At 49.8% G+C, this 115,343-nt stretch carries 101 protein-coding genes, 4 tRNA genes and 1 pseudogene (1 of these 106 cut by a window edge); 31 read left to right on the forward strand and 75 right to left on the reverse strand.

Annotation, left to right across the window (positions count from 1 at the left end; all coding sequences use genetic code 11):
* The 3 genes from BQ7117_RS06455 to BQ7117_RS06465 form a co-directional block, all read left to right on the forward strand.
* Positions 1–1,201 (forward strand): AMP-binding protein (locus BQ7117_RS06455; RefSeq protein ID WP_084789980.1); only part of this gene is annotated, 1,201 nt, incomplete at its 5' end.
* A 28-nt stretch (positions 1,202–1,229) separates the two neighbouring features.
* Positions 1,230–2,222 carry a 1,4-dihydroxy-2-naphthoate polyprenyltransferase gene (locus BQ7117_RS06460; protein ID WP_073996718.1) on the forward strand — a complete coding sequence of 331 codons (993 nt, stop codon included), beginning with the start codon at positions 1,230–1,232 and terminating at the stop codon, positions 2,220–2,222.
* A 97-nt stretch (positions 2,223–2,319) separates the two neighbouring features.
* Positions 2,320–2,823 (forward strand): PLD nuclease N-terminal domain-containing protein, encoded by a 504-nt coding sequence (locus tag BQ7117_RS06465; protein ID WP_073996719.1) that lies wholly within the window; start codon positions 2,320–2,322, stop codon positions 2,821–2,823.
* Between the two features lie 95 nt (positions 2,824–2,918).
* On the opposite strand, the gene BQ7117_RS06470 is transcribed toward BQ7117_RS06465, so the two are convergent.
* The 4 genes from BQ7117_RS06470 to BQ7117_RS06485 all read right to left on the reverse strand — a co-directional run bounded on the left by BQ7117_RS06470 (position 2,919) and on the right by BQ7117_RS06485 (position 4,523).
* Complete coding sequence (locus BQ7117_RS06470; protein WP_073996720.1) at positions 2,919–3,590, reverse strand: histidine phosphatase family protein; 672 nt, start codon at positions 3,588–3,590, stop codon at positions 2,919–2,921.
* Between the two features lie 3 nt (positions 3,591–3,593).
* Complete coding sequence (locus BQ7117_RS06475; RefSeq protein ID WP_073996721.1) at positions 3,594–4,061, reverse strand: MarR family winged helix-turn-helix transcriptional regulator; 468 nt, start codon at positions 4,059–4,061, stop codon at positions 3,594–3,596.
* Between the two features lie 68 nt (positions 4,062–4,129).
* Entirely contained in the window at positions 4,130–4,195 is a 66-nt protein-coding gene (locus BQ7117_RS06480) for a 30S ribosomal protein bS22 (RefSeq protein WP_434533527.1), read from the reverse strand.
* 112 nt (positions 4,196–4,307) lie between these two features.
* Positions 4,308–4,523 (reverse strand): helix-turn-helix domain-containing protein, encoded by a 216-nt coding sequence (locus BQ7117_RS06485; protein WP_073996722.1) that lies wholly within the window; start codon positions 4,521–4,523, stop codon positions 4,308–4,310.
* 246 nt (positions 4,524–4,769) lie between these two features.
* Between BQ7117_RS06485 and BQ7117_RS06490 the strand changes: the two genes are divergently transcribed.
* From BQ7117_RS06490 to radA, 3 genes are all read left to right on the forward strand, one after another.
* Positions 4,770–6,167: a TrkH family potassium uptake protein gene (locus BQ7117_RS06490; RefSeq protein WP_202613028.1), complete on the forward strand. Its 1,398-nt coding sequence runs from the start codon at positions 4,770–4,772 to the stop codon at positions 6,165–6,167.
* An 86-nt stretch (positions 6,168–6,253) separates the two neighbouring features.
* Entirely contained in the window at positions 6,254–6,922 is a 669-nt protein-coding gene (locus BQ7117_RS06495) for a potassium channel family protein (RefSeq protein WP_073996723.1), read from the forward strand.
* Between the two features lie 94 nt (positions 6,923–7,016).
* Positions 7,017–8,429 (forward strand): DNA repair protein RadA, encoded by a 1,413-nt coding sequence (gene radA / locus BQ7117_RS06500; RefSeq protein ID WP_073996724.1) that lies wholly within the window; start codon positions 7,017–7,019, stop codon positions 8,427–8,429.
* A 139-nt stretch (positions 8,430–8,568) separates the two neighbouring features.
* Here radA and BQ7117_RS06505 read toward each other — a convergent pair whose 3' ends face one another.
* The 15 genes from BQ7117_RS06505 to dacB form a co-directional block, all read right to left on the reverse strand.
* The gene (locus BQ7117_RS06505; RefSeq protein WP_073996725.1) at positions 8,569–9,570 is read right to left on the reverse strand and encodes a hypothetical protein; all 1,002 of its coding nucleotides are present in this window, start codon (positions 9,568–9,570) and stop codon (positions 8,569–8,571) included.
* Between the two features lie 496 nt (positions 9,571–10,066).
* A complete protein-coding gene (locus BQ7117_RS06515) occupies positions 10,067–11,017 on the reverse strand; it encodes a sugar-binding transcriptional regulator (protein ID WP_073996727.1) in 951 nt (316 codons plus the stop codon).
* 262 nt (positions 11,018–11,279) lie between these two features.
* On the reverse strand, positions 11,280–12,806 hold the full coding sequence (gene lysS / locus BQ7117_RS06520; RefSeq protein WP_084789983.1) for a lysine--tRNA ligase: 1,527 nt from the start codon (positions 12,804–12,806) through the stop codon (positions 11,280–11,282).
* Positions 12,807–12,920: 114 nt separating this feature from the next.
* Positions 12,921–13,802 (reverse strand): pantoate--beta-alanine ligase, encoded by an 882-nt coding sequence (panC, locus tag BQ7117_RS06525; RefSeq protein WP_073996729.1) that lies wholly within the window; start codon positions 13,800–13,802, stop codon positions 12,921–12,923.
* 105 nt (positions 13,803–13,907) lie between these two features.
* A complete protein-coding gene (locus tag BQ7117_RS06530) occupies positions 13,908–14,810 on the reverse strand; it encodes a Rossmann-like and DUF2520 domain-containing protein (RefSeq protein WP_073996730.1) in 903 nt (300 codons plus the stop codon).
* Positions 14,811–14,837: 27 nt separating this feature from the next.
* Complete coding sequence (locus tag BQ7117_RS06535) at positions 14,838–16,406, reverse strand: PH domain-containing protein (RefSeq protein WP_073996731.1); 1,569 nt, start codon at positions 16,404–16,406, stop codon at positions 14,838–14,840.
* Positions 16,403–16,903: a PH domain-containing protein gene (locus BQ7117_RS06540; RefSeq protein ID WP_073996732.1), complete on the reverse strand. Its 501-nt coding sequence runs from the start codon at positions 16,901–16,903 to the stop codon at positions 16,403–16,405. Before BQ7117_RS06540 ends, BQ7117_RS06535 begins: the two co-directional genes overlap by 4 nt.
* Before the next feature lie 83 nt (positions 16,904–16,986).
* Entirely contained in the window at positions 16,987–17,517 is a 531-nt protein-coding gene (locus tag BQ7117_RS06545) for a DUF3180 domain-containing protein (RefSeq protein ID WP_073996733.1), read from the reverse strand.
* Between the two features lies 1 nt (position 17,518).
* Complete coding sequence (gene folK, locus BQ7117_RS06550) at positions 17,519–18,388, reverse strand: 2-amino-4-hydroxy-6-hydroxymethyldihydropteridine diphosphokinase (protein WP_073996734.1); 870 nt, start codon at positions 18,386–18,388, stop codon at positions 17,519–17,521.
* Entirely contained in the window at positions 18,388–19,182 is a 795-nt protein-coding gene (folP, locus tag BQ7117_RS06555; protein ID WP_084789991.1) for a dihydropteroate synthase, read from the reverse strand. The genes folK and folP overlap by 1 nt, the downstream gene beginning before the upstream one ends.
* Before the next feature lie 8 nt (positions 19,183–19,190).
* Positions 19,191–19,769 (reverse strand): GTP cyclohydrolase I FolE, encoded by a 579-nt coding sequence (gene folE, locus BQ7117_RS06560; protein WP_073996735.1) that lies wholly within the window; start codon positions 19,767–19,769, stop codon positions 19,191–19,193.
* Positions 19,769–21,820 (reverse strand): ATP-dependent zinc metalloprotease FtsH, encoded by a 2,052-nt coding sequence (gene ftsH, locus BQ7117_RS06565; RefSeq protein ID WP_337189425.1) that lies wholly within the window; start codon positions 21,818–21,820, stop codon positions 19,769–19,771. The genes folE and ftsH overlap by 1 nt, the downstream gene beginning before the upstream one ends.
* A gap of 237 nt (positions 21,821–22,057) precedes the next feature.
* The gene (gene hpt / locus BQ7117_RS06570; RefSeq protein ID WP_073996737.1) at positions 22,058–22,612 is read right to left on the reverse strand and encodes a hypoxanthine phosphoribosyltransferase; all 555 of its coding nucleotides are present in this window, start codon (positions 22,610–22,612) and stop codon (positions 22,058–22,060) included.
* Positions 22,613–22,625: 13 nt separating this feature from the next.
* Positions 22,626–23,792 carry a tRNA lysidine(34) synthetase TilS gene (tilS, locus tag BQ7117_RS06575; protein WP_073997035.1) on the reverse strand — a complete coding sequence of 389 codons (1,167 nt, stop codon included), beginning with the start codon at positions 23,790–23,792 and terminating at the stop codon, positions 22,626–22,628.
* A gap of 112 nt (positions 23,793–23,904) precedes the next feature.
* On the reverse strand, positions 23,905–25,269 hold the full coding sequence (gene dacB / locus BQ7117_RS06580; RefSeq protein ID WP_143273988.1) for a D-alanyl-D-alanine carboxypeptidase/D-alanyl-D-alanine endopeptidase: 1,365 nt from the start codon (positions 25,267–25,269) through the stop codon (positions 23,905–23,907).
* A 190-nt stretch (positions 25,270–25,459) separates the two neighbouring features.
* Here dacB and BQ7117_RS06585 point away from each other — a divergent pair, with 190 nt between their 5' ends.
* Positions 25,460–25,966, forward strand: a complete 507-nt coding sequence (locus BQ7117_RS06585; protein WP_073996739.1) for an inorganic diphosphatase — start codon at positions 25,460–25,462, stop codon at positions 25,964–25,966.
* A 79-nt stretch (positions 25,967–26,045) separates the two neighbouring features.
* Here BQ7117_RS06585 and BQ7117_RS06590 read toward each other — a convergent pair whose 3' ends face one another.
* The gene (locus tag BQ7117_RS06590; RefSeq protein WP_073996740.1) at positions 26,046–27,242 is read right to left on the reverse strand and encodes a C40 family peptidase; all 1,197 of its coding nucleotides are present in this window, start codon (positions 27,240–27,242) and stop codon (positions 26,046–26,048) included.
* Between the two features lie 331 nt (positions 27,243–27,573).
* Here BQ7117_RS06590 and BQ7117_RS06595 point away from each other — a divergent pair, with 331 nt between their 5' ends.
* Positions 27,574–28,614: an alpha/beta hydrolase gene (locus tag BQ7117_RS06595; RefSeq protein ID WP_073996741.1), complete on the forward strand. Its 1,041-nt coding sequence runs from the start codon at positions 27,574–27,576 to the stop codon at positions 28,612–28,614.
* A gap of 59 nt (positions 28,615–28,673) precedes the next feature.
* Here BQ7117_RS06595 and BQ7117_RS06600 read toward each other — a convergent pair whose 3' ends face one another.
* The 5 genes and pseudogenes from BQ7117_RS06600 to ppdK all read right to left on the reverse strand — a co-directional run bounded on the left by BQ7117_RS06600 (position 28,674) and on the right by ppdK (position 35,837).
* Entirely contained in the window at positions 28,674–31,574 is a 2,901-nt protein-coding gene (locus BQ7117_RS06600) for an FAD-binding and (Fe-S)-binding domain-containing protein (RefSeq protein WP_073996742.1), read from the reverse strand.
* 59 nt (positions 31,575–31,633) lie between these two features.
* Positions 31,634–31,915 carry a FeoA family protein gene (locus BQ7117_RS06605; RefSeq protein ID WP_202613029.1) on the reverse strand — a complete coding sequence of 94 codons (282 nt, stop codon included), beginning with the start codon at positions 31,913–31,915 and terminating at the stop codon, positions 31,634–31,636.
* Positions 31,916–31,948: 33 nt separating this feature from the next.
* Positions 31,949–32,482, reverse strand: a complete 534-nt coding sequence (locus BQ7117_RS07755) for a nucleoside recognition domain-containing protein (protein ID WP_073996743.1) — start codon at positions 32,480–32,482, stop codon at positions 31,949–31,951.
* Between the two features lie 3 nt (positions 32,483–32,485).
* Positions 32,486–32,965 (reverse strand): annotated as a pseudogene (locus BQ7117_RS07760) (FeoB small GTPase domain-containing protein).
* Between the two features lie 139 nt (positions 32,966–33,104).
* Complete coding sequence (gene ppdK / locus BQ7117_RS06625) at positions 33,105–35,837, reverse strand: pyruvate, phosphate dikinase (RefSeq protein WP_073996746.1); 2,733 nt, start codon at positions 35,835–35,837, stop codon at positions 33,105–33,107.
* 221 nt (positions 35,838–36,058) lie between these two features.
* Between ppdK and BQ7117_RS06630 the strand changes: the two genes are divergently transcribed.
* On the forward strand, positions 36,059–36,955 hold the full coding sequence (locus tag BQ7117_RS06630) for an HAD-IIB family hydrolase (protein WP_084789995.1): 897 nt from the start codon (positions 36,059–36,061) through the stop codon (positions 36,953–36,955).
* 86 nt (positions 36,956–37,041) lie between these two features.
* Here the strand turns inward: BQ7117_RS06630 and BQ7117_RS06635 are convergent, their stop codons facing one another.
* The 14 genes from BQ7117_RS06635 to BQ7117_RS06700 form a co-directional block, all read right to left on the reverse strand.
* Positions 37,042–37,599, reverse strand: coding sequence for a GNAT family N-acetyltransferase (locus BQ7117_RS06635; RefSeq protein WP_073996748.1), 558 nt, complete (start codon positions 37,597–37,599; stop codon positions 37,042–37,044).
* A gap of 30 nt (positions 37,600–37,629) precedes the next feature.
* A complete protein-coding gene (gene add / locus BQ7117_RS06640) occupies positions 37,630–38,634 on the reverse strand; it encodes an adenosine deaminase (protein ID WP_073996749.1) in 1,005 nt (334 codons plus the stop codon).
* Positions 38,635–38,645: 11 nt separating this feature from the next.
* On the reverse strand, positions 38,646–40,424 hold the full coding sequence (locus tag BQ7117_RS06645) for an adenine deaminase (RefSeq protein WP_073996750.1): 1,779 nt from the start codon (positions 40,422–40,424) through the stop codon (positions 38,646–38,648).
* Positions 40,418–41,854 (reverse strand): purine-cytosine permease family protein, encoded by a 1,437-nt coding sequence (locus BQ7117_RS06650; protein ID WP_073996751.1) that lies wholly within the window; start codon positions 41,852–41,854, stop codon positions 40,418–40,420. The genes BQ7117_RS06645 and BQ7117_RS06650 overlap by 7 nt, the downstream gene beginning before the upstream one ends.
* A gap of 197 nt (positions 41,855–42,051) precedes the next feature.
* The gene (locus BQ7117_RS06655; RefSeq protein ID WP_073996752.1) at positions 42,052–42,312 is read right to left on the reverse strand and encodes a hypothetical protein; all 261 of its coding nucleotides are present in this window, start codon (positions 42,310–42,312) and stop codon (positions 42,052–42,054) included.
* On the reverse strand, positions 42,305–43,975 hold the full coding sequence (locus BQ7117_RS06660; protein ID WP_073996753.1) for a glycerol-3-phosphate dehydrogenase/oxidase: 1,671 nt from the start codon (positions 43,973–43,975) through the stop codon (positions 42,305–42,307). Before BQ7117_RS06660 ends, BQ7117_RS06655 begins: the two co-directional genes overlap by 8 nt.
* Positions 43,972–44,550, reverse strand: a complete 579-nt coding sequence (locus tag BQ7117_RS06665; protein WP_073996754.1) for a TetR/AcrR family transcriptional regulator — start codon at positions 44,548–44,550, stop codon at positions 43,972–43,974. The genes BQ7117_RS06660 and BQ7117_RS06665 overlap by 4 nt, the downstream gene beginning before the upstream one ends.
* Positions 44,544–45,437, reverse strand: coding sequence for a diacylglycerol kinase family protein (locus BQ7117_RS06670; RefSeq protein ID WP_073996755.1), 894 nt, complete (start codon positions 45,435–45,437; stop codon positions 44,544–44,546). The genes BQ7117_RS06665 and BQ7117_RS06670 overlap by 7 nt, the downstream gene beginning before the upstream one ends.
* Positions 45,438–45,445: 8 nt before the next feature.
* Entirely contained in the window at positions 45,446–47,050 is a 1,605-nt protein-coding gene (locus BQ7117_RS06675) for an FAD-binding oxidoreductase (protein WP_237563072.1), read from the reverse strand.
* 199 nt (positions 47,051–47,249) lie between these two features.
* Positions 47,250–49,763 carry an ATP-dependent Clp protease ATP-binding subunit gene (locus BQ7117_RS06680; protein ID WP_073996757.1) on the reverse strand — a complete coding sequence of 838 codons (2,514 nt, stop codon included), beginning with the start codon at positions 49,761–49,763 and terminating at the stop codon, positions 47,250–47,252.
* 138 nt (positions 49,764–49,901) lie between these two features.
* On the reverse strand, positions 49,902–50,387 hold the full coding sequence (dtd, locus tag BQ7117_RS06685) for a D-aminoacyl-tRNA deacylase (protein WP_073996758.1): 486 nt from the start codon (positions 50,385–50,387) through the stop codon (positions 49,902–49,904).
* A gap of 49 nt (positions 50,388–50,436) precedes the next feature.
* On the reverse strand, positions 50,437–51,549 hold the full coding sequence (ygfZ, locus tag BQ7117_RS06690; protein ID WP_073996759.1) for a CAF17-like 4Fe-4S cluster assembly/insertion protein YgfZ: 1,113 nt from the start codon (positions 51,547–51,549) through the stop codon (positions 50,437–50,439).
* Positions 51,546–52,139 (reverse strand): heme-binding beta-barrel domain-containing protein, encoded by a 594-nt coding sequence (locus BQ7117_RS06695; RefSeq protein WP_073997037.1) that lies wholly within the window; start codon positions 52,137–52,139, stop codon positions 51,546–51,548. The genes ygfZ and BQ7117_RS06695 overlap by 4 nt, the downstream gene beginning before the upstream one ends.
* A gap of 10 nt (positions 52,140–52,149) precedes the next feature.
* The gene (locus tag BQ7117_RS06700) at positions 52,150–52,962 is read right to left on the reverse strand and encodes a hypothetical protein (RefSeq protein WP_073996760.1); all 813 of its coding nucleotides are present in this window, start codon (positions 52,960–52,962) and stop codon (positions 52,150–52,152) included.
* Between the two features lie 445 nt (positions 52,963–53,407).
* Between BQ7117_RS06700 and BQ7117_RS06705 the strand changes: the two genes are divergently transcribed.
* Together BQ7117_RS06705 and BQ7117_RS06710 are read left to right on the forward strand one after the other, a co-directional pair.
* On the forward strand, positions 53,408–54,031 hold the full coding sequence (locus BQ7117_RS06705; RefSeq protein WP_073996761.1) for a DUF47 domain-containing protein: 624 nt from the start codon (positions 53,408–53,410) through the stop codon (positions 54,029–54,031).
* A 2-nt stretch (positions 54,032–54,033) separates the two neighbouring features.
* Complete coding sequence (locus tag BQ7117_RS06710) at positions 54,034–55,038, forward strand: inorganic phosphate transporter (RefSeq protein ID WP_073996762.1); 1,005 nt, start codon at positions 54,034–54,036, stop codon at positions 55,036–55,038.
* Between the two features lie 89 nt (positions 55,039–55,127).
* Here the strand turns inward: BQ7117_RS06710 and BQ7117_RS06715 are convergent, their stop codons facing one another.
* The 4 genes from BQ7117_RS06715 to BQ7117_RS06730 form a co-directional block, all read right to left on the reverse strand.
* On the reverse strand, positions 55,128–56,105 hold the full coding sequence (locus BQ7117_RS06715; protein WP_073996763.1) for an NUDIX hydrolase: 978 nt from the start codon (positions 56,103–56,105) through the stop codon (positions 55,128–55,130).
* Between the two features lie 33 nt (positions 56,106–56,138).
* A complete protein-coding gene (locus tag BQ7117_RS06720; RefSeq protein ID WP_419865614.1) occupies positions 56,139–58,409 on the reverse strand; it encodes an RNA degradosome polyphosphate kinase in 2,271 nt (756 codons plus the stop codon).
* Between the two features lie 322 nt (positions 58,410–58,731).
* On the reverse strand, positions 58,732–59,751 hold the full coding sequence (locus BQ7117_RS06725) for a GNAT family N-acetyltransferase (protein ID WP_073996764.1): 1,020 nt from the start codon (positions 59,749–59,751) through the stop codon (positions 58,732–58,734).
* The gene (locus tag BQ7117_RS06730) at positions 59,752–60,372 is read right to left on the reverse strand and encodes a hypothetical protein (protein ID WP_073997038.1); all 621 of its coding nucleotides are present in this window, start codon (positions 60,370–60,372) and stop codon (positions 59,752–59,754) included.
* Between the two features lie 198 nt (positions 60,373–60,570).
* Here BQ7117_RS06730 and BQ7117_RS06735 point away from each other — a divergent pair.
* Positions 60,571–60,643: transfer RNA gene (locus tag BQ7117_RS06735), tRNA-Lys, on the forward strand.
* 182 nt (positions 60,644–60,825) lie between these two features.
* On the forward strand, positions 60,826–61,665 hold the full coding sequence (locus BQ7117_RS06740; RefSeq protein WP_073996765.1) for an HAD-IIB family hydrolase: 840 nt from the start codon (positions 60,826–60,828) through the stop codon (positions 61,663–61,665).
* 45 nt (positions 61,666–61,710) lie between these two features.
* On the opposite strand, the gene BQ7117_RS06745 is transcribed toward BQ7117_RS06740, so the two are convergent.
* From BQ7117_RS06745 to BQ7117_RS06765, 5 genes are all read right to left on the reverse strand, one after another.
* Positions 61,711–62,568, reverse strand: a complete 858-nt coding sequence (locus tag BQ7117_RS06745; protein ID WP_073996766.1) for an EamA family transporter — start codon at positions 62,566–62,568, stop codon at positions 61,711–61,713.
* Positions 62,568–63,503 carry an AEC family transporter gene (locus tag BQ7117_RS06750; RefSeq protein ID WP_073996767.1) on the reverse strand — a complete coding sequence of 312 codons (936 nt, stop codon included), beginning with the start codon at positions 63,501–63,503 and terminating at the stop codon, positions 62,568–62,570. The genes BQ7117_RS06745 and BQ7117_RS06750 overlap by 1 nt, the downstream gene beginning before the upstream one ends.
* Before the next feature lie 71 nt (positions 63,504–63,574).
* Positions 63,575–64,552 (reverse strand): endonuclease/exonuclease/phosphatase family protein, encoded by a 978-nt coding sequence (locus BQ7117_RS06755; protein ID WP_161939427.1) that lies wholly within the window; start codon positions 64,550–64,552, stop codon positions 63,575–63,577.
* Positions 64,553–64,631: 79 nt separating this feature from the next.
* The gene (gene msrB / locus BQ7117_RS06760) at positions 64,632–65,105 is read right to left on the reverse strand and encodes a peptide-methionine (R)-S-oxide reductase MsrB (RefSeq protein WP_073996769.1); all 474 of its coding nucleotides are present in this window, start codon (positions 65,103–65,105) and stop codon (positions 64,632–64,634) included.
* 22 nt (positions 65,106–65,127) lie between these two features.
* Positions 65,128–66,981 carry a mechanosensitive ion channel family protein gene (locus tag BQ7117_RS06765; RefSeq protein ID WP_073996770.1) on the reverse strand — a complete coding sequence of 618 codons (1,854 nt, stop codon included), beginning with the start codon at positions 66,979–66,981 and terminating at the stop codon, positions 65,128–65,130.
* A gap of 159 nt (positions 66,982–67,140) precedes the next feature.
* Here BQ7117_RS06765 and BQ7117_RS06770 point away from each other — a divergent pair.
* The 3 genes from BQ7117_RS06770 (at position 67,141) to BQ7117_RS06780 (ending at position 67,475) form a co-directional block, all read left to right on the forward strand.
* Positions 67,141–67,213, forward strand: a tRNA-Glu gene (locus BQ7117_RS06770).
* A 64-nt stretch (positions 67,214–67,277) separates the two neighbouring features.
* A tRNA-Asp gene (locus tag BQ7117_RS06775) sits at positions 67,278–67,351 on the forward strand.
* Positions 67,352–67,399: 48 nt separating this feature from the next.
* Positions 67,400–67,475: transfer RNA gene (locus tag BQ7117_RS06780), tRNA-Phe, on the forward strand.
* A gap of 78 nt (positions 67,476–67,553) precedes the next feature.
* Here BQ7117_RS06780 and tpx read toward each other — a convergent pair.
* On the reverse strand, positions 67,554–68,048 hold the full coding sequence (gene tpx / locus BQ7117_RS06785; protein WP_073996771.1) for a thiol peroxidase: 495 nt from the start codon (positions 68,046–68,048) through the stop codon (positions 67,554–67,556).
* Positions 68,049–68,313: 265 nt separating this feature from the next.
* Here tpx and BQ7117_RS06790 point away from each other — a divergent pair, with 265 nt between their 5' ends.
* The 3 genes from BQ7117_RS06790 to BQ7117_RS06800 all read left to right on the forward strand — a co-directional run bounded on the left by BQ7117_RS06790 (position 68,314) and on the right by BQ7117_RS06800 (position 69,512).
* On the forward strand, positions 68,314–68,748 hold the full coding sequence (locus BQ7117_RS06790) for a phage holin family protein (RefSeq protein ID WP_073996772.1): 435 nt from the start codon (positions 68,314–68,316) through the stop codon (positions 68,746–68,748).
* On the forward strand, positions 68,745–69,107 hold the full coding sequence (locus BQ7117_RS06795; protein WP_073996773.1) for a DUF3618 domain-containing protein: 363 nt from the start codon (positions 68,745–68,747) through the stop codon (positions 69,105–69,107). Before BQ7117_RS06790 ends, BQ7117_RS06795 begins: the two co-directional genes overlap by 4 nt.
* Before the next feature lie 147 nt (positions 69,108–69,254).
* A complete protein-coding gene (locus tag BQ7117_RS06800) occupies positions 69,255–69,512 on the forward strand; it encodes a DUF3073 domain-containing protein (protein ID WP_073996774.1) in 258 nt (85 codons plus the stop codon).
* A gap of 244 nt (positions 69,513–69,756) precedes the next feature.
* On the opposite strand, the gene BQ7117_RS06805 is transcribed toward BQ7117_RS06800, so the two are convergent.
* The 5 genes from BQ7117_RS06805 to BQ7117_RS06825 all read right to left on the reverse strand — a co-directional run bounded on the left by BQ7117_RS06805 (position 69,757) and on the right by BQ7117_RS06825 (position 75,665).
* Positions 69,757–70,128 carry a sterol carrier family protein gene (locus BQ7117_RS06805; protein WP_073996775.1) on the reverse strand — a complete coding sequence of 124 codons (372 nt, stop codon included), beginning with the start codon at positions 70,126–70,128 and terminating at the stop codon, positions 69,757–69,759.
* A gap of 23 nt (positions 70,129–70,151) precedes the next feature.
* Positions 70,152–71,489: an NADP-specific glutamate dehydrogenase gene (gene gdhA, locus BQ7117_RS06810; protein WP_073996776.1), complete on the reverse strand. Its 1,338-nt coding sequence runs from the start codon at positions 71,487–71,489 to the stop codon at positions 70,152–70,154.
* A 147-nt stretch (positions 71,490–71,636) separates the two neighbouring features.
* Complete coding sequence (locus BQ7117_RS06815) at positions 71,637–72,395, reverse strand: TetR/AcrR family transcriptional regulator (RefSeq protein WP_073996777.1); 759 nt, start codon at positions 72,393–72,395, stop codon at positions 71,637–71,639.
* 198 nt (positions 72,396–72,593) lie between these two features.
* Positions 72,594–73,508, reverse strand: coding sequence for a phosphoribosylaminoimidazolesuccinocarboxamide synthase (locus tag BQ7117_RS06820; protein ID WP_073996778.1), 915 nt, complete (start codon positions 73,506–73,508; stop codon positions 72,594–72,596).
* Between the two features lie 282 nt (positions 73,509–73,790).
* Entirely contained in the window at positions 73,791–75,665 is a 1,875-nt protein-coding gene (locus BQ7117_RS06825; RefSeq protein WP_073996779.1) for a phosphoenolpyruvate carboxykinase (GTP), read from the reverse strand.
* A 348-nt stretch (positions 75,666–76,013) separates the two neighbouring features.
* On the opposite strand from BQ7117_RS06825, the gene BQ7117_RS07770 reads away from it, so the two are divergent.
* Positions 76,014–76,955 carry a hypothetical protein gene (locus BQ7117_RS07770; protein ID WP_073996780.1) on the forward strand — a complete coding sequence of 314 codons (942 nt, stop codon included), beginning with the start codon at positions 76,014–76,016 and terminating at the stop codon, positions 76,953–76,955.
* A gap of 156 nt (positions 76,956–77,111) precedes the next feature.
* On the opposite strand, the gene BQ7117_RS06835 is transcribed toward BQ7117_RS07770, so the two are convergent.
* Positions 77,112–78,392 carry an adenylosuccinate synthase gene (locus tag BQ7117_RS06835; protein WP_073996781.1) on the reverse strand — a complete coding sequence of 427 codons (1,281 nt, stop codon included), beginning with the start codon at positions 78,390–78,392 and terminating at the stop codon, positions 77,112–77,114.
* A gap of 278 nt (positions 78,393–78,670) precedes the next feature.
* Positions 78,671–79,696, reverse strand: a complete 1,026-nt coding sequence (gene fbaA, locus BQ7117_RS06840) for a class II fructose-bisphosphate aldolase (RefSeq protein WP_073996782.1) — start codon at positions 79,694–79,696, stop codon at positions 78,671–78,673.
* Between the two features lie 414 nt (positions 79,697–80,110).
* Here fbaA and BQ7117_RS06845 point away from each other — a divergent pair, with 414 nt between their 5' ends.
* From BQ7117_RS06845 to BQ7117_RS06870, 6 genes are all read left to right on the forward strand, one after another.
* Positions 80,111–81,439 (forward strand): ABC transporter substrate-binding protein, encoded by a 1,329-nt coding sequence (locus BQ7117_RS06845; protein WP_073996783.1) that lies wholly within the window; start codon positions 80,111–80,113, stop codon positions 81,437–81,439.
* A gap of 131 nt (positions 81,440–81,570) precedes the next feature.
* Positions 81,571–82,416, forward strand: coding sequence for a carbohydrate ABC transporter permease (locus BQ7117_RS06850; protein ID WP_073996784.1), 846 nt, complete (start codon positions 81,571–81,573; stop codon positions 82,414–82,416).
* Positions 82,413–83,321, forward strand: a complete 909-nt coding sequence (locus BQ7117_RS06855; protein WP_084790004.1) for a carbohydrate ABC transporter permease — start codon at positions 82,413–82,415, stop codon at positions 83,319–83,321. Before BQ7117_RS06850 ends, BQ7117_RS06855 begins: the two co-directional genes overlap by 4 nt.
* A gap of 109 nt (positions 83,322–83,430) precedes the next feature.
* Positions 83,431–84,054, forward strand: a complete 624-nt coding sequence (locus BQ7117_RS06860; protein ID WP_073996785.1) for a MusI family membrane protein — start codon at positions 83,431–83,433, stop codon at positions 84,052–84,054.
* A 31-nt stretch (positions 84,055–84,085) separates the two neighbouring features.
* Positions 84,086–85,426 carry an FAD-dependent oxidoreductase gene (locus BQ7117_RS06865; protein WP_073996786.1) on the forward strand — a complete coding sequence of 447 codons (1,341 nt, stop codon included), beginning with the start codon at positions 84,086–84,088 and terminating at the stop codon, positions 85,424–85,426.
* 15 nt (positions 85,427–85,441) lie between these two features.
* Positions 85,442–85,711, forward strand: coding sequence for a ferredoxin family protein (locus BQ7117_RS06870; protein WP_073996787.1), 270 nt, complete (start codon positions 85,442–85,444; stop codon positions 85,709–85,711).
* A gap of 126 nt (positions 85,712–85,837) precedes the next feature.
* On the opposite strand, the gene BQ7117_RS06875 is transcribed toward BQ7117_RS06870, so the two are convergent.
* Both BQ7117_RS06875 and BQ7117_RS06880 read right to left on the reverse strand, forming a co-directional pair.
* On the reverse strand, positions 85,838–86,575 hold the full coding sequence (locus BQ7117_RS06875; protein ID WP_073996788.1) for a TrmH family RNA methyltransferase: 738 nt from the start codon (positions 86,573–86,575) through the stop codon (positions 85,838–85,840).
* A complete protein-coding gene (locus BQ7117_RS06880) occupies positions 86,544–87,311 on the reverse strand; it encodes an SDR family NAD(P)-dependent oxidoreductase (RefSeq protein WP_073996789.1) in 768 nt (255 codons plus the stop codon). The genes BQ7117_RS06875 and BQ7117_RS06880 overlap by 32 nt, the downstream gene beginning before the upstream one ends.
* Positions 87,312–87,421: 110 nt before the next feature.
* On the opposite strand from BQ7117_RS06880, the gene BQ7117_RS06885 reads away from it, so the two are divergent.
* On the forward strand, positions 87,422–88,234 hold the full coding sequence (locus BQ7117_RS06885; RefSeq protein WP_073996790.1) for an exodeoxyribonuclease III: 813 nt from the start codon (positions 87,422–87,424) through the stop codon (positions 88,232–88,234).
* Between the two features lie 226 nt (positions 88,235–88,460).
* Complete coding sequence (locus BQ7117_RS06890) at positions 88,461–89,540, forward strand: inositol-3-phosphate synthase (protein WP_073996791.1); 1,080 nt, start codon at positions 88,461–88,463, stop codon at positions 89,538–89,540.
* Positions 89,541–89,734: 194 nt separating this feature from the next.
* Here the strand turns inward: BQ7117_RS06890 and clpB are convergent, their stop codons facing one another.
* Together clpB and gluQRS are read right to left on the reverse strand one after the other, a co-directional pair.
* Entirely contained in the window at positions 89,735–92,371 is a 2,637-nt protein-coding gene (gene clpB, locus BQ7117_RS06895; RefSeq protein ID WP_073996792.1) for an ATP-dependent chaperone ClpB, read from the reverse strand.
* A gap of 195 nt (positions 92,372–92,566) precedes the next feature.
* Complete coding sequence (gluQRS, locus tag BQ7117_RS06900) at positions 92,567–93,526, reverse strand: tRNA glutamyl-Q(34) synthetase GluQRS (RefSeq protein WP_073996793.1); 960 nt, start codon at positions 93,524–93,526, stop codon at positions 92,567–92,569.
* A gap of 163 nt (positions 93,527–93,689) precedes the next feature.
* On the opposite strand from gluQRS, the gene BQ7117_RS06905 reads away from it, so the two are divergent.
* On the forward strand, positions 93,690–94,403 hold the full coding sequence (locus BQ7117_RS06905; RefSeq protein ID WP_073996794.1) for a hypothetical protein: 714 nt from the start codon (positions 93,690–93,692) through the stop codon (positions 94,401–94,403).
* A 113-nt stretch (positions 94,404–94,516) separates the two neighbouring features.
* Here the strand turns inward: BQ7117_RS06905 and BQ7117_RS06910 are convergent, their stop codons facing one another.
* From BQ7117_RS06910 to dnaK, 4 genes are all read right to left on the reverse strand, one after another.
* Positions 94,517–95,020, reverse strand: coding sequence for a heat shock protein transcriptional repressor HspR (locus BQ7117_RS06910; RefSeq protein WP_073996795.1), 504 nt, complete (start codon positions 95,018–95,020; stop codon positions 94,517–94,519).
* 32 nt (positions 95,021–95,052) lie between these two features.
* Positions 95,053–96,063: a DnaJ C-terminal domain-containing protein gene (locus BQ7117_RS06915; RefSeq protein WP_073996796.1), complete on the reverse strand. Its 1,011-nt coding sequence runs from the start codon at positions 96,061–96,063 to the stop codon at positions 95,053–95,055.
* A gap of 56 nt (positions 96,064–96,119) precedes the next feature.
* The gene (locus tag BQ7117_RS06920) at positions 96,120–96,698 is read right to left on the reverse strand and encodes a nucleotide exchange factor GrpE (RefSeq protein ID WP_073996797.1); all 579 of its coding nucleotides are present in this window, start codon (positions 96,696–96,698) and stop codon (positions 96,120–96,122) included.
* Positions 96,699–96,786: 88 nt separating this feature from the next.
* Positions 96,787–98,661, reverse strand: coding sequence for a molecular chaperone DnaK (gene dnaK / locus BQ7117_RS06925; RefSeq protein WP_073997040.1), 1,875 nt, complete (start codon positions 98,659–98,661; stop codon positions 96,787–96,789).
* Between the two features lie 357 nt (positions 98,662–99,018).
* On the opposite strand from dnaK, the gene BQ7117_RS06930 reads away from it, so the two are divergent.
* Entirely contained in the window at positions 99,019–99,966 is a 948-nt protein-coding gene (locus tag BQ7117_RS06930; RefSeq protein ID WP_073996798.1) for an ROK family protein, read from the forward strand.
* Positions 99,967–100,200: 234 nt separating this feature from the next.
* On the opposite strand, the gene BQ7117_RS06935 is transcribed toward BQ7117_RS06930, so the two are convergent.
* From BQ7117_RS06935 to BQ7117_RS06960, 8 genes are all read right to left on the reverse strand, one after another.
* Positions 100,201–100,470 carry a hypothetical protein gene (locus tag BQ7117_RS06935; protein WP_143273989.1) on the reverse strand — a complete coding sequence of 90 codons (270 nt, stop codon included), beginning with the start codon at positions 100,468–100,470 and terminating at the stop codon, positions 100,201–100,203.
* Between the two features lie 159 nt (positions 100,471–100,629).
* Positions 100,630–107,283, reverse strand: coding sequence for a YPDG domain-containing protein (locus BQ7117_RS06940; RefSeq protein WP_073996800.1), 6,654 nt, complete (start codon positions 107,281–107,283; stop codon positions 100,630–100,632).
* A 340-nt stretch (positions 107,284–107,623) separates the two neighbouring features.
* Complete coding sequence (locus tag BQ7117_RS07995) at positions 107,624–107,839, reverse strand: IS3 family transposase (RefSeq protein ID WP_202613032.1); 216 nt, start codon at positions 107,837–107,839, stop codon at positions 107,624–107,626.
* Complete coding sequence (locus BQ7117_RS08000; RefSeq protein ID WP_419865606.1) at positions 107,803–108,270, reverse strand: IS3 family transposase; 468 nt, start codon at positions 108,268–108,270, stop codon at positions 107,803–107,805. Before BQ7117_RS08000 ends, BQ7117_RS07995 begins: the two co-directional genes overlap by 37 nt.
* A 53-nt stretch (positions 108,271–108,323) precedes the next feature.
* Entirely contained in the window at positions 108,324–108,557 is a 234-nt protein-coding gene (locus BQ7117_RS08005; RefSeq protein ID WP_202613034.1) for a helix-turn-helix domain-containing protein, read from the reverse strand.
* A 6-nt stretch (positions 108,558–108,563) separates the two neighbouring features.
* Positions 108,564–108,803 (reverse strand): hypothetical protein, encoded by a 240-nt coding sequence (locus BQ7117_RS07790; RefSeq protein WP_202613035.1) that lies wholly within the window; start codon positions 108,801–108,803, stop codon positions 108,564–108,566.
* Between the two features lie 117 nt (positions 108,804–108,920).
* Positions 108,921–109,349: a cupin domain-containing protein gene (locus BQ7117_RS06955; protein WP_073996801.1), complete on the reverse strand. Its 429-nt coding sequence runs from the start codon at positions 109,347–109,349 to the stop codon at positions 108,921–108,923.
* Positions 109,350–109,397: 48 nt separating this feature from the next.
* The gene (locus tag BQ7117_RS06960; protein ID WP_073996802.1) at positions 109,398–110,663 is read right to left on the reverse strand and encodes an MFS transporter; all 1,266 of its coding nucleotides are present in this window, start codon (positions 110,661–110,663) and stop codon (positions 109,398–109,400) included.
* Between the two features lie 143 nt (positions 110,664–110,806).
* Here BQ7117_RS06960 and BQ7117_RS06965 point away from each other — a divergent pair, with 143 nt between their 5' ends.
* Positions 110,807–112,129, forward strand: coding sequence for a DUF4921 family protein (locus BQ7117_RS06965; protein ID WP_073996803.1), 1,323 nt, complete (start codon positions 110,807–110,809; stop codon positions 112,127–112,129).
* 119 nt (positions 112,130–112,248) lie between these two features.
* Here the strand turns inward: BQ7117_RS06965 and BQ7117_RS06970 are convergent, their stop codons facing one another.
* The 3 genes in view from BQ7117_RS06970 to BQ7117_RS06980 are tightly spaced (at most 31 nt apart) and all read right to left on the reverse strand, a layout consistent with a single transcriptional unit that may run on beyond the window.
* Entirely contained in the window at positions 112,249–112,908 is a 660-nt protein-coding gene (locus BQ7117_RS06970; protein ID WP_073996804.1) for an ABC transporter ATP-binding protein, read from the reverse strand.
* A 2-nt stretch (positions 112,909–112,910) separates the two neighbouring features.
* Positions 112,911–114,560, reverse strand: a complete 1,650-nt coding sequence (locus BQ7117_RS06975; protein ID WP_073996805.1) for an ABC transporter permease — start codon at positions 114,558–114,560, stop codon at positions 112,911–112,913.
* A gap of 31 nt (positions 114,561–114,591) precedes the next feature.
* A protein-coding gene (locus tag BQ7117_RS06980) for a thiamine ABC transporter substrate-binding protein (protein WP_073997041.1) crosses the window boundary here: on the reverse strand, positions 114,592–115,343 show its 3' portion. It continues 277 nt past the right edge of the window; 752 of the gene's 1,029 nt are visible here — the last part of the coding sequence; the start codon falls outside the window, past its right edge; the stop codon is at positions 114,592–114,594.

Below are 115,343 nucleotides of genomic sequence, written 5' to 3' on the forward strand. Positions count from 1 at the left end.
CTCTCCCGCCGCTCTGGCTCATTTAACTGCGGTGGTAGAAGACTTCTTGACGCAGCGGGAAAACGGAAAAATACTTCCCCCGATTTTTCTAATTCCACCCCGTACCTCAATAGCAGCGGCGAGGGCAGAAATTTCCCAATTCCACATCCCAGCTGAAACCGGGGTATTGATGCGCACATCCGGCTCTACTACCGGAGAAGGAAAAATAGTAGCTCTCAGCTGGGATAGTCTTATATATTCCGCCCAAGTATCCCAGTTGGCAATGGGCGGAGCCGGAGCGTGGATCACGCGGCTTCCACTCCACCATATTGCCGGATTTCAAGCAGTACTGCGCTCGGTATTGTCTGGATACCGGCCTTTCTATGAGTACCGAGAGCCAGATCTGCTAGAGAAAGAAAAAATTGCCCGAATCCCGCGTATCTATCGCGCACAGGTGCCTACCCAGCTGCAAGAAATGCTGGAAAATCCACAGCTACTAGCAAAGAATCCCGCGACGGCACTGTTGATAGGAGGGGCCGCTCTCCGCACCGATTTACAAGCCGCGGCTCAGAGAGCCGGTCTTAGTATCGTCACTAGTTATGGCATGACGGAGACGGGTGGAGGCTGTGTATACAACGGCGTAGCAATCGGCGATACCCAAATCAAAATAGCGGAAAATGGGCAGATTTCTCTCGGCGGTAGCGTCGTAGCCCAAGGGTATTTAAGGAAAAAGATCGCTCCTCCGGCAGAAGAAAAAGAATTTTCGCTGCACGCCGGCACGCGATTCCACCATACTCGCGATTTAGGAAAATTTACTGCCAGCGGAAAGCTAGAAATTCTCGGCCGGATCGATGACGCCATTACCACCGGTGGCCTCACAATTATTCCGAAAATAGTGGAAGAAGCTATTGCCGCCCAGTTTTCAACTGCGGCAGTAGTAGTAGGAATCCCCGACCAAAAATGGGGAGAAGCGGTTATTGCCATTACCGAAAAGCCGCGGGAAGAAACAGTGGTGCGCAGCTACTTAAAAGAAAAATTTACGGGTGGTTGGGTGCCAAAACGGGTAATAAGTTGGCCCGATTTAGCGGCGGCAACGCTTACGGAATTGCCTGCAAACTGGGATAAAAATTCTTTCCTCTTTCCGCGTATGGAATCTGGGAAAATTAATCGCCGGCAACTACGACTCTGGGCAAAAGGCTATATAGAAAAGAATGTAGAATAGAGCGGCACGAAAAGTAGAAGGAGAAATTGTGGCCACGCTGAACGATTGGTTAGAAGGAGCACGTATTCGCACTCTCCCCGCTTCGGTAGCACCGGTATTCGCGGGACTAGGGGTAGCCCTAAGCGAAGGAGCTTTTTCTTGGTTACGAGCATTTTTAGCTCTCGGAGTGGCACTATTTCTGCAAATAGCCGTCAATTTTTTTAATGATTATTCCGATGGCATCCGCGGCACGGATGATTTCCGCAGTGGCCCGCCCCGCCTGACCGGAGGGGGAAAAGCTACTCCCCGCACCGTATTAGGAGCCGCGCTATTATCCCTAGCAGCAGCGGGGGTGTGCGGCATAATCCTGATTTGGCTCTGCGGAAAATGGTGGCTCTTAGGGGCAGGTTTGGCAGCTATGCTCGCCGCCTGGTTTTATACCGGCGGAAAACGCCCCTATGGTTATGCTGGGTGGGGGGAAGTATTCGTCCTCATTTTCTTTGGCTATATGGCGACGGTGGGCACCGTCTACACCCAAACCCTCACAGCGCCTCTGCATAGCTGGATTAGCGGAACCGCTATGGGGCTGATTGCCTGCGCCCTACTTATGGTAAATAATATCCGCGATATTCCGACCGATGTGCAGAGCGGCAAACGCACTTTGGCCGTGCGGCTGGGAGATAAAAAAGCTAGAAAAGCCTTTGCTATTTTCACCGCTTTACCACCGCTCCTGCTAGTAATTTTTCTCGCCCCCAGATATCCACTCTTTTTGGGATTATTGGCCTTTATCCCGTGGATATATAGAATTAATCGGCCGGTACAGAGCGGAGCAAAAGGAAAAGACCTTATTTTGGTGTTGAAAAAGACGGGACTCTACGAGTTATTCTTTTCCCTTGCTCTGCTACTGGCTTTCCTCTTAGCTACTAAAATCCCCGCCACCGCCCCCTTAGGGATTACCGGATGGCTAGTGGGAAGTTGCGGACTTATTTTCTTCCTCGTCGATATTGCCCACACCACTCTGCATAAGAATTCCCGCGCCTAAACCGGAAATTCCCGCGCTGCTTGCAAGAGCTATCTTTCCCTGCGCTCAGAGCGTAGCGTATGGCATTTAACTCCCTACTTCTACTAGAATGACTGATATGGCAAGAGTAGCAATTGTATTATTGGCGGCCACCGTCACTATCTATGCGTTTATTGATTGTGCCCGTACCCCAGCCGAAGCGATGCCGGGGAAAATAAGTAAACCACTCTGGCTACTTTTGACTGCTATTGCCCCACTATTGGGTGCCTCGATTTGGCTGTTCTTTAAGTATCAAAAAGTACTCACCTCCGATACCCCTATCGGAGGAAAAGATTTATTTCAAAAGTTGTATCGCAGCGGTGATAAAAAGGCGAAGGGTCCCCTGGCGCCGGATGATGATCCCGATTTTTTGGCACGCCTCGAAGCTCGAAATCGGCGTAAGGCTTTTGAGGAAAAGCAGCGGCAGCAAAATAAGAAAACGACTGCCGATTCAGAAAAAGATGAAAAATCCCCATCACCTAGTGATAAGACACCAACAGAGCCAAATCCCCATACCGAGAGCAACGAAAAAACTGCCGAACAAAAAGATGAAGACGACGGCAAAGGACTCTACGGTTTCTAGCGCAACTTCGGTTTCTAGCGCAACTTTTCGCAGTGATTTACTCTATTGAGCGCTCTACTTTGCAGAACTAAGAGAAATTTTCTAGTTACTACTTTTTACTTTTCAGTAGTCTTTTTAGCCGCCGCAGAGGTGCCGGGAGTCATATCCTGTGCATGCTGCAGTAACTCAGCAGCAGGCTCCCAATATTTCCACGAAACTAACTGATTATCTACAAAACTCAAAGAAGTCACCGAAGCGAGAGCACATTCGCGCTTCCGCGGATCGTGAAGATACGGCTTCCCTTCAATAAAGAGCCGGAAAACCCAAATAGGTAGCTGGTGAGATACTAAAACTACTTCTCCCCCACGCCCTTGCTCTAAACCATTTTTCACTGCCCGCGCCATGCGCTGCGCTATCTCGGTATAAGGCTCTCCCCAGGAAGGACGGGCGGGGTTTATATAGCGTTTCCAAAAACGTGGATGAGCGAGCACGCCCCGCTTATTAATAGATTCCCCTTCAAATTGGTTACCCGCCTCGAGCAGATTTATATCCTGCTGCAGCGGTAATTGCAAAGCGGCCGCCGTCGGCGTACCGGTTTCTATCGCTCTTTCCAGTGGGGAAGTAATAACGGCGCGAATATCATGGCCTTGGGAAAATGCTTCCGCTAACCGCTCTGCCATCGCATTTCCCAGCGCAGAAAGATGATAACCAGGAAGACGCCCGTAGAGCACTCCCTCCGGATTGTGCACTTCCCCATGCCGGACTAAATGCACAGTAGTTAAATCCATCTTTTATTCCTTTTCATCGGGCATAATCTGCGCACAAATTCGCCCCAACTCTAAAAATTCTTTCCTAGTTAAAGAATCGATTAAGTATTTACGCACGGAACCCACGTGCACTGGCGCGGCGCTCTGCACTTTCTGCCAGCCTTTTTCCGTAAGAATACAATTTCGCCCGCGCCTATCATCTGCACACTTCAAACGCTGTACATATTCTTGCTTTTCCAGTCGATGTACCGTATGAGTGAGCCGCGAGCGTGAATGCACCAAATTATCCGCTAACTGCGACATACGCAGCTGCCTCCCTGGCGCTTCACTCAGATAAGCTAACACTTCATACTCGGAGAGAGAAAGATCTTCTTGCTGCTGTAAATCAGCATTCGCAGCAACTAAGAATTTTGAAATACCCTGTAGTAACGACCGCCAAGACTTCTGCTCTTCGGCATCTAACCACTGTATATCGTTCTTATTGCCTTCCATGATTTCCCTCTTTGCACTAATGAGGCTCGATCTTTCGATTGAGCCTCATTTAAAATCACTGCCTATCGCTACTTCTTATTGCGACGCTGATGGCGAGTCTTACGCAGCAGTTTGCGGTGCTTTTTCTTGGACATGCGCTTGCGGCGCTTCTTAATTACGGAACCCAACGGTTACCTCCACAATATATTTTAGTAGCTAGGCTACCTACGAACATAGAAAATGTTACTAGGAATAATACCCGAAAGTCTAGGCGCCGAAAACTTCTCGCTGCTGATCTTCCGATTCCCCGGAGAGCAGCTGACTTAAAGCGGAACGAGGCACTCTATAGGAGCTTCCTACTCGCACTGCCGGCAGCTCTCCCGCGTGTATCATACGGTAAATCGTCATTCGCGAAACCCGCGTAACATCGGCGACTTCCGCAACCGTAAAAAACTGCGGAGCCGAATTCGATAGCTGCGCCATCCGTGTCCGTCCTACTTATTTCAGCCAGATATATATCTGGGGCTATTCCACATCTTTTGCTCCCGGATTTTCCTACGCACTGCTTCCACAGAGATAGGAAAACGGGATTACCACCCCAGCTTACACGAAAATACTGAAAAGGACAGAAAAATTAAGAATTTTATTTGCCTCGCCCGTCACAAAAGGATATTTTATTGAGGATTAGGTCTACGCTAGGTACAGAAGCAGCAGAAGAAAGGAGGAACGGTGCCGGCAATTCCTCAGATACATCCACGCTCTAAGATAGAAAAAAAATTAATTAGCTTTCGCGAATATATTGATCACTTAGCCACCAATTCTCCGGCGCGCTTTGCACTCCTAGTATTTGCGAGCACGATTCTTTTTTTCACTTTGCTACTTCTTATTCCCTACACCTATAACGGCCCCGGCTCTCCCAACTTCTTAGCTGCCCTCTTTACCGCTACCTCTGCCGTTTGCGTCACTGGTTTGACGGTAGTAGAAATAGCTACTTTTTGGACGCCACTCGGTCATATTATTATCGCTTTAGCCGTGCAGATAGGCGGGCTCGGCATTATGACTATCGCTTCTATACTCGGTCTAGCGGTAGCACGGCATATCGGCTTAACTCAGCGGCTATTGATTGCGCGAGAAACAAAGACTCGCCTCGGCGAAGTCGGCACACTCCTGCGCGCAGTGGCAATTACTTCGGCCGTAGTAGAGACGCTCTTGGCTCTCGCTCTCTTACCAACTTTTATCGCCCAAGATCAAAGCTTCATAGAAGCAGTAGGAAATGCAATTTTTGCTTCTATATTCACCTTTAACAACGCTGGTTTTACCACTCTCCCCGCGGGAATCAGCCCCTTCGTCGGTAACTGGGCTTTCTGTATTCCCGTAATTATCGGAGCGATGATTGGTGCCATTGGTTTTCCTGTAGCCTTAAATATCGCTACCGCAGGGCGAAAGATAGAAAAGTGGACACTTCACACTCGCCTTACTCTGCTCACCTATCTAGGGATTTTCCTCATTTCTTGTTTTGCGCTAATGATTCTGGAATGGAATAACGTCGGTACTTACGGCGGGCTCTCTGGAAATGAAAAAGTTCTAGCTTCTATTTTCCACGCGGCAAGTGCTCGCTCGGCGGGTCTCTCCACTGTGAATGTGGGAAATATGCACGAATCTACTTGGTTCATACTCGATATCTTGATGTTTATCGGGGGTGGTTCCGCTAGTACAGCTGGCGGCATAAAAGTGACTACTTTCAGCGTCTTACTATTAGCGGTACTGGCGGAAGCGCGGGGCGATCGCGATTCCGAGATATTCGGGAAAAGAATATCGGCAAATGTCACCCGCTTAGCTATTTCCGTCACGCTCCTCGGAGCCACACTGGTGGGAATTGCCACCATAATTTTGCTGCAAACTACCCCATATTCACTTTCCCAAGTGCTTTTTGAAGTGATCTCTGCCTACGCCACCTGCGGTTTAAGTACCGGAATTACTCCTTTCCTCCCCGGAAGTGCCCAGGTCACACTTATAGTGCTCATGTATTTAGGCAGAGCGGGTACTATGACTTTCGCGGCGGCACTTGCTTTACGCCAACGCCGGCGCGTGATTCGCCTCCCGGAAGAACGGCCAATTATTGGCTAGTGGCACACGAAAACCACTAGAATCTAAATAGTAGAAAACTAGTTGTAGAAGTTAGTGAATTCCCAGATATTTAGATAAGGAAAATTATGGCGCGCAGCAAAGATAATACTAGCGAAGGAGTTCTGGTAATCGGGCTAGGCCGCTTCGGTACTGCTATCGCTGTGACTTTAAATAAATTGGGGAAAAGTGTGCTGGCGGTGGAATCAAACGCCGTCTTAGCTCAATCTTGGTCACACCGTTTTCGCGTAGTGGAGGCGGACGCCCGCTCCGCAGAAGCATTAGTGCAGCTGGGAGCAGAAGACTTCGGAATTGCCGTAGTAGGCGTGGGCACATCGCTAGAATCTTCCGTACTAATTACGGCTAATTTAGTGGATTTGGGGATTAAACAAATTTGGGCAAAAGCCACCTCCCGCGAGCATGGCACAATTTTGAAGCGTATCGGTGCACATCACGTCGTCTATCCAGAGTATGACGCCGGGCAGCGCGTAGCTCATATGCTTTCCGGAAAGATGCTCGATTTTATTGAGATGGAAGATCACTTCACGATTGTAAAGATGCTGCCGCCGAAAGAAACAATTGGGTTTACCGTTGCAGACTTAAAATTGCCGGAAAAATACGGCATTACCCTCATTGGCGTAAAATCTCCAGGGCAACCTTTTGAATATACAAATCCGCAGACCCAAATTAACACTGGAGATGTGCTGATAGTATCTGGAGAAACTTCGCTGTTAGAAGCCTTCGCCAATCGCAGCTAAGGTTAGAAAATCTAATAACAACTAAGGTTAAAATCCACTCGCACTCTCCGCGCCCGACATAAAAATTTTCGGAGCGGGAAGCTAAGCTGAAGATATGGCAAAAAAGAGTACCACCGTTTTTATGTGTACCGAATGTGGCTGGACCACCACCAAGTGGGCTGGCCGCTGCGGAGAATGCCAAACCTGGGGCACAGTAGTAGAAAAAGCAGAACGTATTGGCGCAGCACGCATTGCTGCGAGCTTACCCTACACTCCTGCCCAACCCATTACGGAAATATCCGGAGAAATAGCGCAAAAATATCCGAGTGGTGAAGATGAGCTCGATCGGGTGCTGGGCGGAGGAATAGTGCCGGGAGCGGTAATGCTGCTAGCTGGAGATCCAGGAATTGGAAAATCTACTCTTCTCTTGAGTGTAGCCGGCAAAGCGGCAGTTGCGGCGGAGCAAAATGACGCGGGCCCCATACTGTATGTAACTGGAGAAGAATCAGCAGCGCAGGTACGCGCCCGCGCTGAGCGGATTGGTGCTGTGCATCCGCAGCTCCTACTGGCCGCGGAAAATTCAGTAGAAAAAGTACTAGGCCATCTCGAATATAGTTCTCCATCATTGTTGATTGTTGATTCGGTGCAAACTCTCGCCCACCCCGATGTGGAAGGAGCAGCCGGCGGGGTGGCACAAGTAAGAGCGGTAGCCACCGCACTTATTGCCGAGGCGAAAGAGCGAAATCTGCCGGTGATGCTAGTAGGGCACGTCACGAAGGATGGCACTATTGCTGGCCCACGCACTTTAGAACATTTGGTGGATGTAGTATGCCAATTTGAAGGAGATCGCCATTCGCGGCTGCGCTTACTGCGGGCAGTAAAAAACCGCTATGGTGCCACCGATGAAGTAGGTTGCTTTGAACTCCATAATGCCGGTATTCGGGGTCTGGCCGATCCTTCCGGTCTATTTCTTTCAGCCCGTAAAAATACGGTGCCGGGCACTTGCGTAACCGTCACTTTAGAGGGGCGCCGCCCGATGCCGGTAGAGATTCAATCACTTTCCGTACCCGCCCCCGGCGCTCCCCGCCGGACCACTTCTGGAGTCGATTATTCACGCATAGCTATGATGCTCGCGGTAATTCAATCCCGGTTAGGAATTGCCTTTGAAAAGCAAGATATATTCGTATCTACAGTAGGTGGTGCGCGAGCGCCCGAGCCCGCCAGTGATTTAGCGGTGGCACTCTCTCTTGTATCATCTGCTTTAGATTTGCCACTCGCCCCCGGAGTAGTAGCTATTGGAGAGGTATCTTTGACCGGCGAGCTACGCCCGGTGATTGGCCTGCAACAGCGATTAAACGAAGCCGGCAGATTAGGATTCCGAATTGCCTTGATCCCGGCCGGCACCGAAAAAATAGCTACCCCGCCGGGTATGGATTTACGGCCCATCGATGACGTAGCAGCTGCCCTAGAAGCAGTTTTGCCTATTCCACCGCAGCAAATTCGCGCCCGCAATAATTCACTGCAATAATAATTTTCCGCAATAGCGATTTAGAAAATTTCTGCTCTTTCTGCTCTTTCAAGTTAAATAGCGAAATTATATATCTTGCGGAATTACTACCTTACAGAATCACTAATCTTGCGGAGTACCATCTGCGGCCGGAGCAGAATTATCTACCCCCACCACCCGCACTGCTGGAAGCATCTCCCGTACCGCTAGCATCATCTGCATTACCAACACCACTAGTATTATTTTCGCTAGCATTATCTTCATTGGCACTGCCGCCGCGGCCCCCTAAGAAAAAGCTATTTTCTCCCCCCGCTTTTTCCCCACCTATATAGAGCTGCATCTTATAGGTGCCAGATTTAGCGGGATACAAATCAGCACAACCTGCATCAGTCGCATGGCCATTCCAATACAGAGTATGAGTGGTACTTAAGCCTTTATCGAGCAGCAATATACGTTTTTCTTCACCGGCTTGGCATTTTTGGGAATCCCAGATAGTCTGATTCCCACTCCAAAGCCGCAGCTCCGCATTGGCATATCCCATATCGATATAGCAAGCTTTCTGCCCGGCAGAATTTTTTAAAGTAATAGTAAAAGAAACTGGCTCTCCCGCGGCTGGCGCATTATGCGCCACCGTGATATCAAGCATGGCAGCGCTACAAGGTACCGGAGCAAAATTTTCCGCCGCGCTCGGTTGGGTACGATTTTCTTGCATACTTGCCACCGCACCTCGAATAGTATGTATAACTAAGAAAACCGCCAAAATCGCTCCGAGGAGCAGTAATAGCCGTAAAACCCATTTTTGCCGCTGGGAGCTCTCTGCCCAATTATTTTTCATCCGTGAGAATGCGCTTTGCTCGTTCCGACTTCTAGAACGAGAATTTTGCACAGGCGCCGCCTTTTTATTTTGCCGGCTTTTCTTTTCCAGCTGCGGCATAAGAGCAGAAGCGATATCGTTACGGCGCGATTTTTGCCCATTTCTAGGCTTAGGTATAGCGGTATTGCGCCCCTTAGTTGGCTGCCGCCGGCTACTTTGCGCTCGCCTACCACTTTGCACTCGTCCGCTGTTTTGCGCTCGCTCCCTACCACGCAGATGCGGCGTCTTTTTTCCCGCCGGTGCTATTTTTTTCGATCGCGGACGCTTGCTATCTTTACCTTCTGCCATACTCTACACGGTAGCTTGAATAGGGGCACTGGAAAAGCATTTGCTGCTCTAGGCGTGCCTGTTAAGATACTGCTATGCGCAGCATCTCTCCTCAAAAAATAATCCGGATAGGTAGTTTCTTAGCTCTCCTAGTTCTCACTGTGCTCACAGTAAGTTTATTGGTCTCTATTTACAGCCCCAGCCACTCTCTTCTAGCACTGCTCCCCGTCTTGCTACCGGCTCTATCCACCTTAGGAGTAGCCGGGTATACGGTCGGGAAAAGTCACTTTTCTCCTGTGTCCGCTGCTGCCCCGTGGATAAAAATTTTTTCTGGAGCCGGAATTGCCGGTATTCTACTGCTGCTGAGCGGAATTATTATTAGCTTAATAAGCGGTTTTTCCTTATTCCCCGTATTCCTTATGACTCTTTTAGGATTACAAAATCCAGCTGGATGCTTTCTAGCAGCCCGTTATCTAAGATCTGCCAGCCAAAAATAGTCCAAGCGTAGCTCTATCTCTCAGCAAATTTCTTCCAGCTTAACAGCCGTATCTTCGTCAATAATTAAATCGGTGACTACTCCTGCCCGTAAAGCAGCCAAAAGCGGGATGGCTTTCTCCACCCCCGCTACTACACAAATTCGGCGCGGGATTTTTTGTAAAGCGGCCGGAGTAGGGCCAGTTGCCCGCCTATTGAGAGGTAAATCTTCCCAAGAGCCATCTGCGCGCAGTAATACCGTACAGACGTCACCCACTACTCCTTCTCGGCTCAGCTCCTCCATTTCACTGGCACTCAGATACCCTCCGGCATAAACCTGCGAAGGCATAGAAGATCCTAAAGAGCCCACGCCAAAGACGGCCACATTCGCTTTTGCCTGCAAATTCAACACGCTCTGAATTGATTTTTCTTTCCACAGAGCTGTTTTCGTATCTTCGTAGTCAAAAAAAGCCGGAACGGGGAAATAGCAGAGCGCAGAGCCATAAGCTTTTCCGAAAGCTGCCATGATCTCCCCCGCATAAGGGATTCCTGTGGTCACTTGGTTAGCAGCGCCGTTCAATTGCACCACGAGGGAACCAGCTGCTGGCTTCACCACTAAGGCGTCTGCCACTGCTGCAATGGTATTTCCCCACGCCACTCCGACTACATCCGCCGGAGCAATCGCTTCGGAAATAATCACCCCCGCCATCGTAGCCACCACTTCCAGACGGCGAATTTCATTGGCTCCGAAAGGAACTGCTACCACGTGCGTATTGATACCAAATTTGCGGGAAAGCCGCTGCCCTAGATTATCGGCAAGTTCCTGGGGCGGGTGCAGAGTAATCTGCACATAACCCGCATCTCGAGCTTTTTTTACCATCCGTGAGACGGTGGAGCGTGAAATACCCAGCCGGCGGGCGATAGATTCCATAGTTTCACCCTGCACGTAGTGCATTACCGCCGCTTCATAAGCGATATTCTGCCTTTCCGCCATGAGTTTCTCCTCCGTTGTATCTTGCTTCTATAGTATACGCCTGCAAGATATCCTAAAAGGAAAGCACAAAATTGCACATTTGGGCAGAGGCAGGAAAGCCTGCCCACTACACCCGCAAAATTTTACTTCTGCGTAGCGCAAAACAATGCAGAATCTTAGTTCTGCACGGCGTAAAATCTTAGCTCTGCACAGTTTTATAGAAAAGACAGCGCTACTTAAGAAGTTTAGAAAAACCGCTGCTTTTGCTACTTTTGTTACTTTGCTACTTTTGCGCCGGTTTCACGAAGGGGAAAGTAATTGTTTCCCGAATTCCCAAACCAGTCATGGCCATTAGAATACGATCGATTCCCATCCCGATTCCTCCGGACGGCGGGAAACCATACTCCATCGCTTCGATAAATTCTTCATCGAGCTGCATAGCCTCTGGATCACCATTAGCGGCATCTAAAGATTGCTGTGTAAGACGCTCGCGCTGCACTACTGGGTCTGCGAGCTCGGAATAAGCTGTACCAGTTTCCACTCCGCGAATATAAAGATCCCATTTCTCCGTCAAGCCGGGCTTGCTCCGGTGATAGCGAGTAAGTGGCGAAGTATCTTCTGGGAAATCGCGCACAAAGGTGGGGGCATATAGATGATTACCCACGAGCTCTTCCCAAATATCTTCTACGATTTTGCCGTTTACCGCATAATCTTTAACGCCAATATCGTGCTGCTGCGCAATTTTTTCCAAACGCTCCCGCGGTGTATCTACCGTTATCTCTTCTCCCAGTTTTTCCGAAAGCGACCCGTAGAGATCTAACTGCGCCCATTCTCCTCCTAGTTCATAGACGCTTCCATCGGCGAGAGTGACGGAGGTGGTGCCGAAAATATCACGAGCGGCATTTTGCACCAAGTCTTGCGCTAACTGCGCCATCGTATCGTAGGTGCCATAAGCCTGGTAAGCTTCCAAAGCAGTAAATTCCGGAGAATGCGAAGAATCTGCACCTTCATTGCGGAAATTCTTCCCTATCTCATATACCTTATCCACTCCTCCTACTACAGAGCGTTTCAGATAGAGCTCCGTGGCAATGCGCAGATATAAATCTTCATCATAAGCATTGATATGAGTGGTGAAAGGCCGAGCTGCCGCACCTCCGTGCAGAGTCTGCAGTATGGGGGTCTCCACCTCAATATAATCTTGGCTTTCAAAAGTACGCCGGAGCGAGCGCATAAGAGCTGCCCGAATACGCACCATATCGCGCGCGCTCTGGCGGGTAATTAAATCAAGATGCCGCCGGCGAATCCGCGTCTCTTCATTTAAGCTGCTCTCATTTCCGTCGGCGTCAGTAAAAGTCTTCGGCAGAGGCCGCAAAGACTTCGAAGCCATATGCCAACTGTGTGCAAAGACAGAAAGCTCTCCGCGCTGGGAAGCTCCGATGTGGCCAGATACGAAAATCTGATCTCCTAGATCTACATCCGCCTTCAGATTATCTAGCTCTTCTTTCCCTACATTAGTGAGAGAAAATATGATTTGTAACCGAGTGCCATCTCCTGCTTGCAGTACTACGAAAGCAATTTTTCCCGACGGGCGCATAAACATAACTCGCCCAGCCAGTGCCACTTCGTCTGGCAATTCTTCTCCCGGCGCCACATCACTATATTTAGCCCGTACTTCCTGAATTGTAGAGGTAATGGGCAGCTCAGCAGGATAGGGATCGTGCCCGCGCTCCATAAGCCGCAGCCGCTTAGCTTTCCGTACCTGAATCTGCTCAGGAATATCTTCTTCTCCGGATTGCATATTTCTATTCATGGAGTTCCCATTCATTTTCTTAAAAAGCCTATCTTTCCGCCCAGCGGGCTTGCCTTAAGTATATAATTTTCTGCTGCTTCCGGCCGCTGCCAGCGCGTGATAAGCAGCGCAGCTTCATTTTATTTCTATAGCGAGGTTGTCTATAAGCCGGGTATCTTCTACCCACGCAGCTAGAATAATGCGCGCGGCACCTTGAAAATCTGCAGCAGCCGGCAAGAAAGTACTATCTTCTACCACCTCTACATAGTCAATTTTGATAAGAGAGCTATTCTGCAATACCGCTGTGGCTGCTTGGGCAATAGCCGGTGCTTTTTCTCCTTGCTGAGCTAGGCCTGCTCCCGCTTGTAAAGCACGATAAAGCTGAGTGGCTTCGGTGCGCGCCGCTGGGCTTAGATAGCTATTGCGGGAGCTGAGTGCCACCCCATCGCCGGCCCGCGCAATCGGTACCGCTTTAATCTCTACCGGTATATTTAGATCTTCTACCATTGCTTTTACCAGCGCCAACTGCTGAGCATCTTTTTCTCCAAAGAAAGCATAATCGGGCTGGGTAAGTTGTAATACTTTCTGCACCACCTGCAGCACTCCCGCAAAGTGCCCGGGGCGGGTCTTTCCCTCAAAAAGCTTGGCGGCGGGCCCGGGATCTATACGCACCTGTGGCTCCCGCGGATAAATTTCTTCATCAGTCGGCGCAAATACTACGTCTACCTCTTGCTCCGAAAGTAATTGCAAATCTGCCTCTAGTTGCCGCGGATATTTTTCGTAATCTTCTTCCGGGCCAAATTGGAGCGGATTTACGTAAATAGAAAGCACCACCTGTGTGGCAAGCTTTTGTGCTTCTTTCACTAAAGCCAGATGCCCCGAGTGCAGAGCACCCATCGTCATGACCAACGCCCGCTTATCCAACTTTTCTCCGTGCGCACTACTCGCACCATATTTTCCCGCGGAAGCCGCAGCCAAAGCTTTCTTTAAATCAGCTTTTGTGCTCACTACCTGCATATTCTTACCCCCTTCTCAGCAGCTTTCTGCTAAAGATACTTTATAACCGCTCTCAAAACTAATCTGAAAACGCGGTAAAATGCCAATCTAAAAATTGACTCAAAATTACTCCGCAGCTTCACCCGTCAATAAGGCCAGTAGCTCCACCGCTTTACTCTCCGAAATTTTCCCGCGCCAAGCCGCTCTAGCCACCGTCGCAATCCCTAAAGTACGATAGGTTGCTGCCGTATGTACGCAGCTACTATCTTCTTCACTTAGTTCTTGCAAGGCCTGCAGATGCGCAGCCACACTGCCTGTATCTCCGCGCGAAATTGGACCCGTCAAAAGTGCATCGCCAGATTGTAAGGCCCCTTCTACGGCTGCCTGCATGAGCGGGCGGAGATATTCTCCCGGATTGGCTATACCAATTTTTTCCAGTATTTGCAGAGATTGGCTAATGAGCGTGACGCTATGATTAGCGCCGTGGCTGAGCGCCATATGGTAGGCAGTGCGATCGGCTTCTGCCACTATCACCGGCTCTCCACCTATCTCTGCCACTAAGGCTTGGCCAATTGGCTGTAAAGATGCTGGCGCAGTCACGGCGAAAGGGCAGCCCCGCAGGCGTGCTACATCGAGGGAAGTACCAGTAAAAGTCATAGCCGGATGAATAGCTAAGCAGAGCGCTCCCAGCGCCCGCGCGGGCGCCAATACTTCTGCGCCGTAGCGCCCGGCGGTATGGATTACTATTTGCCCAGCTTGCCAGGCTGATAATTTCGCCAGCCCGGCCACAAGCGGCGCTAATTCGTCATCTGGAACTGCCAGCAGCACCAGTTCAGCGCGTTCCACAATTTCAGTTATCTCTAAAGCCGGTACGCCAGGAAGTAAAGTAGCTAAACGCTCTTGCGAATCTTCCGAAGCAGCATAGGCGCCGATAATTGCATGGCCTTGCCCTCGCAGCGCATTACCTAGAGTAGCTCCAACTTTGCCAGCGGAGATAATACCAATACCCAATCTTCCCGTACTGCTCATACAATTCCTCGTGTAAAAGAAAATAGTTTAAGCCGAAAAACCGATTCGTTTTTTCCACTCTTTTAAGGATTCACTCACGCCCACACTGCGCGCTTGCGCCGCAAGTGCCTCTTCTTCTGCCCACAGTTTCCATAGATAATCGGCATCTAAATTCCGCACTTTGCGGCGGGTAGTTCCCGGTATAGTGTGCACCGAAATGCTCGCTAAAGAGCGCTGGCGCTGCAGGGGTCCAGTCGAAAAAGCATGAGATTGAATGTGGTCTTGCAAAGTAAAACTCACTGATCTTCCCCATCGGCCCGAGCGCATAATTATCACTCTTTCATTGGCAAATATTCCCCGCCCTGGCGCACCAATCGGGTCAAAGAGTCGCGCCCGCGCCGGCGCCCCGGCAAAGTATTTTCCGCTACCCCGCCCGCGGAATGCTTCTTCGAGGAGTGCATCGGAATCTTCCACCCCTAGTTGAGGTAAAATCGTCCACAGCAAATGCTGCATTTCCGCACGCTGCGCGACACTCACAAAAGTATCGGAGAGATTTTCGAGCATTTTTTCTCCGGCCGCAGTTATCGCTATTTCCCACCAGCCCAGCGGTTTCCAAAGAATTTTCTGCTTTACTTCTACGGCATGAATTCGCTGCGGAGGGTAAGTGCGTGTAAGTACGGTAGTAGCCCCAGACCTGCGGCGTAAGCCCTGCGGAGAAAGATAGACTTTTGTGCCATAAGATTTCAAAAATGGTTTAACTATCTGCTGGAAGACACCTATAAGCACAATTCCAAGTCCTAGTATTCCACCCTTATTATCCAACACTTGTACTACCAATAGCGCAGTTGCAAATATTGCCGCTAATAAACTACCCATATCCAATAGGTGAGAGCCAATCAATCTGCCGGTAGGAAGCGAAAATATGAGGTTATCTCCCGCTTCATCATCTACATCAAATACCGGAATCGCGAGTGAATTTCCGGTAGTTTCTGTGCTAGTAGCTGCTAGGGTAGCTCGCAGCAGAGCTTCCGGCGTATCTTCTTCGCTAGTTACACCAGATTTCTCCGCCGCTATATTTGTAAAGAAATTTGTATCTCCAGATCGCGCAGCTTCCAGACCCTTAAGAATTTCTTTGCGCAGTTTTGCGCAATCTGCTAGCCGCAACAAACCGAGCTCTAGCGGATCTTCACTAGCCCCAGCTGAGGTGAGCTGCAGAGAACCAAAACCAAAGATTCTCCCAAAAAGTGTCTGTTTTACTTCGACTGACTGCAATCTATCCCAGCGCATATGCGAATGACGCCGCCAAAATACTCCTTGGCGCAGGTGAATACCGGCGGCATTGATGGCGTATTTTTTTCTCCACCAGGAGATTACCGAAAATACCACTAAGCCGAGGGTTATCAGTACTACCCCACCGAGTATATAGAGAGTCTTTGAATAAATATCGCCGGAGCGCAGCGACTCCCATAAATCTTGTATTCCCCCGTTTTCCACTAAATTACTCGCCACTTGGTACAGACCAAAAAGTAGCACTAGCCAAAAAGAGCCAGCACTGGCGAGCGGAGTGACTTTATGGAAACGCCGCCATTCTGAGGTACTTACTTTATCTGCGTTCACAGCCCCTCCACCCGATTGGCGTTACCTAAAGCAGTGAGACGCATCCGGAGAGCTTCGGCGGTTTCTGCCCGTAATCCGGGAATGCTTCCATTGCTTTCAGCAGAAGCCGTCACTAGTTCTACCTCGGCTAAACCATAGTGGCGCAGGAATGGACCGCGGTTGATATTTACTTGCTGCATCCGCCCATAAGGAATAGCGGTTATCGATTGAAACATGACGCCGCGGCGGATTACAAGCACTTCTTCTAGCTCTGCATAGCCAAGCGCCCGCGCCCGCCGCCGCACCAGGTAGAACACCCAGATAACCCCGAGGAGAAAAATTCCTAAAACAATCCACCAAATTACACCGGGGAAAGTGGTGCTGCCATAGAAAAAAGTGAGGAGGGAAATGGGAATAATCCCCGCTATTGTGCCGCATAGAGCAGTTAGTAATAGCACGCGATAGTAAGCGGGATCTACCGGAATAAATTCAATATCCGTTCCTAAGGATTTTTGCACAGCAACCTCTCTTGCGAATGTATAGAATTTTCCGCTACCTAGCAGAAAGTTGATGTTTTGTTTTTAGTTTAACTGCAGCTCTATTAAGCTGGTTCTCCTAAAGGAGCCCCCGGAGAGTGAGAATCATCATCTTTATCTTCTACTATGCACCAGCGTTCTACTACCCAGCCGGCGATAGTTAAAAATACGGAAGCAATTACCACTAATAAGAAATTCCAGATTTGCTGCGTCAAAAAAGCATTACCACTTATATTCAGATAGCAGAAAAGAATTCCTGCTGCAGCTCCTCCTAGCAATGCACCAGTGCGGGAGGCAGCTTGGCTGAGCAGCCAGATACGGCCAGCCTGGAGAGGAGAAAGGGCGCGCTTGCCGTGCCGATACGTGCGCACTACCCATCCTTGCCAGAGCACGGAAATTCCGATTAAGAAGGGCATGAGGAAGGTACAACGCGGCACGAATAGCGGCACTTGCCCCGCCCGTATCCAAATTTTGGCAAAAAAGAAACCCGCTCCTCCAAGCAGTAGCGCACAGAGGGCTAATTCCCAGAGAGAGGTGGGCTGAAGCTTAGGCGATCCGGAAGAGCCAGTAGGAGAAGAGGCAGAATTTTTTTTCACTTTATTTCTCCTGCTGAGGCCGACATATTTCCACCTCTTGCGCAGCTACTTTTGCCAGTAAATCAACTATTGGCACTCCTCCCAGCTGCGCATGCGGGGAAATTTCCGCCCACGGTTCCAGCACGAATCTGCGCTGTGCCGCCCGCGGATGCGGAAGCTGCAACTCTGGATCATTCGAAGTGATATCACCAGCCGTAATAATATCTAAATCGAGAAGGCGCGCTCCCCATCTTTCAGTTCTGGTTCTTCCAAAGCACGCTTCTAGCTCTTGTAGCTTATGCAACACTTCCAACGGGGAAGTAAGAAATTCTGCCTCTAAAACGGCGTTTATATACGGAGGTTGCGGGGTTTGCCCCGGCGCAAGTAGCGGAGCGGTGCGATAAAAAGAGGAGCATTTCTTTATATCTGCTATTTTTTCTAACTCACACATCGCTTGCTGCAAGGTACGCGCGGGGTCTCCTAAATTTGCCCCTAACGCAATTACGTAACGCCGCGGCGCCGGCCGGAGAATTTCTGCTTGCCGCTCTACCTCCACATATACGTCTTGAAATTCTATTTCTAAGGGAGCCTGCGGTTTATGCACAGTTACTTTTACTTGGCGCGCACCTAAGTTAAGCACTTCCAGAGCAATGCGATGTGCCAGAGTCTCAATTAAATTGACGGATTCTCCGCCCATTATTTTCCGGGCACATTCCGCCACATCGGCATACGATATGCTTTGTTTAATTTCATCTGCAGCTATCGCCCCGGCAGTAATTACCTGATACGAAATATCTACTAAGAATTCCTGCGCCCGCGCTTTTTCAAAAGCAAATACTCCGTGTCGGGCTGCTAGAGCTACACCTTTTAGAGTAATCCAATCTGCATACATTAGGCCCTCTGCTCTGCTAGCAATTTATGCACTGTGATGGCTTGCCGAGAAGCAGCTACATTGTGCACCCGCACTGCCCAGATATGTTTTTCCCAAAGAATTCCCGAGAGGACGGCGGTAGCCAAATCCCGATTTGGAGCTGGAGCTTCTGGATCTACAGCTGCTAAAAATCTTTTTCGAGATTGCCCGATTAACACGCGGTGCCCGAGCGAATTAAATTTTTCTATGCCAGCTAGGACTTGCCAATCTTGTTTCCCTAATTTAGCGAAACCTAAACCCGGGTCAAGTATTATTCGCTCCGGAGCTATTCCCGCCTCCACAGCCGCATCACGCTGGGTGAGTAACTCTTGGCAAACTACTTCTACAATATCTCCCGCATAATTACTGAGACTATTCATAGTGCGGGCATTACCTCGACCATGCTGCAATATGTAGAGGCAATCCAATTCGGCAATCGTGGCAAACATCCGTGGATCTCCTTGCCCGCCAGTCACGTCATTTACAATAGCTGCACCCGCTGCCACTGCGGCCGCTGCTGTTTCACTGTGGTAGGTATCTACCGATACGGTTATTTCCGAAGATAACTCCCGCACTACCTCGGCAATACGCCCCCACTCTTGGGTTGGCGAAATTGCCGCAGCGCCGGGGCGAGTAGATTCTCCGCCGATATCAATAATCTCTGCACCCTGCTGCTGCAGTAATTTTCCTTGGGCAATTGCTGCTTGCGGGGTATCCCAACGGCCGCCATCAGAAAAAGAATCGGGAGTGACGTTTAGAATTCCCATTATTTTCATTGCTGCCCTCATTTCTGGCCAGCAGAAAGCAGAGCCATTGCTTCTGCCCGCGTAGCTGGATTGCGCATAATTCCTCGCACCGCGGATGTGACCGTTTGTGCTTGCGGAGTGCGCACACCACGCATTGCCATACACATATGCTCAGCTTCGATTACTACAATGACGCCGCGCGCAGCTAAAGATTCATACAAGGTATCCGCTATTTGCGAAGTGAGTCGCTCTTGCACCTGTAGACGCCGCGCATACATTTCCACTAAACGTGCCAACTTAGAAAGCCCAGTAACTTTGCCACTTTCTCCGGGGATATACCCGACGTGTGCCCGCCCATGAAAAGGTAGTAAATGATGCTCGCACATCGAGTACAGCGGAATATCACGTACCAGAATTAATTCTTGGTGGCCAATATCAAAAGTTGTAGCCAGCGGAGCGGCGGGATCTTCCGCATAGAGACCGGCAAAAATTTCCCGCGCTGCTCTTTCGATACGTTCGGGAGTATCGCGCAATCCTTCCCGATCGGGATCTTCTCCAACTGCACGCAGAAAATCCCGAATCGCTTTTCTCACCCCAGGGGCATCGTATTCTGCCATTATTCTGCACCTGACTCCGGAGATTTTTCCGCTGCATGCCGCCCAGTTGGGTATGTGGGCGGCTCCTGATCATCTGAGGTAGCTGCCGGCGGTGCCGGTTCAGAAGCAGCAGATTCAGCTCCAGTCAGCTCCGCAGCACTCGGCTCAGCCGGCGTTGGCTCCGGAGGAAGCGGTACCGGCGGCAAATCGGAAACTGGGCGGCTCGGGGCGGAAAGCCACTGCTCGCGAGGCGGAGCTTTCCGAATCTTCTGGAAGATTTCTTTTAGTTCTGCCTCTAAAATAGTTTCTTTTTCGAGCAGACGCGCCGCTAGTTCGTCGAGCACCTCCCGATTAGAGTTGAGTAACTCCCAGGCCTCCTGCGTGGCCGTTTCCATCAATGCATGGACTTCTGCGTCGATAACTCCCGCTAAATCTTCGGAATACTCCCGCTGATTGCCCCCACCAAAACGAGTCATCGGATCTGGATCATCTGAAACGAGGCGCACCGGCCCTACGCGCGAACTCATTCCATACTCAGTGACCATCTTCCGTGCAATACTGCTGGCTTTCTGAATATCGTTCGAAGCTCCAGTAGAAGGATCGTGGAATACTATTTCTTCCGCAATTCGCCCACCCATCGAATAGACCAACTGATCTAGGAGCTCATTGCGGGAAGTGGAGTACTTATCTTCGGCGGGCATTACCATGGTGTATCCCAGCGCGCGCCCGCGCGGTAAAATCGTCACTTTGGTGACTGGATCTGTATAGTGCAGCGCCGCGGCCGCTACCGCGTGCCCACCTTCGTGATAAGCAGTCATGCGTTTTTCTGCCGGATTCATTACGCGACTCCGCCGCTGTGGTCCAGCTATGACGCGATCGATTGCTTCATCGACATCCGCTTCCGATATTTCGCTATGCCCGCGCCGCGCGGCCAGTAATGCTGCTTCGTTAAGCGTATTAGCTAAATCAGCTCCGGAGAATCCGGGCGTCCGCCGCGCCACTGCTTCTAGCACTACTTCATCCATTAAAGGCTTGCCCTTGGCATGCACTTCCAAAATTTCTTTCCGGCCAAGTAAATCCGGAGCATCTACCCCGATTTGCCTATCGAAACGCCCCGGCCGGAGCAGCGCCGAATCCAAGACATCTGGGCGGTTCGTAGCGGCAATTACAATCACATTAGTACGCTCGTCGAAGCCGTCCATTTCCACCAGTAATTGATTCAGAGTCTGCTCCCGCTCATCATTACCTCCGCCGATGCCGCTTCCCCGATTGCGCCCGACAGCGTCTATTTCATCTACGAAAATAATTGCGGGAGCGCTCTTCTTTGCCTTATCAAAAAGATCACGTACGCGCGAAGCACCTACTCCCACAAACATTTCCACAAATTCTGATGCGGAGATATGGAAGAAAGGTACTCCCGCTTCGCCAGCTACCGCTCGTGCCAATAAGGTCTTTCCAGTACCAGGGGGACCGTAGAGCAGCACGCCTTTCGGAATGCGCGCCCCCATCTTGTGGAATTTCTCTGGCGTTTCAATAAACTCTTTTATTTCCCGCAATTCTTCGACTGCTTCATCTACTCCAGCCACATCGGCAAAAGTGACATCCGGTAGATCGGATTCCATACCGTCCTTTTTCACTTTCCCAAAAGCGGTCATACCACTTTGCAAGCGCGGGAAAAGCCAGAGGAATACGCCAATTAGCAGAATCATTGGCAGCATCATGGTGAGAAGGGAAGTGAAGAAAGACTGCTGCGGTACGAGCGAATTATAGCCATTCTTACTGGAAGCCGCGCCGACTAATTGCGCTATTTCCTCTGCTTCCGGATCTACGTATTGGAACTGCACCCGCTTCGTGGGCTGCATCTTTTTGCCCTTTTCGTCTTTCGGGGTGTATTCCTTATCCAGCCACACTTGCACTAGCTGTGAACCATCTGTGACTTGGATACGCTCGATTTGTTGACTTTTCAGTACTTCTTTACCCTCAGAAGTCTGAATAGAAGAAAAACCACCTGGATTAAAAATCCAATAAAAAATCAAACCACTCAGCACGAATATTAGGAAAGTGGTGAGAATAAGGCGACGCCGGCGCGCCCCTTTTGCTTCCGGAGAAACTGGATGCTTAGCGTGCCCCGCTTCCTCTTTACCGTTCCTCTTCCAAAGCCGGTTCGATTCCTCCAGCTGCTTGAGCTTCTGCTGGCGTTTTTGCTGGCGCTTCTGCTGCTTTTCGTTTTTGTCGCTGCGGCGGCGCCGCGGTAAATTTTTCTCTGCCAAATTACTTTATTTCTGTGTCTAAATTGCCAATATTAATTATTATCCACCATATACATGCGGAGCTAGAGTGCCTACAAAAGGCAGATGCCGATATTTTTCGGCGTAGTCAAGACCATACCCAACAATAAATTCATCCGGTATATCAAATCCCACATAATTTACTTCTACTGGGATGCGCGTGCTCTGCGGCTTCCGGAACATCGTGGCAATTTTAATAGAAGCTGGCCCGCGCGATTGCAAATTTTTCTTTAGCCATGCCAGGGTGAGCCCCGAATCCAAAATATCTTCTACTATCAGCACATTTCGATCTTTAATATCTTCGTTAAGATCTTTCAAAATACGCACTACTCCCGAAGATTTAGTGCCGGCTCCGTAGGAAGACACCGCCATCCAATCCATCGCAAGCTGCAAAGAGATACTCCGAGAAAGATCTGCCATTACCATCAGGGCCCCTTTTAGTACCCCCACCAGCAATAAATCTTTACCGGCATAATCGCGCGATATTTCTGCCCCTAATTGTTCAACTCGCTCTTTAATCTGCTCTTCTGTGAGAAGCACTTTCTCGATGTCATTTCCGGTATCTTCCAGTTGCATTAGCCCTCCCGTGCTATTTACTCTGCGAAGTAAAAGATAAAGAATTCTTATCTCGCCACGCTTTTACGCCTGGCAAATCAATTCCAATTTTATTTTCCCGCCCTAGCACTAGCTTATCAAGCTCAGCAAGATGGCTGTATACTAATTCTCCTCCGCGCCCACCGGCAGCTAAAAATGCCAGACGCAGTACCCGCCGGCGTAAAGCCAGTGGATACACAGCTAAATCTGCGCAGGAAAAAATTATTTCTTTCCCCACTATTGCAGGCAGAGAACTATCTAACCCCATCGGCAAATTATCTGGTGCAGCCAAAAAATTACTCGATATAGCCAGCGAATTATCTGCCCCGCTCGGCAACTTATCTGACTTGGCCAGCAGCTGCAGCAAAATTTTTTCTGCTTGCCCACTCAATACCTCTTCATCAGCTTGGAGCAGCTTAGCGGTGCGCGCTAAGGCGGGCACTAATCCGGGGCCGAGAATTTCTTCTAAAACCGGGATTGCCTGATGGCGTAAAGCGGAGCGACGAAGAGGAGAGCCGTCTGCTGCTTTCCACGGACCACTCGGTTTATTAGAAGGATCTTCCACCGGTTGCAGGTGCAGTTCCATACAGATTTTCTCTATTTCCGCCCGCGTAAATTCCAAAAACGGCCGGCACATTGACACCTCGGAATGTAGCGGCAGTGAGCCGCGGAAAGGCATACCGGAAACCGAGCGGGCACCGGCACCACGCCCAAAGCCAAGCAAAACCGTTTCCGCCTGATCATTTGCGTTATGCCCTAAAAGCACCAAAGCAGGTTGGCGATTTCCATCATTCTGCACCACGCCGATTTGCTCTGCCCGCGCAGCCAGCGCCGCATAACGCGCACTGCGAGCTTCTCCCTCTGGGCCATCTCCCACTCCTAGCTGCACTTTCGCTATATCCGCTTCAATACCCCAGGCTCGCAGCTGCTGGCAGACCGCAGCCGCCTCCGCAGCTGACTCCGGGCGAATACCGTGATCTACTGTGAGTGAATAGAGGCGGATGGCTCGCTCCCGGGCAGCATAGCAGGCACTAGCAGCTAAAGCTAAGGAATCTGGCCCACCAGATACTGCTAAAAGTACCGGAGATCCAATAGGTAAATCTGCAAAAACCGCTGCCAAAGCGTGCCGGGCGGCACTCACTAGACGGTGGGGACCAGCCATTTTCTTTTCTCTTTTCTTTTTAGAAATACCGCAGACGGTTAAAATAACTAATTTTCCGCCGCCCACTCCGCCATATTTTATCGCCTAAATATCTCTCCCTAACGATTAGAGCCTATTCAGCTAAAGTGGCCACTGCTTCATCTATCGCCACGCGCGCGCCATAAAGCGTACCGGGTTTAATATCATCGGCAATAATAGCAAAAATAAGGGGACGCCCAGCTTTTGTATAGATAAATCCAGCTAAAGAACTCACGTTTTCTAAAGATCCCGTTTTCGCCCGCACTTTCCCAGCCATATTGGTGCTATGAAATCTATCGCGCAGAGTTCCTCTTAAAGAAGCCACCGGCAATCCCGCCGGTAAAGCTGCTAAAGAGCATTTATCACAATCCCATACTCCTTGCAGTACCTGGCCTAATAGGGAAGCAGTGAGGCGATTTTGCTCAGAGAGACCGCTGGAATCAGCCAGATTTATACCGGTAAGAGAGTATCCTTGCTCAGCTAATACTGCTTTCACACTCTTTCCGGCTCCCACAAAATCTGCCCGCTCACCCTTTGCAGCTGCGAGAAGATGCCCCAGCGTCTCTGCCAAAGAATTATCAGATTCTTTTAAGCAGACCTCAATAATTTCACGCAGTGGAGCCGAAAGTACTCGAGCTATTTCCGTTGCTTTTTCCGGAGCAGCCGCATTCGGCACTAAATTCGCTTCAATTCCGGCTGCCTCTAGGTGCTGGCGAAAGACTTCACCTGCTACTTGCCCGGGATGCGGCTCTGGATAAGGAGGCTCTCGAAAATTTCTATTTATTGCTAGCGGAGAACTCTCCATAACCCAGTTTTGCTCAGTCTCCCCTAAACCATCTACCCAATCAGGACCAGAAAAAAGCGATTCGTCTACGGCCAAATCGACACTAGTGATTTGTTTCTTTTTTAATTCCGCTGCGGCCGCCCGCGCCAGATCTCCTAATCCGCTGTAGCCCACTACCTTATCTTTATTGCCCTTATCAGCTGCGAGGAGAATATCTCCTCCCCCCACTAAATAGAGTTTTTTACCCGCAAACTTCACTTGCGTAGGAAATTGTGCATCCGGCCCGAGCTCTTGCAAAGCAGCTGCCGCCGTCAAAATCTTATTAGTGGAAGCAGGTACTGCTGGGCGCTGCGCATCTAAATTTGCTAAAACTTTTTTGCTGGGAGCATCTATGACGATTGCCGAAACTTTTCCGCTCATTCGCTTATCTTGCTGGAGCTGATTTAGTTTCTGCTGCAGAGCTGCCGCCGCCGGCAGAGCAATTTCTGAGTAGTCACGGCTCGGTAAATCAAGAGACTCGATTACTGTTCCCGCCTCTGGAGCCGGATAAGCAGCTGCTTTATTTTGTGGCTCTTGCAGGGTGTACCATCCCGGCACTATATCCCAGGCGTCAGCACATATATAAAGCCCCAGCACACTCACTAGAGCCAAAATTGTTATTTTCGTTCTACTCACTCGCAAATTTTCCCACACTACCTGGTGTTAAAAGTACTAACGTGCACATTATAAGGCCAGTTGGTACTATTTTTCCTCTCTAAGCAAGGTAAGATTAAAGAGATAGAAATTTGTAAAAATTCGCCGGCGGCGGTCCGAGCGGTAGATAGTTACCGCGAATTTTGCTCCGGTACAGAATAAGGAGGATTTAATGGAATTCGATGTACTCATTGAAATTCCGAAAGGTAACCGGAATAAATACGAACTCGACCACAAAACGGGGCGTATTCGCTTAGACCGTCTACTTTTCACCTCTACCCGCTATCCAGATGATTACGGATTCATCGAAGGCACGCTGGGAGAAGATGGCGATCCTTTGGATGCCTTAGTAATTCTCGAAGAAGCGACTTTCCCCGGTTGCGTAATACGCTGCCGCGCCCTCGGTATGTTCCGGATGTCAGACGAGGCCGGCGGCGACGACAAAGTGCTCTGCGTGCCCGCCAGCGATCAGCGAGCTGCTTGGCGCACCGAAATTGAAGACGTATCCGAGTTCCACCGTTTAGAAATTCAGCATTTTTTTGAAGTATATAAGGAACTAGAACCAGGTAAATCTGTAGAAGGCGCTCACTGGGTAGGGCGTGCAGAAGCCGAAGCAGAAATTGCGCGCTCCTACGAGCGCGCTGCTTCCGGTGACTATTACAAAAAATCAGCCGAATAAGTTCTTGCCTATATAAAGGTGGGGCGGGAAATTATTTTCCCGCCCCACCTTTATATAAACTTTAGGAGTTTAGCTCAGCTTAGTTCACTATCCGCAGATAAATCGGATTACCCCAAACTGGCTTCACCGAAGTACCCATACCGGGGCTATGCGCCGCTATGTGCATACCGCCTCCCACGTAGATTCCTACGTGACCCGGCCAGTGCATAATATCGCCGGGGCGAGCCTGAGAAGCCGGCACTTGCAGATGCCCATACTGGGCATACATCATATAAGAACTATGCGGCAAGCTAATACCAAAATGCTGATACACATAAGAAACAAATCCCGAGCAATCCCAGCCAGCCGGAGTACTTCCGCCCCATACATAGGGAACCCCAGAGAACTGCTGTGCATAAGCTGCAATCTGTGGTCCTAAACCAGCTGGAGCAGCGGGCTGCGGAGCCGGTGCCGGTGCGGGAGTTGGAGCCGGGGCCGGAGTTGGAGCAGGCGTCGGTGCGGGAATTGGAACTGGAGAGCTCTGCTGGGCAGCTCCTACTACACTAGCTGCAGCAGCATTGGCCCGCGCCACCCGCTCTGCTTCCATTTGCGCCAAGCGCGCTCTTTCCGCTTCTACGCTGGTAGCCCGCTCAGCCGCTAATTTTGCAGCTAAAGCATCTCGCCGTTTGGTGGCGCTGGCAATTTGTTTATCTACTGCCGCTGCTGCCGATTGCGCAGCTGCTACCGCGCTCTCAGCTTTTTCTGCCTGCTTAGATTGTTCAGCCGCTTTTGCATCTGCTTTAGCTTGCAAAGTAGCGGAAGTCTTACTCAGTTCTTCAAAACGTTGGATCTTCGCATCAGTGCCATTTGCCAATAAATCAAAAGCTTGTGAGCGGTGCAATGCACTCTCTAAATTATCGGCACCAAATATATAGTGAGCATCGCGCAAATTACCAGCTGAATCCTGATACATTGCCTGGGCAATAGATCCTAGGTTACGCTGCGCAGAATGTAAGTCTTTTTTGACGGCGTCTGCCTTTTCTTGCGCCTTAACTGCTTCATCAATCGAAGCAAAAAGCGCTCCCTGCGTCTTAATCGCATCGGCCTGCGCCTGCGCCGCATTAGCTTGCGCCTTATCGCTCTCCGCTGCGAGCTGTTGCAGTTCTTCTTCAATAGCAGCTACGGTGGTTTGACCTTGCCCAGCGCCGTCTGGCACCGCATAGGCCACCGCAGTGGCAGATATCGGTAACAGCAAAGCGGTGCTCACTACAGCCGCTTTCTTCACTAAACGCTTCATATAATGACCTATCTTGCCTTCCGCGATTGCCTTACTCTAAGCTATCTTGATTTTCAAGGTTCTCCACGGTGTGTCGAAAACCTATCTGTAACGAGAATATAACAAAGACTAACAATTTTAAACAGATAAATCAAAATTCCCACAATTCACATTCATTACTTTTGTAACATTTACACCATCTTTAACTAACCGCTTTTCTATTTCCCCTGCTAAATATCAACATTTTGGCATTTTATAAATGAAATACCTGCCTCCTCACAATATATTTATTAAATTTCCTGCTAGGTAAATCACAGCCCCTTCCTTTAAATAAATATGGCAAAATACAACTATGAGTGACGGCGCTTTGCAGTGGTATCCCGACGAACTAGGGGATGGATTTTCTTATGCTTATTTCCCAATAGAGGAAAACTCTGGATCTACCCGCGCCACTCTTATTCGCTACCAGCCAGAAAAAGACCCGGACGCCCTCCCCTGCACTACCACACCACAACGTTTCAATCTCCTTTTTCTCCATGGCTGGAACGATTACTTTTTCCATAAAGAATTTGCGCGCTTTATCGCCTCGCAAGGAGGAAATTTCTATGCCTGCGATTTACGCCGGTTTGGGCGTTCCCACCAAGCAAAGGAAATTTGGGGATATATTGCCGATTTACATGATTACACCCAGGAAATAGATTTTGCCCGTGCTTACGCCACTGCGCAGAGCCCAGTTCCTTTTATTCTCTACGGGCATTCCACCGGCGGTCTCACAGCTGCTCTATGGGCAGGAAAAAATCCACAAGCATGTGCCGGATTAATCCTCAACTCGCCTTGGCTGGAATTACAATACCAGTGGCCGGTACGAAAAATCACTGCCCCGCTGCTGCGTCTACTAGCTAAGCGCGATCCCTATAAAGTAATACCGAACGGCCCTGCCGGTTATTACTACCGCGGAAAAACTGGGGGGAATCTCGCGGCCGGGCTTTCCCCCACAGAAAGCGACCCGCAGAGCGATCCTTTCTTCACCACCGGCTGGCAACCTAATCCACGCTACTGGCATATTCCTACTTTCCCGGTGCGCTTCGGTTGGCTAAATGCAGTGTTCTCTGGGCAAGCAGAAGTAGAAAACGGCTTAGGTATTACCTGCCCGATAATCACCTTTACTTCTGCCCAGAGTTCTAATTTCACCTCTTGGAATGAGAAGGTATTGGAAAGCGACGCCGTACTCTCGGTAGAACAAATTTGGAAACGGGTACCCCAACTAGGAAATAATGTACTACTGCGCAAATTACCCGGTGCTATACACGATGTACTGCTTTCCCGCGCCGCCGTGCGTCAGCTCTGCTACCAGAGTCTGACCACTTGGCTAGCTGATTTGCCACTTAGCTAACCTGATTCCCGCAAATCTCTCCTAGCAAATCTTTTCTCGCAAAACTCTCCTAGCAATTTCTAGCGGCGCACTTCTTTCCCTTTTAGCAGCAACTCGGCCAGATGCACACCCTGCTTTCCTGCCAACTGCGCTGCTTGGGTGCGGCAAGAATAACCATCCGCTAGATACACTGCCTCTGCTCCCGCCGCAGCTAGTTTCGGCAATAGTTGATTCTGCGCTACCGCCTGCGAAATTTCGTAGTGGCCTTTTTCCATCCCGAAATTTCCTGCTAAACCACAGCAGCCACTCAGCTGTACTAATTCAGCACCAGTTTTTCGCAGTAAAGCTGCCTCTTTTTTCCACCCCATTACCGAATAATGATGGCAATGCGGCTGCGCCACAATTTTCATTCCTTGCAGATCTGGCAGATTCAACTGCTCTCCCACCCCGAATTCAGGATGGGTGAGCAATTCCGCCAGCGTAAAGGTCATACTGGCAATAAGCGAAGCCCGCTTATCTTCCGGCAGTAAATCTAACGCGTCGTCGCGCAATACCGCCGTACACGAAGGCTCCACTCCCACTATCGGAATCCCATTCTTCGCAAAAGGCGCCAGCACTCCAAAAAGATGCTGGAGTTTTTTCTTAGCCGTCTGGAGCTGACCAGTAGTAATCCAAGTCAAACCACAGCAGGGCGAAGCCGGAGGAAGTAACACCGTGTATCCGTATCTCTGCAATAACTCCGCGAGCGCTTGAGCTCCGCGCGTATCGAGACTTTCGGAGAACGAATCTGCCCAAAGCACCACATAGCGCCGTTTCTCTTGTGCGGGTAAATCCGCCGCTAGCTCAGCTGGCAACTGCGAGGAGAATTGCCCGCTGCGCCGGGCCCACGCCGAAAAAGAACGCTGCGCAAATCCCGGCATATCGCGCCGCTGATCAATTCCGGAAAGAGAAAAAGCCAATTTCCGCAGCGGCGCGATGCGGAAACAACTATTAGCAAAGCGAGCCAACCCCGGCACGCGCACCACGAGACGCGCCAATATCGGTAAATTTCCCAATAAATAATGCGTAATCGGGCGCAATTTCCCTTTATAAGCGCGGTAAAGTGTTTCAGATTTATAGCGCGCCATATCTACTCCCGTAGGGCAGTCACTCGAGCAAGCTTTACAGCCGAGGCAAAGATCGAGAGATTCTAATACCGCCGCATCCGCAAAAGTAGCTACTAGCTGGCCATTGGCAGCTTCCTGCAAGACCCGCATTCTTCCGCGCGTCACATCTTTTTCTTCTTTAGTTGCCTGATAGGACGGGCACATAAAAAATCCGGCATCCATTCTATCTGCCCGGCAATTCCCCACTCCGGTGCAGCGATGTAAAGCATTAGTGAAATCTGCATCGTCAGCTAAGAAATGAAATCCTCCCGCATAGGCGAGCGCGGGCGCCGCTGGGCGGCGCAGATCCGCATCAAGCGCACGCGGGCGTACCAATACCCCAGGGTTTAGTAAATCCTGTGGATCGAAAATCGCTTTTACTTGGGAAAATAATTCAATAATTTTCGGCGGATACATGCGCGCTAAAAGTTCTGAACGGGCACGGCCGTCTCCATGTTCGCCCGAGAGTGAGCCGCCAAAACTGAGAGCTAAATCCGCAGCCGCAACTAGGAAATCTCTAAATACTTTTGCCCCGCCCGCTTTATGCAGCGGAAAATCTATCCGGATATGCACGCAGCCATCTCCGAAGTGGCCATACATAAGCCCAGCTAATTCATACTTAGCAAGTAATTTTTGTAAAGCGCGCAGATAGTTCCCTAACTGCTCCGGAGGTACAGCCGAATCCTCCCAACCCGGCCAGGCGGGCGAGCCCGCTGGAGTTCGCCCACCGAGGCCAGCTCCATCGGCACGAATTCTCCAGAGCCTTTGCGCCGCAGCTCCCGCTGCTTGTATCGAATAGGCAGTAGTTCCCGCCGCTTTTACAATAGCCTCTGCCCGCTGGGGCACTTCTTGGGGGTCTTCGCCTTCTTGTGCTCCTACTTCCACTAGCAGCCAGCCGCCGCCATCCGGTAATTCCGGCACTTCTCCGCGTGCGCGGCGCACTACCTCTACTAATTCGCGATCCATGCCTTCAATTGCCAAGGGCTTATACGGCAAAATATCCGGCACCGCATCGGCCGCAGCTGGCATATCTGGATACCCGAGGACCACCAGCATTGGAGCTGCAGCCAGTGGCACTAGCCGCAGTTTTATTTCTAGTAAGGTGACCAGCGTGCCTTCCGAGCCCACCAACATTTTTGCTAAATCACGCCCATTTTCCGGTAAGAGATGCTCTAGCGCATAGCCTGATACCTGCCGCGGAAAACGGCCTAAGTTAGTGCGGATATCACTTAAATTAGCCGCCACTAAGTCTGCTAAAGGTTCCGGCATTTCCCCGGCGCCTGCCGTAAATTCGCGACCGGTGCCGTCAATACATCGCAGCTCTAACACATTATCGGCAGTGCGCCCCCACGCTACCGCATGGGGTCCACAAGCATTGTTTCCTACCATTCCCCCGAAAGTAGCGCGATTTTGCGTAGAAGGATCCGGCCCGAAGCGTAAACCATAAGGAGCCGCCGCCGCCTGCAAATCACTCATCACCACACCCGGCTCCACAGTAGCCGTGCGTGCCTGTGGATCTATATGCAGAATTCGGTGCATATGCCGCGAAAAATCCAACACTATGCCGCTGCTAATTGAGTTGCCCGCCACGGAGGTGCCGCCGCCGCGCGCCACTACCGGCATATGATGCCGCCGGCAAACTGCCAAAATTTTTCGCACATCTTCTGCGTGGCGCGGGAAGACTACTCCCGCCGGCACCACCCGATAATTAGAAGCATCGCTGGTGTATTCAGCGCGCACCCGAGTCGAGGACTCTACTTCGCCGGAAATGCTTGCTGCTAATTCCGCCAATGCTTGCTCTACCTGCGGGGGCACTAGCTCCGTCTGCTCTGGCATATTCTTCCCTTTCTTCTCTCATATCTTACTGAGAAAGAAAGTAAAAAATCATATCCAGCCTAAATACAGATTGCCTCCGCCAGTAAATTGTCAATACTGTAGCGGCTATCTTTGATAACTACTATGCAGACATTGCGCTTTTTTGTGAGTACAGTAATTTCTTCTCCGCTATAGCATCCCAGACGAAAGAGGAAAGTATCCATATCAGAATCGGTAGTGGATATGGACTTTATTACATAAGTCTTGCCTACTTCCGCATTTAGTAGATTCATTTTTTCTTCGGTAAAGAGCGCCGCATCAGAAACGCTATCATTACTGGCCGTGGCAGCAAGCGCATTCACCGGGGTTCACCTGCTTTCCATGACTGTAGACGCTTACCGACAAGGTTTTATGCGCCCCGGCCAGAGCAGCATTCTGCGTGCCACAAAGGCAATGCTCGCTGCCATCACTGCTACCACCAATAATCCAGGGAAGAATCCATTTCCGAGATGCCCCTCCACTATTAAGCTGCCAATCTGATTTACCAGGAAGGCTACCGTATAGCCGGTGCAGAATTGGAGAGCGATTGCACTCCAAAGCCATTTTCTATCTTGCATTTCTGAATTCATAGCGCCAATAGCAGCGAAGCAAGGTGGAGTGTAGAGGTTGAAGAACAGATACGAAAGTGCAGTTACCGAGGTGAGCCCCATGGTAATAGCAATTTCATTTGCCCCACCGGTCATAGCTAATTCATCTGGATCAATAAAGTTAGTGAGTCCGTAAACCACGGCGAGGGTGCCTACTACATTCTCTTTCGCAATAAAGCCAGTGACGGCTGCTGCCGCTAATTGCCAAGCACCGAAGCCCAGCGGAATCAAGAAAACCGCAACTGGCGAAGCTATTGAAGCCAAGATAGAGGTATCTTCCATACCTTAATCAGCGTGCTGTTTAGTGGTAGAAACCGTTTCCACTACCGGACAATTCAACTTCTGCGCCAGCTCTGCCACATTGATATCCGTATGCTCTTTTCTATTAATATCGCTCTTATTGAGCGCTACCACTACCGGAATACCTAGCTCCAACAACTGAGTAGTAAAGAAAAGACTCCGATTCAAATTAGTGGCATCAACGATATTCACAATCGCATCCGGCTGGGTCTCCCGCACGTACTCGCTGGTAATTCCCTCTTCCGGAGTAAAAGGAGACATAGAATAGGCGCCCGGTAAATCCACCACTACCGCCTCTGCCTCTCCGGCATATTCTTCTTTAATTTTTCCTTCTGTCTGCCCGACGGTGACGCCGCCTCAATTGCCGACTTTTACCTTTAAGCCGGTCAGAACATTAAACATAGTAGTTTTACCACTATTAGGATTACCCGCAAACGCTATCCTCATCCGTAAAGCCTTCCTCATGCTACTTAACTGTTTTTGCCCAAGCAGCTACTTTGCGTGAAACCAGTGCGGCAGCTGCCAACTTTTAAAGCCCTGCGCACAAAAGAAAACCCCCGAAGCTACAGAAAAATAGCTTCGGGGGAATAGTTGGAAATTTTACTTACTTTTCACTGGGTGGCTGCGCTAAATCACATTCATTAGCGATGACCGCCCGGCCAGCTTCTAGGCGTGCTACCGGCACCCGGAATGGTGAGCAGGATACGTAATCCAAGCCCGCATATTCGAAGAAGTGAATCGAAGCCGGATCTCCACCGTGCTCTCCGCATACGCCCATATGCATCTGCGGCTTCACGCTCCGACCGCGCTCTACACCCATCTGTACCAATGCGCCCACTCCGCGCGTATCGATAGATTCGAAAGGCGAGGTGCCGAATACCGAATAATCGAAATACTGAGTGAAGAACGAAGCTTCTACGTCGTCACGAGAGAATCCCCAGGTAGTTTGAGTTAAATCGTTGGTACCGAAGGAGAAGAAATCAGATTCTAACCCGATGCGCTCCGCCCGAATAGCAGCCCGCGGCAGCTCAATCATATTGCCAATCGGAATATCCAGCTCTACGCCTTCCCGCTCCGAAGTTTCTTTAATAATCTTCAATGCCCAATCGCGCACAATCTGCATCTCCCGCTCCGAGGCAATGAGTGGCACCATAATTTCGGGGCGTGGATTCTTTCCAGCTTTTTGCAGGGCTGCGCAAGCATTGGCAATGGCATGAATCTGCAGCTTCACCAAGCCAGGCAGTTTCAAGCCCAAACGCACGCCACGCAATCCCAACATCGGATTTTGCTCATGGTTCGCTTTCACTGCCTTGAGCAGCTTAGTTTCTTCCGCAGTAATCTCTTCGCCTAAGGCTTTCTTTACCGCTAATTCCACCGAAAGGGCCGTATTATCCGGTAAGAACTCATGCAAAGGCGGATCGATTAACCGCACAATTACCGGCAAACCGTCCATCGCCGAGAAAATACCTTCGAAATCTCCTTCTTGGAGTGGAATCAGTGCCCGCAAAGCTTCCTGCTGATCTTCCTCGGATTCAGCTAAAATTACTGTTTCAATCAGCTTCCGGCGCTCGCCCAGGAACATATGCTCGGTACGGCACAACCCAATTCCTTGCGCTCCGAATTTCCGTGCGCGCTGCGCGTCTTCCGGAGTATCAGCATTGGCGTATACTTCCAAATTCCGCTTCGCATCGGCGCGGCTCAGAATTTGATCTACGGCATATACCAATTCGCGCGATTCTTCGTCGTCACAAATTTGCAGCGCCGCTTCCAAACCATCCGATACATACGCCATTACCGGAGAATCTACCACTGGCACCCGACCGGCAAATATCTCTCCGGTACCGCCGTCAATCGCGATTAAATCTCCGGCGTGATAGGTCTTATCCACCGACTTCACGTACATGGTACCGGCTTCTTCGTCTACTACGAGATCATCTGCTCCCACTACGCAGGTACGCCCCATACCGCGCGCTACCACTGCCGCGTGCGAAGTCTTTCCGCCTCGAGAAGTAAGTACTCCCGCAGCCACAACCATTCCAGCTAAATCATCTGGATTAGTTTCGCGACGTACCAAAATTACGGAGGCACCAGCCTGCGAACGCTGCTCTGCCTGCTCGTTATCGAATACGATTTCGCCTACTGCCGCACCGGGAGAAGCCGGCATTCCTTTCGAAATAATCTCTTTCGGGGCACTCTTATCGAACTGCGGGAAGAGCAGAGAAGTGAGCTGATCACCCGTTACCCGAGTAACGGCTTCGTCGCGCGTAATCAAACGCTCATCTACTAGCTGCTTAGCAATTCTAAACGCCGCCGGTGCTGTACGCTTCCCTACGCGAGTCTGCAGCATCCAGAGCTTGCCTTGCTGAATTGTAAATTCGATATCGCACATATCGCGGTAGTGCACCTCGAGACGCTCCATAATATCGAGTAATTCATCATAAGAAGTCTTATCGATTTTCTCTAAGTCGGCGAGAGAAAGAGTATTACGGATACCGGCTACTACATCCTCACCCTGTGCATTCTCCAGGTAATCACCGTAAACGCCGGTATGCCCGGTAGAAGGATCACGCGTGAAGCAAACGCCCGTGCCCGAGCCCGTGCCCATATTGCCAAAGACCATGGTCTGCACATTCACCGCAGTACCTAAATCATTCGAAATGCGCTCCCGCCGCCGATACAGGCGAGCCCGATCAGTGTTCCAGGAATTAAATACGGCTTCTACTGCCATATCGAGCTGCTGGCGGGGATCTTGCGGAAATTCGATTCCCGCTTCTGCTTTCACTATTTCTTTATATTCCACTACCAGCTGCTGCAGATCCTCAGTGGTCATATCAAGATCGCCGGCGTAGCCTTTTCTATCCTGCAAGCCATGCAGTGCCGTGGAGAAGAAGGAATCATCAATTCCCAGTACTGTCTTACCAAACATTTGGATTAGACGCCGGTAAGAATCCCAAGCAAAACGAGGATTTTGCGACTGGGCACTCAGACCAGCTACTGACACATCGTTCAGACCAATATTGAGCACCGTCTCCATCATGCCCGGCATAGAAAACTTCGCACCTGAACGCACCGAAAGCAGTAAAGGATCTTTTTCATTACCAAGCCGTTTATGCATTTTGCTTTCAATGCCGGCAATAGCCGTGGTGACTTCCACTTCGAGGGTTTCCGGTACCGCTCCCGTACGCAGATAAGCACGGCACGCCTCGGTGGTAATAGTAAATCCTGGGGGTACCGGCAAACCTAAATGGGTCATCTCTGCCAAATTGGCACCTTTGCCACCTAACAACTCTTTCTGATCTTTATTGCCTTCAGTAAAGTCATATACGTATTTCGTCATATATTTCCCCTCCACGGGAATAACACAGCACAGAATGCTTATTTAATTGTAACTGCCTACAATTTTTACAGATTTATTTAATTGTAAAATAAGTGTAAATGATAATAGGACCAACGTCCAGATTAGCACTAATTTTTCGCATATATTTAACGCCTACACCGCATCGAAAGAGATTTTCACAACTACTATACTGAGAACGAAGTGAAAGATTTTCGAGCAGAATGCGATTGATGACTATGGGGTCTTCTTTACCTCCTTATTTTGGAAACAGCGATAGTGATTTACAGGAATTAGCGCGCCGAATTGGCCCGCTGCAAGCTATGGCCTTTGATGTCGACGGCACAATCGCCGATGCGGAGGGAAGCGTAGGAGAAAGAGCAGTAGCAGCACTACGCTCCCTTTCCCAAGCCGGTATCGAACCAATAATAGTCACCGGGCGAATTCTCCCCGTTGCGGCCGATCCCTTGCGGCGCGCGGGACATCACGGCATAGTGATTGCCAGTAACGGCACCCGTATCGGAGATTTAGCTACCGAAGAGATTATTTACTCCCAACCCATGCCAGAAGAAATTTCCCGATTAGCTATTCAAACTGGGCGGGAATTAGGGCTAGTGACGGTATTTACCCTCCCTGACCGCTTGGTAGTAGAAGTATTTGAAGAAGGAAATCGCTGGACGCAGGGCGGGTACGCCGTATTTAAGATTGATGTACAAGATTTGGATACAGTAGATCCAACGCTGGTGTATAACGTGATGTTTGGGCATCCAGATCCAGCTTATTTAGATAGCCTAAATACCGAATTAAAGGCGCGTTTCCCTTATATAGACCGCTCAATGACCAATTTTTACGAAATGACCGCCCCCGGCGAAGGTAAAGATAAAGGAATGCAGATATTGGCCGAAAGGAAAGGCATCGACCTGGGAAAAGTAGCCGGCTTCGGAGACGGCGGAAATGACGTAAGCTGGCTACGCGAAATCGGGCATCCAATTGCAGTAAAAAATGCCCGCCCCGAAGTGATGGAAGTATGCGAAGCGCGCATCGGGCATCACGCAGATGATGCCGTAGCGCGCTTCATTGAAAATTATCTGGCGGAGTACAGCGGCCCGAGGCTTAACTAATAGCATTAGGAACGGCTTTAGTTATCGAGCTTATCTGCAACTAGAAACTTAGCCAAGAAGTAATAACTAACTAGCGCTAACACTAATTAGCTCTCTACTCCCCGCTCCGCTGCTCGGTGCGATTTCTCTTCCTCCGTTACGATTTTTCGATAAATAAACTCCCGGTCACGGCTCTCCCCCACAACGAAGCGATATTCCCCCGCGTGTGTGAAACCGTGCCGTTTATATAGTTTCTGCGCTCCGTAATTATTTGCCCATACTCCTAGCCAAATAGTGGATTTCCCTCTCGAAATAAGCCAATCTAAGGCAGTTTCGAAAAGTCTGGTACCCCAGCCCCCTCTTTGGTAAGCAGCACGCAGATAAATCCGCTTAATCTCTCCGTCTTCCGCGCGCATCTCCGGATGCGGCAAAATACAGTTACCCGCCGTCACATATCCGCAGAGTTTTTCTCCGTCTACCAAAACCCAGATACTGCTATCTGCATCTTGAATCTGCTCCGCATAGCTTTCCTGCGTATAGGCAGTAGCTAAAAAATTCTGCAAATCTGCGGGTGGATAGAGATAAGCGAAAGTTTCTTCGAAAGTATCGCGGCTAAGCTCTACTAAGGCATCGAGATCTGCTAACTGCGCCTCTCTGATTTCCAAGAAAATTACACCCCGAACAAAAAGAAACTATTAGTTGAGCGTGGCGCGAATCTCCGCCCGCAAGCGTTCCTTAAGCGACGGAGCTGCCCACGAAATATCTACCGCATTGAGGCTCAGCTGCGCCAAAAATTCCGGATCTGCTCCTAGCTCATCTGCCACTAGTTGGAAGTTTTCGTTGATATAGCCGCGGAAATAGGCCGGATCGTCAGAGTTGATGCTCACCTTCACTCCCCGCTCCGCTAGCTTAGCAATCAACGGTATTTTCGAGCCGTCTGAAACCCACGTATTAGATACCGGGCAGCAAGTCAAACCAATTTTGTGCTCTACCAGGTAATCTACGTATTGCGAATTTTCTCCTACATTAGTGCCGTGATCGATGCGGTCTACTTTAATTTCCTCAATTAGCTGGCGGATATGTTCAATTGAATCTTTAATATCCACATCGGCGTGCATGGTGAGAAGGAAACCCTCTTGCCGGGCACGGGCAAAAACTGCCGCGAATTTATCGGGGGCGTTGCCGGTCTCATCAGAATCTAAACCAACTCCGAGAATCCACTTCTTATAGGGAAGCGCCTCAAGCAGGGTAGCCATCGCATATTCGGCCTGGAAATCTCGCAAGAAGCACATGATGAGCGCAGACTGTATTCCGAGAGTCTGCTCCGCTTCCACCTGTGCCCGATGTAAACCGGAAATCACGGTATCGAAGCTGACTCCGCGGCAAGTGTGCGCCTGCGGATCAAAGAATATCTCGGCGTAGCGCACGTTCTGCGCAGCAGCTTTTTTCAGATATTCCATCGCTAGATCATAGAAATCAGCACTGGTACGCAGCACCTGCATGCCGTCGTAATAAGAAGCCAGGAAAGAAGCTAAATCGGTGAACTGGTAGGAATCATATACTTCCTGCGCAGTTTTTTCGGCTAGCTCAATTCCATTCCGCTGCGCCAGCTTAAATTTCAAATCTGGCTCTAGAGTGCCTTCAATATGTAGATGTAGCTCTACTTTTGGAAGTTTTTGCACAAAGGAAGAAACCTGCATTTTTACACCTTTCAGTTATTAGTGCGCCCAGCCGGCGAATCTACTACCGGGTCTGCTACTACAAATTTTACACAGTCAATTAATCCTAAATCGGTAATTGCCCATTCCGGGATAGCGGTGATTGAGAGGAAGAGGAGCTGGCCGAAAGGAGATTCCAAATCGCTTCCCAATTCTTCCCGAGCTACCCGATCCATATTCTTCTCGGCGGCAGCCATCTCTTCGGCCGGCAGATCTGCCACGATACCGCCTACCGGAAGCGGAAGACGAGCGAGCACTTCTCCATCTGCCACGGCAATTTGCCCGCCGCCCATCTTAGCAACCTCATTGATTGCCAAAGCCATATCTGCGGCATTTGTACCAGCTACCACCACATTATTATCATCTGGAGCATTGGAAGTGGCGATTGCGCCTTTTTTAATTCCGAATCCATTTACAAAAGCCACTGCCAGATTGTCGGTCTTGCCGTAACGCTCGGCCACTGCCACCATAATGGCATCTTGCTTCGTATCCACCTGTACTACTCCGTCTACCACCGGCAGCTCAATATGGGCGCCCGGACGGCGGAAAGCTACATCCTTGCTGAGCACGATAGCTTGCACAGTGGCACTCTCACCCGCAGCCGTCACCTTAATACGTTCCGGAGCGATTTCCCCAATCCGGAAAGTATCTAGCACGGTGGCGCTCCGTTCAGGAATGACGGGCGGCTGTACCGGCAAACCACCTCGAGCCACGATTCTTCCCGCTTTCATCACCTGCTGCGGGCGGAAATCTTCTAAATCATCTACGAAGAGAATATCTGCAAAACGCCCCGGAGCAATCGAGCCAATCTGATGATCTAGTCTAAACATCCGCGCCGTATTAATAGTACCCATTTGAATCGCCTGCATAGGAGTAACTCCACACTCGATAGCTAGGCGCACTACGTAATCCAGATGCCCGCGGGAAAGCACATCGGTAGCAGTGATATCGTCTGTACAGAAACCAACCCGATCACTCGGCGCTCCCATTTCCGTAATCAATTTAATGTTTTCTCGCAACATCGGCGCGGCGGTAGATTCCCGAATAATAATATTAATGCCATTGCGCATCTTCTCCAGTTCCTCTTCCGGAGAATACGATTCATGGCAGAGTGCCACCCCGGCGGCAGCGAAACCAGCAGTACGCCGTGCATCAATCAGAGGTGCACAGCCAAATACCGGAAGCCGATTCTCCTGCGCTAAATCTAGGGCCGCTAAGACTTCTTCATCGCCATCTTCGACCATTTCCTGCACGGTTTCCCAGAGCCCGACACATTCTGGCATCTTTTGCGCTTTTTCGTGATCTTTCGAGCGGAAAGTATAGCCGACATTCGATTCCGGAATTGTGTAGGGAGCGCGCGTGGGAGCTCCCCACCATACGTGCATCGATCCTTGCTCGGTCTCCTGTAAAAATTCTTTTACTCCCTCTACGCCCGCGGCCACCAAAATCTGATCTAGACCAGAAATTGCGGAGGTAGTACCGTAGCGCGAAAGTAATTCCGAAAGCATGGTGACGGAGAGTTTTGAACACTCAATATGTAAATGCCCATCAATTAACCCCGGCGTGAGATAGCGGTTTTCCGCGTCGATTATCTCGGTATCTGGGCCGCACTGCGCACTTACATCACCTACGGCAGCAATTCGCCCATCAGCAATAGCGATATCGGCGGGATAAATCTCCCCCGTCAACACATTTACTAAACGCCCATTTTTAATGACGGTATCGGCAAAATCCCGCGCATAAGCTACATCTAATAGATGACGATTCAGCATTTCTCTCCTTTATTTTTTTGCATAATTTTTTCTAAACTTAGGTAAATAAGCGCGCTCACACAGATTCCAGCCGGAATTGCCAAATCTGGAGCAGCTGCCGGATTGGCTGGGGAAAGAGCAGCAGCTATGCTTCCCACAAAATAACCCGTATTGGCGAATAAAGCCGCCGCCAGCATTCCCGCCGCTAAAGCGCAGAAACCTGGTATTTGTATTCCTCCCCAACCCCAATATGGGCCACCTTTGATATTCATTAAGCCAGCGAGGTCATATTTACCGCGTTTCAACGCCCAATTCAGTAGATAGATAGTAACCCAGGGCGCTAGCCAGATACTGAGTGAACCCACAAAAGCACTCAAGAATTGATAAAAAGCAGAGTGGGAAACAGCCAAGATGGTGGCGGCTATACAGATTAAAGAATCGGTGACTACCACTACGGAACGCCGGGCAGGAATTCCTGCCGTTAATAGATTCAAAGAAGAAGAATACAGATTCGTACTATTTTGTAAAAGGAGTCCGAACGCCACCAAAAGCAAAAACGGAATTGCAAAACCGGCCGGTAAAATAGCTGGAATAGCTAAAGGATCCGATAGGTCTACCGTAGCATCCACCGCGACAGTCGCCATGGCCGCCCCGAGAGTCTGTAAAAGTAAATAAGGAATAAAACCACCTAGAGCTGCCCAGATACCTACTTCCCCAGGGCGTGTATCACGCGGAAGATAACGAGAAAAATTACTTCCTGAGCAAGCCCAGCTCAGACCACCAGAGATAGCTACGAAACTTATTGCACTGATTAAAGTAGCCGTAGTGGCACCGGCAGTGGCATCAAATATATTGGTGCGCGGAATTATTACCACTGCTAATACACAGAATGCACCGGCAAAAATTATCGCGGCGTATTTTTGTGCCACCATGAGTAGGTGATAACCAATTAACGGCAGCAGCATCTGAAGGATTCCGAGGGCAGCGATTAAAACAATTTCCCCTGCCGACCCGAGAGAAATTCCTGCTAATGAAAGTAGAGCAGCTACGGCGTAGTACACCAGAATCAGACCTGCCGCTTCAAATCCAAGCAACATTAGCCAGGAAAATACCCCGTTGGGGCGCCCGCCGCGCGGCCCGAGCCAAGCCCGCGATATAGTCATATTGGTGGTGCCGGTGGCAGGACCTTGCACAGAGGCGAGAGCCAAGAGCGGATAAGAAAATAAATTACCGAGAATGATGGCTGTTAATGCTTGCCAAAAGTTGAGGCCAAATAGCAGCACCAGCATCGCCCCGTAAGATACGGTGAATATATTGGTGGTGGTGCCTGCCCAGAGAAAAAATAAATCTTTCGGGCGTCCATCCCGCTTTTCAGGCGGAACGATATCAATCCCTTGCTGGTCGAAGTTCGAATCTGGCAGATTATCTACTTCCGCTACCGGACCTGACAAATGTGTCTCCTTTAGATGAGAAAGGTGCCCAGCCGAACTGGGTTAGGGCCGCTATTAGCGTATGCTCTCATCTAAAGATGAGCAAGCTGAGCTATAAAAAAGCAGGAATTACTCACTCTATGAGACAGTCGCGCCTTATTTATGAGAATGCATCTACTCATTTATTCATTGCGCGCGCTTACTCATTGCACTTTTGCTCATTGCGCGCCGGGGACTCCCGCTGCTTTATTAGCTGCTAGTACCCCATTCGTGCGCTGCGGATCGCGCGGAGGATGTACCTTCACCCGTGCCGCCTTATTCGCAGCTTCTATTCCGGCGGTAGGGAAAGCCTTTTTCTTTTTTCGGCTCAGCTTCGGAATCGTAGAAGTCACTTTCCGCATAATTGCTCCCATTTGCCGCGGAAAACGCGCCTGTGCTATTCCGAACAGTTTAAATGCCAACTCTTTCATTTTATCCATGCCTCCGTTTTCCTTGCCCTTTAGCTGGAGATTTTCCACTCACTACCGCTTCTAAACTCGACGCAGCTTCCTTCGACGCAGCTTTCTCCTGCGCAGCTTCCGCTTTATCTACCGCCGCCGGGCTATTTAGCATTTGAAAAATTTCCGCTATCTCCGCGCGCGCTGCCTCTGCTTGCTCTGGAATCATAGAAAGGCGCGTCCGGCGTTCCAAAATATCTTCTACACAAAGCGCCCCCTCATGCGTAATAGCAAACTCTACTTCCGCCCGCGTCAAATCCAAATCCGCAATTCTTCCGAGCGGATTCGCCACCGTAGCCTCTGCCACTACCCGGCGGGATTCTTTTCCATAGCGTCTGATTAGGAACTCCGGCAATCCGTAAATATCACGCAATGCCACCCGTTCATTTTCCGGATGCCGCGGCGCCCCTACCAAAGGAAGGTTACGGGTACGGCACGGTTCCGCAAATAAATTGCGATAGGCCAGAGTCTCGTCTAGTGCTTCTTCCGCCATATAGCGATACTCGGTGAACTTTCCACCCACAATCGAAACTAGGCCATTAGCGGACTTAATAATCGCATGCCGCCGGGAAAGATCAGCGGTAGCCGCCTCCGTATCCGAAGTGAGCAAGGGGCGTAAGCCAGTAAAAGCTCCCCGAATATCAGCTCGGCTTAATTTTCGCTCTAAAGCGGGGTTGATATTTTCTAAAAGAAAATCAATATCTGCTTCTGGAGTATCCGGCACATCCGGAATAGGCCCCGGCTGATCCTCATCGGTCAATCCTAGATAGCAGCGACCTTTATCAGCCGGAAGTATGAATAAATAGCGAGAAATTGAATCCCGGAGCGGAATAGTGAGAGCACCTTTAGGATTGCCGAGCGTTTCCGCATCGAATACTAAATGCGTACCGCGCGCGGGGCGAATCTTTATTGTTTTATCTAATTCCGGTGCCCAAACGCCTGCTGCGTTTATTACCGCTTTTGCTTCTAGCTGGAATTCTTCCCCAGTTAATTCATTATGCAGTAATGCCCCGTTCCCCGTGGCAGCACTGGCACTGCAATAGGTGAAAATTTTCGCACCGGCTCCGGCCGCACTGCGCGCTACCGCCAGCACCATCCGCGCATCGTCTATCATCTGCCCGTCATAATTCACCCACGCGCCTTTTAGTCCGTCTCTTTTTGCCGCTGGCACTAACTCGAGCGCCTGTTTCTTCCCGAGAAAACGCGAACGCGGAAGAGTGGAACGCTTCGTAAAAGCCGCCATACTGAGCAAATCGCCAGCTAGATATCCAACTCGAACTGCCAGCGCTTGCAATAAAGAAATATAACTATTCAGCGGCGTGACTTGCGCTAAGGGGTGCACTAAATGCGGAGCTGAATTTTCCATAATAATCCGCCGCTCGCAAGCAGAGTGATAAGCGATATTCACCTGCATTTTTGCTAAGTAGCGCAGCCCGCCGTGCGCCAATTTAGATGACCAGCGCGAAGTGCCAAAACCTAAATCGTGTTTCTCCACTAATACTGTATTTAGACCGCGCGTAGCCGCATCGAGAGCAATGCCTGCTCCGGTAATTCCGCCTCCGATTACTAGCAAATCTACCTGTGGATTTTTCTTTAACGCTTCCCATTCCTGCTCCCGGCGGGCCGCATTCAAAGCAGTATTCATTTTATTAAATACCCTTCCAATATTTGGGTTAATTCTTTTTCCCAGCTTTCTTCATCGATAAAGCCGCTCACTATCCGCGCACTCAGAGCTGCTGATTGCACAGCTATGAGCACAAATACCGCTTTATGCAGTGGATTTTCTTTATTTATGCCCGGTACGCGCTCAATCAAATAAGCCAAGACGTCGATAATTGCCAACTGGCTGCGCCCCAAGCGCTCAAACTGATAAGTGAGGAGTAAATCGGGTTCTTCGTTAATAATTATTTGCAAAAGCGCGTTATCGCGCACTTTCGCCGCCATCTGCACTATGTAGCGCACAAAAAGCGGGCCGTTATCCGGAATATCTTCAATATCCAGTAACTCCAGCAATTCCTGCGTAAGCACATCAGCAGTAATTTCTGTGACGTTGCGATACCTTTTGTAGACGGTAGGCCGGCTAATTCCGGCTTTTTTAGCAATATCAGTGATGCTAGGGTTAGCACCTCCGTACAAAATACAACTGCGCGCTGCATCTAAAATAGCTTGCGCAGTGGCATCAGTATTGCGTTGCAGCACTTTCTCTACAAGTTTCAGCATTTTGGCACCAAGTACTTTCCAGCTCCCGGTATGCATTCAATCTCTGCCGGCGGGAAAGCAAATTTATCGCCGTCTGCATAGAGAGGAGCTCCCGGCATATTTAGAATTACTTTCCGCGCATAGTGCACTTCAATATCTTTATTTTCCATCATTCCCGCCATGACGGTGGGGAAAGTATAAAGACCTCTCCGCCGCGATACGCTCTTTACAATGGTCACATGGAAATTACCGCTCTGTGGATCGGCATTCTTACAGATTGGTTTCCCGCCACCATAGGTACGCGTATTTCCGATAGTTATCATTGATATCGGCTCGTGCAATTCCGCATCATCTAGCACAATATCTGCTGGAAGCGGACGCAGTAGCGCAAACTCAATTAAACCCGCGGCTATATAACGCAGAGCGCCTTTCGGCCAGCTAATTGCGTTGGTACGCTCCGTCACTAAGGAATCCCAACCGCAGCAAGCAATGGTGCCAAACCACTTTTCCTCATTCGGCGTACGCATAATTCCCAAATCAGTGGTGATGGCATTGCCTTGCACTATCACATCAACGGCGGCTTGGGCATCAAGCGGAATACCGTACTGCCGCGCGTGGTCATTTCCCGTGCCCGCCGGAATAATTCCCAGTGGGAAACCACTCTGGGCTTGGCTCTGCAAAGCAGTGGTAATCAGCCCGTCGCCACCGCACACCACCAAGGCCGAGAAATCTCCGGAATTGATAGCTTCTTTCGCTAGACGCCGCGAATCTGCCTCATTTCCACCGGTGAGCACTTCCACCCGAACTCCATGCTGCCGCAAGCGGCGATAGGCAATATCGGAGGCTTTTATAGCCCGCCCTTTCCCAGATATTGGATTCGTGAGCAGGGCGACTGACTTGATTTCCATACTTACTCCTAGAAGAGTTTACCGGGATTAAGAATCCCCACTGGATCCAATTCAGCTTTTACCGCATGCAATATCTGCACACCTAAATCGCCGATTTCTTGCTCCATATAGGGGCGGTGATCAGTACCCACACCGTGATGGTGGGTAATGGTGCCTCCATTTGCTTCAATAGCCCGGCAAGTAGCTTCCTTTGCTTTCCACCACTGCTCATGCGGATGTGCAGACTGGGCAGCTACTACTGTGAAGTAGAGCGAGGCTCCTTCTGCATATACATGGGATACGTGGCACATCACAATAGCAGGGGTGCCCTCTAAATTAGTAGTAAGCGCTTCCACTACGGCTTGCCGCAGTTTCGGCAGGTTACTCCAATCGCCGGCAGTTTCCAAAGTTTCACAGATGACGCCGTTATCAAGCAGTGCATCCCGCAGTACCGGCGCCCCAAAGCGGCCTTGTTCCCACTGCCGTACTGGAGCTTCACCTAAGCTGACTCCACCCATCTTGATAAGTAATTCCCGAGTTTCTTGCAACCGTGAAGCTGTGTGCTCTGGAGTACCCTCGTACATCGTCAGACACAAGCAGCCTTTTTCTTCTTTCTTAGTTTCGCCAATTTTATCGGTAGAGCTGAGGTTTAGCGAAGACTCAATATCATCCGAAAGACGAATCACGGTGGGGCCTGTACCCTGCTGAATTACTTCGCGCACTGCGTTAACTCCCGAACGGAAATCCGGGAAGCTGAAGGCTTCGTAGCGTTTCATCTCGGGAAGTGGATGAAGACGCACCCGTACGCGCGTAATAATTCCTAAGGTGCCTTCCGAACCGAGGAAAAGCTGGCGTAAATCTGGGCCCGCCGCCGAAGCCGGTGCCTGCTTACCTACTTCTAAAATTCCTTGCGGAGTTACTACGGTAAGCGAGCGCACCATAGAATCGAAACGCCCATAACCGGCAGAATTTTGCCCCGAAGAGCGCGTAGCGGCGTAGCCACCGATGCTGGCATAGGGGAAAGATTGCGGGAAATGCCCTAGCTGCAGACCATGCTCCGCCAAAAGAAACTCAGCGTGGGGGCCAGTAAGGCCGGCCCCTAAAGTCGCTTCCAGCGATACCTTATCTACATCTTCTAACTTGTTAAAACGGTTTACATCTAGGCTAATTACGCATTTCATAGCTCCAGATTTGGGCGCTACGCCCCCGACTACCGTGGTGCCGCCCCCGAAAGTAACTACCGCAATTTTTTCTGCGCTACAGTAGCGGAGAACTTCCAGCACTTCTTCTTCGGTACCCGGCGCCACCACCGCATCCGGAGCATCGATTACCGCGCCACTGCGCCAATCTAATAAATCCGGATATGATTTTCCGCGCGCACGGCGCAAGCGCTGCTCGTGTTCTTGCGTAACAAAACCGGCGCCTACTATTTTCTGCAATCCGGCAATTTGGGCGGCCGTAATACGCGGCTCAGAAAGCTTTATTTCCGCCGCCGGAATCCGCCGATGCTCCTCAGTAGCTTTTGCCCCTAATACCTTAGTGACTAGCTTCTTAATGGAGTTAGAAAGAGGTTTTTCTTCTGCGGGTACACCCCACAGGTTATGTTGCATAGGAGGTAATGTGACTTCACTCATGTTCCCTAGTTTACACCTTTACAGATTTTATAAAAGTGTTTATTGAAACTTCTTTACCTAATTTCCACTCCGCATCTTCTCAGCGAAGTATCCACCCGGTTTTTCCGCCAATTTCCACCCAGCTCACCTCAGTCTCCCAAGTGGCTTTCGAAATAGTCTTCAACTAGTTTTTCACTGGTCTCCAACCAGTTTTCACCACTTAGGAAACTACATTTTCGGCGCGCGCCGGCATAACCCCTTCCGGAAGTTGATAATCCGAATCATATCCGGTGAAACTAAACTCTTTCTTCTCTCCTGTCTCCACGACATCCACTACAATGGTCTGCCCCTCTTGGAATTCGCCAAAGAGTAGCTTCTCCGAGAGCACATCCTCAATATCACGCTGAATAGCGCGACGCAATGGGCGCGCGCCGAGCACCGGATCGTAGCCACGATCGGCAAGTAACTGCCGAGCAGCTCCGGAGAGTGCTAAATTCATTCCCTGCTCCCGCAGGCGCGAATCCAGCTTACTTACCATCAGATCCACAATCTGCAGAATCTCATCCCTACTCAGCTGTGGGAATACAATTACTTCGTCTACCCGGTTTAAGAATTCGGGGCGGAAGTGATTACGCAGCTCTTCATTGACGCGCAGTTTCATACGCTCGTAAGAAGAGGCCGTATCTCCATCTAGCTGGAATCCCGTGGAAATTCCTTTCGCAATATCCTTCGTACCCAAGTTGGTGGTCATAATAATGATGGTGTTCTTGAAATCCACGATTCGACCCTGAGAATCGGTGAGCCGCCCCTCTTCCAAAATCTGCAACAGCGAATTAAAGAGATCCTGATGCGCTTTTTCAATTTCATCAAAAAGCACCACTGAGAAAGGCTTACGCCGCACTTTTTCCGTCAGCTGCCCGCCTTCTTCATATCCCACATATCCCGGAGGAGCTCCAAAGAGCCGTGAAACTGTGTGTTTCTCCTGATACTCCGACATGTCAAGCGTGATTAAAGCGTCTTCATCCCCAAAGAGGAATTCGGCCAGCGTCTTAGCCAGCTCCGTCTTACCCACACCAGTGGGGCCAGCAAAGATAAAGGAACCACCGGGACGATGCGGATCTTTCAAGCCTGCCCGCGACCGGCGAATAGCCTGCGCAATCGAAGTAACTGCCTCATTTTGCCCAATTACTCGCTTATGGAGCTCATCTTCCATACGCAATAGCTTTGCCGATTCCGCTTCGGTGAGTTTGAATACTGGAATACCAGTAGACATGGAGAGTACCTGTGCTATCAGCTCTTCATCCACTACCGAAACGACGTCGAGATCGCCTTCTTTCCACGACTTTTCCCGCTCGGCGCGCTGCTCATTGAGCTGCTGCTCCTTATCACGTAAAGCGGCTGCTTTTTCAAAATCCTGCCCTTCGATGGCCGCCTCTTTTTCGCCGCGTACTTCCGCTATCTTTTCATCTAGCTCCCGCAGCTCCGGCGGCGCAGTCATCTTTTGAATAGCCAGCCGGGCCCCTGCTTCGTCTATCAAATCAATAGCTTTATCCGGCAAGAAACGGTCATTAATATAGCGATCAGCTAAATTAACTGCTGATTCAAGCGCCTCATCCGTAATAGTGACGCGATGAAAAGCCTCGTAACGATCGCGCAGACCTTCCAGAATAGCAATCGTCTCTTTTACAGTCGGCTCTTCTACCTGAATCGGCTGAAAACGCCGCTCCAAAGCCGCATCTTTTTCAATATATTTACGATATTCATCCAGAGTAGTAGCCCCGATTACCTGCAGTTCTCCTCGTGCCATCATCGGTTTCAAAAGTGAAGCCGCATCTAAAGCACCTTCGGCTGCTCCTGCTCCCACTAAAGTGTGAATCTCGTCGATAAAGAGAATAATATCGCCGCGATTATTTATTTCTTTGAGAATTTTCTTCATGCGATCTTCGAAATCGCCTCGATAGCGCGAACCAGCTACTAGAGAACCCATATCGAGAGAATAGAGCTGCTTATCTTTGAGTGTCTCCGGCACATCTCCTACGGAAATCAGCTTTGCTAAGCCTTCAACTACTGCCGTCTTTCCTACGCCCGGCTCCCCAATAAGCACCGGATTATTTTTAGTACGCCGCGAAAGCACCTGCATTACTCGCTGTGTTTCATTGTGCCGCCCGATTACTGGGTCGAGCTTATTTTCTCGCGCATACTGGGTGAGATTCCGCCCGAATTGATCGAGGATAGTAGAGCTAGATTTCAAACTCTCACTCTGCCGGCCAGTACCTACTCCTACCGCTTCTTTACCCTGATATCCGGAAAGCAACTGCGTCACCTGCGCCCGCACTTTCGGTAAATCTGCACCTAGTTTCACCAGTACTTGTGCTGCCACACCTTCCTGTTCCCGGCATAAACCCAGCAGTAAATGTTCAGTGCCTATATAAGAATGCCCAAGCTGCAAGCCTTCTCGCATCGCATATTCCAGCACTTTTTTCGCCCGCGGGGTAAATGGAATATGCCCGTTTGGCTGCTCTTGGCCTTCCCCGATGATCTCTACTACTTCTCCGCGCACATCGTCAAAAGAGATATTCAGAGCTTCCAGCGCTTTCGCTGCCACTCCTTCTCCTTCTTTTATTAGGCCGAGCAGAATATGCTCCGTCCCTAAATAGTTATGCTTCAGAGTGCGGGCTTCTTCTTGCGCGAGCACAATCACCCGCCGCGCCCGGTCAGTAAATCTCTCGAACAATATGCTCTCCCTATATAGGTGCTAATTAACAACTACTAAAACTCTACTGCCATTTCGCGCAGTAAATAAAACATTTCGCCACCGGCGTGATAGAAACGGCACCAAGAAAAATTTCGCCGCGAAAATTTGCAGCAAAAATTAAGCTTCAAAAAGAATGGTGAAAGGGCCGTCGTTTATTAGCTCTACATCCATCATGGCTCCGAACTCACCGGTGGCAACTGCCACTCCTCGCCGGCGAATTTCTGCCACTAACTCCTGAAATACGGGTAATGCATAGTCTCCGGGAGCGGCCTTCGACCAGGAGGGATTTCGCCCTTTACGCACGTCGGCGTAGAGAGTAAATTGCGATACCAGCAGCACTTCCGCGCCCGCTTCTTCCACTGATTGGCGCGCTTTTGGCGAATCATCTCCCGCCGGCCCCCGCAGTAGCTTCAACTCACATATTTTCCGAGCCGCTTTTGCCACTTCTGCCGCGCCGTCTCCCTGGGTAATTCCCACCAGTACGCACAAGCCATTTCTTATTTCTCCACATATTGCACTCTGTACTCCACTTTGCTCAGCCAATGGATCGCCGGCATAGGCCCGCACGCGCGCTTCTTTTACCCGCTGTATTACTAGACGCATTTCCGCTCCGTAACTAGATTTCTACCGTTCTCTTATTAGACGCTTCCTTCTACATTAGATTTTTCCGCGCACCCCGGCGAAGAGCATTCTGCCGCAACTCTTTTCCCGGACGTTCCGCCGGGGAAATAGAAGATTTACCACTCTGGCTCACGATTTCTTGCTGCGCAGCGGCGATATTTTCTGCCACTTCCAATACTTGATCCACCGGTACACTGCGCTTCAGCAGAGCTAATCCCACTGCTCCCTCTAAATAGCTGCGCGTCACTGACGTAAGTATGCCAACTTCTTTTCCACCGGCATAAACTTTCGCGCCCGCGGGCGGTAACTCTGCGCCGGCTTCTAAATAGAGATAGGTAAGACGGCGCGGCACCCGCCCCAGATTGATTAACTTAGCCACGGCCTCTTGCCCGCAGTAACAACCCTTTGAACTGTGTAAAGCAGTGCGTAGCCAATCTAATTCATGCGGAAATACTGGCCCGCGCACTTCTGTTAGAGCCCGCGGGCGCCAATCCGTAATTCGCACCGCCTCCCAAGCTAATAGACCAGCTGGTTGCAGAATATTCGCCCAATCCATCCGAGCCGCCGCAGCAGATTCTTCATCATAAAACGCTAGCCAACGCCGCCGCCCCGCCGCCGGATGTATTGCCGGTAGTACCCCGTAATGTGCACCTCCTGCCAGCACCTGCGGCCAGGGATCTTTCCAAAGCACTTGCGCCGTTTGCTCAATTCGGGCAGCAATTTCCTCCGAAAAATCGATAAAACCAAAGACCGCTCCCGCTAAACGCGATATTTCTGCCCGCATCCGGAATTTCATTTTCTGTAAAAAGTCTTCTAGAGATGCTATTTTTTCTCGGTCGGTAAAGAGATAAATCGCCTCCGATTCTAACTGCAAGAAAGCCGCGTGATTTATATGTCCCTGCGGATCTAGGAGAAGCATTTCTCGCGATTCGCCTTCTTCCATATTTTGCACATCGCAAGTAGAAAGACTGTGCAGCCAACGGCGGCAGTCTTCTCCAGTTAGGCGCAATACCTGGAGAGAAGAGAGGCAGGTGAAGGCTTGCCCTTCTCGCAGCGTGGCCTCTTCGGCCAGCGGATTTCCGAAATGCGCCGGCGCGCCCGAAATTATTTCCCGCTCCGAAAAGATATCTAAAGAATCACTCATTTTTCGTCTGTAAAATCCACTTGCGCCCGCGATAGCCGCCCAGCCAAATAGCTGCGCATTTCGTAGCCAAAAGCCTCCATATCGTAGGCATAAAATAGATCAGATTGCACACTGCCGGCCATTATTTTAGCCGCATTCAACTCTGCCCCTGCTCGCGAACGTGCAATAGCATCGGTAGCCAGCTGTAATTGCGGACCGCGAATCAAACCTACCCAGACCTGTGCATTACCGGAAGGCGTAGCCACCATTGCTTCTACTACGCGCGCTCCCCCTTCTTGCTCAGGCAATTCCGGATTCACTCGCAGATATCCAGTAGCCGAACTCCACAGCCGCTCTTTTGTAAGGCTCTTATAGGTGAGATAGCCGGGATTTTCTTTATCAACAGCGCCGGCAGGTTCTTTTGCCAGCCATATCTCAGAAGAGAAACGCAGGTAGGGGCCGCCGTCTGCATTATCGATATGCAACTCTTGTAAATAAGCCGCCGCTGGAACATTTTCGTATTCGAGGACGCCGCCACCTTCCCAACTATCGGCTAGCCACGCTAGCGGATAATTTTCGGGCGCTAGATTCTCAGGAATTCTCATAACCATATCTACAAGATTAGTAGAGAATACCGGCGAGCGGAAAGGCAAGAACTCCTAAAAAAGAAAAAGGTATTAAAAACGCTAAGGGAGAGAGCCGTTCTTCAGCTGATAAATGCAGGTAGAAGGCACGGCGAGTAGCACCGAATAGAAGAGCCACCCCAATTCCTCCTGCCGCCCCAATCTCAACTGGAAAAGAAAATAAGTAAGCGCCGGCTAGCCCCAGCAGCAGCCCATTCAACAAAGCCAGAATGGGTAGGGAACGCGTGGGGTAAGCGTATAGCAAGGAGATTACACCGGATATAAGTAGCAGCAGAAAGGAAAATTGCGCTCCCCCTTTTACCTGCACTGTAAAGAGCCAGAATGCGGCAGCGATTATAGGGAGTAATCCGCCGTAGCTCCCAAAAATTTGCTGCAAACGACGTGCCCCGTTCACTTGGCTGAAAATTCCGGCCCCAAAAGCGAGGAACATCGAGAAACCGGCCGCAACAGCTAGGTGCACAAGACTGCCCCAAATACCTGCTCCTACTGTAGCCAGCAACATAGCAGACATTATTAGCCGAGTGGGCAATACCGTCGGTAATTTTAATAATTTTGGCCAGTAGTAAATCAGGAGCGCACCACTAACGAAAAGGGGAAGCGCGAGGAATCCATGCGGAAGCAAACAAGTAGCAGCGAAAACCAAGCCAACAAGAGCTCCCGCCCCTGCTATTACTTGCTCTAGAGGACGGCGTTGCACTTTTTTCGCAATTTCTTTTGCCATTTCTCGCCGTGCTGCTTCTCGCCGTACTGTTTCCCGCTGCACCATATTCGGATTTTTCTCTTCTCCCACGTTTTGATTCTGCCATGAGAAAGCGGAGCAGTAAAATAAACCAGATAACCGAGTGTGACCTAGCTCGCACATTCGTGCGGGCTGAAAAAATCCCTAGAGAAAACGTGCAGCTAATACAGTGGATTTATTCTAAAAAGATAGTTAATATTCTAGATAAGACATCGGGTTACGAAAGCCCCGGGCTCCAATAATTTGCCGCTACGAGCGGCCTTAGCGCCGACTGGCGCTCTCTGATTCGGTGTCGCAAAAGAGGGACTGCAAGTTGCGGTCCCTCTTTTAATATATTCAGCACTTAATTAATGTATTCGGCACCTAAAACGATAAATCTACTTTTCGTTTGGTTTTCACTGTATGGAAAGATAGCATTTAACCGGAAGTTAAATCTTCACTATTCGAATTTATACTTCCTGTTCATTAGATATACATGAAAGTGGTAAGGAATCGTATGAAATTCCGGAGACACAGTAGCGGCAAAGTCGTACTAGAACTTATTAAAGACCAAGCAAAATACCTAGTAGAAGCTGCACAACTACTAGACGAAGTAGCCCATGCAGAAGAATCTGAACGTGTGGAGATAAATAAAAGACTCCACGATGTGGAGAATCAGGCAGATATAGCCTGCCACAAGGTGCAAAAATTTATTTTCAAAAGTTTTGTGCTTCCCTATGACCGTTCCGATTTATTCGATCTAACCAACTGCATAGACGATTGCATTGATTGCATCGACGAAGCTGGCGACAATATGGTGCTATATAGGGTCGGCCGGCTCGGTGAAGAAGCCTATAAAATGATTGACATTATTAACGAGTGCGCAACGATGACCAATAAAGAAATGGGATATCTGCATAAACTTAACGAAAAGACGCGCACCTACATCGTGGGAATAAATCATCTGGAAAATCACGGGGATACCATCTACCGCGGAATTATTTCGGAACTTTTCCGCTCCGAAGAAACCGCTATCGATCTTATGCGCATGAAAGGCGTAATCGACAGCCTAGAAGCGACTATCGACGAATTTGAGACCTTAGCTGGGCTGGTAGAAGATATCCTGATGAAGGAGTCCTGATTGTGGATCTCACCCTTTTTCTGGTAGGAGCGGTAGTAGTAATCGCGCTTTCTTTCGATTTCACAAATGGCTTTCACGATGCCGCCAATGCCATCGCCACTTCTGTGACCACGCGTGCGCTCACTCCTCGGCGAGCACTACTCATGGCCGCAATAATGAATTTTGTTGGCGCCCTACTCGGCACCGGCGTAGCGGAAACTATCGGATCGGGAATTATCTCTCCGCCTCAAGATAATCACGGCTTAGTGGTAGTGCTCGCGGGTCTGTGCGGAGCCGTAATTTGGAATCTAATCACTTGGTGGTTCAGTCTTCCTTCCTCTTCGTCTCACGCCTTAATCGGCGGACTGGCTGGGGCTGGAGTAGCTGCTTCCACCACCGTCCATTGGGGAGTTATTGGGGAAAAAGTAGTAATCCCGATGTTTGTTTCCCCAATGATTGGCTTCGTACTCGCCGTCATATTCATGGAGATTGTGCTAGCCATTTTCCACAATGCCACTTATAAGCGCACAATGAAGAATTTCCGCCATGCACAGACTATATCGGCAGCCATGGTGGCCCTCGGGCACGGTTTACAGGACGCACAGAAAACTATGGGCGTAATCGTCCTAGCACTCATAGCTGGCGGCTATTGGCACGGCACCGGCATCCCGCTTTGGGTAAAAGTCGCAGCTGCTGCGGCAATTTCCTTAGGTACTTACACCGGCGGATATCGCATTATGAAAACGCTCGGGCAAAAGATTATCGAACTGGATCCAGCGCACGGCTTCGTGGCGGAAGCTGTCTCCGCTTCTGTACTCTATATAGCAGCTTTCCAATTCCATGCCCCGATTTCGACTACCCACACCATCACTTCTGCCATTATGGGAGTAGGAGCTACTACCCGTAAATCAGCAGTGCGTTGGAACGTAGCAGGAAGCATTATCAAAGCTTGGTTCTTAACCCTGCCCTGTGCGGCAGCCTTTGCCATGGTGGTATACATCGTATTGCATGCGATTTTCCCAATTTAATTTAATCACTATTTATAGTTTGACCAGCCACGCAATTGACACTATTGCGTGGCTGGTCAAACTATTACCCGATAAATCTATTCGGCACTCTAACTATTGTGTACCACTTCGATTTGCACTATAGAAAGCGCCGCTTTTTTCTTTGCCACCGTATGCGCAATAATCATTTCCCCGGGGTGTAACCACGGGTCTTTTGCGGGGAGTTTAGCGACCACTGGCGCCGCAGTATATTTTCGGAAAATTCTTATAATTTCTCCGAGCGTAGGCCGATGCACACATACCGCTCGGGGTACCCCCGCCTCTAGTAGCAGACCCGCAATATCTTTCCCAAATTTCTCCGGAGCGTTCCGAAAAGATTTTTCCGTCAGATTACGCCGCTCCTGCAGAGAAATTCCGCTAGCTTCCGCATAGGGAAGCAACGTATCTTGGCAGCGTTTCCACGGTGAAGTAAAAACTTGGCGCACTCCGTAAGCAGATAGCACCTGTGCCACTTCCACCCGTTGCGCCTTGCCCGCTGCAGTAAGAGGGCGGCTTTTTTCCGCGCCTTTCTTATCCGCCCATTTCTCTCTTTTCACTGCTTTCGCATGCCGCACCACCACTACCGGCTGCGTATCTAAATCACCCGCCGCCGCCAACTTCTGCAATTGTTTAAGCATCTTCTTATCGCGCTCCGCGCTAAGCATTCGCTCTGCCTGCGCCAAAGAAGCCCAACGAATTTTATCAATTTCTGATTTAGGTGCTAGCGAAAATTTTTGCCGCCGCCGCAGCTGTGCCGCCGGACTATCCGCGGAAAGTACTTGCGCAGCCCAATAGTGGACTGCCTTCCATCTACCACTATTCATCCGGTACCGCTGCCAACCGAGTGGGACTCCGAGCACTATCTGCACTCGCCCTTCTTCCCAAACTTCCCGCAGGCAGCAATTGCGCAGGTTCTCGCCACTTTTACACTTTCCTTTCGGGAACGACCAATCTCGCCAGTGCGGGCGATGCACAATCAGCACCTCAATTTTTTTATTTTTTCGCCGCCATACTAAGGCACCCGCCCCGTACACATCTACTCGTCGCATCTTAATTGCCGCAGCTTCCCCTAATTTACGCAGTTACTTTTCCGCTGTCCGCGCCCGCGCGCGCTGCATAAGAATATCTTGCACATGCACTAAGCGCTGCTTCGCATCTTCTTCCGCTCGCGCCTCGCCTTGCATCTCGCCTCGCGCCTCGCCTTGCATTTCGTCTCCTGCCTCAGCGTAGACCACATGCCGCCATCCTTCTGGGCCTAAGCGCCACGACTGCGTAGTATCCGCACAGGCTATCTCAATTAGCTCCAGCAAATACTTCTGCATCTCTGGATCTTCAATCGAAATTAAGGCCTCGATTCGCCGATCTAAATTTCGATGCATTAAATCTGCTGACCCCATATACACCACTGGCGCGCCCGCATTTGCAAAACCATATATTCGAGAATGCTCCAGGAACCGCCCCAGCACCGAACGCACCTTGATATTTTCTGAAAGTCCGGTAATTCCCGCCCGTAGGCAGCAAATTCCCCGCACTTGTATCTCCACTGGCACTCCCGCCTGCGAAGCCCGATACAGCGCATCAATTATTCGTTCATCCACTAAAGAATTAGTCTTTATCCGAATCCAGGCTGCTTTACCGGCTTTTTTATTGGCAATTTCGGTATTTATCAGCTCTATAAGACCTTTCCGAATTCCCAACGGAGCCACGAGCAAACGATGGAATTTAGTCTTCGGCGAGTACCCAGAGAGCTGGTTAAAGAGCCGTATTAAATCTTGCCCTACATTGCGTTCACAAGTGAAGTACCCTAAATCTTCATAACCGCGCGCCGTCTTCGGATTGTAGTTTCCAGTACCTACGTGGCAATACCGGCGCAGAATCCCTTCTTCCTGCCGCACCACCAGACACAGCTTACAGTGAGTTTTGAGTCCGACAATTCCATAAACTACGTGCACGCCAGCTTTTTCTAATTTGCGCGCCCATTCAATATTATTTTGTTCATCAAAACGGGCTTTAATCTCCACCACGGCTAGTACCTGTTTACCCGCTTCCGCCGCCTTTATCAGCGCATCGACGATAGGAGAATCTCCTGAGGTGCGATACAGAGTCTGTTTAATAGCCAGTACTTTCGGATCGGCCGCCGCCTGCTGAATAAAGCGCTGCACGGAAGTGGAAAAAGAATCATAGGGGTGTTGCACTAAAACATCGTGTGCCCGAATAGCGGCAAAGACGTCCGTCTCCTGCGCAGTCTCTACTTCCGTAAAACCTTTCGGCGTCACTGGCACAAATTTCTTGTATTTCAGCTGTGGCCTATCCAGTTCGTGAATTACTTCCAACCCAGTTAAATCCAAGGGCTCAGGCAAGCGGAATACATCTTCTTCACGCACCTCCATCTCCCGCATCAACATAGAGAGCACGTGCTTGGAGATATTCTGTGCTACTTCTAAGCGCACTACCCGCCCAAATTTACGCTTCTGTAACTCTTTTTCCAGCGCCTTCAGTAAGTTCTCCGCATCGTCTTCTTCCACTTCCAAATCCTCATTACGAGTGACGCGGAAAGTAGAATACTCGACGATTTCCATTCCCGGAAACAAAGTAGAGAGATGGACGCCAATAATTTCTTCCAAGGGAATATAGTAGGTGCGCCCTTTGGCGTCAGCTGGCACATCTTCTGGGCGATAAGGTTTACCGGAAGCATCCACAGCGATAAAGCGCGGCAAAAGTGGAGGCACTTTTACGCGCGCGAAGAGCTCTTTACCAGACTGTTTATTGCGCACTACCACGGCTAAATTTAAAGACAATCCAGAAATATACGGGAAGGGGTGCGCTGGGTCTACTGCTAACGGCGTGAGCACTGGAAAGATCTGTTTCCGATAGAATTTGCGCAACCGCTCTTTTTCTTCATCTCCCAAATCCTGCCAATGCAGAATATGTATTCCCACTTCTGCTAATTTCGGCTGCACACAATCTCGAAAAAGTGCAGCGTGCCGAGCCATGAGTTCCTGTGCACGCTGATTTATTCCCTCCATTACCTGCCGCGGCGGGAATCCAGAAGCCTTGGTGGTGGCCATTCCTGCTTCGATACGGCTTTTCAGACCGGCCACTCGCACCATATAAAATTCATCTAAATTAGAAGCAAAAATTGAGAGAAACCAAGCGCGCTCTAAAATAGCTAAATCTGTATCTTCTGCCTGCTCCAATACTCGCTCATTAAAAGCCAACCAAGAAAGCTCTCGATCGAGAAATCTGCCGCGCGGAAGCGCCGCCATATCGAGAGTCTTTCCCTCTTTTTGTGCCGCTAAGGCTGCTGCATCTACCTCTTCTTGTAGCTTCGCAGTAGATACGGGAGAGCCCATCCGGAATTCTGCCCGCCGAGAACTGGCCGTAGCAGAATTCGTACCAAGCTGCGTTGCGGATGACGGAATAGCAAATTCCACCGCCGGATAAGTGGCTTCCCGCTCTTGCTCTTCTTTCCACTGTTGCTCTAAATCTACTCCGATTCTATCGAAGGTATCTGGAGCAGCCGGAGCATCTTTTTCCGACGTAGCCTGGGTGGCTGGCATCTCTGATACTACTGGAACCTCTGGTACCGCTGGCGCCACCTTTTCCGCGGCGATAGTTTTTTCGCTGGGAATGGCCTTTTCCGCCACCACACTCGCATCTAAAGGAGCAGATTCTTTACAAAAAATATCCCGTATGTTTTTCAAGTTCACAAAATCCTCCTTTTTTATAAGCGCGGAGCGCCGGTACATTATCGGCATCCACATAAAGAATTATGCGTCTGTATCCACTTGCAGCAGCGAGAAGCGGCAATCTTTCCATAAGCGCACTTCCGATACCTGCCCCCTGCATTTCCGGCAAAATACCTACTACATACAACTCTACCGTGAAATCATCTACCGGCTTCAACCACAAGAATCCGATTGCAGAGGAAGCCGGTAAATTTTCCTCGAATGCTCCGCCAAGTCTTCCTTCTAGTTCCTCCCCAAGTTCTGCCCGCGGATAAATTAAGAAGCAAAGATCTGGAGAAAACCACTCTTGCGAAAAACGCTGGCGAAAATCAGTTACCGTGAGTTTTCCTTGCTCCGGGTGTTGAGCAAAAATTATCTGATTTAACCGCGCCAAAGTAGCTATATCCTGGCCTTTCGCTATACTTGCCGCGGTAAAAGGGCGCAGCTGCCAATTTTTTCCTTGCCGCAAATCTGCCAACTTATTTTCGCTTCTCGGCGCCAAAAGTTTTGCTACCTTATTTTCCAATACGAGCAAAGTTCTTTCTACCTGCAGCCCCGCCGCCGTCGCTAAACTCTGCGCGGCAGGTAGCGTGCCGTGTGCCCAGAGTAGTGGAGATACTCCTTCCGGCAGTTCGCGCGCCACTTTTTGCAATTCCGCAAGTAAGCTCGCTCCCCACCCGCGCCGGCGCCAATCCGGATGCACAGCTAACTCCGCATTACCGTTCTCTAAGTTGAGCACCGCAAGCGCCGGCACCGCCACGCTAAGACCAGCAGTGGAGTTAAGTGAATCTAAATCGGAGCCAAAAGCTGTGGGAATAAGATAGTGAGCAGCTCCGGGGCGCTCTAAATTCAAAAGGCTTTGCTCATCGAAAGCCGCAATACCATCATTTTCGGCAATTAAAAGCGCAAAATCGCGAATCTCCGCAACTAAATCAGCAGGTACTTGCCGATAATGGCGTATTTCCATCTATGAAAGCAATCCTTGCGTAAGTAGCTCTCCGGCTTGGCGGAACTCCCCCGCGGTACGGAGCAACGCCGTATCACGCCGGGTAACTTCCGTGGCTAATGGATCGGCATCACTTTTAATCCAAATTGGGATTACTGAGCCTAAATAATCCATTAAACGCGCTGATATACGCAATACTCGGGCAAAATCTCCCAAAAAATTACCGCAGAAAACTTCATCCCACGCTTCTTTCACCTCGGCAGGAGAAGTAATTTGAGCAATGCGCTCCGGCTCTTTCTCCGCAAAATAACTTTCTGCTCCCACATATCGTTCTTGCACTACCTGCGGATAACGGCGAATCCATTCCCGAAGTAAGAATCCGCGCCACAGAATACCCGGTAAAGAATCTGCCGGAGAATCCACCCACGCTTCCGCTATTACATCTACTCCCGAATCCTGAATGAGTTGAGAAATACGCGCTATTACTTCCGCATCTGCTGCCCCTGCTGCGGGTAATGGCACTATTGCCTGCGCAGAAGTATGAGCAAGTTCAGAATTGTAAGCGGTATCAGCATTTCCCTCAATAAGTTCTATCTGCTCTGGATTGAGTTGCGCCGGACGGCGCGGTTTGTAGCCGGCCATATTCATACCCTCTCTTTCCTGCTCACACAGAGAATTACTAGCTATACCCTAATCCTATCTTGATTTCGGAAAGAGCGTGATATGTACCAAATTTATACATTCGGCTTTTCTTTTTTCGCTGAGCATGAGTAAAATAAATATCCGTCGCAGCATTACGGCATCTTCGTCATAAGATTGCGACGAGCGTTTTCTAAACGCGGGCCTCTAGCTCAATTGGTAGAGCTCCGGACTTTTAATCCGTAGGTTGTGGGTTCGAGTCCCACGGGGCCTACAAATAAGTTCCCTTATCTCGCTTGCAAAGCAGATAGGGGAATTTTCATTATTAACTGCCTTAGGTACGAAGTAATACCTCCGAGTACAAAATAAATAGCCACGACCAACATACTTTTGTAAGTCTCGCCTCGACCGCAGGCGCTCGCAATAAAAACTTATATCTAGGCTAGACTGATACTGATGGACAATTCTGTAGCACTTTTAGATTTAACTAATTTACCTTGGGATTCTTCGCTTCCCACCCATATTATTTTCGACGTAGATGGCACTCTTACTGATCAAGAATCGCGCACTTCTCCGCAAACTTTTCAGGCGCTGCGTGATTTAACTGCCGCCGGAATTAAAATAATTCTCGCCACCGGGCGCACCTTCGGCAGCTCCGATATATTCTTAAAGAAAGCGAAAATACCGGCGAAGCTTGTCTGTGCCGGCGGGGCTGTCACCTGGAATAACGGAAAAATAGCAGCTACTTACCATCCACAATCTGCAGTGAAAACTGCCGTAGAATACGGAAAATCTCATGGTATTACGTTGCTTTTAGAGAGTGTAGATACTTTACTACTCGACGAAGATGCCCCCTATATTCCCCCGCTGTTGCGCACTGCTAGCGAAGGAATGCCGATTGCCCGCGGCGATGTGTATAAAGCTGCGGAAGAAAAAACTGTGAAGGTCACTTTCTGCGGACGCAAAGAATTACTCGATAACTGCTGGGAAGAGATTACGGAACGCTTCCCCGGTACCGTCCGCGGGCACGCCTCTTTTATCGATTTCCCACCCGTAGGTATTTCCAAGTGGACGGGGATTCAAAAAATTCTGCAAGAAGAGCAGCTAGATCCAGCAGAAGGACTCGGTGTAGGAGATTCCGGAAATGATGTCCCGTGGATTGCCCACATGGGATATCCGCTCGCAGCTCCGCAAGCTACTCCCGATTTATTGGCGGTTACGAAATGGCAGTTGCCGCGCAGCACTCACCATATTGCTGATTTTGCAGCAGCGATACTTCAGCACCAAAAAATTTAACGATTATTGCGCACTAGAGCCTATCTATACCCGCGCTGTAAAAAATTACTTTTTATTACTGGGCACGGTTACTAAAGCCACCGCTAAGCTTACACACAGTAAACCGAGGATTTCTCCCCAAGTGGGAATTTGCCGCAACATCACTACTCCTACTAGCAGAGAAGTAGCCGGATAGAGCGAACTTAACAAGGAATAGACCGCCGTAGGTACCACACCCATTACCCGCAACTCTAGAGTGTATGGAATGACGCTGGAACAGAGCGCCACCAGCACCATAATTACCAATAAATGCGGATTAGTAATAATGGGATGAAAGCCAGGAATAGCTAGCGGAAGGAAGAAAATTGCACCGGCTAAGTTCCCCCATGCCAATATTTCTGCACTGGAGCCATCGAGGGAAAGCCGGCGCCCAATAATTATATATATCGCCCAGCATACTCCTGCAGCGAGCGCAAAGAGCACCCCGATACGAATAGAACTCTGCGATATATCCACCCCTATCCACGAGATGAGGAATACTCCGAGTAAAGCAAGCAGAATTCCTAGGCGCACTCGCCAATTGCGGCCCGTAAAAGCCGAGAGTAAAACCGGCCCGATGTATTCAAGAGCCACCGCTGCTCCTAGTGGAATCCGGCTCAGTGCAAAATAAAAAACCACATTCATACCGGTGAGAGCCAGGCCAAATACTATTGGTATCCAGATACGGCGCAGATCAAGATGCGGCCGCCGCCAAATTAGCAGGATGATTGCCGCGCCAGCCATTCTTCCCCACGCTACGGCTCCAGCTGGAGCTGCCGCAAAAAGCCCGATGGCAAGGGAAGCTCCAATATATTGGATGATTGCCGCCGATATTAGAACGGCAGGGGCAGTAGAAGAATTGAGAGCTAGTTTTGGTTTTTTCATCAAAATACCGCCGCAATTAGAAGTAATACTGGCATGGAAAGCAGAGTGGAGAGTACTACCGTATCCCGCGCTAGTTCCACTCCCGTTTCATAACGATGAGCAAAGATAAATACGTTATTAGCCGAGGGGAAAGCTGATACCACCATGGCGGTTAGCAACATAGCGGGAGAGAGCGCAAAAGCTTTAGCGAGGAAAAAAGTGAGCAGCGGACTGGCAAAAACTCGTATAAAAACCGCTACATAAGTGGCTATATTCGCTTTTAATAGATGCCGTAGCGAGATACTTCCGAGGGAAACTCCCATCGCTAGCATTACCAAGGGCACGGCGCAGTGGCTGAGCATATTCACCGGTTGATAGATGACAGCGGGTAGCTTCCAGCCACTTACACTGACTAATAAGCCCAGCACCACCGCAATTACTGGAGGCTGGAGAAGAGCGCGCAATACTATGCGGCCAATGTTGAGATGAGACGGCGAAAAATTACCTTGGGTGCTGCGCTGCTTTTCCAGCACGATAAAGACGATAGGAGCCACAATGAGAAGTTGGAAAAGCATAACAGGTGCACTGGCAGCGGCGTCGCCGGTAATTGCCATTAGATAGGCAATCCCTAAATTTCCGGCATTTACATAAGAAGCGGAAAGCGCTCCAATAGTCTGCTCTCCAGCACGGAGCTTAAATATCTTCACTGCGAGCAGGTAATAGAAGAAAAAGAGAATAACGCTATTGATGATTCCCACTGCAGCGGTGAGGGAGAAGACCACCGCAATATCTGATTCACACATAGCCAAGAAGACCAAAGCCGGCATCGTGAGCATAAAAACGATGCGGGAAATTTCTTGATCAAAATTCTTCGGCACTATCCGGAATTTGACTAGCAGTATGCCGGAAATGAGTAGCGCTATTAGCGTCCAAAATCCCAGCAATACATTTTCCACACCTCTGAGGATACTCGGAAAAGCAACGAAAGGCTCCCTGCCTATAAGAGATATTCCTCGCTATCGTGCACTTATAGCGAATCTTCTAAGCTGGCTTCGGCTAGCAATAAACAGTGATCAGAAATAGCAAAAGGCAATGCCGCTTGATAACTAATTTTTACTCCGCGCCCCAGAATATGGTCGATGGGGTAACGCGGCGTAGATGCTGGATAAGTAGGTAAAGAACTGGATTCCGGAGCAAAATCCTGCATATATGGGCTACTAGCTCGCACTTTCTCCACCGAAGGCGCGCGCATATTAAAATCGCCCGCAAGAATAGCAGGTAATGCAGTTCCTTCAGGTAGCTCACTCTGCGCAAATCGATCAGACTCAGCCGGCTGCACCCCATGTGCTGGTAGCTCAGCCCCCGCCGCTGGTTTGCGAAATCCAAAACACTTTTTCTCTAGTTGCGCAAAACCCGCAGCAGCTTCAGCTAGCTGCGCCATACCAGCCCTTGGCTCGGTAGAAAGATGGGTAGAAGCAAAAAGTAGCGGCCGCGGAAATCCCGGCACGGCTATCTCGGCATAAACACAACGCCGCGGCTCCGTAATATGCACTCGGTACTTACAGAGTGAATCCGTATTTTCGCGCCGGCGCCAAAACTGCCATTCTTCTGCTAAACGTTGTGAATACACCTGCCGTACTGGATAGCGAGATAATAACGCTATTCCATACGTTCCAGAGGCTTCTTCCCCTAAGGGCTGCAAAGTAGAAAATACCGGTTTCCAACTGCGCGCGACCGGCACAAAATATCCCTGCATTCCCAGCTCTTTCGCCAAATAAGCAGTCTGCTGCTGGCGCGCAGAGCGAAAACGCCCATTATCTACCTCTTGCAAAGCCAATAAATCTAGTTTTAGCTCCGCAATTTTTCGAGCAGTAGCTGCGAAAGCAGCCCTCCGCTCTGCCGGAGAAATTAAAAAAGCAGCCGCATTGGGCGGAAGAGAAGATTGCGCTGCATTGGGTAATCCCCACTGTAAATTAAAAGTACCGATACGCAATTTTCTTTGCATTTTTCTTCCGCCCATTTAACTGATTTCCAGCTATTAAATTAATATGCACCTGCTTAAAGGCATATTTTTCAAAGAATAGTCATTTCGACTCTCCGGGCTCTACACCCGGCACATTCTCCGCATCCGGTGTGCTCTCTCTATCCACTATGCTTTCTGCATCTGGAACAAAATATAAGGCCAGCGAATTCATGCAGTAGCGCAGTCCAGTAGGAGTTTGGGGAGCGTCGGGAAATACATGACCTAAATGCGAGCCACAGCTACTGCAGAGCACTTCCGTGCGCACTTGTGCTAAAGAATTATCTTCCCGATAAAGCACTGCCGCCGGACGCAGTGGCGCAAAAAATGCAGGCCATCCGCAGTAAGAAGTAAATTTCTCATTTGCTCTAAATAGCGGTGCGCGGCATGCTCCGCAATAATAAATCCCAGGGCGGTCTTCATCGAGAAGTTTGCCACTACCGGGTGGCTCGGTACCGGCTTCCCGTAAGACGTGATACGCTTCCGCGCTGAGTTCTTTGCGCCACTGCGCAGCGCTCTTCACCACCTGATATTCCACAATCTTCCTCTCCTTGCCCAGCCTAGTTTTCGACAGTTTTACCGCCGTCTTTTTCACTGCGAGAGCCCTCTGCGGAATCAGATACTTCTGTAGCATCTGTAGCAGCTATATCCGCTGCTTTTCCTCCAGCAGCGCTTTCCACTTCTTCTACTTCGTCTTCATCTTCACCTTCGCGCTTTCCCGAAAAATTCTTGCGCCGGGCCTCTGCTGCTATCGAGCCAGTGAAAAGGGAAGCTTCATGCCCCTCCCGCACGGCAGTAGAAATTTTCTCTTGTTGCCCAGTAAGAGCCGAGCCATCTGCGGCCAAAAGCACTCCCGGACTCGCATTCGTATCCGCACTCGCACTTTTAGCAGTATTCGGTGCCCCATCCTTAGCAATATCTGCACCAGCGCCTTTATCTGCACCTTTACCAGTATTCATGCTCTTACCAGCACTCTTAGCAGTACCCTTACCGGCGCCCTTAGCAATACCTTTACCAGTACCCTTCGCAGTACCCTTAGCAGCTTTCGAACTCTTTTCCGGCACTTCCCCCGCCAAAGCAGCGGTTATTTTTGGCATAACTTGCGTCTTATCTATTCCACTATCGCTGGGTACTCCATTTTTTGCCTTCTCAGAGAAATCTTCTATATCAGTTAAAGAGAGCGTAACAGTGCGTTCCTCATCACTTTGCAAAATTTCTGCTACCTGCCCTTGATCGGCTGGCAAATAAAGCACCGGCTTTTCTTTATCTAAACGCGCCGCCATCTTCCGGAGAGTTTCCTCCTGTGCAGCTTGAAAATCAGCGGCATTTCCGCCACATTTGCGAATATGAGGTATCGCTTGCGGAGCTTCTTCTTGAATCCACTGCACCATTTTTTCCCGCACATAATTTTGCAAATCGGTCAAAGTAGCGGAATCTTTCGCCGATACCACTGCTCGCATCCGCAAACGATAATTTTCTGCCGCTTTAATTTGCAGAATCCCTGTCTTTCCATTCCATAAATCAGTCTGACTAAGTAGGTATTCCAACTGCTTACGAGCGGCCGTGATGGGCAAATCCCAATCGACTTCCCAAATTACTTCTCCCGTCATTTCCGGAGCTCGCCGCGTCCAATTTTCAAAAGGCTCCGTAACCATTTTCGTAGAAGGCACAATTATGCGCCGGCCGTCCCAGACTTCTAGCACCACATAGGTGAGAGTTATTTCTTCGACCGAAGTATAAGCCCCTTGGTAATACACGATATCCCCGACGCGGAGTGAATCCGAAAAAGCCAGTTGTAAGCCAGCAAATACATTACTGAGCGTAGTTTGAGCTGCTAAGCCGGCTACCACCGACACAACTCCGGCAGAGGCCAAAACCGAGGCACCCGCCGCGCGCGCCCCCGGGAAAGTCAAAAGCACACCGGCAATTCCCAATAACCAAATTCCCACTACAATCACGCGCTGGAGAATTTGGGTCTGGGTCTGTACTCGTTTAGCGCGGCGAGCCGAAGATTGCCGAATAGCAGCGTGAATAATCCCTACCACGCCGTTCACCATTCCTACTATCAACCAAGTGGTAGCAAGAATTATCAGAATTAAAAATATGTGATCAATTTTTCCGAGCCAGTTGGGCGCGGCAGCAGATTCTAAACGGCTGAGCGAATAGTCAGCACCCGTCCAAGCTCCAATTAAAGAGAGTAGTACCACAATTTTTTTCGAAGTAGCACTGTACACCGGGCGCAGCTGCGGGTTACGCGCCGGGAAAATACGCAACAGCGCCAGCAAAATAAAAGCCACCAAAAATCCCGCTATGAATCCGATTGCTAAGCCTGCTATTAATTGCAGCACGTCAAAGGTAGTTTCCACCGCTTCTGCCGCAGGGCTTCCGCCGTCAATTTCGAAAAAAATCTGCATATCTTCAGCCTATTGCATTCCCAAACATTAAGCGTACAGTTATGCTTTTTTTCGCGCAGGTCGGAACGTGAGTAAAGGCACAAGGGTTCTGGTTTTGCATTTACCCCCCTTTATCCTTTAAGCTAATACCCGTTCCCTTTGAGAAAAGTGGACATCTTCGCCCCTGTCGTCTAGTGGCCTAGGACACTGGCCTTTCACGCCGGTAACACGGGTTCGAATCCCGTCGGGGGTACGGTTTTCCGAAATATCTTCAGTGATATATACTTTGGAAGACACCAAGAGCTCTGGCTCTGTCTGGCCCTGTAGCGCAGTTGGTTAGCGCGCCGCCCTGTCACGGCGGAGGTCGCGGGTTCAAGTCCCGTCAGGGTCGCAGAAGGCACCGGCCGAAAGATTTTCTATCGGCGGTGTTTTTCTATCTGGCTCTGTAGCTCAGTTGGTAGAGCGAACGACTGAAAATCGTTAGGTCACCGGATCGACGCCGGTCGGAGCCACCAACAAAGCCGCTTCGGTTCTTAGAACGGAAGCGGCTTTGTTATTTTTAACCTTTTAATTCTTTGCTTTACTGCAATATTTTAAAGTGCAGCTAAAGCAGCTTCATAATCCGGCTCAGTAGTAATTTCTGGCACCAGCTGGGTGTATTTTACTTTCCCATCTTTGTCGATAATCACCACGGCACGCGCTAATAGACCGCGCAGCGGCCCATCTTCCTGACGCACTCCGTACTTCTGCGCAAAATCAGAACGGAAAGCCGATCCCATTTCCACATTCTCAATTCCTTCTGCGGCGCAGAAACGACCCATCGCGAAAGGTAAATCCATAGATATGCAGAGCACCACTGTATCAGCTAGCTCCGCTGCACTTTTATTGAATTTCCGCACACTGAAGGCACATACTTCGGTGTCGAGAGAGGGGAAGATATTTAGTACGACGTTCTTACCCTGAAAATCGCGGAGATTGATATCCGAAAGATCTTGCGCAGTAAGCGTAAAATCGGGAGCTACACTGCCCACTTGCGGTAAAGAACCAGATAGTTTTACTTCTTTTCCAGAAAATGCTGTAGTATTCATACCTCCCATTATAGGGAATAGCTAATATTTTTGGCTTAAATAAGCCTATTCTCCTCCCAGAGCTGAATAGCGGAAACTCAAAATTCTGCTGCTCGCGCACTTTCCCATTTTTCTTCTATGTATAATAGATATCCGGCGTATGATAGATACTGGATGAGGAAATTTTCCTTAACTTAATTATCTATCCCATTAATGCAGAACTATGGCAGAGGCACCGAAAGCCTAGTAGTATTGCGCTATAAACGGATATTAAAGGAGATATATCGTGAGCAGCACGGATCAATTTACTTCCCCCGCTCCTAATACGGAGAATTCGGGAGCGCGACCCAGCATTGGGGAACTGGTAGGAAAAATTTCTGCCCAAGTCTCCACCCTGGTGCGCGATGAAATTAAGCATGCCGGCATTCAGATGAAAGCGAAAGTTTCTAAACTAGCCGTCGGCGGAGCGCTAATTATAGTAGCGGCCATCTTGGCACTTTATATGCTCTCCTTGCTGCTCTTTGCTGCCGTAGCCGCCTTTGCAAAGATTACTAGCCTCTGGCTCGCTTTCTTGATTGTAGCCGGCATTCTCCTCCTGCTGATAGTCATTTTGCTGCTAGTAGGCCTAAATCGAATAAAAGCATCGGAAAAGCATGAATTTAATCCCCAAGAGGGAATTGGGAAAGATATCGATGCTGTAAAGAAGGGATTAAACAAGTGAGTAAAGCCATGACCAAATCAGAATTGGATAATCTCGCCGCTGCTCCCTTAGCTGCCCAGTTCAAGACTGCCGCAGATTACGGAGCCCCCGAGCCGGATAATCGCAGCCCACAAGAGATAGAAGCAGATTTAGAGCAGGTACGCCGGGAGCTGGAAGCTACCGTTAATGAACTAGCTGAGCGACTTTCTCCCGCCCAGTTGGCGCAAGACGCCAAGACGAAAGCCATGAAATCCGTACAGCAAGCGGGAGCAAAGCTGCGCGAATTTACAGACGCATTAGTTAATTTAGATCCGCGGGCGCTGAAGATAGCCGGCGGAGCGCTTTTAACTTTGCTGGCCTGGAAAATACTGCGCAAATAAAATAAAGACCAATTAAATTAAAATTCTTACGCATCCTGCTCTCACGTGGAGATAGCCGGCAATTCGTTGTATGGTAGATGCGTGAAGAAAAATCCGGAATGGAGTGATTTTATTTCGCTCCACGAGTAGTTGAGGGGGGTCGACCCGATGGGGCGCGGCCGTCAAAGAGCCAAACAGCGAAAAGTCGCACGCGATTTAAAGTATTACAGTCCAAAAACGGATTTCAGCGCGCTAGCCCGCGAACTCTCATCCGCTGGCGGGCGGGAGAATAACAGTTGGGATTCTGCCGACGCTTATGAAGATGAAATGGAGAGTGCCACCGAGCAGAATGACGCTGATTACAGCGATGAATATGCCGCTTATGCGGAGTATGCCGCTAAGTATGGGGACGACGAGGAATCCTAAGATTACAAAATTTCTAGCTTAATACCCACATATCATTATGTACCCGTATACCACAGGTATTAGGGCATAAAATTCGTAATTTAGTGCAAAAAATCAGAGTGCTACAAAAGTAGTACGCGCGTAGCAGAGATAATACTTCGTTTTTATATTTACTTCTTACCCAAACGAAGCTGCACTGGAGTAACCAAGTAATCTATTACCGCGCACTCCCCTTCTAGCGCATTCTATTTCAGCGCATTTATTTCTAGCGCTCTTCTTCCGATACCGACGCTAAAATATCCGGAAGCGGAAAATAAGCAAATATATCTGCTTGTACGCCGGAGCACGCTATAGCAGCAGGTCGATATTTACCAGTCAGCACTAGCTGCAGCCAAGTATTTCCATCCATCTCCACCACATTAGGTGGAGTGCCCCGCCGATGATTCACTCCGGGTAGAGCTTGCACCGCTCCTACCCATGGAATTCTTATTTCTACTGCCCGCCCTGGATGCAGCGCAGCAAAATATTGCAGAGAATAGCGCACAGCCAGTTGCATTTCTTCCTGGCTCAGTACACCTCCCTGCGAATATTTTTGCAAACACTGCTGCGCTGCTTTCGCATCCAGTTTAGGCAACATTAATCTGGAAAATCTTTAGAGCTTTAGATGATACCTTGCTCTAACATAGCATCCGCTACGATCTTAAATCCGGCCACATTCGCTCCCACTAGATAATCGTAGGGGCGACCCATCTTATCTGCCGTTTCAAGACAGGTAGTATGGATATCTTCCATAATCCGATCCAAGCGATTGTTCACTTTATCAAAATCCCAGTGCTGCAGCATTGCGTTCTGCTGCATCTCCAGAGCCGAAGTAGCTACACCTCCTGCATTGGCTGCTTTCGAAGGCGCATAGAGCAAATTAGCTCGCTGGGCAATCTCAATTGCTCCCGGGGTGAGTGGCATATTTGCCCCCTCTACCACTATCTGGGCGCCGTTGGCGATAAGAGTGCGCATATCCGAAGAACGCAATTCATTCTGCGTAGCACAAGGCATAATTACTTCTCCCGGCACGTCCCAGACTTTCTTTCCGGGGCGATATTCGGCGTGCGGGCGCCGCTGGGCATATTCAGATACTCTCCCGCGTTCTACTTCTTTCACCTGCTTCAGAAGCTCTAAATCGATGCCGTCCGGATCGTATACTGCTCCAGAAGAATCGGAAATCGTCAGTGCCTGTGCCCCGAGTAACTGTGCCCGCTCTATTGCGTAGATAGCTACGTTGCCAGAACCGGAAACGATTACTTTCTTGCCGGCAAGGTCTTCATTACGCTCCTGCAACATAGAAAGAGCAAAAGCGACTACTCCGTAGCCCGTAGCTTCCTTTCGCGCTAAGGAACCACCCCAGCCGAGGCCTTTTCCAGTGAGCACACCCATCTCATTACGATTTGTGAGGCGCTTATACTGCCCATATAGATAACCAATTTCGCGCGCCCCAACCCCAATATCACCAGCGGGCACGTCGCAGTCAGCACCAATATGCCGAGAAAGCTCCGTCATAAAAGCTTGACAGAAGCGCATTACTTCCATATCTGATTTACCGTGCGGATCGAAATCGGAGCCACCTTTGCCGCCCCCGATTCCCTGCCGCGTAAGCGCATTCTTAAAAGTCTGCTCAAATCCTAAGAACTTAATAATAGAAAGATTCACCGACGGGTGGAAGCGCAATCCCCCTTTATAAGGCCCTAAAACGGAACTAAATTGCACCCGGTAGCCCCGATTTATATGTATTTTGTGCTCATCGTCTTCCCAAGCTACGCGGAACATGAGCTGACGCTCTGGCTCCACCATACGCGCCAAGATACTAGCATCTGCGTAATCTTTCTCGCGTAGCAACAGCGGTTCCACGCTGTCAATAACTTCCCGCACTGCTTGTTGAAACTCCGGCTCGGTGGGGTTTCTCCGTACAGATTCTTGATAAATTTCCTCTAAGCGTGCGTCCATACTATTTTCTCCAGTTCGGTAACGTATAAAACCAGATAATTCCGGAATTAAACTGTTTACTATTGGAATTACTTTACTAATCGTAAGGCATAAAAAGTCCGGAAAGGTACTTATAAAAAAGAGTGAGATGCGCTATACGCCGATTCTCTAATTGGCAATTACGCTTTCATTATCAGTAAAAGCTGCCAAAACGCCGCCCTGTACCCACACAAAAATGTGGTCAATTACCTCATCACGGCTGAGTTGCGCCACATAATAATCAGAGACGGAAAGTTCAAAATTGGGATAGTCTTGCGGGCGTTCTAATACCCGGCGCGAGAAAAGCCAAGCTTCTGCTACATTGCGAATCATCGACACCAGCGCCACCGAACCAATATGCCCACGCACCAGCAAAGAAATTTGCTCAGAATTTAAGTTATTGTCGAGGGAATCAGCTTTCTTTCCTACATCGATATTGTGTGCATCGAGAGCGGTGCGCAGAATTACCTCATCGAAATCCAGCATTTTGGTGCTGCCAGGTTCTCCTTCTAAATCCCCAATTCGCACGAAAATATAGAGATCTAGGTTGTTTTCCATAAAGTCTAGATATTCTTCAATAGCAGCCTTTATCATTTGGGCCGGATTTTCATAGCGCAACATCGCCTCTTTAATCTGCTGCACTAAGTTCCCTACCACGTAGCTTCCTACCGCATACTGCAGGCTCAATTTATCCGGGAAATAACGGTACAGAATCGACTTAGAAGTTTTAGCATATTCAGCTATCTGATCCATAGAGACCTGGTAACTATATTTCCGCACCGCCTCGCACGTAATCTCAATAAACTTACGAGTACGCTCTTCGCGATGCTTTACCCAACGTAAAGCACGCCCATCGACTTTATCGGTCTCCCCGTTTAGTGCCTCCATGCACTCTCCATATCTAATAGAGATTCTAGATATCTACGAATTTATATGTAACATTTTCTAGAAGCTATATCCATAGTTTAATAAGAAAAAGCACATATTTGAATTTTACGCCTCTCTTAATGCTCTTTTGTGCAAAATCTCTTTGTTAATTTTGTACAAAATCCGCTTATCGATTTTTTGCGCAAATTCCCGTGGCTGCTATTTTTCCAATCCAGATTTTCCGGTAAGTATTTTCGCCACCTGTAAATACTTTTCTTGAATATCCTTAGCTACCGCTGCGGGCAAGGGTGGCGGGGCAGTACTTTGGAAAGACCACCCTCCAGCGTCATTCATTAACCAATCACGAATAATCTGTTTATCGAAAGAAGGCTGCGGGCGGCCTGGCTCATAATCATCTGCCAACCAATACCGAGAAGAATCCGGAGTTAGCACTTCATCTCCCAGTATGACCTGCTCCTCCCCTTGATTTATCGAAGCACCAAATTCAAATTTCGTATCCGCCAAAATAACTCCGCGGGAAAGGGCAATCTTATGTGCTTGGTTGTAGAGCTGCAGAGAATAATCCCGCACCTTTTCCACCAATTCAGCTCCCATTAATTCACTCATAGTAGCCGGAGTAATATCTACGTCATGCCGGCCATCTAAAGCTTTTGTAGAGGGGCAAAAAATCGGAGTAGGCAATTGCTCAGCTTCTTTTATACCAGATGGAATACGCTGGCCAGCCACCGCACCGCTCTCTTTATACTCTCGGTAATACTGCCCGGTGAGATAACCCCGCACGGTACATTCAAAACGGTACATCCACAACCGCTGCACCACCATCGCCCGATTTGCTACTTCGGCCGGCGGAAGAATTTGCAAGAGATGATGCGGCACTTGCCCGTCAATCTGACTAAACCACCAGCGGCTTAAATGCGTAAGCACAATACCTTTATTTTTAATTACCGAAGGGAGCACATAACCATAGGCACTAATGCGATCAGAAGCCACTACCAACAGAGTTTCCATACCGGAAGGCTTACTAAATCCCGCAGGCACATAGAGATCGCGCACTTTTCCGGAATAAATCCTCGTCCAGCCCGGTATATTCGCCATATTTGCTGCGGTGATCATGAAAATCTCCTCTCACCCTCTCCGTAATAAAATTCTAATCAGAAATAACCACGCTTTCTAGAGTTGACCAATTAAAAGTGGAAAATTTCGATTAGTTTCTTAGCTAATTTTCTAGCTAAATTCTCAGCTCAATTCCCCTAGTTCGTTCCCAATTATCTTCTTATTCGACCTATAAAAACGAGGGGCGGGATACCTTTCGGTACCCCGCCCCTGCAATAGCTTCAGCTACGCGCGACTTTATCAGTGATTACGCGTAGTTAAAGCGAAAACGGAATTTTCCGTTTAGTTCTTGGCAGCTGCAATCCGCTCTTTCAGATTATTCAGCTCTTCTACCAAAGCTGCTGGCAGCTTGTCGCCAAACTTCTGGAAGTATTCGGCAGTGTCTGCTGCTTCAGCTTCCCAAGCTTCCGGATCAATCGTGTACATAGCTTCCCAATCAGCTTCGGAAACGCCTGCACCTTCCAGATTGAAATCTTCACGCTTCGGATAGAGACCCGTCAAGCCTTCTACTGCTTCTACTTCACCAGTTGCCCGGCGTACGATCCAGTCCAGTACGCGCGAGTTATCGCCGTAGCCCGGCCACAGGAACTTGCCTTCGGCATTCTTGCGGAACCAGTTCACCTGGTAAATCTTCGGGAACTTATCGCCCAGCTTCTCTTGCATCTCGAGCCAGTGACCCCAGTAATCGGCCATGTTGTAGCCACAGAAGGGGAGCATAGCGAAAGGATCGTGACGCAGAGCGCCTGCCTTGACGTCCAGCGCAGCAGCAGTTACTTCGGAAGACACATTAGCGCCAATGAATACGCCGTGTGCCGGAGTGTACTGCTCAGCTACCAACGGTACGTTGGTGGCGCGGCGGCCGCCGAAGAGGATGGCGTCAACCGGTACACCTTCCGGAGCTTCCCAATCGGGGCAAATAATCGGGCACTGAGAGGCCGGGGTGGTAAAGCGGGAATTCGGGTGAGCGGCCTTCTTGCCGGCTTCCGAATCAGCCTTGGTGAAATCATTACCCTGCCAATCGATGAGGTGCTCTGGCTGTTCGCCGTCGATGCCTTCCCACCACACATCGCCGTCATCGGTGAGTGCCACATTGGTGAAGATGGTGTTGGAACGCATGGTATCCATAGCCATCGGGTTCGTATCGTAAGAAGTACCCGGAGCTACGCCGAAGAAGCCAGCTTCTGGGTTGATGGCACGCAGACGGCCGTCTTTACCAGGACGCATCCAGGCGATATCGTCACCAATGGTCTCTACCTTGTAGCCGTCAATGGTCGGCTGTAGCATAGCGAGGTTGGTCTTTCCGCAGGCAGAGGGGAAAGCAGCGGTTACGTGATACTGCTTGCCGGTCTGCTCATTGGTCAGACGCAGGATGAGCATGTGCTCTGCCATCCAGCCATCCCGCCGAGCCATCGTAGAAGCAATACGCAGAGCGTAGCACTTCTTGCCAAGGAGCGCGTTCCCGCCGTAGCCAGAACCGAAGGACCAAATTTCGTTAGTTTCGGGGAAGTGCGTAATGTACTTGGTGTCATTGCACGGCCAAGCCACATCTTCCCGAGTTTCGCCAGCTGCATCAACCAGCGGATAACCTACGGAGTGTACAGCCGGTACCCAAGGCTTTCCTTCACCGATCAGCTTCAGAGCAGCTGCACCCATCCGGGTCATAATACGCATATTTACTACTACATAAGGAGAATCGGTGAGCTCGATACCCAGCTGGGAAATCGGTCCACCCAAGGGGCCCATGGAGAACGGAATCACGTACATGGTGCGGCCACGCATAGCACCGCGGAATACGCCCTTTTCACCAATGAGGGTTTCTTTCATTTCCTTAGGATCAGCCCAGTGATTGGTCGGGCCAGCATCTTCTTCCTTTTCGGAGCAAATAAAGGTACGAGATTCTACTCGTGCCACGTCCGAAGGTAGAGAGCGCGCTAAGAACGAATTGGGGCGCTTCTCCGGATTAAGACGCGTAAACATACCGCTTTCCACCATTTTATCGGTTAAGCGCGTCCACTCTTCATCAGATCCATCTACCCATTCGATGCAATCTGGAAGTGTAATATTTGCAACCCCGGTCACCCACTTTACAAGCTCTTCAGTGGCCGCTGCCGGTGCACTCTTCTGCACCTCTTCGACAGTATAGGTCTTATCAGTCATTGCATTTCCTCCTATAAATTGGTAATGCGCTTGCTGGTTTTTTGCACTCCCTGATGCAGTACAAAATCTCCAGCATGGGTACCATTATTCCCATTCCCTTCTATTCTCACACTACCGAACTTTTATTTCTGCCTCTGTGAAGTAATTTCCCTCATAAAGAACAAAATTATCTTTCCAAAAAAGCGATTAATGAGACTTTTTTAGGATAAAGTGCCCAGACAACCCCGAAAGATTAAAAACTAAAATAAAATCCCACTTTTATTGGTCTTCTCCATTTATAATGGATGGCAACTATTGGCTATCTCTTTAGCTGTTATTAGTTTTAGTTAATCGAAGAACGGATGCGTAATGAAATCTCCAACTTTTTCACCTGCTCTCCGCAAGATAGCCATTCTACTCTTGCCATTTACCCTCCTCCTAGCCGCCTGCGAATCAATAAATACCTTGGAATTCTCCGCCGACGGCACCCCCACTTTCACAATGACTCTAAAAGACTCTTCTGGTTTTCTGAAAATGGGTGGTTTGAAATCCTGTAATGACTTAACTAATTCTTCCCCCTTCGCAGATAATCTAGGTTTAGACGGAATATGGGGCACAGACTCTAGCGCGAACGATAACGATAGATACAGCACTAAAGTAGTAGATAAATCTAATGATAAAACCATAGATTGTACAGTTACTTTTACCGGTAAAAAATCTGCTCTAGACGGTAATTTACTGAAAGAAGAGGGAGATACACTCGTCTTTAATCCTCCGACTGATACCTCTGAAGAATTCGATGAAAAAAGCTTAGAGGCCTTCGGAATAGTAGATTACAAATTTTCCTTTACCGTAATAATGCCTGGAAAAATTATTTCCGCCGAAGGTGCCAATATTGACGGAAATAAAGCCACCTATGATTTAGCTGGGCTCTCCAAAGGAATCAAGGTCGTAGCGGAAAAAAAGAGTTCTCCTTTAAGCTCTGCTCCTAGCTATACCTGGATTATTGCTGCCGGAGCAGTTCTAGCTTTAGTAGCAGCCTTGGGCTTTTTTGCCAGTCGGCGCGCAAAGCACGCCGCTCCCACTTTGCCGGAAACGCCTACGCCACCAGCGGCTGAAACCCTAGCTCCCCCAGCTGTAGCTACTGCGCCAGGAGCGGATGCAACGGCCGACCCTGTCGATTCAGCTAGCTCCGCCGATTCGGCCTACCTAGATGAATCTGATAACTCTGCCGACTCGGCTGACCCGACTGATGCATCCGCAGAAATACTCCCAGCAGCGGATTCCACCCCGCCGTCGGCAGAAAATTAAAATAATTTATTGGCGCTATAAATTTTTATAGCGCCAATAAAATTTAGTAGCTCTAATAAATAGGAGTATCTAAACCAGCGCTAAAAATGCATTCATGGCACCAGCTATGAAACTTCATCAATATGAAGCTCCTATATTAGTGAAATTCAGCAACCACTACTTATCTAATAGTGGAGTGCGCACTATTGTTTGCTCGCGCCCGGGCCCCACGCCAATAGAAGAAATATGGCAAGCGGAGAGCTCCTCCAAAGCCTGCACATAAGACTGCGCAGTCGCCGGTAACTCAGCGAAAGTGCAGCACTGCGAAATATCTTCCTGCCAACCTGGGAAATACTCATATATAGGCTTGGCATGATGCATATCCGATTGTGAATCAGGCATTTCCGCTACCCGTTTTCCATCAATCTCATAGGCCACGCAGACCGGAATTTTCTCCAGGCCACTCAGCACGTCCAGTTTCGTGAGCACGATATCAGTAAGAGAATTGACCATAGTCGCATAGCGCGCTACTACAGAATCGTACCAGCCACAGCGGCGCGGCCGACCGGTAGTAACCCCATATTCTCCGCCTTGCTCACGCAGCCAATCTCCTTCTTCTCCCAGCAACTCGGTGGGGAAAGGCCCTTCTCCTACGCGCGTCAGGTAAGCTTTAGCCACTCCAATTACTTTATCGATACGCCGAGGCCCTACTCCGCTGCCGGTGCAAGCTCCCGCTGCAGTACAAGAGGAAGAAGTTACGAAAGGATAAGTACCGTGATCAATATCGAGCATCACTGCTTGCCCCGCCTCAAATACCACCGTCTTACCGGCGTCCAAGGCTTGATTGAGCTCCACAGTCGTATTCATTACTAGTGGGCGCACCCGCGGAGCATAAGCGAGCAACTCTTCGGTAATCTCGGCTACCGAGAATTTTTCTTCCTCGTTCAGCAGTAGATTTTTCTGCGCCAGGACCCCCTCCACTTTTTGCCGCAAAATAGAGGGATCAAATAAATCTTGAATACGCAGTCCGATTCGATTCATCTTATCGGCATAAGTAGGGCCAATTCCGCGCCCGGTAGTGCCGATTTTCCGCTTCCCGAGCAAACGCTCATTTACCGCATCCATCCGCCGATTATAAGAGGGGATAATGTGGGCATTAGAAGAAATCCGCAACTTAGAGGTGTCGATACCACGCGATTCTAAATCGGCAATTTCAGAAAAAAGTACCTCTAAATCTACTACCACACCATTGCCAATCACCGGCGTGCAGCCTGGAGTGAGAATTCCTGCTGGCAATAGATGCAGTGCAAATTTTTCCCCGTCTACTACGACGGTGTGCCCCGCATTATTACCGCCATTAAATTTCACTACATAATCTACTTCTGTACCGAGCTGGTCAGAAGCTTTACCTTTGCCTTCATCGCCCCACTGAGCACCGACAATCACTAATGCAGGCATTTGCCCTATCCTTTATTTACTTCCTATTTGACCACCGGAAATGTATAGCACAAATTCAGCGGCCAGCGCATTTTACCGCTATAGTCTAGCATCTCCCTTTACACAGTAAATACCGTCCGCCATATGAGAGAAAATAACCTGAAAGCGGAACACATAATGAGACGATAAAATCACCTGCACAGAAACTACCGAAGCTACAGAGAACAGAAAATGCAACGGGGCGAGCCAGCCGCTGCTGACTCGCCCCGCCGAATTACCTAATAATTTATAGGCTCAGATTACTTCATCTTGGTGCCTACCGAGCCTAAACGCTCGCAGGCTTCCAGTACCCGCGCGGCCATGCCGGCTTCTGCCGCCTTGCCCCAGCTCCGCGGATCGTACATCTTCTTATTTCCTACTTCATGCTCTACCTTCAGCACTCCGTCGTAGTTGCGGAACATATGATCAACTACTGGGCGGGTGAAGGCGTACTGAGTATCGGTGTCGATGTTCATCTTGATGACGCCGTTACGCACCGCAGTAGCGATTTCTTCGGCAGTGGAACCGGAACCACCGTGCATTACCAAATCGAAAGGACGATCGCCCACATTGAACTTGGCACCTACTGCCTCCTGGATTTCTCCGAGCAGCTCGGGGCGCAGCTTCACGGCACCGGGCTTGTACACTCCGTGCACATTACCGAAGGTAAGAGCCGTAATATAGCGACCCTTCTCTCCTAATCCCAGCGCTTCAACCGTCTTAATACCATCTTCGGCAGTGGTGTACAGCTTCTCGTTAATTTCTGCCTTTACACCGTCTTCTTCGCCGCCGACTACGCCAATCTCAATTTCGAGAATGGTATTAGCAGCCTGCGAAAGCTCTAATAGCTCCTGCGCAATCTCCAGATTTTCTTTCAAAGGTACTGCCGAGCCGTCCCACATATGCGACTGGAAGAAAGGCAAACGACCTGCCTTTACCTCTTCGGCTTCCAGCTCAAGCAAGGGGCGAACCCAAGAATCGATGTTCTGCTTCGCGCAGTGATCAGTATGCAAAGCTACCGTCACTGGATAGTTCTTCGCTACTTCTTTCGCATAAGCGACCATAGCCAAAGATCCAGCTACCCGATCTTTAATAGTAGAACCGGCCCAGTATTCGGCACCTCCTACCGAAACCTGAATAATGCCATCGGATTCTGCTTCAGCAAAACCCTGCAGAGCAGCGGTTAAGGTCTGCGAGGACGTCACATTAATAGCCGGGTAAGCAAATTTATTTTCCTTTGCCCGGTTGAGCATTTCTGAATACACTTCAGGGGTTGCGATTGCCACGGTACAAACTCCTTTTATTTATAGATAACCTAGCGTTCTAATTATCTCACTAAAGTTCCTTTTGCTCCACACCAACGAAAAAAGAAATTTTGCAGAAATTACAAAACTCCCCCGCCTGCTCCGCACATTTTTCAGTTTCTTAAAAATCAGAAAGCAGAAACGGCTATATATAGCCATTTTCTCGAAATGAAAAAGTAAAAATTTTGCAAGAATGTAAATTATTTACAACTTTACTGCCAAGGCGAAAAAAATATGATTGAATTTGAAGCAAGTACCGGACCGCAATGCTGCGGATACGGGCAAAGATACGGGTTCAATTCTGAATCTAATGCCGTAAGGAGAGCAGAAAAGCAGAAGACGGCTACCGCCTATTCTGACTACTGAAATCCGCAGGGCATATACTAAGGAGGAAAAATGTCGAGAATCAAGCGGTTTACTGGGCTAGCTCTTACCGCTGCACTCGCCGTGGCCGGTCTAGCTGCCTGCGGTGGAGATGAAAAAGCAGAGAGCGCTGGCTCCGTTTACTATCTGAATTTCAAGCCGGAACAAGAGGAAGCTTGGAAGAAGATTGCTAAGGCCTATACGGACGAAACTGGAGTAAAGGTAAAGATTGTAACTGCCGCCTCCGGTCAGTACGAAAAAACTTTAAAGACGGAAATTGAAAAAGAAGATGCTCCGACTATTTTCAATATTAATGGTCCGGTAGGATTGAAGAACTGGAAGAATTACACTCTCAATCTGGCTGATTCGGAAATCTACAAGCAGCTCAGCGATCAAAATATGGCTGTGAAAGATGGCGACGGAGTATATGGTATCCCCTTCGTAGTAGAAGGATATGGCCTCATCTACAATGACGCTATTTTGCAGAAGTACTTCGCCATGAGCGGAGCCAAAGCAAAGTCAGTAGCCGAAATCAACAACTTCGAGAAGCTGAAGGAAGTAGCCGAAGATATGCAGGCGAAGAAGGCAGAGCTCGGAATTGACGGCACTTTCGCTTCCACTTCTTTCGCTCCGGGTGAAGATTGGCGCTGGCAGACCCATTTGGCCAACTACCCCGTATACTACGAACTCAAAGATAAGAACGTAGCCGATTCCGATAAGCTGGAATTCACCTACGGAGATAACTACAAGAACATTCTCGATCTTTACGTGAAGAACTCCACGGTAGCACCGGAGCAGGCAACTGCGAAGACCGTTACCGACTCCATGGCTGAATTTGCCCTCGGCAAGGCAGCTTTCGTGCAGAACGGAAACTGGGGATGGAGCCAGATTGCTGAAGTAGCAGGCAACACTGTGAAGGAAAGCGATGTACACTTTATGCCGATTTATACGGGCGTAAAGGGCGAAGAGAAGACGAGCATTGCCGTAGGTACCGAGAACTTCCTCGCGGTAAATGCCAAGACCTCCGAAGCCAACCAGAAGGCCTCGCTGGACTTCATCAACTGGGTATTCACCTCTGAAAAGGGCAAGAAGATGGTAGTAGAAGACCTCAAGTTCATTGCTCCTTTCAAGTCCTTCGGTAAAGACGAAGTACCGAATGATCCGCTTGGAAAAGAAGTTAAAGCGGCAGTAGACAACCCGGATTTGCAGACCATTAACTGGGTATTCCCGATCTTCCCCTCGCAGGAATTCAAGGATGGTCTCGGCCAGCAACTCGCTCAGTACATTTCCGGCAAGAACAGCTGGGATAACGTCAAGAAGTACTTCGTTGACGAGTGGGCAGCTGCAAAAGCAGGCAAGTAAACTGCGCAAATAAGGGTTCTTTTCCTTATGTAAATAATGACGGTGGCGCAGCTGAACTTTAGCTGCGCCACCGCGCATAATTGAGTAAACTGCATAAAGAAATAGCCGCCTCCGCCTTCTTAGGAAATGTGATGACGAAAACCTTAAAGAAATATATGCCCATATTTACTGGGCCTACGCTAATCGCCTTTATTATTGCTTTTCTAGCTCCCTTTGTAATCGGTCTCTACCTTTCCTTTACGGAATTCACCACTATCTCGGATGCCAATTGGGTGGGGCTGGAAAACTATATGCAGGTATTCACCGCTCGGCAGGGCTTCATCGGAGCTCTTCTCTTTACCGCTCTCGTTTCGGGCGTGTCCATTATCAGCGTCAATGTCGGAGCTTTCTTCCTCGCGTATCTATTGACGCGCAAACTTCCCGGTACTAATTTTTTCCGCACCATCTTCTTCATGCCTAACCTAATCGGCGGCATCGTACTGGGATACACCTGGCAAGTAATGCTTAATTCTATTCTTTCCCGCTGGAATATGACGCTCCTATTAGACTGGCGGCTCGGCTTCTGCGGAATGGTAATGCTCATAAACTGGCAGCTAATGGGATACATGATGATTATCTACATTGCCGGCCTTCAAAATGTGCCACCGGAGCTAATAGAAGCAGCCAAAATAGACGGAGTGAATAAACGGCAGATGCTGCGCAATGTAACTTTGCCGATGATTGCTCCTTCTATTACTATCTGCCTCTTCCTCACCTTGGCAAATACCTTCAAGATTTACGATCAAAACCTCGCTCTCACTGCCGGCAACCCCTTAGGCCAGACAGAGATGGCAGCGCTGAATATCGTAAAGACTATGTATGACGCCTTCGGGCAGGAAGGCATAGGGCAAGCAAAAGCCGTTATGTTCTTCCTAATTGTGGGGCTGATTGCTTTCATACAGTTACGCTATACCCGGGCAAAGGAGATTGATCAATGAGCACCTTAGTGAAGCAAGAAGTTGCCGCTACGGATACAGCGGCAAATGTGGAAGCTAATCATCTCCCTCTCGGACGGAAGATTGGCCGCGGGACGCTTATAGCATTTCTCCTAGTGCTAGCAGTGATATTCTTAATCCCCATTCTCTTCATATTCTTAAACTCTTTTAAGGGAAAGTTTTTTATCGCCGATAGCCCCTTCTCGGTACCGCTGGGCGATACTTTCGTGGGGATTGCTAACTACAAAACCGGCCTAGAATTATCTGGATTCGCCTATGCGATTGGCTGGTCTTTCTTCATCACAATTTTCTCGGTCGTAGCGATTGTATTCTTCACCGCCATGACTGCCTACTACATCACCCGAGTGAAAACTTGGTGGACGAGCGCGCTCTACTATATGTTTGCGTTCTCAATGATTGTACCTTTCCAGATGGTAATGTTCCCGACTGTGAAGCTAGCCGATATGCTTTCGCTGAATTCACCTTGGGGCATGATTGTGCTCTATCTAGGATTTGGCGCCGGACTGGCGGTATTCCTTTACTCGGGATTCGTGAAGTCAATTCCGCTGGAGATTGAAGAAGCAGCTCTGATTGACGGTTGCTCTCCTCTACAAAACTACTTCCGGGTAGTGATGCCGATTCTTAAGCCCACTGCTATCACCGTAGCTATTCTGCAAGCGATGTGGGTATGGAACGACTACCTGCTCCCCTATCTGGTAATCGGCGTATCTACCAAGTACAAGACAATCCCCGTAGTGATTCAAATGCTGGTGGGATCGAACGGTAACCGAGATATGGGAGCCCTTATGGCCATGTTGGTGCTGGCCATCTTCCCAATTATTATCTTCTACCTCTTCTCTCAGAAATATATTATCGAGGGAGTAGCCGCCGGTGCGGTGAAGGGTTAAAGATAACCAATATTTCTGCTATTGATTAGCAAGAGTGGAGGCGGGAAAAATTCTCCCGTCTCCACTCTTTTATTAGCACTTATGACTAGAAGAAAAGTAGACTGCAGTTATGGCCGGACTTCTCTCTCCTGATTCACGTTTCTATCAAAGCTGGGCAAGCGCTGCCGATTTAGTAATCCTCAATTTGCTTATGATTCTGGGGAGTTTGCCTCTTTTCACCGCCGGAGCAGCTTTCACTGCCACCACCCGTATCACTGCCGAAATGGTACGAGAAGAAGAAACCTATGTGTGGAAAAGCTGGTGGCGAGCTTTCCGCGAAAATTTCCGCCTCGCCACCTTGGTGTGGGTGCCCGCCTTGGTGCTACTGAGCGGATTCTGGCTAGAAGAACGCTGGATATCCACCATGCGTAATTCCTTATTGGTAAGTGTATTTTTAGCTTTTATTCTGCTGGGGGTAGCTCTAATAGGCGCCTTTTTACTCTGGTATTTTCCCCTTATCTGCCACTTTGAAAACAATTTAACTACTCACGCGGCAAATGCCGTGCGCTTGGCACTCGGCTATCTTCCCCGCACTCTGCTCTGCTTGGCGTTAATTTTTCTCCCCGTGCTATTGGCGCTACTACTGCCGCAGATGCTAAATGCAATCGGAATTTTTATGGTGGCAATTGGTGGATCTTTTATTTTCTATCTAATTGCCCTAATACAAAAACCAGTACTAGCTCGGCTAAGCTAATAAGTAAGAGATACCCAATAAAGGAAACCTTGTGGAGAAAAACTGCTTAGAATCAACTGCCGCGCCCGATTTTGACGTAGTAATCGTCGGAGCGGGAGTGGCTGGATGCGTAGCCGCGATTGAATTGGCAAAGCAAGATTATTCGGTAGCGCTAATAGAACGCGGAGAGACACCTGGCGCTAAGAATCTTTCGGGGGGAATTTTTTATACCCGGGTAATGGAAGAAGTAATTCCCGATTTTCTCCGTACTGCTCCGTTGGAACGCGCTATTACTACTAATAATCTCTCTTTTCTCAATAAAGAATCAGCGGTGACTATCTCTTATCAAGATACCCGTCTGCAAGATCCAGTAAACGCAGTGAGCGTACTGCGCGCCAAATTAGATTCTTGGTTAGCTGAACAAGCAGAAGAAGCTGGAGTGCTGGTAATGCCCGGTGTGAAAGTGGATGAACTGCTTATGGAAGAAGGACAGATTTGCGGTATCCGCGCTGGTGATGAGGAAGTGCGCGCCCATATTACTATATTGGCCGACGGAGTAAATTCTTTCTTAGCCACTGCCGCGGGGATTCGCAGCAAAGCTCCTAATTCTGCGCTCGCCTTAGGAATAAAAAGTGTAATTGAAATCGGGGAGAAGGCTATCGAAGAGCGTTTTCACCTAGATAGCACCGCAACTACCTCCGGACTACCTAACGGCGCAGCTTTTTCTTTCCTCGGAGATGCCACCTGCGGCGGAGCGGGAGGCGGTTTCCTTTATACAAATAAAGAGTCCCTTTCGCTAGGGGTAGTACTCCGACTAGATGATTTAGTGAAAAAAGAACTCTCCGCTCCTGATATCCATGATTATTTCTTCAATCATCCCGTCTTAGCTCCCTATATTAAAGACGGAAAAGTCTTAGAGTACGGCTGCCATTTAACGATTGAAGACGCCCCCAGCCTCACCGCCCAGAAACTTTATGCCCCCGGGTTACTCATTATTGGAGATGCAGCAGGATTTACCCTAAATACGGGAATAGCTATTCGCGGCATGGATTTAGCTGCCGAATCTGCTCGCTGCGCCGCACAGGCCGCCCACACTGCTTTAGTTAAAGAAGATTTTTCAGCTGCGTCTCTTCGCTCCTACCAAAACTTTATTGACGAATCTTGGCTCGGAAAAGATCTTGCCACCTACCGGAGAGCACCGCAATTTTTTGAAAATGAACGCCTCTACCGCGATTATGGAAAGTTCCTCGGAGATACCTTTTTTGATCTTTATTCTCTGGATTTGCAGCCCCACCGTCCGTTACGCCAAGTAGTGATGAACAATCTGCAAAAATCTGGAATTAAAATGACGACGCTTATAAAAGACGCTTTCCGCGCCGGGCGAGCACTCTGAGAGGCAGGAGAAAAAGTGCGGAAACAACTGGCATATACCCAGTTTAAACTGGATGAAAACACTCATATAAAAATAACTAAAGAACTGGCCACAGATAAAGAAAGTAGTGCGGCTCTTATCCGCTGCTGCCCAGCCGGAGTATACAAAATCGATAAAGACGGAGAATTAACTGCCGACTATGCCGGTTGCCTTGAATGCGGCACTTGCCTCCAAATAGCTCCCGCCGGCACTTTATATTGGCATTACCCCAGCGGAGGCTACGGAGTCAGTTACCGGCAAGGCTGAGTAAAGCTTAAATAAAGTAGCAGTAATAGCCGAAATATAATCCCTAGACCTTGGGTTACGTTGGCTTGGATTACTTTGGGTTGGTATTTCTCTGCAGTTTTAGCTTTTGCCAATTTTTGCGTTTATCTAGGCGTCCGCGCGGTATTGGGCAATCCACCAATGCATAGCGATTGCCGCCGCTGCCGCTACATTCATCGAGCGAGTGGAACCAAATTGGGGAATATACACCATACCGGCGCAAAGCTCTCGGAGCTCTGGCGAAATTCCCCGCGATTCTTGCCCAAATACGAGCAAAGCGCGCCGCGGTAAACCGGTGCGTTCCAGCTGGGTGGAACCTTCCGTATTATCAATGGCAATTAACTCATAGTTATTTTCCGCCGCCCACTCCGCCAAATCTGCCGGTTGCGGGTGATGCAGTATATGCATATATCTATCTGTGACCAGTGCTCCTCGTCTATTCCATTTCCGCCGGCCGACTATATGAACAGCTCCCACATTAAAGGCATTACCCGTACGCGCAATAGATCCGATATTCAGATCGTGCTCTAAATTCTCAATCGCAATATGCAATTCACTGCGGCTAGAATCTAAATCCGCTTTTATAGCTTCTACGCTCCAGTAGCGGTATTTATCCACCACATTACGGGTATCGCCTTTTTCTAGTAGTTCTCTATCGAAGCGTGGATCATCCGGATATTCTCCTATCCACGGCCCTACTCCTGGAGACTGCGTCTGATAGTAAAGGTCATTCTGATCGAGAATACGTGGCGCTTCGGTATTTTCCACAGCTGGCGTAGCATCGGGCGCTAAATAGTCCATATTTACTGCGCTTTCAGAGCCGCCCGGATCTTTTCGAACCCGCATATTTCCGTACTAATGCGCGCGGAGCAAATTTCAAAGCGACATAAGTGGCTTTATAGAGCATAGAGGGAATCACCAATACTTTTCCGGCCCGCACTCCGTCTAGGGCAGCCCGCGCCACTTTCCGCGGCTTAATAAACATCCACTCTGCCCACTGCCCGGCATCTACATGCACCCGCTGATGGAACTCTGTATGCATAAGCCCGGGCATGACAGCAGTGATATTTACCCCGGTGCCGGCCAAATCATCAGCTAGGCCTTCTGTAAATACTTTCACCCAAGCTTTATGCGCAGAATATGTGCCCTGCACCGTCATAGAGGTAATAGAGGAAACATTGATGATTTGCCCAGACCCCCGCGCCACCATTGCGCCCACTGCGGCATGAGTGAGGACTAACAGTGCATTTACCATTAAGTTAGCTGCCGTGAGCTCTTGGGCTATAGAACCACCTACAAATTCTTGCCCGAGACCCATACCAGCGTTATTAATAAGTAAATCTACGGGATTTTCGGTATCTTGCAAGCGCAAAGCCACTTTTTCTACTTCGTCTGCCATAGTTAAATCAGCTGGTAAGACTTCTACCTGCACTCGGAAACGCCGTTCCATCTCCGCTGCCAAAGCGCGGAGATTCTCTTCGTTGCGCGCTACGATTACTAAATCGCTGCCTTCTGCCGCAAGTAACTGCACAAATTCTTTACCTAGCCCCGAGCTGGCTCCGGTGACTAACGCTAAACTCATAGTATTCCTTCCCCTGTACTTTCCTTCTAGGCTACTCGTTTTCTGAGGCAGGAAAAACTCCGCAAGCTTTTTTGAAAAAATTTTCGAAAAAATCTCGCTAAGCTGAGACTATGAGAATAGGTACTTGGAATGTAAATTCGGTGCGCGCCCGCCTAGAGCGTATTTGTGCGGTGCTCTCCCGCCACGATTTAGATGTATTGGCGCTCCAAGAAATTAAATGTAAGACCGAGCAATTTCCGGAAGCAGAAATTCGGGCGGCCGGCTACGAGGTAGTCGCCCACGGCCTAAATCAATGGAATGGCGTGGCGATAATTTCGCGCTTAGGTATGGAAAATGTGCGCTATTCTTTTCCCGGCCAGCCTGGATTCTTAAAAGGCGAGCCACCGGCAGGTCAAGGCTATATTTCTCATACTAGCCCCGAAGCGCGCGCCCTCGGCGTCACCACCGGCGGTATCGATTTTTGGAGTCTCTACGTACCGAATGGGCGGGCTGTAGAAGATCCGCACTACTACTACAAACTAGATTTTCTCCATCAACTAGCTATCTTTGCAGAAGAAAGTGCCCGCGATTCCCAAGCTCAAATCGCTTTAGCAGGAGATTGGAATGTAATCCCTACCGACGCCGACGTCTGGGATGCCACCGCCCTCGAAAGCGATATTTATATGACGGAAGCGGAACGAGCGGCCTTCTTTAATTTCTCCGAGATAGGCTATAGCGAAATTACGCGCCCCTTTACAAAGAATTATACTTTTTGGGACTACCAGCGCCTGCGCTTTCCGCGCAATGAAGGTATGCGCATTGACTATATTTATGCCTCTCCCGCTCTCGCGGCGCGAGCTCAAGCGGCACATATAGATAGAGATGAGCGAAAAGGAAAAGGCGCCTCCGACCACGTGCCGGTAATAGTAGATTTAGCTGACTAAAGCTCTGCCCACCCCATACTGTTGCAAACACTTTAAGACCGATATGGTGCAGGATTCTCAGACCGCCACCCCGTACTGTTGAAAAAATGCCGCATTAATGCCAAAATTTTATTTGTAATGACATATAGTCAAGACATTTACTTGCGCTGTTTGCCTGGAAAAATAAGGTAAAACAGCTAAATATCTTGCAAATATCCGGCTGCGCGGCAGCTACAAGGAGATAATAATGAGCAAAATTCGCGTTGGAATCGTAGGAGTAGGAAACTGTGCCTCTTCTTTTGTACAAGGAGTGCATTTCTACCACGACGCTAAACCCACCGATAAAGTACCGGGGCTTATGCACGTAAACTTTGGCGGTTACCATATAAATGATATTGAGTTTGTAGCAGCTTTTGACGTCGATGCGGAAAAAGTAGGAAAAGACCTTTCCGAAGCTATCTGGGCCAGCCAAAATAACACCTATAAATTCTGCGATGTGCCCCCACTCGGCGTCACCGTACAGCGCGGAAAGACTCTCGACGGTCTCGGAGATTACTATCTAGACACCATAACCGAATCCACCGCTCCAGAAGTAGATGTGGTAAAAACCCTCCAAGAGAAGAAAGTGGATGTATTGGTTTCCTACCTGCCGGTAGGTTCGGAAGAAGCCGATAAGTTCTATGCACAATGCGCCATAGACGCGAAAGTGGCTTTCGTGAACTGCCTACCTGTATTCATTGGCTCTAATAAAGAATGGGCACAGAAATTCCAAGACGCTGGGGTGCCAATTGTCGGAGACGATATTAAATCCCAGTATGGAGCCACTATTTCGCACCGAGATATTGTCCGCCTTATGGAAGAGCGTGGTGTACGGATTGACCGCACCTATCAGCTGAACGTAGGCGGCAATATGGACTTCATGAATATGTTGCAGCGCAACCGGTTAGAATCGAAGAAAATTTCCAAGACTAATGCTGTCACTTCCAATATGGAACGCCAGCTAGATCCACATGATATTCATGTCGGCCCCTCTGACTATGTGCCGTGGCTGGAAGATCGGAAATTCGCTTTTGTGCGCGTTGAAGGCACCACCTTTGGCGAAGTACCGATCCAGATTGAATACAAGCTGGAAGTTTGGGATTCACCAAATTCCGCCGGAATTGTGATTGACGCTGTCCGCGCAGCCAAGATTGCTCTCGATCGCGGTATTGGCGGCCCCATCCTTTCCGCAGCGTCTTACTTTATGAAGTCTCCTATGGAGCAGCGCCACGACAACGATGCGCGCGCTTCGGTAGAAGCCTTTATTAAAGGAGAGATAGAACGCTAAGCGTGCTACTAAAGCCCTAATAAGGCACAAAGAGCACTAAAAATAGAGCGCTCAGCAATTTCTACTTGAAATAAAGCGCTATCGCCTTTGCGAAGCAATACGTAGCCGCTCCTTTCCACTATGCGGGAAAGGAGCGGCTACTTTAGTAAATGCCTATTCACCTCACCAAAATAATCTGGCTCGGCGTAGTTTTCTCAGTCCGGCCGTTCCACAGAAAGCTGTAAGCGATGCTCCCGCTCGCCACCTTCTAAAGCTCCGGTATCCAGATCAGCTACATCTACGCGCACAGTATCGCCATCCGTAATCTTGCCAGCAAGAATCTGCTTTGCCAGCTGATCGCCAATTTCGCGCTGAATAAGCCGCCGCAGCGGGCGCGCTCCAAAGGCAGGATCATAGCCCTCTACCGTGAGCAAATCTTTTGCCGCTTCGCTAATGTGCAGGTGCAACTGCCGGTTCTGCAAACGCCGCACCAATTGCTCCAGCTGCAAATCCACAATCTTACCAATCTGCTCGATAGTGAGTGGACGGAACATAATTACATCGTCGAGACGATTCAAAAATTCCGGCTTAAAATGCTCCCGCACTAATTTCCATACTGCGGCATCTTTTTCGCTATCATCCAACTCTGCATCACTGAGATACTGCGAACCTAAATTGGAAGTGAGAATCAAGATAGTATTGCGGAAATCGACCGTACGCCCCTGCCCATCAGTCAAGCGACCATCGTCAAGCACCTGCAATAAAATATCAAATACTTCCGGATGCGCTTTCTCTACTTCGTCGAGCAGAATTACCGCATAGGGACGCCGGCGCACCGCCTCCGTAAGCTGGCCACCTTCTTCGTAGCCCACATATCCCGGAGGAGCTCCTACCAAGCGAGCTACCGAGTGCTTCTCTGCGTATTCCGACATATCGATGCGCACCATCGCCCGCTCATCGTCAAAGAGAAACTCTGCTAGCGATTTAGCTAGCTCGGTCTTTCCCACGCCAGTCGGACCTAAAAAGAGGAAAGAGCCAGACGGACGATTCGGATCAGCGATACCTGCCCGCGAGCGGCGCACCGCATCGGCGACACTCTGTACCGCTTTCTCTTGGCCGATAAGACGCTCTCCGATGTGTTTCTCCATCGAGAGCAGCTTCTCCGTCTCTCCTTGCAGCAATCTTCCCACTGGAATACCCGTCCAGGAAGCTACCACTTCGGCAATACCTTCCGCATCTACTCTCTCCGCAATCATGGGCTCAGTAGAATCTGCTTCTCTATCCGCAGATTCTGCTGCAGCTATTTGCCGCTCTACCTCTGGAATATCTCCATTCTGCAACCGGCCTGCATCTTCATAGCGACCTTCTCGTACCGCTTTTTCTAATTCGGTACGCAGTTTATCGAGCTGTACTCGCAATTCTCCCACTTTATTGCGGCCGGCTTTTTCTAGCTGCCAACGAGCATTAAGGGTAGCGAGCTCTTCGGATTTATCCGCCAGCTCCGCTTCGAGTTTTTCTAAACGTTGCGCAGCAGCTACATCGGTATCGTCCTCTTCCGTATCTTCCAGATAGGCTTTCTCCATTTTCAGCCGATCTACCTGCCGCTGCAATACGTCAATTTCTTCTGGAGAAGAATCTAATTCCATACGCAGGCGCGAGGCCGCTTCGTCGATTAAATCAATAGCCTTATCGGGGAGCTGCCGCTCGGTAATATAGCGATCCGAAAGCGTCGCTGCCGCCACTAGCGCTCCATCCGAAATAGTCACCTTATGGTGGGCTTCATATTTCGGAGCGATGCCGCGCAAAATAGCTACCGTGTCTTCTACACTCGGTTCTCCTACGTAAATTTGCTGGAATCTACGCTCTAGAGCAGGATCCTTTTCGATATTTTCGCGATACTCATCCAGAGTAGTAGCGCCCACCAGCCGTAGTTCGCCACGCGCCAGCATTGGCTTCAGCATATTGCCGGCATCCATAGCCCCATCAGCTCCGCCGCCAGCTCCCACTACCGTATGTAGCTCATCGATAAAAGTTACTACTTCTCCCGCAGAATCTTTTATCTCCTGTAGCACGGCCTTAAAACGCTCTTCAAATTCACCGCGATATTTCGCACCAGCCACCATGGCCGCCACATCTAACTGAATCAGCCGCTTTCCCCGCAGCGATTCCGGCACATCGCCATCTACAATACGCTGCGCCAAGCCTTCCACTACAGCAGTTTTACCGACTCCCGGCTCGCCAATCAGCACGGGGTTATTTTTAGTACGCCGCGAAAGCACCTGTACTACGCGGCGAATTTCGCTATCCCGCCCGATTACCGGATCGAGTTTGCCTTCCCGCGCCATTTGGGTCAAATCGCTACCATATTTTTCCAGAGCCTGGAAAGTACCTTCCGGATCGGGGTTATCCACTTTTGCACTTCCCCGCACCTGCGGCAAAGCAGCTGCTAGCTGCTCCCGCCCAGCTCCGGCCGTACGTAAAATCTCTCCCGCCGATTGCGCCGAATCAGCCAAGGCGAGCAGCAGATGCTCCGTGGAAATATAGCTATCACCTAAAGCGGTAGCTTCTTTTCCGGCGTTGCTGAGAATTAAAGAAAAATTACGGGAAACTTGTGGCTGGCCTACATTCGCTCCACTTGCTCCCGGAAGTGCCGCTAATACTGCCTGTACCCGCTGGGCAATAACGTTTTTATCTACCCCTACTGCCTCGAGTAAAGCTACAGCTATACCCGCAGGTTGATTTATTAATGCAGCTAAGAGGTGAGTTGGCTCCAGCTGCGGATTTCCGGCTGCAGCAGCGCTCTGCATAGCTGCAGATACCGCTTCCTGCGCCTTTGTAGTCATCTTATCCATCTTATAGACCTCCGTCTTACGCACCGGCATACCGGAGCGCTAAATTTTGTATTCATATACTGTAACGCAGAAAACTTTGAGTCTATTCCACTCAAGTTTAAATAGAGAGTGAACCGCCTCACCCTGAGCGCGCAACTGAATTCTTATTTCTTATTCGAAGCTTTTTCAGTACTTATTTTGGTATTTTTCAGGCACTTATTCTGGCGCTTTTTCGGCTCCCACTCCCGGCCACCGCCACGCCACCGGCGAAATTTGCTCCGGAGTAAATACCTCTAAAAATTCGCTACTGCTCCGCACTTCTTCCCAACCCAAAGAAGCCGCGAGAAGCTGCACAATATCTGCCGCTTGCAACCCTAAATCCCGTAACTGGCTGAGGGTAACTGCACCATCTCTCTTGGCTAGGCGTTGCCCCGCCATATTCAAAACTAAAGGTACGTGGCAGTACTCTGGCCGCGGTATCCCCAACAGCTGCTGGAAATACACTTGCCGCGGCGTGGAGGGCAATAAATCATCTCCTCGTACTATCTGTGTAATTCCCATATCGCCGTCATCCAGCACCGATACAAAATTATAGGAATATACTCCGTCACCGCGTTTAAGCACGAAATCATCTACTAAACCGCAATATAATCCCAGATTTTTATCATGCACTTCCAAGTGCTGATTTTCCGCTCGTAAACGCCACGCCACCTGCCGCCCAGGGCGCGCCGCAGCCCGCTCTGCGCGCTCTTCCGGCGATAAATTCCGGCAAATACCTGGATAAGCACCCGGCGGGGTATGCGGAGCAGAGGCAATTTCCGCTAATTCGCGGCGAGTACAGTAGCACGGATAGAGTAAATCTTGGCCTTGCAACTCTTGAAAATAGTGATCATAAAAATCTTGCCGCTCCGACTGCTTTATCGGCGTAGCATCCCAGGTAATCCCCAGCGCTTCTAAATCATGCAATTGCCTATCTACATATAGCGGCCGCGAGCGCGTATCCAGATCTTCGATTCGTAAATAAAAATTCTTCCCCGCTTTTCGCGCATAAGCCCAAGCTAATAAGGCCGTACGCAAATTCCCTAAATGCAAATCGCCGGACGGAGAAGGCGCGTAGCGCCCCGCACCCGCACCGCAGATTTTTGCTTGCCAAAAAGCGGTATCTGGAAAATCCATACTCTTATTCTGAAACAGGGCTACCTGAGGAGCAAACCATAGCGCTATTTTCGAGCGGATATACTGCTATTAACTCTGCAATGTCGAAAAAATATTAGACGTAGCTAGCCACAGCCAATAGTATTAAATAGCGAGTACGGTACAGAACAATAAAGGCAGAAAAATGCAGATTCACACTTTTGCAGAAGTAATCTCTCCCGAAATAGATAATGCCTTATATCGCGCAACTATTGAGAATTTACAAACTCTGGGAACTCCAGTAAAGGCAGAATTTCCGGGAGAAATTCCCGGGGCGGCTGCAAAAATAGCTGCTATTTGCCCGCAATTTTACTGTGTAGCTGCCGGCGCACCCATAGCCGAGCAAGCCCCCACAGATGCGCCTACAGATACACCAACAGACGCACCGAACGCAACTGTGAAAAATGCGCCGTATCAATACGTCGCAGTACTGGAGAGCCAAAAGTTTTCCGTAGCAGCCGCCACACTCGGCGATTTACCTCTTATATGTTTAATAGACGCCCAAACACATCCACAGGAGGCAGCACAAGCTGAAAACTGGGCAGCTAAATACCCTTGGCAGGTGCTCGTCTGCGAAAAAGATGGCCGCTGGACGCTACACCAAAAAGCACATACTCCACACACTTTGCCAGCTTTTACGCAAACTGAAACTGCTGGTAACACAGGATCTACTAGCGATATCGGAACTACCATTACTAGCGGAGCTAATAGCGAAACCACAGGTTTCGCGAACTGGGCAGGATTTGTAGCTGGATTCCTCAATGCGCTCTCTGCTGGATTAGATATAGAGCGCGCCGCTCTTTTTGCACAGTACATAGCGGCAGGGATGGGTGATTTTCCCAGCGGATTATTATCCTAGTCCTTTCCTAAACTCTTTCCCCTAGATTTACCCTAAACTCTCTCCTCAAATCTCCCTTCTTCGGGGAATTTTCTCTGCGAAATTTTCTCTAAGGAATTTTCAGAGCAATTATTTTACGAAGGAAAAAGCGTAAGCCGCCGGGGATTCCAGACCACTAAATCTTGCGAATCGCTCTGCCCTTGCCGGCGTAAAGCAGCCCGTAATTGATCTAAACGCTCTGCCATCATCACTTGGCCTTCGGCGCTGGCGGCAAATACCCGATTATCTTTCCGGTATTGCCGCTCTAATTCTGCCCGCATGATTTCTCCCAATTGGCTCATGCGCTCTAGCTGCTTTTCCAAATGCACGCGGGTAGCTTCTAATTTTTCTACTTCCCGCTTCAATTCAAGGATTCGAGCAATACCTGAAAGATTTATACCTTCTTCTTGGGAAAGACGCTGCACCTCAATTAGTTTATCTACATCTGTAAGAGAATAACGCCGTCCGCCGCCGCGTGCGCGGCGCGCCGGCACTAAGCCTAAGCGATCGTACTGGCGCACCGTCTGAGCATGCATTCCCGCCAGCTCCGCAGCGACAGAAACGGTGAGGATAGGGGCACTTCGCGATACTTTAGCCATCTTTTCTCCTATTTTCTCCGAAACCCTATCCCTTACAGTTTAGCCATTTCCTTTAGCTTTTCGCGCGGATCTGCTCCTTCAGCACTGCGGCGGAATTCTTCTACCGCGGCGCGGCTCGCTTCCGAAAGTTTCTTCGGCACCACTACCTTTAGACGCACATATAAATCGCCTTGCTTACCTTGCACATTACGCAGACCCTTACCACGCACGCGCAGCAGCTTATCGGTAGAAGACCCGGCAGGTACTTTCACTCCCACGATTTCTCCAGAAATCGTCGGCACTTCAATAGTCGCTCCCAGAGCCGCCTCATCGAAAGAAATTGGCACGTTTTCGTACACATCTCTTCCCTGCACCTCAAATACAGGGTGAGGCTCCACCGTCACCTGTAGAATAATATCTCCTGGGGCTCCCCCATTTATTCCCGGCTGTCCTTTACCGGCAATACGAATTTTTTGCCCATTCGTCACTCCGGCCGGCACGCGCGCCGTAACTGCAGAATTACCGTTTTGCACTTTTACTGTAGTGCCAGCTACTGCCTCTCGAAGCGGAATCGATACTTGGGAATTAATATTGGCCCCGCGCTCTGAGCGACGGCGTGAATTAAAACCATTAAAGCCACCGAAACTTCCCGCACTGGCATAACCGTTTCCAGCACGAGCACCGCCTCCGAACATCGACGAAAGAACATCTTCAAAGCCAGCTCCACCGCCACTGGTAGAAAAGCGCACTTTTCCACCTGGACCACTGAACATAGAAAACATATCTTCGAAACTGCCATCACTTCCGGGAGCAAAACGAGCTCCTCCGCCTGCCATGGCGCGAATAGCATCGTATTCCTTGCGCTTCCCGTCATCGGACAGCACCTGATAGGCTTCGGCTACTTCTTTAAACTTTTCTTCGGCTTTCTTATCGCCCGGATTCTGATCGGGGTGATATTTACGTGCCAGCTTCCGATAGGCTTTTTTAATATCCTTAGCATCGGCATCTTTCGCTACCCCGAGTACTTGATAAAAATCTTTTGCCATCCAATCTTGATTAGCCATCACGCTCACCTCCTATTTCTATAAAATTTTGCGCCTAGCAATATCTCCACCAATTTTCACTCCGGAGATACCACTCCTACCCGGGCTGGACGCAGTACCTTTTCTCCCGTCCGATATCCCGGCTGCATAAGCTGGGCTATTTCTTCTTTTTCCACCTCTGCCGAAGTCTGATGCATCAACGCTTCATGCAACTGTGGATCAAATTCATCGCCCGCCTGTCCGTAGCGCTCTAATTGAAAATTAGTTTTTAAGGTATTTTCCAGCTCTTCCACCACAGCTCCAGCCGAACCTTGCAAATCACCGTGCACCCGAGCTAGCTCCGCATTGTCCAGCACTCCGAGGAGGCTTTCCAAGACTTTCTGCACCCCAATTTCCTGGTAACGCAGATTTTCCTGCTTTGCCCGTTTCACATAACCGTTATACTCCTGCTGTAGGTTGTAGTTATCAGCTTGAGCACGCGCTAATTTATCTTTTAGCTCGGTTACTTCCAATAAGGCCTGATCTAACTCCGAAAGCTCCGCAATCCCCTCCGCAGCCGGTTCGCCCTTATCTGCTGCACCGGCTAGGTCAGCAGCTAAATTTTCCGGCTCTTGTGGCGAAAAATTTTGCTCTTGCTCTTTTTTCTCTTCCGACATTCCACTTCTCCTTACAGCTCTCTCCCGGGGCAGAGTATCCAAAAGATACTCTGCCCCGGTATTTAATTACTAATAGCCGCCGCGCGGATTAGTTTTTATCGCCTTCTTCGTCCACGATTTCGGCATCGACTACGTCATCTTCTCCTGCTTGCGCATTCTGCGCCGCTTCGCTCCAGCCATCTTGGCCAGCTTCTGCTTGCGCCGCTTGCGCTTGGGCATAGAGAGCCTGCCCAATTTGCTGCGCCTTCTGATTCATCTCTTCTTGCGCAGCTTTAATGGCTTCAACATCGTCGCCTTCCAGCGCTTTCTTCAGTTTCGCCGCTGCTTCGCTCACTTCACTGCTCACAGCTTCATCGAGCTTGTCTTTATTGTCTGCCAACAATTTCTCGATGCTGTACACCTGCTGCTCAGCAGCATTGCGTAATTCAGTTTCTTCCTTACGCTTCTCATCTTCCGCAGCGTGCTCTTCTGCTTCCTTCACCATCCGGTCGATATCTTCTTTCGAAAGTGCCGATCCGCCGGTGATAGTCACAGACTGCTCCTTGCCCGTACCCAAATCCTTTGCAGATACGTGCACAATGCCGTTGGCGTCAATATCGAAAGTAACTTCAATCTGCGGTACTCCGCGCGGTGCCGGTGCAATTCCCGAAAGTTCGAAAGTGCCGAGCAACTTATTATCGCGCGCAAAAGAACGCTCACCCTGGTACACCTGAATGAGTACCGAAGGCTGATTATCAGCTGCCGTCGAGAATAGCTCACTCCGCTTCGTGGGGATAGCAGTATTCCGCTCAATTAGCTTGGTGAGAATACCACCGTTAGTTTCAATTCCGAGCGAAAGCGGGGTGACGTCGATCAAGAGTACGTCATTGCGATCGCCGGTAATTACTCCAGCCTGCAGAGCAGCTCCTACTGCTACAACTTCGTCCGGATTTACTCCCTTATTAGGCTCTTTACCGCCCGTCAGTTCCTTAACCACTTCGGTAACTGCCGGCATCCGGGTGGAGCCTCCTACCATTACCACATGGTCAATTTCGGAAAGCTTAATATCAGCATCTTTTATTACATTCTGGAAAGGTACCTTGGTGCGCTCCAGTAAATCTTTCGTCATATCTTCGAACTTGGCCCGGCTCAACTTCTCATCGAGATGAATCGGCCCATTCTCACTCATCGAGAGATACTGCAGAGTGATATTTGTGGTCGTAGCAGAAGAGAGCTCTTTCTTAGCTTGTTCTGCTGCTTCCTTTAAACGCTGTAGAGCGATCTTATCCTTTGAAAGATCCACACCGTCTTTATTCTTCACTTGGGTAATCAGCCAATCTACGATTCGTTGATCCCAATCATCGCCGCCGAGTTTATTATCGCCCGAAGTGGCGCGCACCTGAATAGTGGAGAATCCATCGTCATCTTTTCCGACTTCCAGTAAAGACACGTCAAAAGTGCCACCACCCAAATCGAATACCAAGATGAGTTCATCTTCCTTACCTTTTTCCAAACCATAAGCGAGCGCTGCCGCCGTCGGTTCGTTCACAATGCGCTGCACATTCAATCCAGCAATCTGCCCGGCATCCTTCGTGGCCTGCCGCTGAGCATCATTGAAGTAGGCTGGCACAGTAATTACTGCGTCCGTCACTTTTTCACCTAAATAGGCCTCGGCGTCTTTCTTTAATTTCTGCAAAATAAAAGCCGAGATTTGCTGCGGAGTGTAATCCTTGCCGTCAATTTCAATCTTCCAGTTCGGATCGCCCATATGCCGCTTTACCGAAGATACCGTCCGATCCACATTGGTGACGGCCTGTCGCTTAGCGATTTCTCCTACTAAAATTTCACCACTCTTAGAAAATCCCACTACCGAGGGAGTGGTGCGCTGCCCTTCCGCATTGGCAATTACCGTGGGTTCGCCGCCTTCGAGGACGGAGACCACAGAATTCGTAGTTCCTAAATCAATTCCTACTGCCCGAGTCATTTCTTCTCCTTTACTAGCCGGCGAAGCGCTTACTCGCGATTCTCCGCTATACTTCTTAACTTTCACTTCAAGTCTGCCTTATCAATTGAACTTATGTCCAATCGGTACATCATTTCTTGAGTCCAATAAGCTCAACTCTTAAGCGAGAAATTTTATTCCCACATCTTGCAAATGCTGCTTTTTATTTCCCTGCCCCCTTTCCAGCACCAATAAAATTGCAGGAAAAAATCCCAGTTCAGCGGGTTATTTTTTCAGTTACCGCTTTTGATTTTTCTAAAAAGTGATAAAGGTCATAGCTTAATTTTGCAGGCTGAGTAAATTGCCTTGCTCGCCCACCCTATATGCCATAATGAAGCTATGAGCTTGAGTATCGGAGTAGATATCGGCGGCACAAAGATAGCCGCCGGCGTAGTAGACGAAGCGGGCACGATTCTCGCACGCCGCCGGCGCCCGAGTCCGGCAGATGATTCCAACGCTGCCCTCCGGATTACTACCGAAATAGTGCAGGAATTAGTTGCAGAGTTCCCGGTGGCCACGATTGGCATCGGTGTGCCCGGATTCGTAGATCCTAGCCAGAAAAAAATCATTTTTGGCCCTAATATCGACTGGGACGGTGCCGATATCGGCGGGCAAGTAGCCACCGCCACCGGCTTAGCTTGCTATTTAGAGAATGATGCCAACGCCGCTGCTTGGGGGGAATATAAATTTGGCGCCGCTAGCTCCTATCACTCTCCTATTACAGTAACTATCGGTACCGGAATTGGGGGCGGCATTATTATTGACGGTAAACTCCTGCGCGGCGCCAGCGGGTTTGCCGGAGAAATCGGACATATGGAAATAGTGCCCGACGGATTACCGTGCGGATGCGGGCAAAAAGGTTGCTGGGAAGTATATGGCTCTGGCAATGCGCTCACTGCCACGGCGCGCAAATTAGCGGCGAGCTACCCCGCACGCGCAGCGCGCCTACTGGAACTCGCCGGTGGAAAAGTGGAAGCAATTAGCGGATTACTAATCACCGAAGCCGCACAGCAAGGAGATAGCGCCGCGCAAACTGCCTTTAGCGAAACTGGAAAATGGATTGGAAAAGGACTCGCCAACTTAGCCGCAATTTTCGATCCGGACGCTTTTGTACTCTCAGGTGGGGTTTGTGAAGCCAAAGATTTACTCCTTGCACCCGTGCAGAGCACTTTCACCGCAAATCTGACTATGGCGGCACACCGCCCCCAGCCGGATTTAGTGATTGCCCAGCTAGGAAACGAAGCCGGACTAATCGGAGCAGCTGATCTTGCTAGGTGCCATCCCTAGATAAAACTTCCCGAATGCTGCCTCAAGCGCGAACTAGTAAAACTAGCGGGGGCTACCGGTTTTGAACTAGCCCCTGAAAGTTGGACTGGTTTAATTCTAGGCGGTTAGGGCTTCAAGGCCGTAGTTGAATTCGTGGTTACCAGCACCCACCGCATCGTATTTCAAGTAGTTGAACACACTAGCCATCAGGTCAACAGTGCTATCTGTCCGGTTCGCGTGGTACACCATTTCGATTCATGAGCCCTGCGCAGCGTCGCCGTTGTCTAGAAGCAGCACGGCGTTCTTACCTTTTTCTTCACGAACGTTCTGGATTGCCGTTGAGGGGTGATCCATACCGCGAACATTTTGGGGTTTGGAAGAGCCAAAGGGCTGCCCGGTGAAGTAGTCGTGGTCCACTAGGGTGCCATAAATGAAGGTTTTGGTTTTCAAAACAAAACAGGCAAGGTTACTTTTGTACTTTAACTTCACTTGAGATGCAGGTCTTACAAATTTGCGCTCGTACATATCGCGGATTTGGCCGGGCGGAGCAAACAACGTCGTTGTGGTGCCTCACCGAAATTTCGTTCAGCACTGTTCGGACTATAAGAGAAATTGGCGACGGGGGTGAGACCGTTTAAGGTCTCACCCCCGTACTGTTATGCCGGTGTTTCGTCGGCTAGGCGATTAGTTCTCCTCGCCTTCTCGACGGCGTCGCACGAGCGCCAAGCCAAGGCCTGCTACGCCCATTGCGGCTGCGATACCAACGAGTCCTGCTACCTGCGCGCCGGTGCGTGCAAGCTTAGGCTTCTTGACTCCCGGCTCGGTGGTCATATCGCCAGCGGCAGGCTTCTCAACGGTGACCGTCACGCGATCAATCTCGTTGCCGTTCTTGTCCTTGACGATAACTACGATCTTGTCACCAGGCTTAGCGTTGTCGTCGATGTCAACAACGAGGTTGCCGTCGCCATCGATTTTTGCCTTGCCGGGGCCGTCGGTGTCGACCGTCGTGCCGTCCTCAACAGGGCCGCCATCGTTCGGGATTACGACCTTGCCACCCGGTTCGCCAGAGCCATCCTTCCAGTCTGGCGTCTTGGTGTCAGGTTCGCCAACCGTGACAGTGACGTCAACGTTGTCCTTGGTGCCATCGGGGTAGGTCACTACAACCGGAACCTTGATCTTGTCACCAGGCTTAGCATCCCCAGGAATAGTCACCTTGATGGAACCATCCTCGTTAACGGTCACGCCGTCAGGCGTGCCCTCACCAGGAGTGAACTTGGTGTCCGCCGGAGGCGTTACCTTGTTGCCATCGCGGTCCTTGAAGGTCGGTTTGTCGATCGTAACATCCTCACCAGGCTTACCGGTGCCATCCTCGTACTCAGGCTCGTACTTCTCGTTGTCCTTGATTTCAGGAACGTTGCAGACTTTGTTCTGCATGGTCGTGTACGTCCAAGTGGTCTTCACCCCTTGGGGGAAGGTGAAGCCCACAGCAGGGCTGGCTTCGACCTTGACGGTCTGACCGTACTCATAGACGTACTTGCCTTTAGCGTCAGGCTGCAGCTCCACGCCACCAACGGTGACCTTGTATACAACACCCTCGGTCTTCTTGACGGTGACGAACGGAGGCATCTTACAGTTTGCCGGGTCGTCTGCAGATGCGCCCAGAGACGGGTTGTACTCAGTCGGCTCACTCGGCGTTACCGGAGTTGCGTCCTTCTCAGTCACGGTAATCGTGACAGTCACGTTGTCCTTGGTGCCATCGGGGTAGGTCACTACAACCGGAACCTTGATCTTGTCACCAGGCTTAGCATCCCCAGGAATCTTCACCTTGATCTCACCAGTGTTCTTATCAATGGTCACACCACCAGGCGTTTTATCACCAGGAGTGAACGTGGTGCCAGTCGGAGGCGTGGTGTCCTTACCGTCCTTGTCCTTAAACGACGGGGCAGGAACCGTCACCTCAGTACCAGGCTTACCCGAACCATCGGTGTACTCCGGCTGGAAGTGATCATTCGCGTTCGGAACCTTCGGATTAGAGTCATCACCATCGGGGATGCCGTCATTATCGTCATCAGGATCAGTCACATCAGGCTTGCCATCACCATCAGTATCCAGCTTAAAGTTAGCCTTCACCTCATCAGTGCTGCCATCCTTATACGTCACCTTAACAGGAACATCAAACACCTCAACAGTGTCCTTATTCAGCTTCGACTTATCCGGGAACGTAACCGTAATCACACCAGTGTTCTCATCGATCTTAACTACATAGCCCTCAGGAGCCTTGTAATCACCAATCGAGAACTTCGAACCCTCAGGAACATCTACACCCTTACCATCCTTACCAGTAAAGGAAGGAGCAGACTTCGTCTCCTTACCAGGAACAACCAACTTACCCTCATACTTAGGCTCGTAAACGCCGTTATCCTTATCGGTCACCGTGACCGTGACAGTCACGTTGTCCTTGGTGCCATCGGGGTAGGTCACTACAACCGGAACCTTGATCTTGTCACCAGGCTTAGCATCCCCAGGAATCTTCACCTTGATCTCACCAGTGTTCTTATCAATGGTCACACCACCAGGCGTTTTATCACCAGGAGTGAACGTGGTGCCAGTCGGAGGCGTGGTGTCCTTACCGTCCTTGTCCTTAAACGACGGGGCAGGAACCGTCACCTCAGTACCAGGCTTACCCGAACCATCGGTGTACTCCGGCTGGAAGTGATCATTCGCGTTCGGAACCTTCGGATTAGAGTCATCACCATCGGGGATGCCGTCATTATCGTCATCAGGATCAGTCACATCAGGCTTGCCATCACCATCAGTATCCAGCTTAAAGTTAGCCTTCACCTCATCAGTGCTGCCATCCTTATACGTCACCTTAACAGGAACATCAAACACCTCAACAGTGTCCTTATTCAGCTTCGACTTATCCGGGAACGTAACCGTAATCACACCAGTGTTCTCATCGATCTTAACTACATAGCCCTCAGGAGCCTTGTAATCACCAATCGAGAACTTCGAACCCTCAGGAACATCTACACCCTTACCATCCTTACCAGTAAAGGAAGGAGCAGACTTCGTCTCCTTACCAGGAACAACCAACTTACCCTCATACTTAGGCTCGTAAACGCCGTTATCCTTATCGGTCACCGTGACCGTGACAGTCACGTTGTCCTTGGTGCCATCGGGGTAGGTCACTACAACCGGAACCTTGATCTTGTCACCAGGCTTAGCATCCCCAGGAATCTTCACCTTGATCTCACCAGTGTTCTTATCAATGGTCACACCACCAGGCGTTTTATCACCAGGAGTGAACGTGGTGCCAGTCGGAGGCGTGGTGTCCTTACCGTCCTTGTCCTTAAACGACGGGGCAGGAACCGTCACCTCAGTACCAGGCTTACCCGAACCATCGGTGTACTCCGGCTGGAAGTGATCATTCGCGTTCGGAACCTTCGGATTAGAGTCATCACCATCGGGGATGCCGTCATTATCGTCATCAGGATCAGTCACATCAGGCTTGCCATCACCATCAGTATCCAGCTTAAAGTTAGCCTTCACCTCATCAGTGCTGCCATCCTTATACGTCACCTTAACAGGAACATCAAACACCTCAACAGTGTCCTTATTCAGCTTCGACTTATCCGGGAACGTAACCGTAATCACACCAGTGTTCTCATCGATCTTAACTACATAGCCCTCAGGAGCCTTGTAATCACCAATCGAGAACTTCGAACCCTCAGGAACATCTACACCCTTACCATCCTTACCAGTAAAGGAAGGAGCAGACTTCGTCTCCTTACCAGGAACAACCAACTTACCCTCATACTTAGGCTCGTAAACGCCGTTATCCTTATCGGTCACCGTGACCGTGACAGTCACGTTGTCCTTGGTGCCATCGGGGTAGGTCACTACAACCGGAACCTTGATCTTGTCACCAGGCTTAGCATCCCCAGGAATCTTCACCTTGATCTCACCAGTGTTCTTATCAATGGTCACACCACCAGGCGTTTTATCACCAGGAGTGAACGTGGTGCCAGTCGGAGGCGTGGTGTCCTTACCGTCCTTGTCCTTAAACGACGGGGCAGGAACCGTCACCTCAGTACCAGGCTTACCCGAACCATCGGTGTACTCCGGCTGGAAGTGATCATTCGCGTTCGGAACCTTCGGATTAGAGTCATCACCATCGGGGATGCCGTCATTATCGTCATCAGGATCAGTCACATCAGGCTTGCCATCACCATCAGTATCCAGCTTAAAGTTAGCCTTCACCTCATCAGTGCTGCCATCCTTATACGTCACCTTAACAGGAACATCAAACACCTCAACAGTGTCCTTATTCAGCTTCGACTTATCCGGGAACGTAACCGTAATCACACCAGTGTTCTCATCGATCTTAACTACATAGCCCTCAGGAGCCTTGTAATCACCAATCGAGAACTTCGAACCCTCAGGAACATCTACACCCTTACCATCCTTACCAGTAAAGGAAGGAGCAGACTTCGTCTCCTTACCAGGAACAACCAACTTACCCTCATACTTAGGCTCGTAAACGCCGTTATCCTTATCGGTCACCGTGACCGTGACAGTCACGTTGTCCTTGGTGCCATCGGGGTAGGTCACTACAACCGGAACCTTGATCTTGTCACCAGGCTTAGCATCCCCAGGAATCTTCACCTTGATCTCACCAGTGTTCTTATCAATGGTCACACCACCAGGCGTTTTATCACCAGGAGTGAACGTGGTGCCAGTCGGAGGCGTGGTGTCCTTACCGTCCTTGTCCTTAAACGACGGGGCAGGAACCGTCACCTCAGTACCAGGCTTACCCGAACCATCGGTGTACTCCGGCTGGAAGTGATCATTCGCGTTCGGAACCTTCGGATTAGAGTCATCACCATCGGGGATGCCGTCATTATCGTCATCAGGATCAGTCACATCAGGCTTGCCATCACCATCAGTATCCAGCTTAAAGTTAGCCTTCACCTCATCAGTGCTGCCATCCTTATACGTCACCTTAACAGGAACATCAAACACCTCAACAGTGTCCTTATTCAGCTTCGACTTATCCGGGAACGTAACCGTAATCACACCAGTGTTCTCATCGATCTTAACTACATAGCCCTCAGGAGCCTTGTAATCACCAATCGAGAACTTCGAACCCTCAGGAACATCTACACCCTTACCATCCTTACCAGTAAAGGAAGGAGCAGACTTCGTCTCCTTACCAGGAACAACCAACTTACCCTCATACTTAGGCTCAAAGATCGTTGCATCGCGTTCCGCTACCTTGAACGGGGCATCGGCATGGGCAACAACGCGGCCTTGGGTCTTCGGCTGGCCGTCGTCACCCTTCACCGGATCGCCGTTCTCGTCGAGAACCGGGACCTGCAGGTCCTCGTTGCGCATCATAACTGGGAACTTGAACGTCTTACCAGTCTGGTCAGCATTCGGAGTGAAGGTCACAACACCGGTTGCGGAATCAACCGAAACCTGATCCTTAGTGACGCCCTCTGGCAGTGTGCCAAGTTCAAACTTTGCCTTTTCAGGCTTGGTTTCTTTACCGTCGGTAGCCGGATTGTCGAACTTTGGCTTGGAGGAAGTAGCCTCTCCAGACTTCGCCTGGACCTCGTCGTACTCAAGGTATTCACGCGCCACAGCGAAGGCATCCAGAGCCAGAACCAGGTCGTTCGCTGGATCTGAATCACCATCAGTAAGCTTCAGGCGAGCAGTGTACGTATCACCAGTTTGGGCTTCTGCCGGAACGGTGAACGGACAGCTTGGGATCTTGGTTGCGGCATCAGCTTTAGCGGTGTCACAGGTCTTGACGACTTTGCTGTTCTTGTCTACCCACTGGATGTAGTAGGTCAGATCCTGGGAAATCGGCAGACCGGAGGTATCCGTCTGAACCGTATCGCCGACCGTGGCCCAGTTATCAGTAGTGTTCTTATCCACTACATCGAACTTCAAGGCTTGCGGCGCAAGCGCGATGTTCCAGCCCGTGTAGCCATCAGTGGTGTTACCAATGAGGGCGCCGTCGCCACCGAAGAGCTGTGCGTTACCGCCAGCGTTCAAATCAGCGCCGAAGCCCGGGCCCGCCCACTGGCCAAGAGCCCACGGATACAACGCACCGATATTGTCCGGTAGCGGTTTACCATCCTTACCGTAGACGCTGAGGTAGCTCCAGTGCATATTGACGTGCTTGGAGTCAAGTGCGCCGTTAGTCCAACGGCCTTCGTTCCACGAACCAGCCAGCTTGTGCCACTTGTCAGCCGGCACGATACCCCGGCTAGAGTGGTCGTTACCGTAGATGCCCTTCCAGAACAGCTGGAACGTACCATCAGCGCCAGTAGTGGTCGTGACCGTCTCGGCAATCCAGCCTTCTGGATCCGCAGCTACCTGCTCATTAATCCAGCGCTGCAAGCCCTCTTCATCAGTAGGAGTCCAATCAGACCCACGCAGAGTCTTACCCGCAAAGTTATCCTTTGCGTACTGTTCAATCTTGGTCACGGCCTCGTCGTTGAGGTAAGAGCCAACCACTTTCAAACCAGCGGCAGCAACGTCCTTACCTCCAAAGGCACTGACAGTGTTGTGGTTTTTCGCGCCCTGCAACACATCAAGGTTCCAAAATGCCCGACCAGCATAGGTGCCTTGGTTACTGGAGTTTCCAACACTCTCTACCCACTTGTTTTCCGGAAGGTGCTGTGGCAGTTTGTCCTTCTGCGCGTACTGGATGGTCACACCCGAGACTTTGTTGTCACCCCACTGGCCGTCACCCTGGGTATTGGGAGTGGTGTTTGCGCCAATACCAGGGAAGATACCAGCCGCCGGCTGGTGCACCAGACGATACTTATCCGTCAAATCATTCGGTAGCTCCGTCCACATACGGATCTTCTCACGGCGTTGATCACGCCGACCGGCAGGGTCACCTGTCGTAAGGCCAACACTGGCATCCGCAGCGAACGTGCGGGTCACGCCGGCAGCATCAGTGTACGGCCCCATCTTGATGGTGAAGTTACCGTTAGCATCGCTCTCGGTGTAGTACACCGGGGACGAATGCTCCGTGTTGACGCCCTCATACCACTGGGCGTATACCTTCACACCCTTCCCCATTGGCCTACCGGCATCCTGAACGTTCTTGAAACCAACGGCCGCCTTCACAATCTCCTTGACAGAGCCAGAGATCGTGCCTTTTTCGCTCGCCTTACCAGGAGAATAGATGGCCTGATCCTGCGCATTAGCAGCCGGAACGAGCGGAGATCTGGGCATTACCGCGAAGGCAATGGCCAGAGAGAAAACAGCAGCTAAAATCGCCGTACCTCGACGACGGATCGCGTTTTGCTTTACCATATTATCGAGTCTTCCTTCCGAGAAGATACTTTGGACGTAGAGAGAGTCCGAAGGCTCTACCTGAATACCCGCATCTGTTGATGGTGGAGTTAGCTATGCCGACCTTACGACCGGCAAGAATCGCATAGAGCAACTATCAGTGCTATAGCAACCCTTAATAATGGCAATCAAGTAGGACCAAAGTAGGACTGAACTACTATAGACTACAATATTTTTCTTGTAATCACAACGCCCTATATGAAAACAGCTTTTGGTACTTTTCCCAATAACGGCAAGGATTCTCCCCCCTCCCCCCCCTTGAAGTTTCCCCTGAATGTTGGACTAGTTAAATGGTAGTCCTTTAGGCTGCGAGGGCATGATTCCGATATTCGTTCGGGGTCATGCCCTCGAGTCGTTCCTGGATGCGTTTGTTGTTGTACCAGTGGATGTATGCCTTGATCTGGTTGACCAGGTGCTCAGTGGATGTGAAGGTGTTGTTGTAGAACATCTCTGATTTGAGGTGGCCGAAGAAGTTCTCGGCTACGGCGTTGTCGTAACAGTTTGCCTTGCGAGACATTGACTGGACTGCGTGGGAACGGCTGAGTGATCGAACAAGTCGATGATTGGTGAGAGATAGATCTTGGACGATCCGAGACGGAACTCGGTAACGTCAGAGACCCATTTTTGGTTCGGGCTAGTAGCAGTGAAGTCGCGGGCTAACACGTTTGGGGCAATGGTCGATAGTATGCCTCGGTAAGAGTTATAGCGTTTCTTCTGACGGACCAGGCAGGTCAGTCCTTCACGCTTCATAAGCTTGGCGACGAGTTTACGAGAGACCACCAGGCCCTGGCGGTGTAGGGCGAGTCGGATCCTACGGTGACCATACCGACCGCCCGAAGCTTCAAAAATTGTTCTGATCTTGGCTCGAAGATCAGCATGTTTATCTGGCTGTCCTAGGCGGGCTTGATGGTAGTAGAACGTTGATCTGGCCAATCGCGCTACCCGCAAAAGAACATCGAGATCATGGTGGGACTTGAGTGTAACGATTACTCGAGCTCGGTCTATTGCTCGTTGTTCATCAAGTCCCTTAATGCTTTTAGGTAGGCGTTCTCCGCTTCTAAGTCCCTGATCCGTTGTTCAAGTTCCTTAGTTTGAGATAACACCCGGGGACCGGTCTTAGGTCGCCTGCCCTTAGGCTTAGGGCGCAAGCCGTCTTCGCCTTGGTCGCGATAGATCCGCACCCAGCTCGTCACCACGTTGACAGAAGCCAATCCCAAGTCCTGCGCGATACTCATCCGGGTCTAGCCGGCCAGAAAGCGTTGAACAGCATCACGTTTGACTTCAAAGGTAAAAACTCGCTTATGTGACTTATTCACAAGAACAAGCCTGCCATGAATACGCCACCGATTATAGAAACGATCGCACGGCTTGAAACTCAAGCCAAGGCAAGAAGCAGCCGCTGCGGCACCACACCCCTGCTCAAACAAAGCAACTAAACGCGTCTGATCAGACTCAGTCAATGAAGATAAAGAAGAAACCATGAAAATGTCCCCCGGAAAAAGAAACTGAATAATCCAGTCCAACTTCCGGGGGACACTTCATTTCGGCAGTCCCCGCGTTCTTAGTTTTAATTATGCTTCTTTGCTTCGATTCTGTTTCTAATCTTCATTCGGATCCAAAGCAGCATCTTTTGCCTCTGGATGTACTGTACCTGCCACATGATCTGGCCCAGCATAAATCGTATACAGCTGCATAGGTACATCACCGATATTGGTGACGTTGTGCCACATATCAGCGGGAACGAAAATAGCGTCGTCATCTTCTACTTCTTTACGGAAGCTGAGGTCATCTTCCGCCGGCCCCATTTCACACAGACCCTTGCCGGCTTCGATACGTAGGAACTGATCAATTCCCTCGTGAACCTCTAAGCCAATTTCGCCGCCAACCGGAATACTCATTACCGTCATCTGCAGTTTTTCACCCGTCCACATGGTGGTGCGGAAATTCTGGTTATCTAAGGTCTCTTTTTCGATATTTACTACCCACGGCTGCTTGCCCTTGTCGTCGTACTGATGCGCGTAGTCCATTCCCCTACCTCCTCACCACTCTACGAGCGGCAGTAGTTTTGTACCTTGTTACAATCTCAGTCTACTATTTTTTTCATGGCGCTGGCCGTCAAAAATCCAGAATAACGCTGCTAGCAGAAGAATTCCGCCAGATATCCAGTATGCAAGGGTGAAGCCCGAAATGTCGATGAGGAATCCGGCGACTAGCGGGCCAATTATTTGCCCAAAATCGCCTGCCATCTGGAAAAAGGAGACTACGCTGTTGCCGGAGCGGTCTCCAATTATATCGGCCACTGCTCCTTGCTGAGAAGGCTGTACGCATCCAGAACCGAAGCCACCCCAAAAACTCAGTAGCAGCAGTACCCAGTCGGCAGTAAAAATCCCCATTCCGAGCGTAAAAAATCCGGAAAGCAGCAGGCCGAAGATGACGGGGTGCCGCCGGCCGGATAAATCCGACCATTTACCGGCCACCCAGAGCGCAAGCGCATTCCCAAAGGCAAAGGTAGTCAAGAGGCCGCCGGCAAGCCACGGTGCGGCCGTGGGGAGGGAAAGTGCCAGCAACGGAATTACGGAAACGCGCACCCCCATATTCGTCCACCCTTGGGAGAAGGCAGTCAATAAGGTAATGCGAAAACGCCGCAGCTGGAGAGCTTCTCGCACCGTGATTACGGGGCGAGCAGAAAGATTGGCCGCTTTTTCCGCTTTCTCCGCTTTTTCCGCTTTCTCCAATTTTTCGGGCGGAAGTGGCGAATTAGCGGGGAGAAATACGTCCGGACCAATAGCTATTTTCACTATCAACCACGCAATAATTAAAAAGCAGCCATAAATAAGAAAAGGCCACCGATAGCCCAAACCAGAGAGTAAGGCTCCTACAGCTGGGCCAGCGATATTTCCAATTAAGAAACCTGCTCCGTAGGCGGCAGAAGCTCGCCCGCGCATAGTAGGAGGAGCGAGCTTAAAGATCATCGACATCGCCGCTACGGAAAAAGTAATGGAGCCGATGCCGCCGGCCGCCCGGAAAATCAATAACTGCAGATAGCTCTGCGCAAAAGCCGAAGCAAAAGAAGAAATCATTACGATGGCGATGCCAAACAGGTACATCCGGCGCTCCCCGAATTTGGTGGAAAGCCAGCCCGAAGCAGGTGCGAAGCTCAAACGCAGGAGCGCGAAAGCAGAAACTACAAAAGTAGCGGCCAGGTTAGTGACCGAAAAACTCTTGGCATATTGCGGCAATACCGGAGCCACTATTCCGTAACCTAAAGCTATCGCCACTGCCGCCGCCACCAATACCCAAATTGCGCGGGGAAGTCGCTCTTCTTTTACACCAGCATCCATACTATTTGGTCTATCAAAGTTCTCTGGAAAATCCATCTTTAATAAATCAACCTCACACACACTTTCACCTCTGGCTCAGCAGTTATATATAATTAGAGTGCCCAGCCAAATGGGCAAAATTTCTTTAATAGTAGAGTGAGAATATGAATTTCCCGATACGCGAGCCTTTAACGAGAATGGCCGACGGCACCATCAAACAGTGGAACCCTTTTTCCGGTACTGAGGTCTGGACGGTACCTGGCAGAGCTAACCGCCCTTTGGATATAAAACTTTCCGACCCCCATCCGCTAAATCCGAAAGAGCTCGGGCATCACTGTGCTTTTTGTACCCAGCGAATTCTCGAAACTCCACCGGAGAAAGCGCGCCTCGTAAAGAAACGCGACGACGCCGTCATATATAAATCCACTAGCGTAGAGATGCTCACCCGCGAATGGGAATTCCGCCGCGTGCCAAATCTTTTTGAGATAGTTTCTTTCGATTATTGGGAAAAAAATTATGGCTACCAGCTCTCTCCGGCAGCCCAGCACAATATGGATTCCTATATTGCCGACCCGGCCGGGCGCGCACATGTACTGAATGTATTGCGCGTTAAACTCGGGGCGCAATACAGCGAAGAAGCGTGGGAGCAGCTATCTGATAGAGAAAAAATGCAGTACGCCCGCGCACTTTTTGGTTCCGGGCACGATTTAATCATCGCTCGCCGACACTTCGTAGACGGAGCAGAAAACGATAGTCAGTTGGCTTCTGCAGGCACACTCACCCCACAAGAGCACCTCTGGTATATTCGCCTCACTATCGATGCGATGAAAGATCTCTATGATGCAAATCGCTACGCTCGTTATATTCAGGTATTCCAAAATTGGTTAAAACCAGCGGGAGCCTCTTTTGACCACCTACACAAGCAATTAGTGGCTATTGACCAGCGCCCTATTAACGGGCAGATGGAGCTCAAGAAAGTCCGGCAAAACCCCAATCTCTACAATGAGGCAGCTGTAGACTACGCCGGCTACCACAATTTAGTGATTGCCGAGAATAAGCATGCAGTAGCTATTGCCGGATTTGGCCATCGCTACCCAACTTTGGAAGTGTGGTCGCGCTCTAGTCACTGCCAACCTTGGGAGCATAGCCGGGAAGAAATTGCCGCTATGTCGGATTTGATTCACGCTATGCACGCTGCCACCGGCCCGCTCGTGCCCTGTAATGAGGAGTGGTATTGCAAGCCAATTGACGCCGATGTGAATATGCCCTGGCGAGTCTTGCTGAAATGGCGCGTATCTACTTTGGCCGGTTTCGAAGGGGGCACAAAAATTTACGTAAATACCATTGACCCCTGGCATGTGCGCGATCGCGTAGTGCCGCGGCTATTGGAACTGCGCGCCGAAGGAAAAATTTCGCAGAGTATAAATATCTCTACCGAATGTAGCTGCCGCGTAAATTCCCTCCGGTACAACCCGGCTCTCCAATAGATACCGATAAATACCAGTAGGAGCTGCTTTTAGGGCTACTTTCACTTCACGAAAGTGGTTACGTATATACTTTTGCCTGCGCTTTTTGCCTTGCACCTTTTGCCACCGAAATACGCCAGCTAGTTTTCGCGCAAATAGCCTTTCTCCATGACGATGACCCGATCTGCCATTACATCTGCTTCGTCGTGATCATGGGTGACGAATATAGCCGTAATCCCCGTGCGTTTAATTATCTCTCGCAACTGCACTGCCAAAGTTTCGCGCAGATTGCGATCAAGCGCCGAAAGTGGTTCGTCGAGCAAAAGTAGCTGTGGAGAAGGAGCGAGCGAGCGAGCTAAAGCCACCCGTTGCTTCTGCCCACCCGAAAGCGTAGATATTTGCCGCTCCCCGTAGTCCGCTAAATCTACTAGCTGCAGTAATTCAGCTACCCGCGCTTTTATTTGGGCACGCGGCATCCGGTGCATTTCCAAACCGTAGCTGATATTCCGCGCCACATTGCGATGAGGGAAAAGCTGCCCGTCTTGAAATACCATGCCGACATTTCGCTTGTGCACCGGCACGTGCGCTAAATCTTTGCCATAGAGATAAATATTTCCGGCCGTCACCTGCTCTAAGCCAGCTATTGCCCGCAATAAAGTGGATTTCCCCGAACCAGAGGCACCGAGCAAAGCCACTATCTCCCCTTCGGGTACCTGCAAACAGGCACCGTGCACAGCAGTAAAGCCATTAGAGTAAGTGACATCTGCTTCTTTTACCACTAAAGCATAATTTTCATTCATCACTATATTTGTCCGATTCTTTGCTCGTCGCGATTCCGCGATCCAATAAATTCTGCACTAATGATTACGAACGCCGTCACCACTGCTAATAGCACTGCTCCGGCCAACGCCATACCGTAATTATTCTGCCCAGCTCGCGAGAGCAGCTTTACAATCACTACTGGCAAGGTCAAATAAGCCGGATCAGCGAGGAAAGATGTAGCTCCGAATTCGCCGAGTGAAACAGCGAAAGCAAAGCCCGCCGCCAGCCCGATACCGCGCAATAAAAATGGCATATCAATGGTGCGAAGTACTTGCGCAGGAGTGGCACCTAAGACGCTAGCAGCTTCCCGCATCCGCGGATCGATAGCACGCAACAGCGGCACTAAAGATCGGATAACCAGTGGTAAGGCTACTACTGATTGTGCTAAAGGCACGATGAGACCGGAATTAGCTATATCGGTACCGGCGAAAGTTATTAAAAATCCAAAACCAACCGTAACTGCGGAGACCCCGAGCGGCAGCAAGGTGACACCGTCTAAGAAACGTTGTGCTTGTAGCCATTTTCCTTGGACGCGCCGCGAAAGTACCAATGCCAAAGGTACGCTCACCAGTAAGGCAAAAATCATGGAATCGAAAGCGATGCGTACCGAGTGGTCGATAGCTTCTAGTACCGAAGTGCCCCCCGAAAATCCGAACCCGGTAGTAGAAAGAAGACGGTAGTTATCGAGTGTCCAATGACCTTGATACCGGAAAGAATTGAGAATAAGGGAAACAATAGGAAAAAGCACCAGGAATACTGCCAGTACGGTGATTATTTTTGGCAGCAGCGGCGCCTGGCGCAGCGAACGGCGGGAACGCGGGCGCACTTGCAGGGCCGTTTCCGTGCGGGCAGTGAGGCGCGTACCCACAATCAGAGCCAGAAGCACGATTATAAATTGCAGCACCGAGAGCATAGCTGCTTTATCAAGATCAAAGAAAGTGACGGTCTGAATATATATTTCCGTCTCAATAGTGCCATATCCCGGATTACCTAGCGTGGTCACGACTCCGTATGCGGTAGAGCAATAGAGGAAAGCCAGACCGCCTGCCGCTGCTATCGCCGGAGCTAATTGCGGCAAGGTGATGCTGAAGAATGCTCGGTAGGGGCTGGCTCCGAGAGTACGAGCCGCCTGTTCCGTACATGGATCGAGACTGGCCCACATATTTCCTACCATGCGGGTAATGAGCCCGCAGTTGAAGAACACCATGGCGAGCACTACTGCCCACGGAGTATTAGCCATATTTAGAAAAGCGAGCGGGCCGCCCAGCAAGGAGCGAAAAGCGATACCTACTACCACTGTGGGGAGCACAAAGGGAATTGTCAACAACCCCCGCAGTAGCTGCCGGCCAGGGAAATCGTGTAGATATAGCAAATAGGCAGCGGGTACGCCGCAAAGTATGGAGAAAAATGCACCCGCAACGGCCATCCAGAGAGTTTGCCAAATAATCTGCCAAGTGCGCTCTTCGCGCAGTAAATCCACCATGCCGCCCAGGAAAGAAGCTTCAGCTGCATCTACTCCGAATAGCCCGCGGAGCAGCATCGCTCCGACCGGCCACATAAAGAAAATAATTAAAAAGGCTAGGGGCAGTGCTACGGCACTGCCCCAGCCTATTTTAGAAATCAGCTTCATAGAATATTTCTTCTATGTAGGTATTTAGCAGTTACTTAGTGGATTCCTGGTATATCTTGGAATACTCATCCAGCCAAGCTTTCCGCTCCGCGCCCACTTTCTGAATATCTGCTTCAATTACCGTAGTCGGAAGTGGTGCATAGGTCGCCCACTCTTTCGGCAGCTCTATATTCTTCTTATAGGGGTAGACGTACATATTTTCCGGAATGGATTTCTGCACTTTATCCGTGAGTAAGAATTCGATAAATGCTTTTGCTCCATCTGCATTCTTAGCTCCCTTGGTCACGCCGGCGTACTCAATCTGCTTGATGCAAGTATCATTCAGAGAAGAAGTAGCGCCTTTCTCATAGGCGGGGGAAGAAGAATAGCTGAGCACTATCGGGTAGGCTCCTTTTCCTTCCGAACCAGAGAACTCAGTGTAATAAGCAGTAGACCAATCCTTTACCACTTTAGTGCCGTTGGCCAGCAAATCCTTCCAGTATTCAGTCCACTTATCTCCATAGGTGGAAACGGTGGCCGCGAGGAATGCCATACCGGGGGTGGACTGCAAGGGGTCGGTGAGTACCGTCAAATTCTTATACTCTGGCTTCAATAGGTCGTCAAAAGATTTCGGAATATCGATATTCTTATCGGCAAACCACCGGTTATCGGCATTCAAGCAGACATCGCCGCGGTCAATAGGAGCCAATTTCCCGTCCACGGTATCGGATTTTTCCAGACCTTTCGGCACAAATTCCTCTGCCAAGCCCGAGTTAATCACTTCGGCAGCCTGGAAAGTATCTA

The sequence above is a fragment of the Arcanobacterium urinimassiliense genome (assembly GCF_900119495.1).
GTDB lineage: Bacteria > Actinomycetota > Actinomycetes > Actinomycetales > Actinomycetaceae > Arcanobacterium_A > Arcanobacterium_A urinimassiliense.

Coding starts and splice junctions, on each gene's coding strand:
- BQ7117_RS06465 (WP_073996719.1), top strand. CDS start 2,320: ATGGCAAGAGTAGCAATTGTATTATTGGCGGCCACCGTCACTATCTAT.
- BQ7117_RS06470 (WP_073996720.1), bottom strand. CDS start 3,590: ATGGATTTAACTACTGTGCATTTAGTCCGGCATGGGGAAGTGCACAAT.
- BQ7117_RS06475 (WP_073996721.1), bottom strand. CDS start 4,061: ATGGAAGGCAATAAGAACGATATACAGTGGTTAGATGCCGAAGAGCAG.
- BQ7117_RS06485 (WP_073996722.1), bottom strand. CDS start 4,523: ATGGCGCAGCTATCGAATTCGGCTCCGCAGTTTTTTACGGTTGCGGAA.
- BQ7117_RS06495 (WP_073996723.1), top strand. CDS start 6,254: ATGGCGCGCAGCAAAGATAATACTAGCGAAGGAGTTCTGGTAATCGGG.
- radA (WP_073996724.1), top strand. CDS start 7,017: ATGGCAAAAAAGAGTACCACCGTTTTTATGTGTACCGAATGTGGCTGG.
- BQ7117_RS06505 (WP_073996725.1), bottom strand. CDS start 9,570: ATGGCAGAAGGTAAAGATAGCAAGCGTCCGCGATCGAAAAAAATAGCA.
- BQ7117_RS06515 (WP_073996727.1), bottom strand. CDS start 11,017: ATGGCGGAAAGGCAGAATATCGCTTATGAAGCGGCGGTAATGCACTAC.
- lysS (WP_084789983.1), bottom strand. CDS start 12,806: ATGAATAGAAATATGCAATCCGGAGAAGAAGATATTCCTGAGCAGATT.
- panC (WP_073996729.1), bottom strand. CDS start 13,802: ATGCAGGTAGTGAGCACAAAAGCTGATTTAAAGAAAGCTTTGGCTGCG.
- BQ7117_RS06530 (WP_073996730.1), bottom strand. CDS start 14,810: ATGAGCAGTACGGGAAGATTGGGTATTGGTATTATCTCCGCTGGCAAA.
- folK (WP_073996734.1), bottom strand. CDS start 18,388: ATGTATGCAGATTGGATTACTCTAAAAGGTGTAGCTCTAGCAGCCCGA.
- folP (WP_084789991.1), bottom strand. CDS start 19,182: ATGAAAATAATGGGAATTCTAAACGTCACTCCCGATTCTTTTTCTGAT.
- folE (WP_073996735.1), bottom strand. CDS start 19,769: ATGGCAGAATACGATGCCCCTGGGGTGAGAAAAGCGATTCGGGATTTT.
- hpt (WP_073996737.1), bottom strand. CDS start 22,612: ATGCAACTGGAAGATACCGGAAATGACATCGAGAAAGTGCTTCTCACA.
- tilS (WP_073997035.1), bottom strand. CDS start 23,792: ATGGCTGGTCCCCACCGTCTAGTGAGTGCCGCCCGGCACGCTTTGGCA.
- BQ7117_RS06585 (WP_073996739.1), top strand. CDS start 25,460: ATGGAATTCGATGTACTCATTGAAATTCCGAAAGGTAACCGGAATAAA.
- BQ7117_RS06590 (WP_073996740.1), bottom strand. CDS start 27,242: ATGAAGCGTTTAGTGAAGAAAGCGGCTGTAGTGAGCACCGCTTTGCTG.
- BQ7117_RS06595 (WP_073996741.1), top strand. CDS start 27,574: ATGAGTGACGGCGCTTTGCAGTGGTATCCCGACGAACTAGGGGATGGA.
- BQ7117_RS06600 (WP_073996742.1), bottom strand. CDS start 31,574: ATGCCAGAGCAGACGGAGCTAGTGCCCCCGCAGGTAGAGCAAGCATTG.
- BQ7117_RS07755 (WP_073996743.1), bottom strand. CDS start 32,482: ATGGAAGATACCTCTATCTTGGCTTCAATAGCTTCGCCAGTTGCGGTT.
- ppdK (WP_073996746.1), bottom strand. CDS start 35,837: ATGACGAAATACGTATATGACTTTACTGAAGGCAATAAAGATCAGAAA.
- BQ7117_RS06630 (WP_084789995.1), top strand. CDS start 36,059: ATGCGATTGATGACTATGGGGTCTTCTTTACCTCCTTATTTTGGAAAC.
- add (WP_073996749.1), bottom strand. CDS start 38,634: ATGCAGGTTTCTTCCTTTGTGCAAAAACTTCCAAAAGTAGAGCTACAT.
- BQ7117_RS06645 (WP_073996750.1), bottom strand. CDS start 40,424: ATGCTGAATCGTCATCTATTAGATGTAGCTTATGCGCGGGATTTTGCC.
- BQ7117_RS06655 (WP_073996752.1), bottom strand. CDS start 42,312: ATGGATAAAATGAAAGAGTTGGCATTTAAACTGTTCGGAATAGCACAG.
- BQ7117_RS06660 (WP_073996753.1), bottom strand. CDS start 43,975: ATGAATACTGCTTTGAATGCGGCCCGCCGGGAGCAGGAATGGGAAGCG.
- BQ7117_RS06665 (WP_073996754.1), bottom strand. CDS start 44,550: ATGCTGAAACTTGTAGAGAAAGTGCTGCAACGCAATACTGATGCCACT.
- BQ7117_RS06670 (WP_073996755.1), bottom strand. CDS start 45,437: ATGGAAATCAAGTCAGTCGCCCTGCTCACGAATCCAATATCTGGGAAA.
- BQ7117_RS06675 (WP_237563072.1), bottom strand. CDS start 47,050: ATGAGTGAAGTCACATTACCTCCTATGCAACATAACCTGTGGGGTGTA.
- dtd (WP_073996758.1), bottom strand. CDS start 50,387: ATGCGTCTAGTAATACAGCGGGTAAAAGAAGCGCGCGTGCGGGCCTAT.
- ygfZ (WP_073996759.1), bottom strand. CDS start 51,549: ATGAGTGATTCTTTAGATATCTTTTCGGAGCGGGAAATAATTTCGGGC.
- BQ7117_RS06695 (WP_073997037.1), bottom strand. CDS start 52,139: ATGGTTATGAGAATTCCTGAGAATCTAGCGCCCGAAAATTATCCGCTA.
- BQ7117_RS06705 (WP_073996761.1), top strand. CDS start 53,408: ATGAAATTCCGGAGACACAGTAGCGGCAAAGTCGTACTAGAACTTATT.
- BQ7117_RS06715 (WP_073996763.1), bottom strand. CDS start 56,105: ATGCGACGAGTAGATGTGTACGGGGCGGGTGCCTTAGTATGGCGGCGA.
- BQ7117_RS06720 (WP_419865614.1), bottom strand. CDS start 58,409: ATGGGCTCTCCCGTATCTACTGCGAAGCTACAAGAAGAGGTAGATGCA.
- BQ7117_RS06725 (WP_073996764.1), bottom strand. CDS start 59,751: ATGGAAATACGCCATTATCGGCAAGTACCTGCTGATTTAGTTGCGGAG.
- BQ7117_RS06730 (WP_073997038.1), bottom strand. CDS start 60,372: ATGGCCGGCTACAAACCGCGCCGTCCGGCGCAACTCAATCCAGAGCAG.
- BQ7117_RS06740 (WP_073996765.1), top strand. CDS start 60,826: ATGGACAATTCTGTAGCACTTTTAGATTTAACTAATTTACCTTGGGAT.
- BQ7117_RS06745 (WP_073996766.1), bottom strand. CDS start 62,568: ATGAAAAAACCAAAACTAGCTCTCAATTCTTCTACTGCCCCTGCCGTT.
- BQ7117_RS06755 (WP_161939427.1), bottom strand. CDS start 64,552: ATGCAAAGAAAATTGCGTATCGGTACTTTTAATTTACAGTGGGGATTA.
- BQ7117_RS06765 (WP_073996770.1), bottom strand. CDS start 66,981: ATGCAGATTTTTTTCGAAATTGACGGCGGAAGCCCTGCGGCAGAAGCG.
- tpx (WP_073996771.1), bottom strand. CDS start 68,048: ATGAATACTACAGCATTTTCTGGAAAAGAAGTAAAACTATCTGGTTCT.
- BQ7117_RS06800 (WP_073996774.1), top strand. CDS start 69,255: ATGGGGCGCGGCCGTCAAAGAGCCAAACAGCGAAAAGTCGCACGCGAT.
- BQ7117_RS06805 (WP_073996775.1), bottom strand. CDS start 70,128: ATGTTGCCTAAACTGGATGCGAAAGCAGCGCAGCAGTGTTTGCAAAAA.
- gdhA (WP_073996776.1), bottom strand. CDS start 71,489: ATGGACGCACGCTTAGAGGAAATTTATCAAGAATCTGTACGGAGAAAC.
- BQ7117_RS06815 (WP_073996777.1), bottom strand. CDS start 72,395: ATGGAGGCACTAAACGGGGAGACCGATAAAGTCGATGGGCGTGCTTTA.
- BQ7117_RS06820 (WP_073996778.1), bottom strand. CDS start 73,508: ATGATCACCGCAGCAAATATGGCGAATATACCGGGCTGGACGAGGATT.
- BQ7117_RS06825 (WP_073996779.1), bottom strand. CDS start 75,665: ATGACTGATAAGACCTATACTGTCGAAGAGGTGCAGAAGAGTGCACCG.
- BQ7117_RS07770 (WP_073996780.1), top strand. CDS start 76,014: ATGAAATCTCCAACTTTTTCACCTGCTCTCCGCAAGATAGCCATTCTA.
- BQ7117_RS06835 (WP_073996781.1), bottom strand. CDS start 78,392: ATGCCTGCATTAGTGATTGTCGGTGCTCAGTGGGGCGATGAAGGCAAA.
- BQ7117_RS06845 (WP_073996783.1), top strand. CDS start 80,111: ATGTCGAGAATCAAGCGGTTTACTGGGCTAGCTCTTACCGCTGCACTC.
- BQ7117_RS06850 (WP_073996784.1), top strand. CDS start 81,571: ATGACGAAAACCTTAAAGAAATATATGCCCATATTTACTGGGCCTACG.
- BQ7117_RS06855 (WP_084790004.1), top strand. CDS start 82,413: ATGAGCACCTTAGTGAAGCAAGAAGTTGCCGCTACGGATACAGCGGCA.
- BQ7117_RS06860 (WP_073996785.1), top strand. CDS start 83,431: ATGGCCGGACTTCTCTCTCCTGATTCACGTTTCTATCAAAGCTGGGCA.
- BQ7117_RS06875 (WP_073996788.1), bottom strand. CDS start 86,575: ATGCGGGTTCGAAAAGATCCGGGCGGCTCTGAAAGCGCAGTAAATATG.
- BQ7117_RS06880 (WP_073996789.1), bottom strand. CDS start 87,311: ATGAGTTTAGCGTTAGTCACCGGAGCCAGCTCGGGGCTAGGTAAAGAA.
- BQ7117_RS06885 (WP_073996790.1), top strand. CDS start 87,422: ATGAGAATAGGTACTTGGAATGTAAATTCGGTGCGCGCCCGCCTAGAG.
- BQ7117_RS06890 (WP_073996791.1), top strand. CDS start 88,461: ATGAGCAAAATTCGCGTTGGAATCGTAGGAGTAGGAAACTGTGCCTCT.
- clpB (WP_073996792.1), bottom strand. CDS start 92,371: ATGGATAAGATGACTACAAAGGCGCAGGAAGCGGTATCTGCAGCTATG.
- gluQRS (WP_073996793.1), bottom strand. CDS start 93,526: ATGGATTTTCCAGATACCGCTTTTTGGCAAGCAAAAATCTGCGGTGCG.
- BQ7117_RS06905 (WP_073996794.1), top strand. CDS start 93,690: ATGCAGATTCACACTTTTGCAGAAGTAATCTCTCCCGAAATAGATAAT.
- BQ7117_RS06910 (WP_073996795.1), bottom strand. CDS start 95,020: ATGGCTAAAGTATCGCGAAGTGCCCCTATCCTCACCGTTTCTGTCGCT.
- BQ7117_RS06915 (WP_073996796.1), bottom strand. CDS start 96,063: ATGGCTAATCAAGATTGGATGGCAAAAGATTTTTATCAAGTACTCGGG.
- BQ7117_RS06920 (WP_073996797.1), bottom strand. CDS start 96,698: ATGTCGGAAGAGAAAAAAGAGCAAGAGCAAAATTTTTCGCCACAAGAG.
- dnaK (WP_073997040.1), bottom strand. CDS start 98,661: ATGACTCGGGCAGTAGGAATTGATTTAGGAACTACGAATTCTGTGGTC.
- BQ7117_RS06930 (WP_073996798.1), top strand. CDS start 99,019: ATGAGCTTGAGTATCGGAGTAGATATCGGCGGCACAAAGATAGCCGCC.
- BQ7117_RS06935 (WP_143273989.1), bottom strand. CDS start 100,470: ATGTACGAGCGCAAATTTGTAAGACCTGCATCTCAAGTGAAGTTAAAG.
- BQ7117_RS06940 (WP_073996800.1), bottom strand. CDS start 107,283: ATGGTAAAGCAAAACGCGATCCGTCGTCGAGGTACGGCGATTTTAGCT.
- BQ7117_RS07995 (WP_202613032.1), bottom strand. CDS start 107,839: ATGTCTCGCAAGGCAAACTGTTACGACAACGCCGTAGCCGAGAACTTC.
- BQ7117_RS08005 (WP_202613034.1), bottom strand. CDS start 108,557: ATGAGTATCGCGCAGGACTTGGGATTGGCTTCTGTCAACGTGGTGACG.
- BQ7117_RS07790 (WP_202613035.1), bottom strand. CDS start 108,803: ATGGTTTCTTCTTTATCTTCATTGACTGAGTCTGATCAGACGCGTTTA.
- BQ7117_RS06955 (WP_073996801.1), bottom strand. CDS start 109,349: ATGGACTACGCGCATCAGTACGACGACAAGGGCAAGCAGCCGTGGGTA.
- BQ7117_RS06960 (WP_073996802.1), bottom strand. CDS start 110,663: ATGGATGCTGGTGTAAAAGAAGAGCGACTTCCCCGCGCAATTTGGGTA.
- BQ7117_RS06965 (WP_073996803.1), top strand. CDS start 110,807: ATGAATTTCCCGATACGCGAGCCTTTAACGAGAATGGCCGACGGCACC.
- BQ7117_RS06970 (WP_073996804.1), bottom strand. CDS start 112,908: ATGAATGAAAATTATGCTTTAGTGGTAAAAGAAGCAGATGTCACTTAC.
- BQ7117_RS06975 (WP_073996805.1), bottom strand. CDS start 114,560: ATGAAGCTGATTTCTAAAATAGGCTGGGGCAGTGCCGTAGCACTGCCC.